The sequence below is a fragment of the Anaerocolumna sp. AGMB13025 genome, assembly GCF_029689925.1.
GTDB lineage: Bacteria > Bacillota > Clostridia > Lachnospirales > Lachnospiraceae > Anaerocolumna.
This window is the reverse complement of record NZ_CP121445.1, coordinates 535,001-650,343: the sequence shown is the minus strand read 5'-3', so window position 1 is coordinate 650,343 and position 115,343 is coordinate 535,001. Positions and strand designations below refer to the sequence as shown.

General features: G+C 39.3%; 89 protein-coding genes, 16 tRNA genes, 1 rRNA gene and 1 pseudogene (2 of these 107 running past the window's edge). 13 read left to right on the top strand and 94 right to left on the bottom strand.

The annotated features are described in order from the left end of the window. Together QA584_RS02765 and QA584_RS02760 are read left to right on the top strand one after the other, a co-directional pair. On the top strand, positions 1–24 hold the 3' end of the coding sequence (locus tag QA584_RS02765) for a prolyl-tRNA synthetase associated domain-containing protein (protein ID WP_278272979.1). 531 nt of this gene lie to the left of the window's left edge; the window shows 24 of its 555 coding nt (coding positions 532–555); its start codon lies beyond the left edge, outside the window; the stop codon is at positions 22–24. Positions 25–364: 340 nt separating this feature from the next. Then, on the top strand, positions 365–820 hold the full coding sequence (locus QA584_RS02760) for a YaiI/YqxD family protein (RefSeq protein WP_278272978.1): 456 nt from the start codon (positions 365–367) through the stop codon (positions 818–820). A 1-nt stretch (position 821) separates the two neighbouring features. Here the strand turns inward: QA584_RS02760 and QA584_RS02755 are convergent, their stop codons facing one another. From QA584_RS02755 to QA584_RS02745, 3 genes are all read right to left on the bottom strand, one after another. Continuing rightward, complete coding sequence (locus QA584_RS02755; RefSeq protein WP_278272977.1) at positions 822–1,448, bottom strand: ECF transporter S component; 627 nt, start codon at positions 1,446–1,448, stop codon at positions 822–824. A gap of 641 nt (positions 1,449–2,089) precedes the next feature. Then, entirely contained in the window at positions 2,090–3,937 is a 1,848-nt protein-coding gene (gene ade / locus QA584_RS02750) for an adenine deaminase (RefSeq protein WP_278272976.1), read from the bottom strand. Positions 3,938–4,392: 455 nt separating this feature from the next. After that, the gene (locus QA584_RS02745; RefSeq protein WP_278272975.1) at positions 4,393–6,831 is read right to left on the bottom strand and encodes a GH36-type glycosyl hydrolase domain-containing protein; all 2,439 of its coding nucleotides are present in this window, start codon (positions 6,829–6,831) and stop codon (positions 4,393–4,395) included. A gap of 784 nt (positions 6,832–7,615) precedes the next feature. Between QA584_RS02745 and QA584_RS02740 the strand changes: the two genes are divergently transcribed. Further along, the gene (locus tag QA584_RS02740) at positions 7,616–9,454 is read left to right on the top strand and encodes a hypothetical protein (RefSeq protein ID WP_278272974.1); all 1,839 of its coding nucleotides are present in this window, start codon (positions 7,616–7,618) and stop codon (positions 9,452–9,454) included. Positions 9,455–9,798: 344 nt separating this feature from the next. Next, positions 9,799–10,527 (top strand): hypothetical protein, encoded by a 729-nt coding sequence (locus QA584_RS02735; RefSeq protein WP_278272973.1) that lies wholly within the window; start codon positions 9,799–9,801, stop codon positions 10,525–10,527. A gap of 178 nt (positions 10,528–10,705) precedes the next feature. On the opposite strand, the gene asd is transcribed toward QA584_RS02735, so the two are convergent. From asd to QA584_RS28675, 26 genes and pseudogenes are all read right to left on the bottom strand, one after another. Next, complete coding sequence (gene asd / locus QA584_RS02730) at positions 10,706–11,788, bottom strand: aspartate-semialdehyde dehydrogenase (protein WP_278272972.1); 1,083 nt, start codon at positions 11,786–11,788, stop codon at positions 10,706–10,708. A 260-nt stretch (positions 11,789–12,048) separates the two neighbouring features. Next, positions 12,049–12,516 carry a hypothetical protein gene (locus QA584_RS02725; RefSeq protein WP_278272971.1) on the bottom strand — a complete coding sequence of 156 codons (468 nt, stop codon included), beginning with the start codon at positions 12,514–12,516 and terminating at the stop codon, positions 12,049–12,051. A 101-nt stretch (positions 12,517–12,617) separates the two neighbouring features. Next, positions 12,618–13,598, bottom strand: a complete 981-nt coding sequence (gene dusB, locus QA584_RS02720) for a tRNA dihydrouridine synthase DusB (protein ID WP_278272970.1) — start codon at positions 13,596–13,598, stop codon at positions 12,618–12,620. An 18-nt stretch (positions 13,599–13,616) separates the two neighbouring features. Next, positions 13,617–14,390 carry a type III pantothenate kinase gene (locus tag QA584_RS02715; RefSeq protein WP_278272969.1) on the bottom strand — a complete coding sequence of 258 codons (774 nt, stop codon included), beginning with the start codon at positions 14,388–14,390 and terminating at the stop codon, positions 13,617–13,619. Positions 14,391–14,544: 154 nt separating this feature from the next. Then, the gene (locus tag QA584_RS02710; RefSeq protein WP_278272968.1) at positions 14,545–14,883 is read right to left on the bottom strand and encodes a DUF6145 family protein; all 339 of its coding nucleotides are present in this window, start codon (positions 14,881–14,883) and stop codon (positions 14,545–14,547) included. A gap of 58 nt (positions 14,884–14,941) precedes the next feature. Then, positions 14,942–15,829 (bottom strand): LiaF transmembrane domain-containing protein, encoded by an 888-nt coding sequence (locus QA584_RS02705; protein ID WP_278272967.1) that lies wholly within the window; start codon positions 15,827–15,829, stop codon positions 14,942–14,944. A gap of 120 nt (positions 15,830–15,949) precedes the next feature. Continuing rightward, on the bottom strand, positions 15,950–16,780 hold the full coding sequence (locus QA584_RS02700) for a biotin--[acetyl-CoA-carboxylase] ligase (RefSeq protein ID WP_278272966.1): 831 nt from the start codon (positions 16,778–16,780) through the stop codon (positions 15,950–15,952). Positions 16,781–16,986: 206 nt separating this feature from the next. Beyond that, a complete protein-coding gene (gene argF, locus QA584_RS02695; RefSeq protein ID WP_278272965.1) occupies positions 16,987–17,922 on the bottom strand; it encodes an ornithine carbamoyltransferase in 936 nt (311 codons plus the stop codon). Between the two features lie 191 nt (positions 17,923–18,113). After that, positions 18,114–19,301 carry a patatin-like phospholipase family protein gene (locus QA584_RS02690; protein WP_278272964.1) on the bottom strand — a complete coding sequence of 396 codons (1,188 nt, stop codon included), beginning with the start codon at positions 19,299–19,301 and terminating at the stop codon, positions 18,114–18,116. Between the two features lie 98 nt (positions 19,302–19,399). Next, positions 19,400–21,277 (bottom strand): LTA synthase family protein, encoded by a 1,878-nt coding sequence (locus QA584_RS02685; RefSeq protein WP_278272963.1) that lies wholly within the window; start codon positions 21,275–21,277, stop codon positions 19,400–19,402. A 578-nt stretch (positions 21,278–21,855) separates the two neighbouring features. Continuing rightward, entirely contained in the window at positions 21,856–22,794 is a 939-nt protein-coding gene (locus QA584_RS02680) for an SPFH domain-containing protein (RefSeq protein WP_278272962.1), read from the bottom strand. A 2-nt stretch (positions 22,795–22,796) separates the two neighbouring features. After that, a complete protein-coding gene (locus QA584_RS02675) occupies positions 22,797–23,237 on the bottom strand; it encodes an NfeD family protein (RefSeq protein ID WP_278272961.1) in 441 nt (146 codons plus the stop codon). Positions 23,238–23,618: 381 nt separating this feature from the next. Beyond that, positions 23,619–24,410, bottom strand: coding sequence for a TrmH family RNA methyltransferase (locus QA584_RS02670; protein WP_278272960.1), 792 nt, complete (start codon positions 24,408–24,410; stop codon positions 23,619–23,621). A 259-nt stretch (positions 24,411–24,669) separates the two neighbouring features. Then, positions 24,670–25,539: a methionyl aminopeptidase gene (locus QA584_RS02665; protein ID WP_278272959.1), complete on the bottom strand. Its 870-nt coding sequence runs from the start codon at positions 25,537–25,539 to the stop codon at positions 24,670–24,672. 59 nt (positions 25,540–25,598) lie between these two features. Beyond that, the gene (locus QA584_RS02660; protein ID WP_278272958.1) at positions 25,599–25,922 is read right to left on the bottom strand and encodes a helix-turn-helix transcriptional regulator; all 324 of its coding nucleotides are present in this window, start codon (positions 25,920–25,922) and stop codon (positions 25,599–25,601) included. 235 nt (positions 25,923–26,157) lie between these two features. After that, complete coding sequence (locus QA584_RS02655; protein WP_278272957.1) at positions 26,158–27,573, bottom strand: MATE family efflux transporter; 1,416 nt, start codon at positions 27,571–27,573, stop codon at positions 26,158–26,160. Positions 27,574–27,696: 123 nt separating this feature from the next. Continuing rightward, positions 27,697–28,488 (bottom strand): ABC transporter permease subunit, encoded by a 792-nt coding sequence (locus QA584_RS02650; protein ID WP_278272956.1) that lies wholly within the window; start codon positions 28,486–28,488, stop codon positions 27,697–27,699. Between the two features lie 6 nt (positions 28,489–28,494). After that, positions 28,495–29,376 carry an ABC transporter ATP-binding protein gene (locus QA584_RS02645; RefSeq protein ID WP_278272955.1) on the bottom strand — a complete coding sequence of 294 codons (882 nt, stop codon included), beginning with the start codon at positions 29,374–29,376 and terminating at the stop codon, positions 28,495–28,497. Continuing rightward, entirely contained in the window at positions 29,373–29,834 is a 462-nt protein-coding gene (locus QA584_RS02640; protein WP_278272954.1) for a DUF3021 family protein, read from the bottom strand. The genes QA584_RS02645 and QA584_RS02640 overlap by 4 nt, the downstream gene beginning before the upstream one ends. Further along, positions 29,827–30,273 (bottom strand): LytTR family DNA-binding domain-containing protein, encoded by a 447-nt coding sequence (locus QA584_RS02635; protein ID WP_278272953.1) that lies wholly within the window; start codon positions 30,271–30,273, stop codon positions 29,827–29,829. Before QA584_RS02635 ends, QA584_RS02640 begins: the two co-directional genes overlap by 8 nt. Positions 30,274–30,741: 468 nt before the next feature. Continuing rightward, positions 30,742–31,815 carry a peptide chain release factor 1 gene (gene prfA / locus QA584_RS02630; protein ID WP_278272952.1) on the bottom strand — a complete coding sequence of 358 codons (1,074 nt, stop codon included), beginning with the start codon at positions 31,813–31,815 and terminating at the stop codon, positions 30,742–30,744. Between the two features lie 69 nt (positions 31,816–31,884). Next, complete coding sequence (prmC, locus tag QA584_RS02625; RefSeq protein ID WP_278272951.1) at positions 31,885–32,736, bottom strand: peptide chain release factor N(5)-glutamine methyltransferase; 852 nt, start codon at positions 32,734–32,736, stop codon at positions 31,885–31,887. A gap of 6 nt (positions 32,737–32,742) precedes the next feature. Next, positions 32,743–34,086: a DUF1385 domain-containing protein gene (locus QA584_RS02620; protein WP_278272950.1), complete on the bottom strand. Its 1,344-nt coding sequence runs from the start codon at positions 34,084–34,086 to the stop codon at positions 32,743–32,745. A 276-nt stretch (positions 34,087–34,362) separates the two neighbouring features. Then, positions 34,363–34,572 (bottom strand): 50S ribosomal protein L31, encoded by a 210-nt coding sequence (gene rpmE / locus QA584_RS02615; protein ID WP_278272949.1) that lies wholly within the window; start codon positions 34,570–34,572, stop codon positions 34,363–34,365. Between the two features lie 114 nt (positions 34,573–34,686). Beyond that, the gene (gene rho / locus QA584_RS02610) at positions 34,687–36,603 is read right to left on the bottom strand and encodes a transcription termination factor Rho (RefSeq protein WP_334306020.1); all 1,917 of its coding nucleotides are present in this window, start codon (positions 36,601–36,603) and stop codon (positions 34,687–34,689) included. Then, a pseudogene (locus tag QA584_RS28675) lies at positions 36,601–36,645 on the bottom strand (hypothetical protein); the annotation flags it as partial. The pseudogene QA584_RS28675 and the gene rho, both read right to left, overlap by 3 nt. Positions 36,646–36,967: 322 nt before the next feature. Here QA584_RS28675 and QA584_RS02605 point away from each other — a divergent pair. The 3 genes from QA584_RS02605 (at position 36,968) to QA584_RS02595 (ending at position 39,795) form a co-directional block, all read left to right on the top strand. Then, entirely contained in the window at positions 36,968–38,119 is a 1,152-nt protein-coding gene (locus QA584_RS02605; protein WP_278272947.1) for an NAD(P)-dependent malic enzyme, read from the top strand. Positions 38,120–38,134: 15 nt separating this feature from the next. Beyond that, a complete protein-coding gene (locus QA584_RS02600) occupies positions 38,135–39,130 on the top strand; it encodes a TIGR01212 family radical SAM protein (protein ID WP_278272946.1) in 996 nt (331 codons plus the stop codon). 137 nt (positions 39,131–39,267) lie between these two features. Continuing rightward, complete coding sequence (locus QA584_RS02595; protein WP_278272945.1) at positions 39,268–39,795, top strand: DUF4364 family protein; 528 nt, start codon at positions 39,268–39,270, stop codon at positions 39,793–39,795. A 394-nt stretch (positions 39,796–40,189) separates the two neighbouring features. Here the strand turns inward: QA584_RS02595 and yihA are convergent, their stop codons facing one another. The 7 genes from yihA to QA584_RS02560 all read right to left on the bottom strand — a co-directional run bounded on the left by yihA (position 40,190) and on the right by QA584_RS02560 (position 48,944). Continuing rightward, complete coding sequence (gene yihA, locus QA584_RS02590; protein ID WP_278272944.1) at positions 40,190–40,807, bottom strand: ribosome biogenesis GTP-binding protein YihA/YsxC; 618 nt, start codon at positions 40,805–40,807, stop codon at positions 40,190–40,192. A gap of 183 nt (positions 40,808–40,990) precedes the next feature. Further along, entirely contained in the window at positions 40,991–43,309 is a 2,319-nt protein-coding gene (gene lon, locus QA584_RS02585) for an endopeptidase La (protein WP_278272943.1), read from the bottom strand. 181 nt (positions 43,310–43,490) lie between these two features. Continuing rightward, positions 43,491–44,786, bottom strand: a complete 1,296-nt coding sequence (clpX, locus tag QA584_RS02580; protein ID WP_278272942.1) for an ATP-dependent Clp protease ATP-binding subunit ClpX — start codon at positions 44,784–44,786, stop codon at positions 43,491–43,493. A 35-nt stretch (positions 44,787–44,821) separates the two neighbouring features. After that, positions 44,822–45,403: an ATP-dependent Clp endopeptidase proteolytic subunit ClpP gene (clpP, locus tag QA584_RS02575; protein ID WP_278272941.1), complete on the bottom strand. Its 582-nt coding sequence runs from the start codon at positions 45,401–45,403 to the stop codon at positions 44,822–44,824. Between the two features lie 60 nt (positions 45,404–45,463). Next, on the bottom strand, positions 45,464–46,750 hold the full coding sequence (gene tig / locus QA584_RS02570; protein WP_278272940.1) for a trigger factor: 1,287 nt from the start codon (positions 46,748–46,750) through the stop codon (positions 45,464–45,466). Between the two features lie 200 nt (positions 46,751–46,950). Then, positions 46,951–48,300, bottom strand: coding sequence for a phosphoglucosamine mutase (glmM, locus tag QA584_RS02565; protein WP_278272939.1), 1,350 nt, complete (start codon positions 48,298–48,300; stop codon positions 46,951–46,953). Positions 48,301–48,725: 425 nt separating this feature from the next. Further along, a complete protein-coding gene (locus tag QA584_RS02560) occupies positions 48,726–48,944 on the bottom strand; it encodes an alpha/beta-type small acid-soluble spore protein (protein ID WP_278272938.1) in 219 nt (72 codons plus the stop codon). 302 nt (positions 48,945–49,246) lie between these two features. Here QA584_RS02560 and QA584_RS02555 point away from each other — a divergent pair, with 302 nt between their 5' ends. Beyond that, positions 49,247–50,557: an alanine/glycine:cation symporter family protein gene (locus QA584_RS02555; protein WP_278272937.1), complete on the top strand. Its 1,311-nt coding sequence runs from the start codon at positions 49,247–49,249 to the stop codon at positions 50,555–50,557. Here the strand turns inward: QA584_RS02555 and QA584_RS02550 are convergent. Continuing rightward, a complete protein-coding gene (locus tag QA584_RS02550; protein ID WP_278272936.1) occupies positions 50,541–51,083 on the bottom strand; it encodes a DJ-1 family glyoxalase III in 543 nt (180 codons plus the stop codon). The two genes, QA584_RS02555 and QA584_RS02550, sit on opposite strands and share 17 nt — an antisense overlap. A gap of 677 nt (positions 51,084–51,760) precedes the next feature. Here QA584_RS02550 and QA584_RS02545 point away from each other — a divergent pair. Together QA584_RS02545 and QA584_RS02540 are read left to right on the top strand one after the other, a co-directional pair. Next, positions 51,761–53,002, top strand: a complete 1,242-nt coding sequence (locus QA584_RS02545; protein WP_278272935.1) for a D-alanine--D-alanine ligase family protein — start codon at positions 51,761–51,763, stop codon at positions 53,000–53,002. A 270-nt stretch (positions 53,003–53,272) separates the two neighbouring features. Further along, positions 53,273–54,280 (top strand): GNAT family N-acetyltransferase, encoded by a 1,008-nt coding sequence (locus QA584_RS02540; RefSeq protein WP_278272934.1) that lies wholly within the window; start codon positions 53,273–53,275, stop codon positions 54,278–54,280. Positions 54,281–54,370: 90 nt separating this feature from the next. On the opposite strand, the gene QA584_RS02535 is transcribed toward QA584_RS02540, so the two are convergent. The 27 genes from QA584_RS02535 to QA584_RS02405 all read right to left on the bottom strand — a co-directional run bounded on the left by QA584_RS02535 (position 54,371) and on the right by QA584_RS02405 (position 87,544). Next, a complete protein-coding gene (locus QA584_RS02535) occupies positions 54,371–55,747 on the bottom strand; it encodes an 8-oxoguanine deaminase (RefSeq protein ID WP_278272933.1) in 1,377 nt (458 codons plus the stop codon). A 648-nt stretch (positions 55,748–56,395) separates the two neighbouring features. Next, the gene (locus QA584_RS02530) at positions 56,396–57,376 is read right to left on the bottom strand and encodes an ABC transporter permease (RefSeq protein WP_278272932.1); all 981 of its coding nucleotides are present in this window, start codon (positions 57,374–57,376) and stop codon (positions 56,396–56,398) included. Between the two features lies 1 nt (position 57,377). Beyond that, entirely contained in the window at positions 57,378–58,484 is a 1,107-nt protein-coding gene (locus QA584_RS02525; protein WP_278272931.1) for an ABC transporter permease, read from the bottom strand. Then, entirely contained in the window at positions 58,462–60,015 is a 1,554-nt protein-coding gene (locus QA584_RS02520) for an ABC transporter ATP-binding protein (RefSeq protein WP_278272930.1), read from the bottom strand. Before QA584_RS02520 ends, QA584_RS02525 begins: the two co-directional genes overlap by 23 nt. 273 nt (positions 60,016–60,288) lie before the next feature. Beyond that, entirely contained in the window at positions 60,289–61,584 is a 1,296-nt protein-coding gene (locus QA584_RS02515; RefSeq protein ID WP_278272929.1) for a BMP family ABC transporter substrate-binding protein, read from the bottom strand. Between the two features lie 510 nt (positions 61,585–62,094). Next, positions 62,095–64,653: a selenium-dependent xanthine dehydrogenase gene (gene xdh / locus QA584_RS02510; protein WP_278272928.1), complete on the bottom strand. Its 2,559-nt coding sequence runs from the start codon at positions 64,651–64,653 to the stop codon at positions 62,095–62,097. 31 nt (positions 64,654–64,684) lie between these two features. Beyond that, positions 64,685–66,283 (bottom strand): N-acyl-D-amino-acid deacylase family protein, encoded by a 1,599-nt coding sequence (locus QA584_RS02505; RefSeq protein ID WP_278272927.1) that lies wholly within the window; start codon positions 66,281–66,283, stop codon positions 64,685–64,687. A gap of 17 nt (positions 66,284–66,300) precedes the next feature. Next, entirely contained in the window at positions 66,301–67,464 is a 1,164-nt protein-coding gene (locus QA584_RS02500) for a YgeY family selenium metabolism-linked hydrolase (protein ID WP_278275103.1), read from the bottom strand. Between the two features lie 296 nt (positions 67,465–67,760). Further along, positions 67,761–68,969 (bottom strand): diaminopropionate ammonia-lyase, encoded by a 1,209-nt coding sequence (dpaL, locus tag QA584_RS02495; RefSeq protein ID WP_331487821.1) that lies wholly within the window; start codon positions 68,967–68,969, stop codon positions 67,761–67,763. A gap of 126 nt (positions 68,970–69,095) precedes the next feature. Next, entirely contained in the window at positions 69,096–70,781 is a 1,686-nt protein-coding gene (locus QA584_RS02490; RefSeq protein WP_278272926.1) for a selenate reductase, read from the bottom strand. Between the two features lie 148 nt (positions 70,782–70,929). After that, positions 70,930–72,255, bottom strand: coding sequence for a putative aminohydrolase SsnA (gene ssnA / locus QA584_RS02485; RefSeq protein WP_278272925.1), 1,326 nt, complete (start codon positions 72,253–72,255; stop codon positions 70,930–70,932). 79 nt (positions 72,256–72,334) lie between these two features. After that, on the bottom strand, positions 72,335–73,150 hold the full coding sequence (locus QA584_RS02480) for an FAD binding domain-containing protein (RefSeq protein ID WP_278272924.1): 816 nt from the start codon (positions 73,148–73,150) through the stop codon (positions 72,335–72,337). Then, positions 73,144–73,611, bottom strand: a complete 468-nt coding sequence (locus QA584_RS02475) for a (2Fe-2S)-binding protein (protein WP_278272923.1) — start codon at positions 73,609–73,611, stop codon at positions 73,144–73,146. Before QA584_RS02475 ends, QA584_RS02480 begins: the two co-directional genes overlap by 7 nt. A 98-nt stretch (positions 73,612–73,709) precedes the next feature. Next, positions 73,710–75,806 carry a xanthine dehydrogenase family protein molybdopterin-binding subunit gene (locus QA584_RS02470; protein ID WP_278272922.1) on the bottom strand — a complete coding sequence of 699 codons (2,097 nt, stop codon included), beginning with the start codon at positions 75,804–75,806 and terminating at the stop codon, positions 73,710–73,712. A gap of 31 nt (positions 75,807–75,837) precedes the next feature. After that, entirely contained in the window at positions 75,838–77,133 is a 1,296-nt protein-coding gene (locus QA584_RS02465; protein ID WP_278272921.1) for an amidohydrolase family protein, read from the bottom strand. Between the two features lie 23 nt (positions 77,134–77,156). Continuing rightward, the gene (locus QA584_RS02460) at positions 77,157–77,750 is read right to left on the bottom strand and encodes a nucleotidyltransferase family protein (RefSeq protein WP_278272920.1); all 594 of its coding nucleotides are present in this window, start codon (positions 77,748–77,750) and stop codon (positions 77,157–77,159) included. Between the two features lie 584 nt (positions 77,751–78,334). Next, a complete protein-coding gene (locus tag QA584_RS02455) occupies positions 78,335–78,856 on the bottom strand; it encodes a hypothetical protein (RefSeq protein WP_278272919.1) in 522 nt (173 codons plus the stop codon). Between the two features lie 21 nt (positions 78,857–78,877). Beyond that, a complete protein-coding gene (locus tag QA584_RS02450) occupies positions 78,878–80,140 on the bottom strand; it encodes an XdhC family protein (RefSeq protein ID WP_278272918.1) in 1,263 nt (420 codons plus the stop codon). Next, on the bottom strand, positions 80,124–80,633 hold the full coding sequence (locus tag QA584_RS02445; RefSeq protein WP_278272917.1) for a MogA/MoaB family molybdenum cofactor biosynthesis protein: 510 nt from the start codon (positions 80,631–80,633) through the stop codon (positions 80,124–80,126). The genes QA584_RS02450 and QA584_RS02445 overlap by 17 nt, the downstream gene beginning before the upstream one ends. After that, positions 80,623–81,051, bottom strand: coding sequence for an MOSC domain-containing protein (locus tag QA584_RS02440; protein WP_278272916.1), 429 nt, complete (start codon positions 81,049–81,051; stop codon positions 80,623–80,625). The genes QA584_RS02445 and QA584_RS02440 overlap by 11 nt, the downstream gene beginning before the upstream one ends. Positions 81,052–81,178: 127 nt before the next feature. After that, positions 81,179–82,150, bottom strand: a complete 972-nt coding sequence (gene moaA, locus QA584_RS02435; protein WP_278272915.1) for a GTP 3',8-cyclase MoaA — start codon at positions 82,148–82,150, stop codon at positions 81,179–81,181. Positions 82,151–82,204: 54 nt separating this feature from the next. Further along, positions 82,205–82,693 carry a cyclic pyranopterin monophosphate synthase MoaC gene (gene moaC, locus QA584_RS02430; protein WP_278272914.1) on the bottom strand — a complete coding sequence of 163 codons (489 nt, stop codon included), beginning with the start codon at positions 82,691–82,693 and terminating at the stop codon, positions 82,205–82,207. A gap of 183 nt (positions 82,694–82,876) precedes the next feature. After that, positions 82,877–83,896: a molybdopterin-binding protein gene (locus QA584_RS02425; RefSeq protein WP_278272913.1), complete on the bottom strand. Its 1,020-nt coding sequence runs from the start codon at positions 83,894–83,896 to the stop codon at positions 82,877–82,879. A gap of 193 nt (positions 83,897–84,089) precedes the next feature. Next, positions 84,090–84,680, bottom strand: a complete 591-nt coding sequence (locus QA584_RS02420; RefSeq protein ID WP_278272912.1) for a TetR/AcrR family transcriptional regulator — start codon at positions 84,678–84,680, stop codon at positions 84,090–84,092. Between the two features lie 88 nt (positions 84,681–84,768). Continuing rightward, positions 84,769–86,082 carry an amidohydrolase family protein gene (locus QA584_RS02415; protein WP_278272911.1) on the bottom strand — a complete coding sequence of 438 codons (1,314 nt, stop codon included), beginning with the start codon at positions 86,080–86,082 and terminating at the stop codon, positions 84,769–84,771. A gap of 380 nt (positions 86,083–86,462) precedes the next feature. Continuing rightward, positions 86,463–87,179 carry a M48 family metallopeptidase gene (locus tag QA584_RS02410; protein WP_278272910.1) on the bottom strand — a complete coding sequence of 239 codons (717 nt, stop codon included), beginning with the start codon at positions 87,177–87,179 and terminating at the stop codon, positions 86,463–86,465. Positions 87,180–87,193: 14 nt separating this feature from the next. Next, positions 87,194–87,544 carry a winged helix-turn-helix transcriptional regulator gene (locus tag QA584_RS02405; RefSeq protein WP_278272909.1) on the bottom strand — a complete coding sequence of 117 codons (351 nt, stop codon included), beginning with the start codon at positions 87,542–87,544 and terminating at the stop codon, positions 87,194–87,196. A 201-nt stretch (positions 87,545–87,745) separates the two neighbouring features. Here QA584_RS02405 and QA584_RS02400 point away from each other — a divergent pair, with 201 nt between their 5' ends. Beyond that, on the top strand, positions 87,746–88,141 hold the full coding sequence (locus tag QA584_RS02400) for a pyridoxamine 5'-phosphate oxidase family protein (protein WP_278272908.1): 396 nt from the start codon (positions 87,746–87,748) through the stop codon (positions 88,139–88,141). Positions 88,142–88,229: 88 nt separating this feature from the next. Here the strand turns inward: QA584_RS02400 and QA584_RS02395 are convergent, their stop codons facing one another. The 11 genes from QA584_RS02395 to QA584_RS02345 all read right to left on the bottom strand — a co-directional run bounded on the left by QA584_RS02395 (position 88,230) and on the right by QA584_RS02345 (position 92,777). Beyond that, positions 88,230–89,078 (bottom strand): DegV family protein, encoded by an 849-nt coding sequence (locus QA584_RS02395; protein WP_278272907.1) that lies wholly within the window; start codon positions 89,076–89,078, stop codon positions 88,230–88,232. A 246-nt stretch (positions 89,079–89,324) separates the two neighbouring features. Beyond that, a tRNA-Leu gene (locus tag QA584_RS02390) sits at positions 89,325–89,404 on the bottom strand. Positions 89,405–89,431: 27 nt separating this feature from the next. Continuing rightward, positions 89,432–89,504: transfer RNA gene (locus QA584_RS02385), tRNA-Lys, on the bottom strand. A gap of 40 nt (positions 89,505–89,544) precedes the next feature. Then, positions 89,545–89,616: transfer RNA gene (locus QA584_RS02380), tRNA-Gln, on the bottom strand. A 15-nt stretch (positions 89,617–89,631) separates the two neighbouring features. Further along, positions 89,632–89,705, bottom strand: a tRNA-His gene (locus QA584_RS02375). Positions 89,706–89,828: 123 nt separating this feature from the next. Then, positions 89,829–89,902: transfer RNA gene (locus QA584_RS02370), tRNA-Arg, on the bottom strand. Between the two features lie 28 nt (positions 89,903–89,930). Further along, positions 89,931–90,001 (bottom strand) — tRNA-Gly (locus tag QA584_RS02365). Positions 90,002–90,069: 68 nt separating this feature from the next. Beyond that, a tRNA-Pro gene (locus tag QA584_RS02360) sits at positions 90,070–90,144 on the bottom strand. A 178-nt stretch (positions 90,145–90,322) separates the two neighbouring features. Continuing rightward, complete coding sequence (locus QA584_RS02355; protein ID WP_278272906.1) at positions 90,323–90,802, bottom strand: metallophosphoesterase family protein; 480 nt, start codon at positions 90,800–90,802, stop codon at positions 90,323–90,325. A gap of 17 nt (positions 90,803–90,819) precedes the next feature. Then, positions 90,820–91,443 (bottom strand): XTP/dITP diphosphatase, encoded by a 624-nt coding sequence (locus QA584_RS02350; protein WP_278272905.1) that lies wholly within the window; start codon positions 91,441–91,443, stop codon positions 90,820–90,822. A 17-nt stretch (positions 91,444–91,460) separates the two neighbouring features. Then, positions 91,461–92,777 carry an N-acetylmuramoyl-L-alanine amidase family protein gene (locus QA584_RS02345; protein ID WP_278272904.1) on the bottom strand — a complete coding sequence of 439 codons (1,317 nt, stop codon included), beginning with the start codon at positions 92,775–92,777 and terminating at the stop codon, positions 91,461–91,463. Between the two features lie 277 nt (positions 92,778–93,054). Here QA584_RS02345 and QA584_RS02340 point away from each other — a divergent pair, with 277 nt between their 5' ends. Beyond that, entirely contained in the window at positions 93,055–93,972 is a 918-nt protein-coding gene (locus tag QA584_RS02340; RefSeq protein WP_278272903.1) for an alpha/beta fold hydrolase, read from the top strand. A 193-nt stretch (positions 93,973–94,165) separates the two neighbouring features. On the opposite strand, the gene QA584_RS02335 is transcribed toward QA584_RS02340, so the two are convergent. The 8 genes from QA584_RS02335 to QA584_RS02300 form a co-directional block, all read right to left on the bottom strand. After that, entirely contained in the window at positions 94,166–95,350 is a 1,185-nt protein-coding gene (locus QA584_RS02335) for a THUMP domain-containing class I SAM-dependent RNA methyltransferase (protein WP_278272902.1), read from the bottom strand. Positions 95,351–95,609: 259 nt separating this feature from the next. Continuing rightward, on the bottom strand, positions 95,610–95,912 hold the full coding sequence (locus tag QA584_RS02330) for a rhodanese-like domain-containing protein (protein WP_278272901.1): 303 nt from the start codon (positions 95,910–95,912) through the stop codon (positions 95,610–95,612). Between the two features lie 907 nt (positions 95,913–96,819). Further along, positions 96,820–97,335: an HAAS signaling domain-containing protein gene (locus QA584_RS02325; protein WP_278272900.1), complete on the bottom strand. Its 516-nt coding sequence runs from the start codon at positions 97,333–97,335 to the stop codon at positions 96,820–96,822. Between the two features lie 233 nt (positions 97,336–97,568). Then, positions 97,569–99,299 carry a sensor histidine kinase gene (locus tag QA584_RS02320; protein WP_278272899.1) on the bottom strand — a complete coding sequence of 577 codons (1,731 nt, stop codon included), beginning with the start codon at positions 99,297–99,299 and terminating at the stop codon, positions 97,569–97,571. Then, the gene (locus tag QA584_RS02315; protein ID WP_278272898.1) at positions 99,280–100,878 is read right to left on the bottom strand and encodes a response regulator transcription factor; all 1,599 of its coding nucleotides are present in this window, start codon (positions 100,876–100,878) and stop codon (positions 99,280–99,282) included. The genes QA584_RS02320 and QA584_RS02315 overlap by 20 nt, the downstream gene beginning before the upstream one ends. 291 nt (positions 100,879–101,169) lie before the next feature. Beyond that, on the bottom strand, positions 101,170–102,843 hold the full coding sequence (locus tag QA584_RS02310) for an extracellular solute-binding protein (protein WP_278272897.1): 1,674 nt from the start codon (positions 102,841–102,843) through the stop codon (positions 101,170–101,172). 297 nt (positions 102,844–103,140) lie between these two features. Beyond that, positions 103,141–104,058, bottom strand: a complete 918-nt coding sequence (locus QA584_RS02305; protein ID WP_278272896.1) for a carbohydrate ABC transporter permease — start codon at positions 104,056–104,058, stop codon at positions 103,141–103,143. A gap of 15 nt (positions 104,059–104,073) precedes the next feature. After that, on the bottom strand, positions 104,074–105,045 hold the full coding sequence (locus tag QA584_RS02300; RefSeq protein ID WP_278272895.1) for an ABC transporter permease: 972 nt from the start codon (positions 105,043–105,045) through the stop codon (positions 104,074–104,076). Positions 105,046–105,334: 289 nt separating this feature from the next. Here QA584_RS02300 and QA584_RS02295 point away from each other — a divergent pair, with 289 nt between their 5' ends. Continuing rightward, the gene (locus QA584_RS02295) at positions 105,335–107,344 is read left to right on the top strand and encodes a hypothetical protein (RefSeq protein ID WP_278272894.1); all 2,010 of its coding nucleotides are present in this window, start codon (positions 105,335–105,337) and stop codon (positions 107,342–107,344) included. Positions 107,345–107,952: 608 nt separating this feature from the next. Here the strand turns inward: QA584_RS02295 and QA584_RS02290 are convergent. The 11 genes from QA584_RS02290 to QA584_RS02240 form a co-directional block, all read right to left on the bottom strand. Then, positions 107,953–111,459, bottom strand: a complete 3,507-nt coding sequence (locus QA584_RS02290; RefSeq protein WP_278272893.1) for a CBM35 domain-containing protein — start codon at positions 111,457–111,459, stop codon at positions 107,953–107,955. An 803-nt stretch (positions 111,460–112,262) separates the two neighbouring features. Continuing rightward, a tRNA-Glu gene (locus QA584_RS02285) sits at positions 112,263–112,334 on the bottom strand. Between the two features lie 74 nt (positions 112,335–112,408). After that, positions 112,409–112,482 (bottom strand) — tRNA-Arg (locus QA584_RS02280). A gap of 37 nt (positions 112,483–112,519) precedes the next feature. Next, positions 112,520–112,605: transfer RNA gene (locus QA584_RS02275), tRNA-Leu, on the bottom strand. A gap of 38 nt (positions 112,606–112,643) precedes the next feature. Beyond that, a tRNA-Val gene (locus QA584_RS02270) sits at positions 112,644–112,716 on the bottom strand. 39 nt (positions 112,717–112,755) lie between these two features. Beyond that, positions 112,756–112,829 (bottom strand) — tRNA-Asp (locus tag QA584_RS02265). Between the two features lie 14 nt (positions 112,830–112,843). Further along, a tRNA-Ile gene (locus QA584_RS02260) sits at positions 112,844–112,917 on the bottom strand. A 3-nt stretch (positions 112,918–112,920) separates the two neighbouring features. Further along, a tRNA-Thr gene (locus tag QA584_RS02255) sits at positions 112,921–112,993 on the bottom strand. A gap of 34 nt (positions 112,994–113,027) precedes the next feature. Continuing rightward, a tRNA-Glu gene (locus tag QA584_RS02250) sits at positions 113,028–113,099 on the bottom strand. Between the two features lie 85 nt (positions 113,100–113,184). Next, a tRNA-Asn gene (locus QA584_RS02245) sits at positions 113,185–113,256 on the bottom strand. Positions 113,257–113,385: 129 nt separating this feature from the next. Further along, positions 113,386–115,343 (bottom strand): 23S ribosomal RNA (locus QA584_RS02240) (it continues 956 nt past the right edge of the window).

The following is a 115,343-nucleotide window of genomic DNA, read 5'->3' as shown; positions in this document are numbered from 1 at the left end:
CCGGTTATCGTTGATCTTATCTGATTACAGCTCTTTCCCTCCGTAACTTTTTAATAAAAATAGTCATAATAACCCCCTAAGTCTGGTATAATGAAGAAAGTATTAAATAACAATAACTTTAATTTATCTGATATAACAAATAATATTTGTAATTGCAGATGGGAGTTACGCTGAAAAATCCTTTTTCAGCATCCTGATTTTAACGTGCGCCTGGGCGCACAGATGGGAGTTACGCTGAAAAATCCTTTTTCAGCATCCTGATTTTAACGTGCGCCTGGGCGCACAGATGGGAGTTACGCTGAAAAAATCCTTTTTCAGCATCCTGATTTTAACGTGCGCCTGGGCGCACAGATGGGAGTTTACTATGAAGATTTTAGTAGATGCAGATGCTTGTCCGGTGAAACAAATTATTGAAAGAATCGCCAAGAAGTTTTTTATTCCGGTAATTATGGTTATTGACACCAGCCATATCCTGGAATCAGAATATAGTAAAATAATTCAGGTCAGCAAAGCCCCTGATGCTGTGGATATTGCTCTGATTAACCGGACGGATTCCGGAGATATCGTTGTAACCCAGGATTATGGTGTTGCTTCTATGGCCCTTGGGAAGCGGGCTTTTGCAATTAATCAGAACGGCAAATTCTATACGGAAGAGAATATTGATCTCCTTATGTTTGAACGTCATCTTTCCAAAAAGCAAAGAAGAGCTGGTGGGCGCACCAGCTCTATGAAAAAACGTTCCAAAGAAGATGATGAGCGGTTTGAGACCGCCTTCACTACTCTTTGTGAACAGTGGTATATGGCTAATTCCTCAAGATAAACTATCTTGTCTGTATCCCCGATCGTTTGGTGAATACATCCACAGCCTTTGCTATGGCCGTTCCAAGAACAAAGCAGACTGCTGCTTCGATAAGACCGTTAATACCAACAAAAGCGATAACAAATGTAAAAATATTGCCGGTACCAAGTGCATCGGCGATTCCCTGGATATAGTCTGTATTATAAAAGAACAGCATCAGGGTCGACATAAATAAAACTGTATTTAATAACGGGCCGGCTAAACTTGCTGCTGCAAAAGGTATCCCTTTTGTAACGCTCCATTTGCGGAAAGCGTGAAATGAAAGACCCGTAAGCCACCCCATAAGTATACGTGAAACGACGGTTACTATAAAAGTTCCGACCGGGTTGATATTCAGAAGTACTGCTCCAAAGGCACTCATTCCAAAGCACTGAATAAAACTGGTAAGACCGAATATTCCACCAAGAATTGCTCCTCCTGTTGGTCCAAATAGTATAGCGCCAACTGTGACCGGAACTACCAGCAGAGTGATTTCAAGCCCAGGGGTCTTAATATAACCTAGGGGTGTAAATGCCATCAGCAGTATAATTGCTGTAAAAAGTCCAAGCTGCACCAGCTTTAAAGTATGTTGATTTCTGTTCGTGTTCATATTTCATCCTCCTATTGATCCAATCTATAAAAGTATTGGTTAATTTGACAATTGAACAATCTCCCTTTGAATTTTGTTTTCCCAAAAAGTATTTGCATTCCTGTGATGTGGTATTCAGAGCAAAAATAAAAGCACCGGCATAAAAAGCAAGACATTCCCTTAGCTTTGTATGCGGCGCATATTATGGTGTTCTCAATAATTAAAGCAGTATAAAAAAGCTAGCTTTACAGCCCCTTCATACTGAATATAACCATTGTCCAGTTCCTGCCGCGAATACTTTAACCTGGGTCAAGACTCTATTTATGGAATATGGATCTTACCTTATAATAACTTGCTTTATGATATCTCTTTCTTACCGCCTCAACATACGTTAAGTGCAATAGAAAGCTATATGAACTTTTTTTGTTCGCGAAAGCCTAACTTGTTATAAGGATTCTCCTGATTTCATTCAATTGTAATTGTATATTATCCTATTTCCTATAATAATGCAAGAATAAATTAAAACATGTATTTACAGATAAATTAAAACATGTATTTACAGAATAAATTAAAACATGTATTTAAATATTAATATCTGTTTCTTTTATTGAATAATTAGAATTGCTTTATGTGAAAAATCTAAAAAGGGTTGACTTAACACCTTAGAACCATGTTTTCACGATTTTTTGTGTCTTAACATCTGCAAGACCTTTGGTCGTTAATCGAAGCTCTGGTATAACAGGCAGACTTAAGAATGCAAGCGTCATAAAGGGGTCAATCCCTTCTTTTATACCTAATCTTCTGGCAATATGTTTAAGGTTCGTTAAGCTTATATCCACTTGTTCCGCACTATCACCGCTCATAAGACCGGCAATGGGAAGTGCCAGTTCCCCTATTATTTTACCCTCCAAGGCTATTGCTAAACCTCCTTGGTTTCTGCTTACCTGATTTGCCGCCAGACACATATCTCCCTCATTGGTACCGGCTACAATCAGGTTATGGGAGTCATGGGCTACACTTGAGGCAATTGCACCGGATTTTAAACCATACCCCTTTAAATATCCAAGTCCTATATGACCAGTATTATGATGCCGCTCTATCACAGCCAACTTTACAATATCCTTGTAACTCTCTATACAGGGAAGAATCACTTCTTTCGTTAAAAGCTCTCCGGGTACCAGTTCGATAATCCTTACTGTATTTCCCGATTCATTACAATAAAAATCTTCAGCAGTTAACTCTTTTAAGTGGAAAGAATGAAATACACCTGACTGATTATTACTTCCTAACAGCTCATCTCTCTTACCGTTGTTCCACTCATATGTTTTACCGGGTTTAACAGATATTGGGCTCTGATCTGCCTTATCCGCTTTTGACTTATCAAATATCTCTTTTCCTGCAGCTAACTTTCCTCTTTTGTAAACTGCTTCTACGGTAATGCTTTCTAAATCCTTTAGGATAACGAAATCTGCAATATAGCCAGGTGCTACTGCCCCTCTGCCGGTAAGCCCAAAATAAGCAGCCGTATTAATGGTTGCCATCTGAATTGCCGTAATGGGATCTGCTCCGTTTTTTACTGCCTTTTTAATCAGGTAATCTATATGTCCCTGTTTTATCAGATCTCCCGGATGTTTATCATCCGTTACCAACATGCAGCGGCTGGAATATGGCTTTTTAAATAAAGGCATCAGCGCCATCATATTTTTGGCAGCAGTCCCTTCCCTGATCATAATCCACTGACCCCGCCTTAATTTCTCCAGGGCTTCCTCCTGGTCACTACATTCATGGTCAGAGCTAACACCGGCTGCGACATAAGCATTTAACCCGTAGGAACTTAAACCTGGAGCATGACCATCTATCACCTTTTTGAATTTTTGAGTGAGCATTATTTTATCGATAATATCCTCCCTGGCAGCCGCAGTACCGTAAAAATCCATTAACTCAGCAAGTCCTAAAACACGGTCATGTTCCATATAAGCCGCCAGATCCCTGGCCATTAATACTGCACCGGACTCATCCAGAGAAGTTGCTGGCACACAGGAAGGAAGCATTACAAAAACATCCACAGGCAGTCCCTCCGAAGCCTGCAGCATATAATCAAGTCCAGCCAGTCCGGCTACATTGACGATTTCATGGGGATCGGTTATTACCGCAGTAGTTCCGTGAGGGATAACTGCCGCTGCAAATTCAGCAGGGGATAACATGGAACTTTCAATATGAATATGCCCATCCATAAAACCCGGACATATAATGTGTCCCGTACAGTCAATCATTTTTGTATACCAGTCTACTTTAACAAGGTCCGCATAATGTCCGATACCAGCAATCATACCGTCATATACAGCAAGGTCCCTGTACTCAATTTCACCGGTAAAAACATTTAATATTCCCCCTCCATGTAAAATCAGATCCGGAGGGATTTTCCCCGCGGCTGCCAGTATTCTTTTCTGCTGTTTTTTGGTATCTCCAGCTAAAACAGTGTCTTTTGAAGCTTCTTCTCTATTATCCATGGCCTCCTCCTTAAAGTTTTACTTCAATTATATGCCTTTAACTGATTATTATTATTAATTTACAATGACCCAGTTAAAAAATCAAGAATTAATATTTATTTAAGAAATCTCCTGGCTTCGTCCAAGATAATAATCTGATTTAGTATATCAGTAACCATTTCCACCATAATTTATTTCAAAAACAACAAAAAACAACTACACAGCCCCAACAAAAAATACTTGACAAAATCAGCTGAAATTCTAATTAAGAGCAGGTTTCTAGGTTTCATAAGCGTTTCATTCTAAGTCTGTCAATTCCTTATGACTGTTACCACTTTCTTACCTCGTGAAATAATCATGAACGTATTCAGACTAAGAATGATATGCTTATGAAAAACGCATAATTGCTGCTTTCTTAATAACTAAGCTGATTTTATCAAGTATTTAAAACCCAACCTTGCTGAGTATTCTCTGTATTACCCTAATATTACTAAAACTTCATGTTCCCCGCCATCTCCTGCAACAGGAACAATATTACCGGCAACTTCTTTGCCGTCTACCATCATTTTTACAACACCTGTGGATACATGCTTCGGATTCTTAATGGAGATCTTTAAGATATCGCCGCGGAATTGTCTGGTAATCTCATAACCATCCCAGGCTGTGGGAATGGAAGGGTCCACCATCAGCCCGTCATAATCTGGTTTAATACCTAAGATATATTGGGTAATGGCTACAAAATTCCAGGAAGCAGTACCTGTTAACCAAGAGTTTTTCGCTTCTCCGAATCTCTTTGCATCCTTACCGGCTACCATCTGGGAATATACATAGGGTTCCATTCTGTGGATTTCACTATATTCCTCCGTATAAGCCGGAGCTATTCTAGTATAATAATCAAAGGCTTTATCTCCCCTGCCCACAACAGCTTCCGCACACATAATCCAGGCATTGTTATGGCAGAAAATACCTGCATTTTCTTTATAACCGGCCGGATAGGTGGAGATTTCACCATACTCTACATAATATTTTGTAAAAGCCGGATTATTAAGGACAAGACCGTACTTTGTACCAAGTCTTTCTTCAACCGCATCCAGGGCTTTTATTGCTTTGCCGTCTTTCGTACCGCAGCCGCCCATAACGCAGAAGCCCTGAGATTCGATAAATATCTTTCCTTCTTCGCATTCGTTGCTGCCGACCTTCCTGCCAAAGTCATCATACGCTCTTAAGAACCATTCGCCGTCAAAACCGTGTTCCATGATAACAGTTTTCATTTTATCAACTTCTAAACCGGCTCTTTTTGCTTCTGCTTTATTGCCGATCTTATCCATTAATACTTCATATTCCTTACCGATGTACACAAACATACCTGCTATCATAACGGATTCCGCCACCCTGCCGTCTTTGCTGGTGGTAGTCTGGAAAGGTTCTCCGGGCTCTGTGGAAAAGCAGTTTAAATTAAGACAGTCATTCCAGTCTGCTCTGCCAATAAGAGGCAGACCATGAGGACCAACATTATGAATTACATGGTCAAAGGATCTCTTTAAGTGATCAGAAAGGGGAGTTGCTTTACTGTCATCATTATCAAAAGGTGTCATCACCTCTAAGATACTGTAATCACCGGTTTCCTTAATGTAGGCAACCACGGCAAGAATAAGCCATAGCGGGTCATCATTAAAGTTACCTCCGATTTCATCATTCCCTCTTTTGGTAAGGGGTTGGTACTGGTGATATGCACCACCGTCCTCTAACTGGGTAGAGGCTAAATCAATAATTCTCTCTCTGGCACGGTCCGGTATCTGATGAAGGAAACCTAATAAATCCTGGTTGGAATCACGGAAACCCATACCTCTTCCAATACCGGATTCAAAATAAGAAGCACTTCTGGATAAGTTAAAGGTTACCATACATTGATATTGGTTCCATATGTTAACCATTCTGTTTAACTTATCGTCTGCGGACTTAATGGTATACTTTGATAACAGCCCATCCCAATAAGCCGCCAGGTCATCAAGGGCTTTATCAACTGCCTTACTGTCATTAAATTGGGCAATCATTGCTTCCGCTTTTTTCTTATTAATAACATTCTTTGATTCCCATTTTTCTTCGATGGGATTCTCCACATACCCTAAGATAAATACATATTCTTTTGCTTCACCGGGTTCTAAGGTAACTGCCAGGCTGTGGGACGCAACAGGTGACCATCCGTCAGCAACCGAGTTATTTGATTTTCCGGCCGCAACCGCCTGGGGTTTTTCAAATCCGTTATAAGTACCTAAAAAGCTTTCTCTGTCAGAATCATAACCGTCAATCGGAGCATTTACGGAAAAGAAAGCATAATGATCCCTGCGTTCTTTATATTCTGTTTTATGATAAATAACAGAGCCTTTAATCTCCACTTCTCCAGTATTAAAGTTTCTCTGGAAATTCGTCTGATCATCCTGGGCATTCCATAAACACCATTCTATAAAGGAAAATAACTTGACTTCTTTTTTCGCACTGCCTGTATTTTTTACAACCACTTTATGAACTTCTCCGTTAAAGTCTAGGGGTACAAAAAAAGTTACTTCGGTTTCTATCTCATTTCTTTTACCAGTAATCTTGGTATAGCCCATACCATGACGGCATTCATAGCTGTCTAATTCCGTTTTGGCGGGAGCATAGCCCGGGGACCAGATATCACCGTTGTCATACAAATAATAATAACGTCCGCCTCCCAAGTCCAGAGGTACGTTATTATAACGGTAGCGGGTAATTCTTCTTAATTTTGCATCCTTATAAAAACTATATCCTCCGGCGGTGTTGGATATTAATGAGAAAAACTCCTGAGAACCTAAGTAGTTAATCCATGGGTAAGGAGTCGTTGGCGTAGTAATTACATATTCTTTTTTGGCGTCGTCAAAAAAACCGTATTTCATATTTACACCCATTGTATATCGCAAGTCTGCTTGCGATACTGCCACATAATAAAATGCGAAACTAGTTTCACCAGTTGAAAGAATCGTATTGTGGCATCCTTTCTCTTTTAAAATTTTCTTTCAACCTTTGAAAGAATCCTATTGTGGCATCCTTTCTCTTTTAAATTTTCTTTCAACCTTTAAAAGGAGATACCAATTTTGTGGCATCTCACAAATTTGTGGAGATCCTTTTTCTTCACACGGCATCTCCTGTTCTACAAAAACTTTTAATAAATTTTTCATCTGTCATTTTTACTAAAATTTTCGTAAGAACTTAATTTAGAAAAATATTCAGATTTATGTAATTCAGAACCTCTGAATTCATACGGTACAAAACATATGTTTTGATATTTTAACTAAAATTTAGTATATAACACGGCATAATTATATAATAATTCCCTAATTATTTCAACTAGTATTATAAACAAAAATTTACACATATCCTCGCTGATTTTACAATAATTTTTTCGAAATGTTTCGACAATGCAAGATTTCTTCTTTTATTTACTAACGAAACACTTTCGTTCACCTGCATCCCTATTTCTTCCATGTTTCTGCAATTACTTCCATTCGCCCTATTATAAGGGTTTTCTAATGATATTCTAATTGACTTTATTATGTTCATCTGATACCATTTTTATGTGAATATTATAATACGATTATATTCTTCAATTAACGACACTGGAACTTACATATATTCACAGATTGAAGATGTTTAATCCAACTAAAAAGAAAGAGGTTCAAAATGGGAGATATGAACAACAATCCAAATGAAGGCAGTGAATTTGATAATAAACCATTCACGCCAGATAATCAGAAAGCTACAGATAACGATCCTAACGAATACTTCCGTCAAGGTTTTGAGAACCAAACGGAACAGGCAACTGACGAAGAAGCAACTGAGGAGAAGCCATCTTTTGATCAGTCACCCTATGGACAGACGTCCTATGAGCAGGCATCCCATAATCAATCTTATGAGCAGCCAACGAATGAACGTTCATCTTATGATCAGAGTTATGAAACTGCACCGGAACCAGTTTCCCCTAAAAAGCCAAAAACTAAATTAATTGCTGCCGTTTTGATCGCAGTGGTAATTATAGGCGGGGCAATATTTGCTCTTGCAACGGGCTCTTTAGCAAATACGATTGCATTAATGACGAAAAGCCCGGCTGATTACTATTCAAGCATTGAAAAACAAGGCATCAATAAAGGTATTGACGATTTAACAGACTCTTATGAAAAGTATATTGCTTTGTATCAGGAGCGTCAGAATACCGGCTATGCAATCGAAGCGAATGTTAAAACCACAATAAATCAACAATTTACCAGTTTACTGGGTTTAGCTGATTTTCAGTCTGTAGAAGCTAAGATCACTACCCTCACTAAGGGTAAAAACGAAAAAACAACGGTAGGTCTTTCCTATAATGACCAGGCACTAGTTACCATTAATGCTCTTTTGAATTCAGATACCAGTGAATTATATACTAATATACCTGAACTTAGCAGTGCTTACCTGTTATTTTCTTTAGATGATCTTATGTCTTATTCCGGTGAATCAATGTACGGATATGATTCCAGAGAATACGCAAAGAAGATAGAGGAACTTATTACGAATGATGCGGTATCCCCAAAAACATTGAATACCATATTAAAGAAATATTCTTCTATTATTATTGATAATATCAGTAATGTAAAGTTAGAAAAGAATGTAAGTTTAACAGCCTCCGACTTAAAAGGCAATTTCAATGAATTAACTGCTGAACTTACTGAAAAAGATTTAAATTCTATTGTATCAGCTATTCTAAAAGAAGCTAAAAATGATGAAGATGTTAAAAATCTGCTAGTTGCTTTAGAATTCTGCACCAAAGAAGAATATGCAGATTTAGTGGATAATGCAATGAAAGAAATAGACGACTCTACTGACATCTCCTCTGATGATGTGGTCTATATGAAGGTCTATGTAGATAAAAACGGAAAAATCATGGGACGTGAATTCACAAGCTCAGGCAATGATGCGACAGGAGCCGGTTATTATCTGATTGTTAACGGCAATAAAGTCGGGTTAACTGCCTGGATAAAAGAGAACGGTAATAGTATAATGGACTTCTCTGCAGACGGTTCAATTACTGCTGCTGGTTTCAGCGGAAAAGCAGTATTTAACATCTCTGACGTCGTTGCAGGTAACAATGATAACTCTACTGTCTCTCTTAATGTTGCTATAGAGAATGCAAAGTTTGACAAGGATAATGGTTATATTAACGGTAAATATACTTTTACCTCTGCTCTTTTAATGGGTGCTGAATTAGTAGCTGACTGTAAAGGCGATGCTAATCAGCAAAATATAAAATTCCAGATGTTATACGGCGGAATAGACGCAGCTGATATTGATATTACCAGTAAAAAAGGGGAATATAAAGATTTTGAGCTTCCTCCTAGCGACGGTGAAGTATATGATGGAAACAATGATATTTATTCCTACATGGGAACTGCTGATTTTGAAGGTCTCCTTACCCGTGTACAGGATGTAACCGGACTGGACTTAAGCAGTCTTATAGAATCCTATTTGTATAATACCGATTATTAAAATACCTGTTTCATAAAAGGTACTATATCATTGTATAATAATCCATTTTACGTTCGGATATTTACAACGCTACAGAGTTTTTAATAGTTTATACAAAAAAACAATTAATTGTTAGATGAAACAGCGCAAAGCATGCAGCCGTCTTTGTAATAGTACAAAAAACCGTGTAATAATACCGGAGACTCTGCTTTGCTTTACGCTGTTTCTTTTTTTATGAATATTTAAGAATTAATTTCTTTTTTTTGTCGATTGATTATGGTAAACTAGTTCTAGCATAATTAAAAACACTGTTTATTGTGTATTTCTATCTATTGCTGTATATCTTATGAAAAGAGGGATCCTTTGTGGTTGAGAAAGATCAATTAAAAGATTCTGTCCTTGATGATTCTGCTGAAATATATAAGCCACGGAAAGAACAGACAGAAAAGCAAAAGCTTAGTGAAATGACCTGGAAAGAAAAAATAACTTATTTTAATAATTACTACCGGGTAGCTACCATCGTCATCATAGCTGTAATAGCCGCAGTTATTTACCTGATTTATAATATAGTAACTCCTAAACCGGAACCTGTTTTATATGCAGCTGTTATTAATTCAGCTATAGATACCGAAACTGCACAGAACCTTCAGACAGACTTCGGTAATAAACTTGGAATTGATCCAAAAACTCAGGAGATTATGATCGATACGTCATTCTTTTTAGGATCTGACAGTAATGTGTCCGAATATTCCATGTCTGTCCAGCAGAAATTAAGCACGTATTTTTTTGCAGGTCAAATTGATGTATTGATTGCACCGGAATCATTTTTTGCTAATTACGCCCATCTTGGCAATTTAAGTAAATTAACCGATGAACTACCTACTGAGCTTTGCACGAAACTGGCTAATTCTTTTTATAATTCAGATACAGAGGATGATCCTGCTACCAGCCCCTACGGTATTTATCTGGATGGTGCAAAGATCTATGATAACAATGGAACTCTTATTGACAGACCCGTGTTAGGTATTGTGGTAAACTCTAAGTATAAGCAGAATGCAGTTGAATTTATAAAATATCTTTTTGATTTAAAGTAATACTTTTAGGACTTATCTTTTTTATTATTGGTTTAATGTTTAAGACTTTAATGAATATACTTTACAAATTATATGTTATATTGAATATGATTAAGTGTCCTGCACAGTCAATCAGCCCGGGTAGGTATCCATAATGCGATACTAACCGGGCTGATTGACTTACTGAATATTCAATTTATTACTTTGCTGCAATATACCCTTGCGCTTTCAGTAATTCTGCAATTAATACTGCACCACCGGCAGCCCCCCGCACTGTATTATGGGATAATCCTACGAATTTATAATCGTAAACGGTATCTTCACGTAACCTGCCAAAGGACACTCCCATACCATTCTCATAATCCCTGTCGAATTTAGCCTGGGGGCGGTTATCTTCTTCCAGATATTGAATAAACTGCTTTGGAGCACTTGGAAGATTGAGTTCCTGAGGCAGACCTTTAAATTCCTTCCAGGCCTTTAGTATCTCATCTTTGGTAGGTTTCTTTTCAAAACTTACAAATACTGCGGCAGTGTGTCCGTCTGAAACAGGTACACGGATACATTGTGTAGTAATAAGCGGTGCAGTAGCTTTTACGATCTGACCGTCCATCACTTTACCCCAGATTCTAAGGGGTTCCTGCTCGCTCTTTTCTTCTTCGCCACCAATATAAGGTATTACATTATCAATCATATCCGGCCAGTCTTTAAATGTTTTACCAGCGCCTGAAATAGCCTGATAGGTAGTTGCAACTACATCTTTAGGTCCGAACTCTCTTAAGGCATGGAGAGCTGGGGTATAGCTTTGTATCGAACAGTTGGGTTTAACCACAATAAATCCTCTTTTAGTTCCCAAACGCTTTCTTTGATCAGGAATTACTTCTAAATGTTCCGGATTTAATTCCGGTACCACCATAGGCACATCTGGAGTCCATCTATGAGCACTGTTATTGGATACAACAGGTGTTTCCGCTTTGGCATAAGCTTCTTCAATTGCTTTAATTTCATCTTTTGTCATATCAACAGCGCTGAATACGAAATCAACTTCGCTGCTTACTGCCTCTACTTCATTGACATTTTTTACAATTAATTTCTTAACAGCCTCCGGCATTGGTGTGGTCATCTTCCATCTGTCACCGACCGCTTCTTCATACGTCTTTCCTGCACTTCTTGGACTGGCAGCTATTACTACAACCTCGAACCAGGGATGATTTTCTAATAATGCAATAAAACGTTGTCCTACCATTCCGGTACCACCCAAGATACCAACTCTTAATTTGCTCATCTTAACTCCGATCTGTGCGCTCAATCGCACTATCAATCAGGATGTTGAAAAGGTTTTGCTTTCAACTTTACCCGATATTCTTACTATATTATACACGGCACCAATACACACTTTTCATCATTATGTATTTACACGGCGCACATATGTCTTTGTAGTAAATATATTACTATTTTTATTTATAAAAATCAACTATTTTCTACTAAATATTCATTTTTTGTGAATATTGATGAATACAGGTATTCCCTGCCCTGTTTCATTGGCTATTTTTCTTTTGTTAGAAACCTCATTTTCCCAGTCATTTTCTTTGGTACAGGACCAATCTGTTCATCATCAAAATCCATCTTCTCTCTCATGGCATGTGTCAGTTTGGAAGCACAATCCGGACATAATCTGCCTGAACGTATGTCAATGTTACACATCTCACATTTTATAAATATAGGGGAATTCTCCGGAATCTCAAGCCTTCCTTCCCGCAGATAATGATTAATCCGTTCCAGACTGATACCGGTTTTCTCTGAAACTTCCATAGCCGGAGCCGTACCGTGATCATAGATATAATTCTTAACTTTTGCAAAATCTTCTTCATCCGCTTTTTTGCACATAGGACAGTAATAATGGCCAAACCCAAGATAGGTAAACATCCTTTTGCACCGTACACACATCTTGGCTTCACCGATTTTACCACCTTCGCTAATCTTAGCAGCAATTATTTTATAGGAATCTTTCATAGGTTTGCCTCCTCTGATATAAAACACCATCAACGGTTACCCTATCTCTATTATATCTTTTTTCCGGGATTAGTCAATGAACGTGCCCATAAATAAGACTTTTACCTTATGTCTTTTATGGAATTCAAATAGTTCATTAGCAGTTCCTCCAAATCCTGGTAGCTTTCTATTTCATTGACATGCTGTCTTAATTTAGCTGCCAGGGGATAGCCGGTTGTATACCATGCCACATGTTTGCGCATTTCCCGTATACCAATATATTCACCCTTATAGGAGATTGCTAACCTGGCATGACGAAGCATCATTTCCACTGCTTCCTCCACTGGCGGAACAGCTATCCTTCTGCCGTTGTCTAAGTATTCCTTAACCTGCTTAAATAACCAGGGGTTTCCTCTTGCTCCTCTTGCCAACATAATACCGTCACAGCCAGTTTCCTCCAATAGACGTTTTGCATCTTCCGGTGTAAAGACATCGCCATTACCGATAACCGGTACTGATACCGCTTCTTTCACAGCCCTTATGATATTCCAGTCAGCCTTTCCACTGTAATACTGTTCCCTGGTCCTGCCGTGTACTGCTATGGCAGCCGCACCATTTGCTTCCGCTATTTTTGCAATTTCTACTGCATTTACAGTAGTATCGGTAAATCCTCTTCGGATTTTTACTGTAAGGGGCTTCTTTATAGCGTTAGAAACGGCATAAATAATTCTGCCGGTCAGTTCGGGGTCCTTCATTAATGCTGACCCTTCATTATTATTAACTACTTTTGGTACCGGGCAGCCCATATTAATATCCAATATATCAAAGTTTCGATCTTCAATGCGTTTGGCGGTTTCACTCATGATATAAGGATCTGCTCCAAATAGCTGAAGAGAAACCGGACGCTCCTCATTCGCAACTTCAAGAAGACTTTCCGTATTTTTATTGTTATACTGTATTCCCTTTGCACTCACCATTTCGGTGTAGATTAAGTCGGCACCCTGTTCTTTACACAAGATACGAAATGGCAGGTCTGTTACACCTGCCATGGGACCCAGTATTAAATTGCCGTTTATTTTAACATTACCAATGTTTAAACTCATTTACATACTCCCTTAAATCTATTTCCCTTTACATTTGCTATAAATGATTTTTAATCCTTTTAGCGTTAAATTCGGATCATATACCTGGATGACATCAGTAGCTTCCGCAATGATTTTACCCAACCCGCCGGTAGCAATGACTTTCATATTTTGAATTCCGGATTCCTCAATTATCTTCTTGACGATATATTCTGTTTGTCCGATATAGCCGTATACAAGCCCTGCCTGCATACTGGTAATCGTCTCTTTCGCTAAAATAGATGCCGGTTTCTTAATCTCAATGGCCGGCAGTTTTGCTGTTTCATTCCATAACGCGTCGGCCGATATACGGATTCCAGGGCTTGTAACACCGGCTAAAAAGGAGCCGTCTTCGGATACTAAATCATAAGTCGTAGCTGTTCCAAAATCAATGACAATTAAGGGTCCCCCATAGATATCGTAGGCCGCCACCGCATCCACAATACGGTCTGCCCCGATTTCTTTCGGATTCGCTGTAACAATTTTTATACCGGTCCTGGTGCCGGCTCCAACTTCAATTGGTGTAAGGTTTAAGTATTTTATAATACTATTTTTTAAAGAATGCATAATTCCCGGTACAACACTGGCGATAATAACCGCCTCAATATCTGCGACAGCAACCTTTCTATTAATTAACAGGTCGCATATGGTTATACCATATTCATCTGAAGTTCTCGGAGTTTTTGTCGTCATTCTGAAACTGGCAACCAACTCTTCCTCTTTAAAAATCCCCAGAGTTATATTGGTATTTCCAACATCTATTACTAATAACATAATTTACACCCATTGCATATCCCAGACCAGCCTGGGATACTGCCACAAATAAGGATATGTGAAAGATGCTTCGTGTGGCAACCTTTCTTATTATAATTTTCTTTCACACTTACAACCATGCCGACGCGGCATGGGTTTTGATACAAATTTTTGGCTAAGCCAGATCTTCCCCTAATAAAAAGACGCGGTAAAAAAGTTCCAGGGCTTCTAATAATTCAGCTTTATTTCGCTGAATTTCCTTTATTTTAAGTACACTTCCAATTTCATCAAATAATAGGTCCCCTTCATCACTTGTTACATTAAGCATCAGATTACCGTCTTCATCAAATTCCAGGGTTAAAATACCACCAATATCTTCGGTATATAATACACACATTATTTTAAGCTCTTCCTTTACACTTTCGGGCAGAGCATTAAAGTCTTCGTTTAAATAATATTTCTGTTCATATGAACTGCTCGCACATAATACTAATTTATCTGAATACACTTGCATTTCCTCCTATCAATAAGCTTAAAAATCTTTCGTGATTTTGAAAGCTCTTTTTGTCTAATTATCTTACTTCTATTCCCCCCAAAATACAAGTTCCCCTGATAAATATGGTATAGGTAGTATCCGAGGTATTATAAGGCGGTATTACTTTGCTTTCTACTCCGCCTAAGATAGGCGTACAGTTTAATACCACTTTTGCATTCGTGGGGACATAGACATCAATTCCGCCAAGAATACAGGTAGTTTCAATTACAACATCATCCTTAAGAATTGCATTCCTAAGGTCTAACTGAACATTGCCTAATATGGAAGTCACATCAGCGCCTTTGAATTCTTCATCTACAAATTGAATATTCCTCCCGCTTAAAATTCCGGTAAAGTGATTATACCCACCGTGGTTGGTTTCGCGGAAGTAACCGTCATCACTGCCGCCAGGGTTCTGATTAGAATTATAATTCTGATTTGTATTATATCCTTGATTGGCGCTATAATCCTGATTCGTATTATATCCCTGATTGGCACTATAATCCTGATTCGTATTATGTCCCTGATTGGCGTTATAATCCTGATACGTATCGGACTCCTGACTGGTATCATAGCTGTATTTTGAATTATAATTTTCTCGACGGTCGCTTTTGTCTCTCCGGAACAAAAAAGAACTGCCGATTGCGATAAAAATCAAAGCTATGATCAACCTTGGAAAGGTATACCAGTCAACGATCCCCTGAACCGAAGCCATCAATAGAATGCCTGTCCCAAGGCCAAATATGGAGGCTGACCTGTTTTCACGGTTAACCAGTCCTATGGCACTTGGTACTATAATAAATAAGGTCCACCATCCCGGAAAAAATATATTAAAATTAAAAACTCCTACTGCCCTTCCTGCTAACGCAACACCGAGAAGAACAAAGAAGACACCCCATACTGCTTTTGACATTGTATTTTTCATTGGCATCACTCCCTTATCGCTTTTCCCATTACTATCATATATGGAAAAGCTTAATATTTCAAGATAAAGATGAAACGGTCCAAAACACCAGGTAACTGAATGTTCAAACAACTTCTATCCTCAGACATAGCCAAACATACCACGGACAGATACTTCCCCGGATACAACCGTTTTGATTATGGAGGTTTTTATACCCTGGTGCTGTTCTTCGGTTTGTACTAATAATGCACCGGCCTCATTAATTCCAAGGGCGGTACCGGTGTATTCCTTGTCAGATCCTATTATATTTACCTGTTTATTCCTGTTTATCAAAACCTCATTATATTCTGTCAACATATTTTTTAAAGATTCTGTTTCTAAAAATAACTCATAATACTGCTCCAGAAAATTCATAACAGCAACAATTAGTTCCGTCCGATCTATTTCTTTACTACACTCCAGCTTAAGTGAAGTAGCGGTACTTTTTAGTTCCTCGGGGAAAACATCTCTGTTTGCATTAATACCCATTCCGATTACCACACATTCCAGTCTTTGATTCATGGTACTCATCTCCGTAAGGATGCCGCAGACCTTTTTTCCATTCACTACGATATCGTTGGGCCATTTTATATAACTGTCAAGACCTGTGACCTTTCGTATTCCTTGATTCACTGCCAGGGCAGCTACCAGTGTGAGCATAGAGGCGTGAACAGGGGGGATTTTGGGCTGTAATACAATTGTCATAAATATCCCGCTGCCCTTTGGAGAACTCCAGTCCCGTCCAAGACGTCCCCTGCCCTGGTTCTGTTCTTCTGCTAAAACCAGCACACCATGACTGCCTGCCTGCTTTCCAAGTTCCTTTGCAGCGGTGTTGGTTGAATCTATTTCTTCATGATAGATGACTTTTTTTCCAAAGTTTTTTGTTATCATTCTAGTTTCAATGAAGATTGGATCAAGCTTTTTATCGTCCATGTTAAATTCCTTTCCCTGTTACTAACTCAACTTCTATTATAGGCTTTCTTCCTTAGAAAGTAAACATCAGAGAAAGGCTGCCGCAGAGTCAAGTTTACTCTGTGGCAGCCATCCGCTTAGAAAGCCTAATGAAAGCTGATTATGCTATGTTTCATATACGATATCTTCGAATCTGAATTTTACTTATATCGGCAGCATATATATGACTAATTGCCTAAAGTAGCTACCATAACTGCTTTTATCGTATGCATACGGTTTTCGGCCTCGTCAAAAATCACCTCTGCATGTTTCTCAAATACATCTTCCGTTATCTCATATCCTTTAACGGCAGGCAGGCAATGTAAAAGTATTGTGCTTTCCTTCCCTGTCATAGAAAGCATCTCCTGATTGACCTGGTAAGGCTTTAAGATCGTAATCCGCTCACCCGCCAAAGCTTCTTCACCCATAGAACACCATACATCGGTATAAATAGCATCTGCGCCTTTTACTGCCTCTAACTCATCCGTAATTGTAATGGTACCCTGTGAAGCATCTGCATATACCTGACAAGCTGCAACCAAACCTTCCTCCGGCCACAATGCTTTCGGGGATAAGATGGTAAAATGAAGACCTAATTTAGCAGAACCAATCATTAAGCTATTTGCCATATTATTTCTTCCGTCTCCGGCATATACAAGCTTCAGACCCTTTAAATGTCCGAATTGCTCCTTTAACGTTAAAAAGTCGGCTAATATCTGAGTGGGATGGTCGATATCCGTTAAACCGTTCCAGACCGGAACCTTACTGTACTGTGCCAATTTCTCTACTGTCTCTTGTTTAAATCCCCGGAATTCAATACCGTCGAACATTCTTCCCAGTACTCTTGCGGTATCTTCAACACTTTCCTTATGTCCCAACTGAATGTCATCCTTGCCTAAGTATTCCGGATGTCCCCCTTCATCAATACAGCCTACGGTAAATGCACACCTGGTTCTCGTAGAAGGTTTTTCAAAAATCAATGCTATATTCTTGCCTTTTAAGCTGTTACCGGTTATTCCCTGTTTTTTTTTGGCTTTTAAATCTGCGGCCAGTTCGATTAAATATTCAATTTCTTCTGGTGTATAGTCTTTTAATGTTAGGAAACTGCGTCCTTTTAAATTCATGCGAATACCTCCCCGATGAAAAATACAAAATAATATATATGTGTTTATTTATACACTATACTTAATTTTTATACATTTGTCAAGAAGATATTTCTACTGATTTTCTGTAGTACTCTTGAATTTTAGAAATTGACTATACGGTTGTTCTCTTGAACTTTAGAAATTTCTATACGGTTTATCAAAGGATTGTCTTATAAAATCATCATTTTAATAATAAGCATATGAAAGACCGGAAACTGAAAACCCTTTCTGGTCATCAGCTGGTACTTGTCCTTAATTAAATCAATAAGCTCTTCTTCCGTATAAATCCGGTATTTCGGAATTCGTAAGCTTTTTGCGCAAAGTTCCAGCAGTGCAATATATAGCTCCTTATAAGTCCAGTCTTTTGTAAGTTTTAAGGCACTGGCAATATTAGGACAGACCGTTTCCAAAAACTTTCTGTTATAGACCAAGCTGTTGGAATAATCCTGTTTATAATATTCAAGGAGAGCCATTTTGGCGGCCTCATTGACTGATATCAGTTCGTTAATACATGCTTCCTCCGAAAGCTTGTTGTCAATGTAATATATTTTACCTTTTAAGGTCCGAAGACACCGCATTGCATCGTAATAACCAACTTCAATATTACGCTTTATTTTATCCGGATTAAACTCTAGAATTCCTCCTAGGTTTATACGGGGAGCAATTTCAATAATATTAACATCCTTTGGTATCTTAACCGGTTTTTCCAAACCGATTCCATAGATACGGATAACTATGATGTCCTTATAGCCACGGTTTATAAGCATATCCACCGGGACATTATTAAACATGCCTCCGTCCAGATATTTCATTCCATGAAGTTTTTCGTTACGGAATGCCGGCAGGGCCGCACTGGCTAACAGGTAATCTTTTAAGTTGGTGCTCTCTGCTTCCCAGGCAGTTATTTCAACTTCTTTTAACTTAGATACCAAAAAGGTACCAAAGACGAATTCTATCTGGGACTTACGGATTTTCTCCTCATCCACCCATTCTTCAATAAGTTTTTTCAACGGGTTTATATCAATCCCCCCCTCCGACAGAATTTTGCCGGTATCTTTTGTTAGTTCTTTCAGATTGATTGCCTTTAGATCCCGCTTCATTAGTTTGTCCATCTGTTCATCATTTACATTCATAACAGAAGAATAGGTGAGCCGTTTCCATAAACTTTCAGCTTCTTCATAATCATCCATACAAATCAAGGCACCGTTAAGCGCCCCAACAGACACCCCTGAAACCCCCTTGATTTTAAGCCCACATTCCAAAAAAGCCTTCCAGACCCCAATCTGGTAGGCTCCTTTGGCACCGCCGCCTTCTAAGACCACGCCGTATTCTTTACTTAAGTCAAATACTTTATCCATCCGCTGCTCCTATAAATTATAATAAAAGGGGGACTGCTGCAATTTTTTATTTCTGAACTTACGTCTGGAAATTATATTGCAGCAGTCCCTCTCGGTAACTAATCCTCCGTCGACTGATTTTCCTCACTTGGGGTCCCCCGTTGAATGTAATCAGCGATTAAATTTTGATCAAGTATTTCTTTCGAAGTCTGTTTCAGTGTAATTGCCCGGTTATAATCCGCCTCATATTTAGAGGCGTCAAGGGGCTGGCTGTTTGTGATATCCCAGGACCGGCTTCCATCAAAGACGCCTTCCCTGGATATTTCGAACATTACATTATTATGAACAAAGGAACCTTCAAACAGATATGCAGTAAATGCTACAAATCCATCTGTTGCATTCACTAAGTCCTGACCTAAGACATAGGGCTGCTTAATATCAATCCCCATAATGTTGGCTATGGTAGGCAGAAAATCTATCTGTCCTCCCGTAGTGGATATGGTTTTTGTCACTCCGCTGCCTGGAACATGTATCATCATAGGCACTCTTAACATTTCATCATAATCATAGGGTTTTCCAAGATAATTAGTCATTATCTCCGCATTATTATCCATACCTACATTCAAGCCATGATGGTCACCATATAAGGCAATTACTGTATTGTCATATAAACCGGACGCTTTTAAGTCAGTAATAAATTGACCAAATGCTTCATCCATATAATGGATGGTTTGCAGATAAGCGCCGAACTTTGTATCCACATCTTCCTCTTTTAATGTAAGGGTGGCATCTGCCGGATCAATCAAGAATGGATGATGGCTTGATAATGTTATGATGAAGCTGAAAAACGGCTGTTTTTGCGTTTTCAAAATTTCCACTGACTGTTTGAACATGGATTTGTCGGAAATACCAAGACCCATGATGTCACTTGCATCCAAATCTTCCATACTGTAGAAATCCTCAAATCCCTGTCCCGGATAAGCAGCTTCCCGGTTCCAGAATTCTCCCTTATATCCATGAATGGCGAAGGCTCGATAGCCTTTGTCCCTTAACAGCCAGGGCAGTCCATCATAGGTATTGTCTGTGTATAAGGTATAACACTCCCTGTCGATTACAGGGTATAAACTGTTCAGGGTTGAAAATTCGGCATCTGCCGTATTGCCCTTACCGATATTACTGTAATAGCGGTCAAAGTATATGGTGTCGTTTTTTAAGAATGCATTCAGGTTAGGTGTAATAATCTGATCGTTATATTGTGCATTAATAACAAAATTCTGTAAGGCCTCTACCTGAATCAAAATCAGATTTTTACCTGCACCAATTCCATTTAGCTGTCTGCCGGGATTTTGTACGGCTACATTTTCAACCTTATCAAGTACTTCCTCTGCCGGTACTTCCTCTGTTACTATATTTTCTGTCAGTGCATTATACACGTCATTGACATGGTTTGTAAAAAACTCAACGCTGTTAACTTTATCGATTGCCACGCTGTCCATGGGATTTACCACTAACAGCGCAAAGATTGCACATAATCCTGCAACAATGTATTTTATCTCTTTTTTAAAACTCCAACTGTTTTTACTCGGGTCCTCTTTTATATGTTTTTTAAAGTAATAATAAACGAAAGGGATATCCAGGTACAGCAAAAAGCTTGCCGGTATCAGTGTTGCTACAAAACTATCCGGAACCGCAGCAACATTAGCTGCCTGCCACAGCTGTTTTATGGATACCGTCTGATTATAGTAGTTATAATACATAGAGTCTGCAAACATTAATAAACTTAATAGGCTGTAGACTATTAAAAACAGACCTTTCTTCCTCTTTAGCTTGCTGCGGCTAAACAATACAAAGATAATTCCCATAGCCGTAACACTCAATATGATAAAGGTAATGTCCTTTAAGTCCACATCAATAAGGCTATAATAAATCATCAGTTTTACCGCAAAAAGCAAAAGAATCATATAAGGCGATTGTAAAATTTTCTTCAAATGGTGCATTTTATACACTCTCCTTTAATAACTATAGCTAAAAACTATTCTCCTCTTTTTGGTTCTTATATATAATAGCTCATAGTTATTTTATTATCAAGGCTAGAATTCTTAATTTTATCTTAAAATATCAAATTATTTAATAATTTCTTAATATTTGCCAGGCTCTGGGTCAATGAGGTTTATTATATAATCTCAGAATAGGTTTGGATTATTTTTTGCCCCTGTTAACATGCACAATTGTTTGTAACTACATTATACTTAGCATGTCCAGTAACTTAGCAATCATTCCATTTCAGTCTGTCTAATTCCTGGCATTCATAAAAACCCAAAGTCCTAAAGTAACCTAAATCGGATTGTCATACAATAAACTTCTTTTCCTCCGGTGCCCATTCCTGACGGAGTGTTTTATGACGTTTTTTGTAATTCAAAAAACTATAGCATAAAAACAGCATGAACTCTTGTTATTGATATGCGTCCTCCTAAGTGACAAGTTTTATTCTTTTACTTGTCAGCCTAGAACCCAGAAGGGAGCATAACCTTATCAGAATCCATGCTATTTTTAATGTTTCAAAAAGACTAAGGTATTATTCTGCAGTTATATTTTTATCATTACCGACTTCTGTGAGGGATTTCACTAATCCTGCGATTCCCTGGATTTCAGAAGGTATAATAATTTTGGTCGCTTTACCATCCGCAGCTTTAGCAAAAGCTTCCAGGCTCTTTAACTGGAGAACTGCATTGCCAGGGTTGGAATCATTTAAGAAACGGATACCATCTGCGTTGGCCTTTTGAACTGCAAGAATAGCTTCTGCCTGACCTTCTGCTTCACGGATCGTAGCTTCTTTCTTAGCTTCAGCGCGTAAGATAGCAGCTTCTTTTTCCGCTTCCGCACCTAAAATTACAGACTGCTTTTTACCTTCTGCCACAAGGATTGCTGATGTTTTTTCACCTTCTGCACGAAGGATGGCTTCTCTTCTTTCACGTTCTGCCTTCATCTGTTTCTCCATGGCATCCTGAATAGCGGCAGGCGGAATGATATTTTTTAATTCCACACGATTAACTTTAATTCCCCAGGGATCCGTTGCAACATCAAGGGATACTCTCATCTTGGTATTAATGATTTCTCTTGAAGTCAGAGTCTGATCCAGTTCAAGGTCACCAATTATATTTCTTAAGGTAGTTGCTGTTAAGTTTTCGATTGCCATGAGAGGGCGTTCCACACCATAAGTAAATAGTTTGGGATCGGTAATCTGAAAAAATACTACCGTATCTATCTTCATTGTTACATTATCTTTGGTTATAACTGGTTGAGGAGCAAAGTCTACAACCTGTTCCTTAAGTAATACTTTTCTGGCAACTTTATCTATAAACGGTATCTTTATATGAATACCTACATTCCAGGTTGCCTGATACCCGCCAAGACGTTCCATTACATAAGACTGTGCCTGGGGTACGATTTTAACGCAGGATGCCAATACCAACAATATAAGCACTACAAAAACTATTAATATTATCTGAGTCATAATTAATTTTCCTCCACTTCTGCTTCTACGATTAATTTTACGCCTGAAACTTCCCTGATAATTATACGTTTGCCTGGTTCTATGATCTCCTGGCTGTTTAAAGCTCTGGCCGTCCATTCCTGGCCATTTACGATTACCTGTCCGGAATTATTGAAATTATCGATTTTTTCAATTACCTTACCGGCTTTCCCAATCAGACTCTCGTAATTTGTTTTTATCCGCTGCAAATTAAAGAACCTTTGTGCAATCGGTCTTGTAAAAATTAAAAGTACAAATGAAACAACTAAGAAAACAGCTAGTTCCAAGATAAGGTTATCCGCAACTAACGATAACAGGAACGCTATTAATGCCCCGCCGGCAAACCATATGGTCGTCAGTCCCAAGGTTATAATTTCAATAACTAAAAATACGGCAAGTGCTATTAACCAATAACTTGAATTCATTCTGTGCCCCCCTTTCCGTTTCATTTACTGATACTTTAATTTTACTTCATAACTACTTATTTTACAAGGAAAGTTTGCTTTATTTCCTAAATTTAACCATATTATAATCGAATTCTAATGAGATTTCTGCCAGCTAATGAAATCTACTGATTTATATGCCGGATACACTTTTTAGATACAGGAAAAAGCTGTCCTCCTAAACCGTTTCTTTCATCGTGGGCAAATTCCAGTAGATATTATCGTCCAGGACAAACTGTACTCCAAGGTGATAAAAATATCAGCAGTAAATCATTACCTACTGGACTGATGTCTATTCGAAGTAATTTTTTACTGCTGATTTTATTGTTTACGAATTTCTCTGATTTTATATTAAGTTATAAACTAATTTATTTTTCTTCTCTGACGGTATACCTCATACATCAGGATTGCCGCTGCTATGGCTGCATTTAAGGATTCTACACTCCCTGACATGGGGATTTTGATATACTGGTCTGACATAGCGGCAATTTCATTGCTTAACCCGTTTGCTTCATTGCCGATTAATATTGCACATTTCTCCTGATAATTTACTTCGTCATAAGCCTGGGCAGCCTGTAAATGAGCGGCATAAACAGATATTTTATTTTTTTTAACCTCCGTTATGGCAGTCTCAAAATCCTCTGCATATACAAAAGGCATCCGGTAAATGGCTCCCATGGTTGATCTTATTACCTTGGGATTGTACATATCCACAGAAGTTTTACTCAAAATGATTCCGGTAACGCCGGCTCCTTCTGCCGTTCTTAAGATGGTCCCAAGATTGCCCGGATCCCTGATATCTTCCAATAGTACCAGATTGGCTTTCTGGTCAGTTATGATTTTATCAAGAGTATAGATCGGCATTTTTACAACTGCCATAATTCCCTGGGGCGTAAGGGTATCCGAGGCTTCCTTTAACACCCCATCCGTTACTATTTCGTAGGAAAATCCATTAAAATAGTCCGGGGCTTCCCTTAACTTTTCTTCATAGAAACTTTCCGATACATAAGCCTTTATCAGATAGCCGCTCTCTTTAGACTCTTCAAACATCTTAATACCTTCTATTACAAAGGCTTTCTGTTCTGTTCTGGTCTTTGGTTTTTTCTGCAATTGTACTATATTTTTTATCTGTGGATTCGATGAACTGCTGATCATGATACTCCCTTACCTGTTTCGGATTGTACTACCGATTCTTGAATTTACTTTTTATAACGTTTTTATAACGTATGCTAACTATATATTCTACATCATATACACATGCTTTTCAAGAACCAAATCAGAATCTCCTGACACCAAAACCAGGTGAGCGGCTTAAAACCGGATGGCACTTCTTGAAACAGGAGGAAACTTCTTTAAACTGGAGGAAACTTCTTTAAACTGGAGGAAACTTCTTTAACCAGTGGCGTTATGGGGACTAGTGTGCCAATATCTCATATCCGGTTTCCGTGACAAGTACCATGATTTCCCACTGGGCAGAATCCGAACCGTCTTCTGTATATATGGTCCAGCCGTTATCATCATCGACATATACCTCCGGACTTCCTTCATTAACCATTGGCTCAATGGTAAATATCATGCCGGGTACCATTAACATCTCCGTATGTTTTTTAGAGACATAGCTTACATAAGGTGCTTCATGGAATTCCAGTCCTACACCGTGACCTCCTACGGAATAGACCACAGAATACCCTTTTGCTTTTACATAATCATTAACTGCCTGCCCCATATCACCTAAGGTATTATAAGGCAGTACTGCTTTCAGACCTTCCTCTATGGCTTCCTTAGTGGTATTTACAAGCAGGCGGCGCTCCTTAGATACCTCCCCGATGCAAAACATTCTGGAGGAATCCCCAAAGTATCCCTGGTAAATAGTTGATACATCTATATTAACAATATCGCCGCTTTTTAAAACTCTGTCTGGCGAAGGGATGCCATGGCAGACTTGATCATTAACGGATACACATACACTTTTTGGATATCCTTCAAAGCCTAAGGGGGCAGGTATGCCTCCTAATTTTAAGGTCAGCTCATGTACATAACGGTTAATATCTTCTGTCGTAATTCCTTCTGTAATTTTATCACTGATACTGTCTAAAATTAAGGTGTTAATTCTTCCGCTTTCCCGTATACCTTCAATCTGTTTTTCATTTTTAATAAGTTTCCTGCTTGGTACTTCATAGCCGTTTCTTTTATATTCTGCTATTTTTTCATCCATAGCCAGATGGCAGTATTTATACTTTTTATTACTTCCGCACCAGCAGATTCCATTCCGGTTTATTCCCATAATAAAAGCTCCTTTCATAGTACAGAGCTTATCAACATGCTGTATCAACCTAAAAATTATTATTGGGCTACTTTACGGTATTCATTGGGTGAACTTCCGTAAACTTTTGAAAACGCTCTGGTGAATGCTTCATTGGAGGAAAAACCGTACTGGATTGCAATATCTAATATACGTCTGTCGGTATTTAGCAATTCACAAACCGCCCGTTCCAGTTTACGGTGCTTTACATACTCCTTAAAGGACATTCCTACCACTTCATGAAATTTTGAAGAACAATAATAAGAAGAATACCCTACATGCCTTGCCATTGCCTCTAGTGTAGGGGTTTGTTCTATATTCTCTTCCACCCAGTCAATCATATTTTCAATGGTTTTTACTGACACTGTTAATCACTCCTTATTAAAAGCTTACCATACATAATATTTCGCGGCTTGATATTTGTTGCACTTTTATAAGTATTATAGCACTTTTTTTATGAAAATACATTATTATCAAAGTAATTGTAATAATTCCGTTATCTAAGATCCGAGTGTCTAAAGGTCTCTCAACCTATATTTTATGATATCCGTGTATATTATCATTCAGCACGTTAAATTGACCTATTAATACTCGTATCATCTAATCAATTGCTTTTTTATACAGCCACACATCAGAGCGATAACGCCGGTAAAATATAAAGGTCCTAACCGCCCATTCTATTCCCATGCAAATCCATACACCCTGAACCCCAAATCCAAGCACCATGGCAAATACATAGCCCAGTCCCACTCTTACAATCCACATTGTAATAAGGGAAACCATTGAGGTAAATGCAGAATCTCCGGTAGACCGGAGTACACCAGGCAGTACATTGGAGGCAGACCAGAAAAATGGCATTGGAACTAATACAGTAAATAGCAGGGTATAGATTAAAGATAAGGTATCTTTGGGAGCCTGGTACATCCTTAAGATAAAAGGCATCAGGGGCAGGAAAATCAGTATTGACAAAAGCACCATAACAGTTCCCAGCCAAATCATTTTTGAGGCATAGTGTCTTGCAAGTTTTTTGTCTCCGGTTCCGGCACATTGTCCCACAATCGTAGTTGCCAGGGTCCCAGCAGCAGTACCGGCAGCAAATAATACGGAAAAGGCTGAGCCGGTAATGGCATTCGCTGCAACACTAATCGTACCAAGTTCCATAATAAAGGTTTGGACCAGGAGCCCGCCGCCGTTAAAGAAGATCTGCTCCATAGCAAAAGGAATTCCCAGTTTAAAGATAGACTTTAATAAACCTCTGTCTATAGTAAAGATATTCTTTACTTGTACCCTCACAATACTTTTAGGACGCATAAGTAACCACAGGGCTGCAAACCCGCCTATTGCCCGGGCAATATTTAAGGAAAGAGTTGTTCCGAATATATCAAGATGGAGCACATTTAAAAATAGCAGGCTTGCAACTAAATGTATTACGTTAATAATGACGGTAAGTCTTAAACAAGTCTTTGCTTCACCTAGTCCTCTGAATACCCCAAATGCCGCCATATACAAGGAAAGAAAAATCATGGATATTGCTACTCCCACCAGATAACTGGTGGCTTTGTAGATGACAGCCTCATCTGCTGCTCCAAACATCAAACGTATCAGATAGCCGGAACTGGGAATCAGAATCATACACGATATAACCGCCAGGGCTACTGTTGCAAGAATAACCTGTCCAGAAGCCTGACGGATTTTGTCCGTATCGCCTCTGCCCTTATATTGTGCCACAATTACAGTACCGCCTACAGAAATTGCGCTGAAAATTGCGTAAATCATCATATATAAGGGACCAACCAAACTGACCGCAGAAACGGATTCCTGGCTGGAGGAACTAATCATCGCCGTTGTTAACAGCCCTATTACATTCACAAAAAGCTGATCCAGAATCAACGGCAGCAGCATTTTAAGAATCTGTCCATAGGTAAACAGCCTGCTGCCTAACTGTTTTTCTAAAAACCGGTCAGCTTTAGAGCCTTGTTTTAAGAATGATCTATTATGTATTACATTATTATGCATCTTATGCTACTCCTTTGTAGTCAGTTATACTGCAAACATAATACACGTGAACACATCTGAAAACAAGAGATATCCTTAAAATTTAACATCAAATTTATCAAATAACTTAATTGGGTTTTTATGTCAAGCAGCCAGATCCCGTCTTCCATAAACCGTATAAACTGCTGCAATACACAAGGTTATCATAAGCCCTGCAATTAGAAGAAGACTGCCGTTTACCTCACCGGCATTTCCGATAATATCGGAGGAATTGGAGTAATAAAAAGGTGTTGCATATTTGAGTTTTTCCATTTTATCTGTAATCCGGCTGATTAGATCTAACATATACAAGATAAGTACCAGACCAAGTCCAGCACCGGACTGATTCCGTTTACTAAGTGCAGATATGGCAAAGCAGATGACTGCAACTTCCAAATGCATGATATATTGAACGAGCATATAGACTGCAATGGGTTTAATATCCACCTTTTCCCCTATACCGATAAAGGAAAACAGGAAAATCAAAAAATTAAGCAAATCAAAGAAAGTTAGCAAAATCACCCCGGCTCCAAGTTTACTTGTAATAATACTGTTTCTTCCAAGGGGAAGGGTGTGTAAAAACTCACTGGTATGCCAGACTTCTTCTTTGGAGAACATACCAATTCCAAGAAGTGCTGCATACATAGCTGCTCCCAGTGCATACATGGTCCCTATTTCCGTTGCAAAAAAGCCTTCTATGGTAGCCAGTGATAACTTATCCAGACCAAATGCCGCTGAAAAGCCTCCCATATTAGCATAACTATCAGACATTTCTTTCATCGAATCTTTCACAACTGGAAACAAAAAGATACAACCCCCGCATAAAGCCGCTATACTTAAAAACCATATCAGAAAGTTCTTTAAATTCATTTTCAATTCATGAACTAATACTGTCATTTTTCCTTACTCCTCTCCATAAAAATGCATAAAGATATCTTCCAGAGGTGACTCTTCTATTACTAAATCCTTTATACTTTTTCCCTGTAAAGCTTCTAATAAAGGATTCATCTCTCCGTGATAAGAAAATTCTATACTGTCCCCGGTTCTTTTAACCTGTTCCATGCCAGTAAGTGAAAGCTCTACTGCCCCTGTTACCTTAACCCGTTTGGAATTGGTATGGGCTAAATTCTCCATGGAATCCACACAGATAATTTTCCCTTCTTTTATAATTGCAGTTTTATTACAGTATTTTCTGACCTCCGATAAGACATGAGAGGATAAAAGACAGGTTGCGCCGGCTTTATTATATTCTATTATCAACTGGAAGAATTCAGACTGCATGAAAGGATCCAGTCCGGAGGTTGGTTCATCAAATATAAAAAGTTCCGGTTTATGCTGCATCGCACACACAATACTTACCTTTTTCCGATTACCCAGTGATAATTCTTCTATTTTCTTACCCTCATCCACCTGAAGGCGTTCACATAGTTTTAAAGCTTCCTCCCTGCAGTCCATTTTTCTGGCATCGGCCGCAAATTTTATTATTTCCGATACTTTCATGGAAGGGTAAAACATAGCTTCAGAGGGCATATACCCCACTTTGCTTAAGATTTTTTTCATCTCTTTTCCGGCATCTTGATTTAATATTCTGGCACTGCCTTTCTCAAACCGGATTAAACCTAATAAACAACGGATGGTTGTGGATTTTCCTGCACCATTTGGACCTAAGAAACCAAATATATCACCTTTTTTGACAGTGAAGGATACCTGGTCAATACCACGATTCCTCCCATAGGATTTACTAAGGTTTTCAATTCTAATAACATCTTCTATTTTGGAGTTCATAACACCTGCTCACCATTCCTTTTTTTATATTCATACAACAGGTTATTTAATTCTTTAGAATCTATTTTTCTTTTCGCTTTATTAATAAAACAAACGCAGATATAAGTAAAGATCATAAAAAGAGTAAAGTATACTGTTATATCAGTCCTCCTTTGAAACCATTTCAATATATAACTAAGACCGGTATAGATTCCTGTACAGACTATTATTCCAAGGAGTTCAATGCCCCCCAGACGATCCGCCTCATCAAAATTGTGAAATACAAACATTTGAATATAGCAGATTACATATGCGGCAAAAATCATTTCTGCCATGGTTAAGATCGAAACACTATAAGTTCCCTGAAGGATTAACACCATGCTATAAAAGAACAGAATGCTATAAAAATAAAGGCATGCTTTAAATTCTATACTAATTTCTTTCGTTAAATACTTTTCAAATTTTGTAAGTTTATTCATCGTTTTCACCCCGCAAAACCCTTCTTAATGCTTTCGCATATCTTCGGGAGATCATCACATGCTCACCATTCAAAAGCAAGGCATCAATCCGTCCGCCGGACTCACTCTTTAGTTCATCAATCATATGAATATTAATAACCATGGATTTGGAACACCGGAAGAATCCTCTGTATGCAAATTCCTGTTCTATTTTATTTAAAATAAATGAAATTTTATAAACCGCCTCAAGTGTGTATGCAAAGGTCCCCCTGTCCACGCTTTCCGCATACAGAATATCCCCAACGGGTATCAGATACTCTCGGTCATCTTTCCAGCCCCCTATCCGTCTCTCTTTCCCATTGACACATGTAATAATATCCTTAACCGTTTCATTCATTTCCAGATAGTTTATGATAACCTCTTCTTCGCCCTGATTTATCTGGTTCAGCGTTAACTTCATCAACTTCACCTCTCATATAGCAGTATATATTTATTTTATTATTCTGCAATAGCGTTATACACAAGCGGTATTTTTTCCTGTTTAAGATGCAGAAAGAACAACTATATTAAAATTATGTATCTAATATTCAATGGCAATTATATCATGTTTTATATTTTAATTCAGTTTCAATTTTGTGAAATCCCCTTTGCTTCATAATCAAATATTTTCGATACCACGAATAGCCTCTTCCCGGTCAGCTTAAAATACATTTCCAACAAAAAAAAGACCTATATCAGCCATTTAAACTGGTATAAGTCTTTCTTACTTTAATCCTCAGGTAACTAATTTTCAACTCATTCATTTACCTTTTTATATTTAGTCATTTTCATTCATCTTTGCCAGCTTTGCGGCTTGGTCGAAGCCGACCAGCAATCAGTTTTCATTCATCTTTGCCAGCTTTGCGGTCTGGTCGAAGCCGACCAGCAATCAGTTTTCATTCATCTTTGCAAGCTTTGCGGCCTGGTCGGCGGCTATGAGGCTGTCTATTACTTCGTCCATGTCACCGTCTAAGATATTGTCTAACTGGTGAAGGGTTAATTTAATTCTATGGTCGGTAACACGTCCCTGAGGGAAATTATAAGTACGGATTTTCTCAGAACGGTCTCCGGTTCCTACCTGGCTCTTTCTGGCTTCTGCTTCTGCGTTATGGGCTTTTTCAAGTTCCAGTTCATATAATTTGGAACGCAGTACCTTTAACGCTTTATCCCTGTTCTTTAACTGGGATTTTTCATCCTGACAGGAAATTACAATACCGGTTGGTATATGAGTCAGACGAACAGCTGAGTCGGTAGTATTAACGCACTGTCCACCGTTACCGGAGGAACGGAATACATCAAATTTGCAGTCGTTTAAGTCTAATTCTACATCCACTTCTTCTGCTTCCGGCATAATGGCAACGGTTGACGTAGAGGTGTGAATACGTCCACCGGATTCGGTTACTGGTATACGCTGAACACGGTGAACACCACTTTCGTATTTCATTTTGGAATATACACCTTTACCGTTAATCATAAAGACAACTTCCTTAAAACCGCCAAGTCCGTTTTCATTTAAGTTCATCATATCGATTTTCCAGCGCTGTCTTTCCGCATATTTAATATACATTCTATATAGCTCCGCTGCAAATAAAGCTGCTTCGTCACCACCGGCACCGCCTCTGATTTCCACAATAACGTTCTTCTCATCATTAGGGTCTTTTGGCAGTAATAAAATTTTAAGTTCTTCTTCAATTACTGTAAGCTTCTGCTTACATTCATTTAATTCTTCTTTGGCTAATTCCCGCATTTCTTCATCGTTCTCTTCTTCCAGCATGAGAAGACTGTCTTCAATTCGGGCTTTTGTTTCTTTATATTCCTTATATTTTTCAACGATATCCGTTAAATCATTCTGTTCCTTCATAAGTTTACGGAATCTGCTCTGATCATTTATAACACCAGGATCGTTTAATTCTTCAATTAATTCCTCAAAACGTATTAAAAGATCCTCTAATTTATCAAACATAGTTAATCCTCCATTCAATTCATTAAAACTATTTATCTTTTTTTCATGTCGTTAATTTATGATAAACAGCTAAGTGAATGGCTCCTCTTCCTTTTTGTACCGGCCGCTAATCACACGGTTAAGACCGGCAAGATCATTTATTATTTTTATATCCATAATTCCTGCCTCCCGCAATAATTCACTGACAGCTTCACCCTGATTGTAACCTATTTCAAAAAAAATATAACCACCCGGTTTTAGAAACCGGCTAATACCCTCTATTATGAAGCGATAAAAATTCAAACCATCCTCACTGCCATCCAAAGCCAGGACAGGCTCATGATCTTTCACTTCTTCCATAAGATCATATATATCCTTAGTGGGGATGTACGGCGGGTTCGATATTATTATATCATATTTGCCCGTCAGTTGTGAAAATAAATCACTTTCGATAAATAAAACCTCTGCTTTTAACTGTCTGGCGTTCTCCCTGGCAACTTCCAGGGCTTTTCCTGAAATATCCACTCCTGTACCGCTCTTAATATTACCCAATTTCGCCAGGCTTATTATTATACAGCCTGAACCGGTGCATAAATCCAAAACCGTTTTATCCTGCGATACCTTTAAAGCTTCTTCCACAAGGATTTCCGTGTCCTGTCTGGGAATTAATACATCTTCTGACACCTGGAACGTAAGTCCCATAAATTCCTGCTCTCTGGTAATGTACTGGAGGGGAATATGGTTCCCTCTTTTTTTTATAAGGGTTAGATATTCTTCATATTGGGTTTCTGTAATTTCCGCACCAGAATGCAGTAAATACTGGGTGCGGCTTAACTCAAAGTAATGAGAGAATAAATACCAGGCATCCAAATCGCCTTCTTTTATACCCTTTTCCTTTAGCAGTTGCTTTCCCGCTAACAAAGCATTCTCTAATGTTTTCATAACAAATCATTCCTTACCGGTCTCGTCCTCATCCTCTACCAGATAACGATCAAGAGCCCTTAGTATTTCGTCCTCTTCTTCCTCAAAGTTTGGATGAACCGGTAATTTTACTGCTTTTTCAGCAGTAAATGCAGTTTCCTCCGCTGCTTTTCTGGATTCCTTTTCCTGTAATTCTAAAGCTGACTTTTCATTATGGTTTTGATTTTTCTTTTGATTGTTCTGACGGTTACCGCTTGGTTTATTGTTTGTATTACCTGCAGATGTTTTTACTTGATTATTAGTTGTGTTGTTACTATTATTACTGTTATTACTGTTGTTACTACCATTACTGTTGCTATTTTTTGCTCCGCTGTTCTGATTCTGCTTTTTTGTATTGCCCTTTTTACTATTCTTAGAATTTTTACCCTTACTGCCATTTTGTTTTGAACGGTCAAGTTCTAAGAATTCCCTCCAGTCAAATACTGCTTCTACCGACTGGATTGCCACTTCGATCATAGTATCATCTGGTTCTTTTGTGGTAAGTCCCTGAAGCCACATACCTGGCTTGCTTAATATATTAACAACCTTCGAGTCACTCTTACCTGCAAAACGTATAAACTCATAGGATACCCCTGCGATCACCGGTATCAGCAGAATTCTTATCAGATATCTCAGCCATGCCTCATCCACACGGATAAATATAAAGAAAATAATGCTGACAAACATAACAATAAACATAAAACTGGTACCGCATCGTTTATGCTGCTTGGACTGCCATCTTACATTTTCAACGTTTAACTCAAAGCCCTGTTCCAGGCAGTTAATCGTTTTATGTTCCGCACCATGGTACATGAACATCCGTTTAATATCCTTCATCTGAGAGATTGCCACGATATAGGCTACGAATATAAGAATACGAATAACGCCTTCTATGACTGCCAGTAAGGTGTCTGATGGAATCTTTTTACCCAGCAGATTAGCCGTAAAAGCCGGCAGCACAATAAAAATCCCTACTGCCATTAAGATAGCAACGATAAAGGTAAGTCCCATAATAACGTTTTCCGCTTTATCCTTAAATACCTTTGAAAGGGCTTTATCTACTTTGCTTTGTTTTACGTCTTCCTCTTCTTCAAAAAAGCTTGCCGAAAACGTCAAGGTCCTGGTTCCAATTATCATGGATTCGGCAAATGCCACCACTCCGCGGAAAATAGGAAGTTTTAATATCTTATATTTTTCAGCTGCACTGACAAATGTATTTTTTTCTACAACAATCTCATTGTTCGGTTTTCTTACGGCAATGGCATACTGATCTTTATTTTTCATCATTACACCTTCAATTACAGCCTGTCCGCCTATTCCTGATGGTTTCATATACCGCACATCCCTTCTCAAATTTCGCAGCTCTGGGCTGCCAAACAGTATATTACTTATAAATGATTCCCTTATTTTTATCTTGTTCTTATTGTTTAGTTCTTATTGATTTACTCTTATTGATTTGTTCTTATTGATTTGTTCTTATTGATTTATTCTTATTGTTTTATTCTGAATTATTTGTAATATATAAGCACATCAGTTCGTGAATTTAAAAATAGGCTGAGATTACCAAACCTCAACCTGATTTTTAACATTTGATATGTTACCGTCATTCTATTGTTCTTTGCTAAGACCATATCTACGATTGAACTTATCAATAGCACCGCGTGCTGCAGCAGCTTTCTGCTGACCGGTGTAAAATGAATGGCACTTAGAACAAATTTCTACGTGGATATCATTCTTTGTTGAACCAGTAACGAATTCGTTACCACAGTTGCAAACAACTTTTGCCTGGTAATAATTAGGATGGATTCCCTCTTTCATGATTTCACCTCTTCACAAACTAACGTAATTTTTAAAAGGTTGACCTAAGTCAATCTATTATCATCTTTTAAACAGCTTTTTAATTATAGCATAGGTCATCTTCTAATGCAATACCTAAAAAACAATTTTAGTTTTTTTAATCGTTTCAATGAATTCTATATTGGATTTGGTTTTTATAAACATATCTATAATCCGTTCCACGGCATCGTCTGATTTCATGCTGTTAAATGCTTTTCGCATTAAGAAGGTAGCTTCTAATTCAGACTGGTTGAGTAACAAATCGTCCCTGCGGGTACTGGATTTTGTCAGGTCGATGGCCGGGAAGATACGTTTCTCTGATAAATTACGGTCAAGGACTAATTCCATATTACCAGTTCCTTTAAATTCTTCAAATACCACATCATCCATCCTGCTGCCGGTATCAACCAGAGCAGTTGCAAGTATGGTTAAGCTTCCGCCTTCCCTCATATTTCTTGCGGCACCAAAAAAGCGCTTTGGCATATATAGGGCTGCCGGGTCAAGACCACCGGATAAAGTTCTGCCGCTGGCTTGTACGGTTAAATTATAAGCTCTTGCAAGTCTTGTAATACTATCTAGTAATACAACTACATCTTTTTTATGTTCAACCAGACGTTTTGCACGTTCAATAACCATTTCTGAAACACGTTTATGATTATCCGGCAGTTCGTCAAAGGTGGAATAAATTACTTCCACATTCTTGCCTTCTATGGATTCTTTTATATCGGTTACTTCTTCGGGACGTTCATCAATTAAAAGTATAATTAAGCTGATTCCCGGATGATTTTTTGTAATTGCTCTTGCGATTTGCTTTAATAGAGTGGTTTTACCTGCCTTTGGCTGGGATACAATCATTCCTCTTTGTCCCTTACCAATCGGAGAAATTAAATCAACCATACGCATAGATACATTGGAGCCCGGAGTTTCCAGATGAATGCGTTCATTTGGGAATATCGGTGTTAAATCTTCAAATTTCTTACGTCTTTGTGCTTCTGAAGGATGAAAGCCATTCACGCTTTTTACAAATAAAAGAGCACTGAATTTTTCTCCCTGATTACGGATTCTGGTATTACCTACAACGATATCTCCTGTCTTTAGTCCAAATCTGCGGATCTGGGCAGGTGAAACATATACATCATTTTCTCCCGGCAGATAATTATCACAGCGAATGAAACCATAACCATCCGGCATTACTTCCAGAATACCTTCTTTCGTCTCTCCGCTGTCTAACTGTTCAGCTTCTGAAGGAGCCATTACGTTTCGTCTGTTATCCAATTCCTGCTGGCTTCCGGTTCCCCGTTTATAATCTGGTTCTGTCTGCCCCGTTAGATTCTTCCTTGCGTCAGTCTCAGGCTGAATCCCTGCATACCTCTTAATATCCCCTTCCTGAGAAGCTCCGCTGGTTCTTCGATCTGTATCCTGTTGAGACACTGTGTTTTTCCTTATATCCGTTTCCTGTTGATTCAAATTATTTTTCCTTATATCCGTTTCCTGCTGATTCAAATTATTTTTCCTTATATCCGTTTCCTGTTGACTCAAATTATTTTTCCTTATATCCGTTTCCTGCTGGTTCAGATTATTTTTCCTTATATCCGTATCCTGTTGATTTACCGTACTTTTCCTTGTATCTGTATCTTGTTGATTCACCGTACTTTTCCTTGTATCTGTATCTGGCTGGACTGCCATACTTTTTCTTGAATCGGTATCCGGTCGGGCTTTGGTTGTTTTTTTAATCTCAAAATCAGTATCAACAGAACGCTTCTGAGGTTGTGCTGTCTGTTTTACTGAGCTAGATTTTCTCTTTCCTATGGCTTCTGTTTTTATATCTTCTGTTTTTGTATCTTCTGTTTTTGTTTCTTCTGTTTTCGTTCCGGCTGTTCCTTCTGTCCGGTCAGCACTTAAAGCACTGTCTTTCTCAGATTGGAAATCCACCACAGTTTTCTCGTCTGCTTGATCATGCATCACCAATGCATCAATCAATTCTTGTTTCCGTAATGCGGTGATACCTTTAATACCTTTGTTTTTTGCCAACGTTCTAAGCTCTGCTAAGGACATTTCATTATACTGTGCTTCCATGTAATCTTGCTCCTTTACAAGTATAAAATTATTTTAGTTTCAAAAGGGAATGGATTTCGATTTGATCTAGACAGTTCTTATGATTTTTGCACCCAAAATATATTATTAGCCACTATTATACACCTAAAGTTCAGGAAAAAAAAGCTTTTTTTCAAAAATTTTATATATAGGTAGGGTTTCTATACCGGAAAACCCTTTAGATACCGGAAAATGGATAGCAGTTTTAGGCTTGATTTACCATTCTTTAAGTGATATGATAATTTTAGCTTATAAAAATACGATATTAAGGTGGAATTCTCATATGACAAATAGTGAAAAAGCTTTGATGCTGCATGAGGAATGGAATGGCAAAATTGAAACTACAGCAAAATGCACGGTAAAATCCAGAGAAGATTTGGCACTAGCATATACCCCCGGTGTAGCAGAGCCTTGTAAAGTAATTGCAACGGATAAAGAAGCTGCTTATAAATATACATTAAAAGCGAATACTGTTGCAGTAATCTCCGACGGAAGCGCCGTATTGGGTCTTGGTAATATCGGTCCGTATGCCGGAATGCCGGTAATGGAAGGTAAAGCTGTACTCTTTAAAGAATTTGGCGGCGTAAACGCATTTCCCATTTGTCTTGATACCCAAGATACGGAAGAAATCATTAAGACCATCGTTCACATTGCTCCTGCTTTCGGAGGCATCAATCTGGAGGACATCAGTGCTCCCCGCTGCTTTGAAATTGAAAACAGATTAAAAGAATTGTTAGATATCCCTGTGTTCCACGATGACCAGCATGGTACTGCCATCGTTGTTTTAGCAGGTGTTATCAATGCCCTTAAAGTTACTAAAAAATCCAAAGAATCCTGTAAAGTGGTTGTTAACGGAGCCGGTTCTGCCGGAATAGCAATCGCAAAGCTATTATATACCTACGGTTTTAAACATATTACCCTTTGTGACAAAGCAGGAATTCTTTCAAAAGCCTCTAAAGGACTTAACTGGATGCAAAAGCAGATGATGGAAATCACTAATTTATCCGGTAAAGAAGGTTTATTAGCCGATGCCTTAAAGGGTGCCGATATCTTCGTTGGGGTTTCGGCTCCAGGGATTGTAACCAAGGAGATGGTGGCTTCTATGAATTCAGATTCCATTCTATTTGCTATGGCAAATCCGGTACCGGAAATTATGCCGGACCTTGCAAAAGCTGCCGGTGCCAGAGTCGTTGGTACAGGTCGTTCCGATTTTCCCAATCAGGTGAATAATGTAGTTGCTTTTCCTGGCATCTTTAAAGGTGCTTTAGAAGGCAGGGCTAAACAGATTACGGAAGAGATGAAATTAGCCGCTGCCGTTGCTATTGCCGGATTGGTTGCCGAAGATGAATTAACCGAAGATAATATTATGCCTCAGCCCTTTGATCCACGAGTATGCGAAGCTGTCAGCAATGCTGTAAAGACTCATATTAAATAAGTACGGAGAATTTCCTTGAACAATGATTTAAACAACGCAAAACAAACCTTTTGGGGAGATAAACGGTATTATTCCCTGGATTATTATCTGAAACAGGAATTTGGAAGAAAATTATATAAATTGTCCTTAAATGCAGGAATGACCTGTCCAAACCGCGATGGCACCATAGATACCAGAGGATGTATTTTCTGCAGTGAGGGAGGTTCCGGAGAGTTCGCGGCTTCTTCTCTTTTATCCATCACTGACCAGATTGAAACCGCAAAAAAACTGGTATCTTCTAAGCTGGACCGGAATGTCTTACCGGAGAAGGAAGAAAAGCAGGGACAGGCTATGAGCCGGTATATTGCTTATTTTCAGGCGTATACCAACACTTACGGTAATGTTTCTACTCTTCGCAGTATATTTATGGAGGCTATAAGTCATCCGGATATTGCCGTCTTGTCCATTGCCACCAGACCGGATTGTTTAGAGGATGAAATCATAGACCTGTTGACAGAATTAAACCAGATAAAGCCCGTATGGATTGAGCTGGGACTTCAGACCTGCCATGAAGCGACTGCTGAATTTATACGCAGGGGTTATCCCCTTTCTGTTTTTGAAGATGCCGTAAACCGGCTGCGAAAAGCCAGTATATCTGTCATTGTCCATATAATCCTTGGATTACCGGGCGAAAGTGTATCGGATATGCTAAAAACCGTAGCCTATACAGCCTCAATCCCCATACAGGGTGTCAAGCTCCAGTTACTGCATATCTTAAAAAATACAGATCTGGCAGAATACCCCTATCAAGCCTTAACCCTGGAACAGTATGTGGATCTTATTATTAAGAGTCTTGAGCTTCTGCGGGAGACTGTGGTGGTTCACCGAATTACCGGAGACGGTCCAAAAAACCTGCTAATAGCACCTTTGTGGAGCGGTAATAAAAAGTTAGTTTTAAACCGGATCAATCAGGAGCTTAAACTTAAGAATACCTGGCAGGGTAGGTTAACAAAACAAGACTCGTTTTTTTAACCTCCTGATTTACTAGTGTGCCCTACACAAATGGGAGTTAGAATGTCTGACAGTAATGATCTATAGCCTACAGATAGTTTTTAAAATCTTTTAATTTACGCCTGATAAACAGATGATTATAGGAAAGGAGCTGTAATATGCAATCAGATGCCTTTACATTGTACAAATTAATTATTTTGTTTTTATTGGACAAGGTGGATTTTCCATTAACCAATGCGCAGTTATCCAACTTTATTTTAGAAAAGGACTATACCAACTATTTTAATATTCAGCAATCCATAGCCGAATTAATTGAAGCAGAATTCCTGACTGTTGAAACCATCGGTCACAGTTCCCACTACCGGATTACCGATTCTGGAAGGGAAACCCTCTCCTTTTTTGGTTACATGATATCCAATGCAATCCAATCAGACATTTTGGATTATTTAAAAAAGAACAAGTACTCCTTAAGAGATGAAGTATCCAGTCTATCCGAATATTATGAGGCGAAAAAAGGCGAGTTTATGGTACGTCTGCGGGTTGTGGAAAAAGAGGAGTCAATCATCGATCTTAATATTGCAGTTCCAACCAAAGAAGATGCAATAAAGATTTGCGATAATTGGCGTACCCAGAGTCAGCAGATTTATGCTTATGTGCTAAGTAATTTATTGAAGGAAGATTTGTAGACCTTTAAGAAAGTAAATGACGCATGGACCTAGAGTACCCTGCCTTCGTTTTGGGAATTATCTTTTTTCCTGGGGTACTGTTGCATTTTATTATAATAAGCCTTTAAAAGGGCGAGGCTGTTACAAAATTCAAAGAAAAAATTACTTGTGAGTGAATTAACCCCCAGGTTCGTTAATCTTAAACTTTTATAATAGCCCCACCCTTTTATCAGAATACTTGCCTGCTTTCAAAGCTGATATTGTAAAATATTATTTATCTGTTGTTCCCATAATTGATACTCTGTTGCTTCTCTTGTTCTCTATTGTTGTCCCTCTATCGAGACTCTATTGCTATTCCCTTGTATTTCTATCTTTTTCCGTTGTTTCTCTAGTGTTGTTCCCTGTTTCTCCAGCGTTACTCTGTTTGTTCTTCTATCGTTACTTCCTCTTTCGATAGTTTGCCTTCAATACAAGCCCATATATCCTCCCTGCCTTGTTTGGACAGAGACGAATAAGGAATAATTCTGGTAGAAGGCGATGCATTTAACCCTTTTCTGATGGTTTTTACCTGCTTATCAATCTGGCTTCTGTTGATTTTATCTAACTTCGTAGCAATAATTACCGGTTGGTAGCCCTGATAAACAATCCATTCATACATATTCCGGTCATTGGCAGAAGGGTCATGCCGTATATCAATCAATAGAAAGATGACTTTTAACTGATCTGAGGTCTTAAGATATTTTTCAATCATCTTACCCCATTTTTCCTTTAAATCTTCCGAAACCTTGGCATATCCGTAGCCGGGAAGATCCACGAAGTAAATTTCTTCATTAATATTATAAAAGTTAATCGTCTGTGTCTTACCCGGCTGGGCAGAGGTCCTTGCATAGGACTTGCGGTTCATCAGTCCGTTAATCAAAGAAGACTTGCCTACATTAGACTTGCCTGCAAAAGCAAACTCCGGCTTCTCATTCCTTGGCAAAGTACTGGTAATCCCACAAACTGTTTCTAAATTCACACTTTTTACATGCATTATTTTTTACTCCCATTTCCCTAACTTGTAGTTCCCTGATAATTTATACACAGAAAAGCGTAGAAGCAAGAATGATAATTTCGCTTATTAACGACACCGTATACAAATTATGAGAACTACAACTAGTATTCTTGCAACATATCCGTATTTATTTTCTGCAAGCACCTCAGGTTTTTATTCTAATTAACCGGCCAGAGCATTTGTCAATACTTCTTCCATTGTATTTACAAATTTCACACTGATTCCGTCTAAAATTTCTTCGGATAATTCTTCGATATCCTTTTTATTCTGCTTTGGAACTAATACCAGTTTAATCTTAGCAGCTTTTGCCGCAAGAATCTTCTCCTTTAAACCACCAATTGGCAGTACCCTGCCTCTAAGGGTGATTTCTCCGGTCATAGCGATATCCGCGCGGACGGCTTTCTTAATAATTGCCGATAACATAGCTGTTGCCATGGTTATTCCGGCAGAAGGACCATCCTTTGGAACTGCTCCTTCCGGTATATGAATATGGATGTCATGACTATCAAAATAATCATCTTCAATCTCATATACTTTACTGATAGAACGTATATAGCTAATTCCGGCCCTTGCAGATTCCTTCATTACATCACCTAGATGCCCGGTCAATTCAAACTTCCCTTTGCCCGGCATAACATTTACTTCAATCTGTAAAGTGTCTCCGCCTACGCTTGTCCAGGCCAGACCTCTTACTATACCGATTTCATCCTTCTCATTGGCAGTCTGAAACGTATACTTTTCATTGCCAAGATATTTGCTTAGGTTCCTATCATTTACATGGACTTTCTGGATTCCGTCCGAAATGACCTCTTTGGCGGCTTTTCTGCAGATTTCCCCGATTTTTCTTTCCAGGTTACGGACACCGGCTTCTTTCGTATATCCAGTAATTACACGGTTTAAGGCTTTATCGGAGATACTTAACTGCTTACGGTTTAACCCGTTCTTATTGATCTGCTTCGTAATTAGATGTTCCTTTGCTATATGCATCTTTTCATTTTCCGTATAACTGGTCACCTCGATTAATTCCATTCTATCCAGTAGAGGTCTTGGAATAGACTGAACGGAGTTTGCCGTAGCAATAAATAATACTTCAGATAAATCCACCGGCAGTTCGATATAATGATCCACGAATTTATTATTCTGTTCTGAATCCAGGACTTCTAAAAGTGCCGATGAGGTGTCACCCTTATAATCACTGCTGACCTTGTCGATTTCATCTAAGAGCATGAGGGGATTCTTAACACCTGCATTTTTGATTCCACTTACAATCCTGCCGGGCAAAGCTCCTATATAGGTTCTTCTATGCCCTCTGATTTCGGCTTCATCCCTTACACCGCCAAGGCTGATTCTGACATACTCTTTGTTCAGGGCTTTTGCTACGGAACGGGCTATGGATGTCTTTCCGGTTCCGGGCGGTCCCACCAGACATAATATGGGACTTTCTCCTTTTTTCGTCAGAATCCGTACGGCCAGGAATTCAAGAATCCTTTGTTTTACTTTCTCAAGTCCGTAATGATCTTCATTCAGAATTTTTTCCGCATGGTTGATATCGGTTTTATCTTCTCCTGCCTTGTCCCAGGGGAGCGCTAACAAGGTTTCAATATACCCCCTTGAAACTGAACTTTCTGAAGAATTCCCGGATAAATTCTTAAAACGTTCTATTTCCTTAATAATTTTTTCTTTTATTTCATCCTTTGCTATAAGGTTTTTTACTGTCTCCAGGTAATTATCCGCATCCGTCTGGGTATTCGACTCACCAAGTTCTTCACGAATGATTTTAAGCTGTTCCCTTAAAATATATTCTTTCTGGTTTTTATCTACCTTTTCTTTTACTTTATTCTGCAAGTCTTTCTTAATTCTTAAGATTTCAATCTCTTCTGTAAGAATGACTGTTATTTTCTGATACCGTTCAAGCAGGTCTACTGCTTCAATTAAACTTTGTTTATCTTCAACGGAAAGGGGTATATTAACAGCAATCTGGTCTATTAATTCTTCCAGTTCCACTAACTTCATAAGCTGTTTTATTATTTCCTTCCCTATTTTCGCATTCTCTATAAAATATACTTCTAATATGTCTCTTAAGCCTCTGAGCATAGCTTTTTTTTCAGAACTTGTTATCCGGTTTTCACTGCTGTCCTTTAGAAGACCGATTTCACCAAGGAGAAAGGGTTCTTCTTCTATCAGGCTTTCTAATTGAGCCCGTTCTGTTCCTGAAACTAAAACTCGTATCACATTACCAGGTAATTTAATAATCTGTTTTACTTCTGCTATTGTTCCTATTTGAAATAAATCCTCCTGACCCGGAGTTTCTGTCTCTGAATCCCGCTGGGTCAGAAGCAGTACTAACTGATCATTTTCCATTGCATTTTCAATTGCTTCAATGGACATTTTGCGATTTACATCAAAATGAATCAACATGCCGGGCAGAACTGCCATACCTCTTAATGCTACAACAGGAACCCTCCTACTATATTCACTCATCTTAACCTCCACCTACCTGTGTTTGAGTCATTGGCTAAACCCTGTTTTGGCTGCCATCTTAAGTTAAAGGGACTGCCTTAAAATGCCTTTATTATCGAATCCATGAACTTCACTACATTTAACCCATGAAGTTAGTTGGAACAATAAAGGTATTTTAAGACAGCCCCCTGTCTATAAATGTTTAAGCAATCTCGTTACTATTCTTTTTCGGTACCCGTTTCGATATCGGCTTTCTTGGCTGATTATCCTCTGAGCTAATTAAAGTAGGCAAGGTTCCACCTTCCGCAGCTTCTTTGGTAATAATACACTTCAAGACTTGTGTATCCGATGGGACTTTATACATAGAATCCATCATTACGGATTCCATAATAGCTCGCAACCCTCTTGCTCCTGTTTTTCTCTCAAGGGAACGCTTCGCTATCACACGGATTGCTTCCTCGTCGAATTCCAGTTCAACTCCATCTAATTCAAACAGCTTTTTATACTGCTTTACAATTGCATTCCTTGGTTCCGTGAGGATACGGACTAATGCTTCTTCATCCAGTAAATCTAAGGCAACCATAACAGGTACACGGCCTACAAATTCCGGAATCAAACCATACTTCACGAAATCCTGGGGCATTGCCTGCCTGAACAGTTTTCCGATATTCTCTTTAATACCCTGAGATATCTCTGCATTAAATCCGATGGATTTTTGTCCGGTTCTCGCTTCAACAATTTTCTCCAGTCCGTCAAAGGCTCCGCCGCAGATAAATAAAATATTGGTCGTATCTATCTGGATAAATTCCTGATGGGGGTGCTTTCTTCCGCCTTGCGGAGGAACAGAAGCAACCGTGCCTTCCAGGATTTTTAACAATGCCTGTTGTACACCTTCTCCGGATACATCACGAGTGATGGAAGTGTTCTCAGATTTTCTGGTGATTTTATCTATTTCATCAATATATATAATTCCGTGTTCCGCTCTCTCTACGTCAAAATCAGCAGCCTGAATTAACTTTAACAGGATATTTTCAACATCTTCTCCAACATAACCTGCTTCTGTTAAAGCTGTGGCATCTGCAATTGCAAAAGGCACATTTAGTAATTTAGCAAGCGTCTGAGCCAGGAAAGTTTTACCGGAACCAGTTGGTCCTATCATAAGGAGATTACTCTTTTGTAATTCCACATCCAAATCTCTTCCTGCCAATACACGTTTATAATGGTTATAAACGGATACCGACAGAACTTTTTTGGCATCTTCCTGTCCAATTACATATTGATCCAAAAAGTTCTTGATTTCCGTAGGTTTTAATAAATTGATGTCCGCATCCTGAACGGTTTCATCAAATTCTTCTTCTACGATTTCGGAACAGATTTCAATACATTCGTTGCATATATATACATTACCGGGACCCGCTATCAGTTTTCTGACCTGATCCTGGGTTTTATTACAAAAGGAACATCTTACCTGTTTTCTTTCATCAGTTCTGTTTGCCACCCAATTATCAACTCCCTTCTTTTAGTTATCCTTAATTACCTGCTGGTAATTACACTGTCAATAAGACCATAGGCTTTCGCTTCTTCTGCGGTCATGTAATAATCTCTTTCGGTATCGATTTCGATTACATCAAGAGGTTTGCCGGTGTTGGCAGCAAGTATCTCATTTAATTTCTTTTTGGTCTTTAATATATTCTCTGCCACAATCTTAATATCGGTTGCCTGACCCTTTGCACCGCCGGAAGGCTGATGGATCATAACTTCTGCATTGGGAAGAGCAAATCTCTTACCCTTTGCACCGCCGGATAAAAGGAAGGCACCCATGCTGGCAGCCATACCGATACAGGTAGTGGATACGTCACATTTGATGTAATTCATTGTATCATAGATAGCCATACCTGCTGTAACAGAACCACCGGGGCTGTTAATATACAGATTAATATCTTTATTTGGGTCTTCTGACTCTAAAAACAATAACTGAGCTACAATTATGCTTGCTGAAACATCAGAAACTTCTTCTCCCAGGAATATAATTCTATCTTTTAATAATCTGGAATAAATGTCGTAGGATCTTTCACCACGGCTTGTTTGCTCAATGACATAAGGTACTAAACTCATAGTAAATCCTCCTTTTCTTTATCAGGCTATAAAGATGCAGCACCGCTTAAAGTTTATTTATTAAACTTCAACAGCAGCTTCGACAATAAGGTCGACTGCTTTTTGTACAGCCATATCCATTACGATTTGTTCTTTTTCTTTTTCGCTGATTAATTCTTTCAACTTATCGACTTCCATCTTATAAGTTTCTGCCATCTGTGTGAGTTCTTTTTCTACGTCCTCATCAGCTACGGTAATATTTTCAGCTTTTACAACTGCTTCCAGTACTAATCTGCTCTGAATTCTCTTAACAGCCTGAGGTCTCATCTGGTCAAATAATTTTGCACTGTCTAACCCTGTAAACTGGAAGTACTGTTCTATGGTCAAGCCCTGAGATTGGATTCTCTGTGCAAAATCGTCTGCCATTTGTCTTACCTGAGTTTCAATCATGGCATCCGGGATTTCCATAGTAGCTTTTTCAATGATTTTATCTACTACTTTATCTTCTTTTGCAGTTTTGGCTTCTTTTTCTTTCTTTTCTAAGATTGTAGCTTTTACATCAGCTTTGTATTCTTCTAACGTATCAAATTCAGATACATCCTGTGCAAATTCATCATCTAATTCCGGTAATTCCTTTGCTTTGATTTCTTTCACTTTTACTTTAAATAATGCAGGCTTTCCAGCTAATTCAGCCGCATGGTATTCTTCCGGGAAAGTAACATTAACTTCTGTTTCTTCACCGATAGCTTTACCGATTAACTGATCTTCAAAGGTATCGATAAAGGAATGGGAACCAATGGTTAAGGAATAATCTTCTGCTTTTCCGCCTTCAAAAGGTACGCCGTCAACAAATCCTTCAAAATCAATTACAGTCATGTCTTTATCCGCAACCGGTCTGTCTTCCACATTGATAACTCTGGAGTTCTGGTCTCTTACTTTATCGATTTCAGCAGTGATTTCTTCTTCTGAAACTTCTACTAAAGTCTTTTCTACTTCAATTCCTTTATAGTCGCCTAAGGTTACTTCCGGTTTTACAGCAACTTCTGCTGTAAAAATAAAGGATTTGCCTTTTTCTATCTGAACAACATCGACTTCTGGTCTGGATACGATATCTAATCCACTTTCTTCAGCAGCTTTATCATAAGCATCCGGTATTACGATATTGGCAGCATCTTCATAGAATATGCTTGGTCCATATAATTTTTCAATGATTGCACGGGGAGCTTTTCCTTTTCTGAAACCCTGAACGTTGATTTTGCCTTTATTTTTTACATAAGCTTTCTGAATGGCGGCTTCAAACTCCTCAGCAGTCGCTTCTATGGTCAGCTTCACCATATTTTTCTCTAATTTTTCAACTTGTAAACTCATTACTGATTTCCTCCTTAAATATGTGAACGTATATTCCTGATACGATCCCAGTTAATTTTTTCGTCAATGTATTTTTCACTGGCTCCTATAGTAATAACGAAGAACATTAAAATCCGTATAAAACAGGGCAGATTCCCACTCTGACGTTTTGACATTAGTATATTATAACATAGCTGTTCTGTAAATACCATATTTTTTTATTATTCATTTCTGATATGACCTTGTTCTCTCAAGACTTCCACCACATGGTCCACATGTTGTTTGCAAAGTTCATTACTTTTTGCCTCTACCATAACTCGTATTACCGGTTCCGTACCACTTTCCCTGACTATGATTCTTCCTTCCTCACCAAGTTCTTTCGTAACCTGTTCTACAATTTCTTTTACTTTTTCATCTTCCCTGGCAGCTTTTTTATCTTTTACTTTTACATTGACCAAAAGCTGAGGATAAATATATACTTCTTTGATCAAATCGGAAAGTTTCATTTTCTTTTCTAAGATAACCTCCATAATTTTAAGGGAAGTTAGTATGCCGTCACCAGTAGTTGCATGCTTACTAAAGATAATATGCCCGGATTGTTCTCCGCCAATGGAATGACCATATTCCAGCATGTTTTCATAGACGTATTTATCACCTACGGCAGTTTTCGTATATCCGATTCCCTTTTCATCCAGAGCCTTGTATAAACCGAGGTTGGACATAATGGTAGTTACCACGGTGTTATTGTTTAATTCACCGCGTTCCTTCATATATAAACCGCAGATATATAATATTAAGTCTCCGTCTATAATATTGCCCTTATCATCCACCGCTAAACAGCGATCTGCGTCGCCGTCAAAGGCAAAACCTACATCCAGCTTATTCTCGATAACATAGTTTTGTAGGGTTTCCATATGGGTGGATCCGCAGCCATCGTTTATATTAGTACCATTTGGTTCATTGTGGATGGTAAAGGTTTTGGCTCCAAGGGCGTCAAATACACCTTTTGCTATGGTGGAGGCGGAACCGTTAGCACAGTCAAGCCCTACCCTCATACCGCTAAAGGATCTGGTGGCAAGAGATATTAAGTATCCGATATAACGGTTTCTTCCTATATAATAATCAGTCGTTCTTCCAATCTTCTCACGTTTTGCAAAAGGGATGTCTTCTCCCGTACCGTCTATGTACTTTTCAATCAGATCCTCTACTTCTGCTTCTAATTTATATCCGCTGCCGTTCAATATTTTTATTCCGTTATCGTAATATGGATTATGGCTTGCCGATATCATAATGCCACAGTCATAATTCTCGCTTCTTATTAAATAAGAAACACTGGGGGTACTGGTTACATGTAAAAGGAATACATCCGCACCACTTGCCGTAAGCCCGGAAACCAGGGCGTACTCAAACATGTAACTGGATCTTCTTGTATCCTTTCCAATTACTACATTTGCTTTATGGTCTTTTCCGTAATAGTACCCTAAAAACCTTCCTACTTTATAGGCATGCTCTACCGTTAAGTCTACATTGGCTTCTCCACGAAAACCATCTGTTCCAAAATATTTACCCATATTCTAACTCCTTTTATCTGAAATTCGATTCAAGTAATTGATAAGCAATATTGCTTCTATATACCATTCATTTCATACAATTCAAGAACAAAAGCCTGACATAAGGCAGCTTACGTATCGGAACTGTATTTTCCCTTCGTATGCAAAGCATATAACCGATTGTAACATAACCTGGTAATTATCGCAACAGATTCTGTTTCAAGGGTTTTTAAGTTAAAGTTGCTACTTTTCTATCATATGCTTGATTTAGGTCTTTGCTCCTTTTGATAATAAAAAACATCATCTGTAGTATATTCCTGAAGTTCTGTTTTAAACAGAGTTTCAATCCTATATACAGATGATGTGAATAGGGTTAACTTATAAAGCAATTATGCAGCATCTGTTGTATAATTTAAGTTAACGGTTTTGCAATAAATCTTTTTCGCTTAGAAAGAACCTCCGGACATGGATTCTTCTTGTCTTCTAATCATACGTTTTACCATTTCACCGCCAACAGATCCATTCTGTGCACTGGTTAAATCACCGTTGTATCCTTGTTTTAAAGGTACACCGATTTCAGATGCAACTTCCATTTTAAATCTGCTGAGTGCTTCTTTAGCCTGAGGTACTTCTGCTCTGTTAGAACCGCTGTTGTTACTTGCCATAATAATTCACCTCCACGATAAGATTGTTGTATCAACTAATTACTTGCTTAAAACAAGATACCAATTGATTAGATAAATGATTTGTTTTAAGAATCATTTATCATAGTAATATTGTTAACAGAAGAGGGAAATATTATAATGGTAAGTAATGGAACTATTTTTTATTTTTCTCTTATTAATATAGTTTTTGATTATGGTTTCTTAATTATTAAAAAAATTGAAAAAGACCATCTATTAAATCAGAATACTAATTGTCCCTTTTCCTTCATATACTGTATAAACTGTTAGGAACAAGGTACTTTATGAATGAAATACTGTCTGTAATCAAAGATATAAATAAACTCCTTTGGAATGGTCCCATGCTTCTTATTCTTTTAGCCACTCATCTTTTTCTTACCTTCCGTTTGAAATTCATTCAAAAAAAAATCGGCAAAGGTATTCGTCTATCCACCAAGTCAGACTCTGGTGAAGAGGGTGAAACCAGCAGTTTTGCTGCACTTACCACCACCCTTGCGGCTACACTTGGAATTGGAAACATTATCGGAGTATCTACTGCTGTTGCTATGGGAGGTCCTGGTGCAATCCTCTGGATCTGGCTGACCGGTGTTCTTGGCATGGCAACTACTTACGCCGAATGTTATCTGGGAATTCAGTACCGGCGTATCGGTAAAGACGGAACCTACTCCGGCGGTCCGATGTACGTGTTAGAAAACGGTCTTCATTCCAAACCTTTAGCTGTAATATACTGCTTTTTTACCCTGGCAGCTTCCTATGGTGTGGGCTGTTCCACCCAATCTAATTCCATTACGGATGTTACCTCTAATTTATGGGGATTTTCACCTTACCTTGTCGGTTTTATCACTGCCTTATTTACAGGTCTTGTTATTATCGGCGGAATAAAATCCATCGGTAATATTTGTACCAGGCTGGTTCCGGCCATGGGATTCTTTTATATACTGGCTTGTCTTGTAATTCTGGTGCTGAATTACCGCTATCTGCTTCCGGCCATACAATTAATTGTCCGTTCGGCCTTTCTTCCCAGTGCTATGGTAGGCGGTTTTATTGGCAGTACTATTAAAACTGCTGCCAGATATGGGATTGCCAGAGGACTCTTTACCAATGAAGCCGGTATAGGAACTGCCGCAATTGCTGCCGCCAGCGCCAAAACCGATAATCCTCATAATCAGGCTCTGGTATCTATGAGCGCTACCTTTTGGGATACCGTGGTTATGTGCGGCGTTACCGGTCTTGTTATTGTCTCCAATATTTTAAAAAATCCTCTTTCAGCAAAGGGTGCTTCTGCCTCGGAGCTTACAACAATTGCCTTTGAGCAGATACCTTTTGGCAGATACATATTAGGTCTGTCCATAATTGCCTTTGCTACCGCAACCTTAATCGGCTGGTCTTATTTCGGAGAAAAAGCGGTAGTCTACCTCTTCGGAAAAGAAGGAATAGGAACCTACCGCATTTGTTATATTGTTATGATATTTATCGGAGCCATACTGTCTCTGGAATTTGTATGGGAATTGTCCGACCTATTAAATGCTTTTATGATTATTCCAAATGTTCTCTCCATTTGGCTATTATACCGTGGTATTAGATGTACTGAATAGCAGCGGCAATTTTATCTGCTGTTTCCTTATCCTTTAATTTTTCGATAATCGCTAAGGAAAACAAAATAGAAACTCCCATACCTTTACCGGTAATAATATTGTCATCTGCTTCTACTTTATTACCGGTAACCTGTGCTCCCTTAAGGGAGTCCTCAAAACCTGGAAAACAAGTAGCTTTCTTTCCCTGTAAGATTCCAGCCATTCCCAGCACACTTGGAGCGGCGCAAATCGCTGCAATATTTCTTCTTTCTTCATTAAACTGTTTTAACAAGGTAACCAGCTCCTGGTGTTCGGCAAGGTGCCTGGTACCAGGCATACCTCCCGGAAGTATCAGCATGTCCCCCTTGCTGTAATCGGATTCCCCATAGTTCTCATCTGCTTCTATCTTTATATTATGGGAACTTATGACTTGTTTCGTACCGGTAATGGATACCATACAGATGTCTATTTGTGCCCTTCTTAATAAGTCAACGACGGTAAGTCCTTCGATTTCTTCAAATCCGTCTGCTAAAAAAATATATACCATATAATCACTCCTTTTTGATTTTATTATACCATTCCTTTTATGATTGACAAGCTTAACTTTTGGTATCTATGAGATATTGCATGAAGGAAGAAACAGCAAAGGGGTCCGGCAGTATCCTGGTATGCATGTAAATTTATTGTATCGGGAAGGTTCCTCATGGCACTTAAACTTGGTGAATTGCGCCAAGGAGGAAAAGAACAACTGTCTGAACGAAGTGGGTTTTGTTCTTTTCCTCCTGCTTTAAGCAGTTCACCAAGTTTTAGTGCCATGAGGGTTCTTTCCCTACAATAAATTTACATGCATACCAGGATACTGCCGGACCCCTTTGCTGTTTCTTCTTTTATGGGCTTACCACGCAAAGTACCTAAGCAACTTGTCATGGCACTATTTGCAATGTTTGAAGCATTATTATGATATTTTAGCAAAAAAATGTTTTGTATAATTATACAAAGAATTATTTCATAAGCATATAGAGGCAGGTATTAAGAAAGGCATCTATACATGTTCTAAAACTTAAACAGGAAGAATGAAACTTGTTTCACTTTTATTATTTGTCAGTTTCGCAGGAGAACTTGCAATATACACTTTGTATAAGATTTGAAAGAAAATATTATGATAGAAAGGATGCCACATTGTGGCTGTGTCACAAGTAATTTTGTGATGCAATTGGTGCAAATATGAAAATTGTCGTGCTTGCGGGGGGTTTAAGTCCGGAGCGGGAGGTTTCCCTTTCTTCCGGAAGCTTAATAGCCAATTCCTTAATGGAATCCGGTCATGAGGTTTTGCTTCTAGACGTTTATGAGGGCTTTCAGGATTATGTTAAAGATTTAAACCAGTTGTTCTCAAAGCCCTGGGAAGGTAAAAAATATAGTTATACCGTCTCGGAACAGGAACCGGATTTAAATGAAATTAAAAAGAGAAATAATAATCAGGCAGCCCTCATTGGAAAGAATGTATTAGAGTTGTGCCGACTGGCCGATGTAGTATTTATCGCCTTACATGGTTCCATGGGTGAAAACGGACAGATTCAGGCTACCTTTGATAATTTTGACATAAAATATACAGGAACCGGCTATATCGGCAGTTTACTAGCTATGGATAAAGATCTTACCAAGAAACTGCTGGTTCAGGCAGGCATTCCTACAGCAGACTGGATTTTATATGATATAACAGATAAGTGCTTTGAAAAAAGCAGCAAATATGATACTATAATAAATGGTAATAAAATTATTACCGATACTACTTCGAATGCTTGTAATCATATAATAGATAGTCTCGTTTATAGTCCAATGGATGACAACCAAGTAGCTGATAGCATTATAACTGAAAGCCAGATAACGGATAGTCAAATAGCCGTAACAGATTTAGCACTCCGTGATTATAGTAAGATTACTGGCAAAATAGGTTTTCCCTGTGTAATTAAACCTTTAAGCTGCGGTTCCAGTATTGGTGTTTCTATTGTAAATAATACGGAGGAGTTAGAAAAAGCCTTACATTATGCCGCTGCCTATGAAAAAACGGTTTTAGTGGAAAAGATGATAAGAGGAAGAGAATTTTCCGTAGGCATATTGGATAAAGAAGCACTGCCGGTCATAGAAATTATTCCTATTCAAGGTTTTTATGATTATAAAAATAAATATCAGGGTGGTCTGACGAAGGAAGTATGCCCTGCTGATTTATCTCCTGAACTGACCGCTAAATTACAGAATCTAGCTCTAGGAGTCCATAAGACTTTAAGACTCGGAGATTATTCCAGGATTGACTTTATCTTAGATGAATCAGGTGAATTCATCTGCCTGGAAGCCAATACCCTGCCCGGTATGACACCAACCAGTTTAATTCCTCAGGAAGCAAAGAGTAAAGGAATATCTTACAATGAACTTGTATGTACCATTGCCAGGCTGCCTTTTAAAAATTAGTTGAACCCGGAAGCTAAGTATATTACTTTAACTTTATTATATATTGTTCCTGTTAATAGACGGCTGCAACCTCTTTCTTGCAGCCGTTCTCATCTCATTTACATTATGTATTGAATTCTACCAGGGCAGTTTATAATTGATAGGTTTAAATTTGTGTTTCATATTTGAGTATGCAGCAGTCCTTATTGTTCCAAAAGATATTAAGAGTCTATACGTTTAACTCTCCTTTATGAAAGACAAGCAGACTGAAATTGATTGAGAGGATTACATATGAACAAAGTCAAGGAATTTATTATTAAGGATAAGAAATACGTTTTAATTACAGACTTTAAACATGAGGAGCATTACCGTGCCAGTTTTAACCGCCTCACGAATAAGACCTATGGATTTGATTTTGAAAAGTGGTATCAGGCAGGTTGGTGCAAAGATAATTATATTCCCTACTCTTTCCTTTATGAAAATGAGATTGTTGCTAACGTTTCTGTTAATCCTATGGAATTTATGGTTCAGGGCAAGGCTATTAAGCCTATACAGCTTGGAACCGTTATGACGGAAAATTCCCACCGCAATCAGGGATTAATCCGTCTATTAATGAATGCTATTTTAGAAAAATATGAAGAATCTCATGACTTTATTTATTTATTTGCCAATGACAATGTTCTTGACTTCTATCCAAAATTTGGATTTGAGAAAGTACAAGAATATGAATACAGCAAATCTTATAAATTTAATAAGGATTCCGATACCTGTCATAAGAATTCTTTAACATTCCGTAAGCTTCATATTGATCAGGAAATGGACAGAAATCTGTTCCTTAAGTTAATTCATGGCCGGTACCCAAATGCCCGGGTTTCCATGGTCAATAATAACGAACTGATTATGTTTTACTGTGATTCTTTTATGAAAGACGATATCTATTATATTGATGCCCTTGATACGGCTGTTATTGCCCAGTTTGATAATGACCAGGTAGTAATCACTGATGTATTTAGTGAAAAAGCAGTAGATTTAGAGGTTGTTATCAATACCATGATAAATACTGCTTCTGCTATTCATACTGCTTCCAAGGCAGCAATCACTGAAAGTGTTATATCCAATGACATAACACAAGACAGTGACAGACAAATACGTCTTGGTTTTACTCCCCTTAAGGAGGCTTCCTTTACCCGTGAATTAATTAAGGATGCGGATACCACCCTTTTCGTCCGGGGAAACAATATTCTTTCGACAAAAGCCCTTTTGAATTATTCCATGTTTCCCCTGTTATCACACGCTTAGAATAGATGAAGTTTTATCTTAATTCGAAGAACAACCAAACAGTTTTCTAGATTGACACGAATAATGATTGTAACTTTTTAGTCTTAGTTTTTAATATTGGTTCATTAGCTTATATACAGACTGCCTGCCCATATAGGCAGTCTTTTCCTCATCAACTGTCATAAGCCTGCCGTCTTTGGCTGCAATTTCGCCCCCAATCATAGTAAGAGCTGCATTTCCTTTGATTCCAATGGTTCCAAGCATGGATTTGGGATCAAAATCTGCACCTGTAAGTTCAGGATTGTTACTGTTTATCATGAACAAATCCGCCATTTTTCCAACAGAAAGCTGCCCAATATCCTTACGTCCAAGGACTCTTGCACTTCCTGCGGTTGCAAGCTTTAAGATATCATACCCTGATGGAGCAGCTTTACTTGAGTTCAGCCGATGAAGCAAATAAGCTACCCTGATTTCCTCTAACAGATTAGAACCGTCATTGCTGGCACTGCCGTCTACTGCAAGACCTACCGGAACATTTAGTTTTAGCATGTCAGGTATTCTTGCAATTCCTGAGGATAATTTCATATTAGAGATGGGACAATGGGCAATACCGGTACCGGTGTCTGCCAACAGTTTTAACTCCGCCGTATTAAAATGGATGCCATGGGCAAACCAGACATCTTTCCCAATCCAACCCAATTCACTCATATATTCCAAGGGTCTCATATTATACTTTTCAAGGGTATAGGTTTCTTCGTCAAGAGTTTCTGCCAAATGGGTATGGAGTCTTACCCCCAGACTCCTGGCAAGAACTGCACTTTCCTTTAACAGGTCTGCAGATACACTAAATGGAGAACAGGGTGCCAATGCCACCTGCTTTCTGGAACCAGCTTCTTTATTATGATATTGTCTGACCAGTCTTTCACTGTCATTTAGTATGGAATCAATGTCTTGTACTACAGAATCCGGTGGTAATCCTCCGTCCTTCTTGCTTAAATCCATACTGCCCCGGGAGGCATGAAACCGGATACCTAACTGTTCTGACGCTTCAAACTGTACATCAATTAACCTGCTTCCGGTTTTATGAGGAAATACATAATGATGGTCAAAACAGGTAGTACAACCATTCTTAATCAGTTCTCCCATTCCAAGCAAGGAGCTGTATCTTATGACCTCTTCATCAAGGTTCTTCCAGATTTCATAAAGTGTCTTTAACCAGTCAAAGAGTTCTAAATTCTGTACCTGGGGAAGATTTCTTGTAAAGTACTGGTATAGGTGGTGATGGGTATTGATTAGTCCCGGATAGACAATCATATCTTTTCCGTCTATGATTTCCTCCAGGCCATCTTCAGCTTTTGTTCCAGATACCTGGTTGCCAATTTCTTTTATCACTCCGTCCTCAATGTAGATAAAGCCCTCCGGTATTAGTCTGTCTTCCTCATCACAGGTTACGATATATTTTATGTTTTTAATTAAAACTTTTTTCATGGTTTCCTCCTATTGCATATCCCTGGCTGGTCTGGGATACTGCCACAAATAAGAATGTGTGAAAGATGCTCAGTGTGGCAACCTTTTTCATTATAAATTTCTTTCACACTTTTCTCCTCATTGATTTGCTATTGATACTTGATAAAATCAGCTTTTTAGGCTGTGATGAAAGTTTGATTGTGATATCTTTTCTAAGCCTAAATTTCTGAAGCTGAATTCACTAATGATTTTTTCATGTGATAAAGCAAGAGTAAAAAAGCATAAACTCCTCGCTTTGCTCGTCAAACAGTATGCTTTTTTACTCTGAGCCACATGAAAAAGTCATAAGTGAATTTTTCAGATTCAGAAATTTAAGCTTAGATAAGATATCACAATCAATGCTTTCAATTCAGGTTTTGTTAAGCTGATTTTATCAAGTAGGTTTAGGTTTTGGCAAAAGCGGCTTGTATTCCATTATTGTCTGAAATACAATGCCGCTTTTTTTGATATAAGAAATAATTCTTATTTACATATGAGTAATTTACCAAGGAATTAATTTATTAAGCCAATTGCCCCAGAAGTATGAAATAAAGAACTAAATTGGACATTTACAAATTACTGTTAACGAATCGCTGTTAACTAATTACTGTTTTCTGCTAGCTTCTTTAATTACCTGTCTTCTCTGAAATATGCTTCGCCAAGACTTGCAGGGGGTTGATTTTCCTGTTTATTGCGTTTGCTGGTTAGTATTAATACGATAATAGTTACCACATAAGGCAGCATCTTGCATAGTTCCTGGGTTGCTCTTGTTAGTCCCGGCAGATAGATATAGAGGATATAGAGTCCGCCAAAGAGGAAGGAGCCCCAGATTGCATTGACCGGTTTCCAAAGTGCTAAGATTACTAATGCGATTGCTAACCAGCCTCTGTCACCGAAACCATTGTTGGTCCAGGTACCGCCTAGGTATTCCATAACAAAGTATAAACCGCCAAGACCGGCTATTGCTGCACCGGATACGGTAGCAATGTATTTATATCTGGATACGTTGATGCCGGCTGCATCTGCGGTTGCCGGATCTTCACCGATTGCTCTTAAGTTTAGACCTTTTCTGGTTCTTTTTAGAAAATAGGTAAGTAATACAGCAAGTATGACAGATAGATAAGTTAAAAAGCCATAGGAAAACAGTACATCTCCGATTACTGGTATCTCTGAAAGCCCTGGTATTCTTGCTCGAAAGGCTGCTGCGGTGGTTTTTACGGAGATTTGGCCCACACCGCCGGCAAGCTTTGAGATAGAACCGCCGAAGAAGTTACCAAAGCCAACACCAAAGGTGGTTAATGCCAGACCCACAACATTCTGATTTGCCCGGAGGGTTATGGTCAATATGCTGTAGATCAAACCTCCAAAGGCTGAAGCTAAAAGTGTTACGAGGATTGAAATCACTAAGCCTGCAAACGCATTGGGGTGTTCTGTGGATTTCTCATAAAAGAAGGCTCCCATAAGTCCTGATATACCGCCCATATACATAATTCCGGGAATCCCAAGGTTTAAGTTTCCGGATTTTTCCGTTACGATTTCGCCGGAGGCACCATAGAGAATGCTGACGCCCTGTCCGATAGCATTTTGGATAAAGGTTAAAATCAACGACATATTACTGCACCTCCTTACTATTTTTACGGAACTCTAATTTATAGTTAATAAAGAATTCGCATCCGATTAAGAAGAATAATAAAATGCCGGTGATAATATCAGAAGCATTTTCATTTAAGCCGTACTGGGATGCAATCTGGATGGAACCCTGCTGCATAAATACCAGGAATATGGATACTGCTATCATGGCGAGGGGATTGAATTTAGACATCCAGGCAACAATGATTGCCGTAAAGCCTCTACCGCCGGCCGTACTGGTAGAAATGGTATGACTCGCACCGCTTACGATGATACTTCCGGCAAGACCGCAGATGGCACCGGAAATCATCATGGTTCTTATTATGACTCTTTTTACATTAATACCTGCATATCTTGCAGTATGCTGGCTTTCACCTACAACGGCAATTTCATAGCCATGCTTGCTGTGTTTCATATACAAATAAACTGCCAGAGTCATTACCAGTACAATAATAATGTTAAGTCCGTATTGCAGGCCGAACACTTTGCCAAACCAACCTTTACTGGATGCCGAATTAATAATTCCCACGGTATTAGAGCCAGCCGGGTTTTCCCATGTAACGATACAGAAGGTTACAATCTGCATGGCAACATAGTTAAGCATCAGAGTAAATAAGGTTTCGTTGGTATTATAATAGGCTTTAAAGACTGCCGGAAGAAGTCCCCATAGCATACCGGCAAGACTGCTTGCAATAAATATCACAAGGATTAACAACCAGTTTGGCATTGCATCCCCAAAATAAATCATCATAGCTGCTGCCGCGGTACCGCCCATTAAGATCTGACCTTCCGCACCGATATTCCAAAACTTCATTTTAAAAGCGGGGGTTAAACCTATTGCAATTAACAGTAAGGTCAAAGCTTCACGAATGGTTACCCATAAGCGCCGGTTTTTACCGACTGCTCCATTAATAATGCCGAGATAAACCTGAATCGGGTTCTTATGAGTAATTGCTACAATAACCAACGCACTTACGATCAGGGACAGTACAATTGCCAGAAAACGGATACTCCAGGCTTTCTTTTTCGAGATGGTATCCCGCTTTGTCATACGTACAAATACTTCATTATTTGCTGTTTCTTTGCTCATTTGTATGTGCCCCCTTTCCGGAACCGGTCATCATAAGACCAAGCTCCTCTTTTGTTGTATTACGCGCATCCACAATACCGGATACCTTACCGCTGTTTAATACAAGAATCCGGTCACACAGTTCCAGTAATACATCTAAATCCTCACCGACGCAGATAACTGCCACACCTTTTTTCTTCTGATCATTTAATAGGTTATAAATCGTATAGGAAGAATTAATGTCAAGTCCCCTTACCGGATAAGCTACCATAAGAACCGTTGGATTGGAGGCAATTTCACGCCCTACCAATACTTTTTGTACATTACCTCCGGAAAGTCTTCTGACAGGAGTATCTACTCCCGGCGTAACTACAGCTAATTTGTCTACAATATCCATTGCCAGATCCTTAGGTTTTTTACGGTCTACAAAGAAACGATTTCCTTCCGCATAGCTTCTAAGCATCATATTATCTGTTAAATCCATAGATCCTACCAGCCCCATTCCAAGTCTGTCTTCCGGAACAAAGGAAAGCTGAATTTTTAAATCTCTGATTTGAGCCGGTTTCATATCGGAAATCTTCTCGGTATTCCCCTCTGGTGCATAATATAAGATTTCACCGCTGTCAATTTGCTGGAGACCTGCTATGGCCTCTAACAGTTCTTTTTGTCCGCTGCCAGCAATTCCTGCCACACCCAGGATTTCACCGCTGTAAGCTAAGAAGGAAGCCTGTTTTAGTAAAGTAAGCCCTTCCTTGCTTTTACAGGTAATTCCACGTACTTCAATCCTTTTTTCCGGTTTCACAGGTTCGGTACGGTCAATATCTAACTTTACCTTTTCGCCTACCATCATCTCCGTTAAGGAGGATACACTGGCTTCCTTCGTATTGACAGTTCCAATGTATTTTCCTTTTCTGAGTACGGCTACACGGTCAGAGAGTTCTAATACCTCATTTAATTTATGGGTTATGATAATAATGGATTTACCGGCTTTCCTCATATTACGGAGTACATCAAAGAGTTTCTTTGTCTCCTGGGGAGTTAACACTGCTGTCGGTTCATCCAGTATCAAAATATCTGCACCTCGGTATAACACCTTTACAATTTCGACTGTCTGCTTCTGGGATACTGACATATTATATATTTTTTGTGCCGGATTTAAGTCAAATCCATACTTGGCTGTAAGCTTATTGATTTCCTCATTAACCTGGTTCATCTTTAAGCGTTCTCCGCCAGGAAGGCCTAATATAATATTTTCCGCAGCCGTTAAAATGTTAATCAGTTTAAAATGCTGATGAATCATTCCTATGCCCAGTGCAAAGGAATCTTTTGGGGAACGGATTGTTACCGCATTACCGTCAATTAATATCTGGCCTTCATCCGGAAAATATATTCCGGAAAGCATATTCATCAGTGTAGTTTTTCCGCTTCCATTCTCTCCCAGGATAGAAAGGATTTCTCCTTTCCTAAGCGATAAATTGACATTGTCATTCGCTATGACCTCACCAAAACGCTTGGTAACATTTTTCAACTCAATCGCGTTAATCTGTTCCACAAAAAGACCTCCTATACAGTAAATTTGCGGAACTGTGCATGTGCAGTTCCGCTTAATTGGTGATAGTTTCAACCCCTATATGTCCGATTGCAGGAATATATACTATTCCTGCAATCGGTGTTCTTATTACTGTCTCTATTGCTGTTTCTTTTACTTGGTTGGCTCAATTCATTTATTACTGTTAATTATACATTATGAGCTTATTACAATTAGCTGTTATATTTTTACACTGTCTATATAGCATAATTGCGCGCTTAACTTCTCTGGTTATTTTTAATTCTGCGTTAATTCTGTAATTCCATCAATTCTTAAGTCAAATGCTGGAGCAGAAATTACTTCAGATTCATGGAAATATCCATCGGATACATATGCGGAATATTTTTCAAAATCGGCATTTGATTTAATTAAGTCTTCAATTTTGGAACCGTTTACCGTAAATGTACTGGTATCAAATACTTTTAAGGTGCCGTCTTTTAAAGCTGCTTCTACTTCTGCTACTTTATCTGCTGTTCCTGCTGCAACTACTGCATCATTTAAAGGAGAGATGCCTACAGCGCCTTCCTTAAAGCCCTGGCACCAGTCAGTAGCGATTGGTGTTTTATCAAGGATGCTCTTTACTGCGTAAGTATAATAAGGACCCCAGTTAATCGTAGCTGATGTTAAAGCTGCATTCGGTGCTACGGAAGTCATGTCTACATTGTATCCAACAATAGGTACCTTAGCTTCTTCTGCTGCGGTAGGAGCACCGGTTGTATCAGCATGCTGGCTGAGTAATACACATCCGTCCTGAATCAGTTTCTTGGCAACTTCACTCTCGCCTGCCATATCAGCCCAGCTATTGGTGTATTGAACTTCCATGGTTACGGATGGGCATACGCTTTTAGCTCCAAGGTAGAAGGAGGTATAACCAGATACTACTTCTGCGTAAGGATAAGCACCTACATAACCCATTTTTGCTTTATCTGCGGTGATAGTTCCTTTTTCGATCATTTCATTTAATTTTAAGCCTGCAACCACACCGGATACATAACGGGATTCATAAACGGATGTAAAGTAGTTATGTACGTTTGGTAAACCGGAGGAAGCTGCCTTATATCCTGTTGCATGGCAGAACTGAACTTCTGGATATTCTTTTGCTGCCTGAAGCATATAATCTTCATGTCCAAAGCTGTTTGCAAAGATAATGTTACAGCCCTGATCTGCTAAATCTACTGCTGCATCGTAGCAGGATTCGTCTTCAGCAATGTTGGTTTTTTCAATTACCTGGTCTTCTGATAAACCAAGAGTTTTAATCATTTCATCAATACCAGCCATATGAGCGGCGGTATAACCTTCATTCTCATCACCTACATAGATGATACCAACTTTAATACCAGATACATCTGTAGCTTCCGTAGTAGGTGCCGGTGTTGCTTCATCTGTGGATGCTGTGCTGTCAGTGGTAGCTGCCTCTGTAGGGGTGGTGGTTGCAGCTGGTTCCGTAGTATCTTTCTTATCCGAAGAACTACAACCGGTTACCAGACCAGTTAACATAGCAAGTACCAAAAATAACGTAAAAACTTTTTTCATAATTAACTTCCTCCTGTAAGAATTGTTTATCTTGTTATGATACCTATATCACATTATGCCCGTAGGATTGATGTATGTCCGCATTTACACAGACATTTCCTGTCTATCTCCTAAAGCATATGTACGAAAATTGGGGAACGTTTTGAATTATAGTCTGAAAATAAATAAGGAGCTGTATGTACTATATGTGCATACAACTCCCTTCTTTGGGCCTATAATTCCATCCGGTTTGATAAAATAATAAATCAATTGTTGAATGAAAAAGGTGTTGTAAGTATCTTATACGATATAATATACATACAACGCCTGCGCAAGCGTTTTAACTTTAATGATTACTTAGTATATCATAAAATAGTTTTTTGTCAATCTATTTGATGAACTAATCAAGCAAATTTTATAATATAAATTTTAATGCTATTAATAAGTAAATTTAATTTTACAACAAGTATTTCGTGTGTTTTTAATAATGTTGCAAAATAACGCATAAATATAGAACGATTTTTATAAAGGCTACTCCTGCTTGCTGTATGGGGTATTCTTAAGGGGCAGGCTGGTCCTGAATATGCCGTCCCGCTTATAATAAGCTGCCTGGGCCGCAGGAGATGTTGGTATTAACGGAATTTCACCGACTCCCTTGGCACCATAAGCTAATTCCGCTTTATTCTTTTCTATCAGTATTGTTTTAATTTCAGGCACCTCGGGGGCACGAAACAGCCCAAGGGTACCGTATTTCGCAGTTGGTCTTCCGCTTTTAATTCTGGGATTCTCGGTAAGTCCAAAGCCAAGTCCCATTACTACCCCGCCTTCAATCTGACCTTCCACGTTACTTGGATTAATGGCACGGCCTACGTCGTGAGCGGCAATCACTGTCCCAACCTTTCCCTCATCATTTAAGATAACCACCTGGGTGGCATAGCCATATGCCAAATGACTGACCGGATTGGGTTTATCCGCTCCCATTGGGTCTGTAATTCCTACAAACTCCTCATAGAATTCTTCCCCCTCCAGCTCTTTTAGGCTATGTGTTTCAAGAGCTTTCTTTAGCAGGAGGGAAACCCTTCTTACGGTTTCACCGGTTATAACTGTCTGTCTGGACGCTGTACTGGTACCGGAATTAGGCGTATACTTTGTATCCGGTCTTGCAACAATTACCTCTTCTGCCCTAAGTCCTGTGGTTTCACAGCAGATTGCACGCATGGTAGCAGCAATTCCCTGACCCATACAGGCGGCACTGGTACGAAGAGACACTTTTCCGTCTACGATTTTAAGGCGCACTCTGCCCGTATCGGGAATACCTACCCCTACACCGGCATTTTTTATGGCACAGGCAATTCCTGCCCGGTCATAATTCCTATAATATTCCTCCTTAACCGCTTCCAAGGTTTCTAAAAGACCAGTACCTTCATCGGCAAGCTGTCCATTGGGCAGGGTCTGACCCGGGCGAATTGCATTTAGATAACGTATTTCATAGGGGTCAAGACCTGCTTTTTCTGCCAGTAAATTTAGATTACACTCCGTAGCGAACATAGTCTGAGTCACCCCAAACCCTCTAAAGGCCCCGGAGGGTACGTTATTGGTATAAACCGCAAGACCGATAATATCAATATTCTGGTAATTATAAGGTCCAGCCGCATGGGTACAGGCCCGCTGGAGCACTGGTCCTCCAAGAGATGCATAAGCTCCCGTATCGGCAGTAAGGCGCAGTCGCATGGCGGTCAGCCTGCCCGTTTCATCACAGCCGGTAGTCAGCTCCATCTCCATTGGGTGGCGCTTTGGATGAACCAGGAGGCTTTCTTCTCTGGTCAGGGTTACCTTCACCGGCATTTTACATAGATAAGCCAGTAAGGCTGCATGGTGCTGAACACTCATATCTTCCTTCCCGCCAAAGCCGCCGCCTACATAAGCACTGATAATCCGCAGTTTTTCCTGTGGTATACCAAGTAGCATGCCGATTTCCCGGTATTCATCATAAATACTCTGTCCTCCGGTATATACCGTAAGACCATCCCCCTCCGGTACAGCAAGAGCACTTTCCGGTTCCAGAAAAGCATGTTCCTGGGCAGGGGTATTATATACTTTGGTAACGACATGAGCGGAATTCTTAAGGGCTTCTTCTACATTGCCTCTATGAATCAATTCCTTACGGTATATATTACCGCTGTCGTGAATAAGCGGCGCATCCTCTTTCATAGCCTCAAAGGGACTGAGCATAGGGGTAAGTTCTTCATATTCCACTTCGATTAAGTCCTTAATTTCATTTAGCGCCTTTTTCGTTCTGGCTGCAATCAGACAGATGGAATCTCCGGGATACCTGGTTTCCTCTCCCGTGGCTATGATAGCCGGCCAATCATGGGTCAGATGCCCGATGTAGCGCTCACCAGGAATATCTTCTGCCAATACGATTTTTATAACCTCCGGATGCTTATAAGCCTGTTCCAGATGGACTGCCTTTACCAAAGCCCTGGGATACTTAGACCGAAGGGCAGAGCCGTAAACCATACGAGGTACTTTAAGATCATCTGAAAACTTGGCGGTTCCTAGTACCTTCCCTTCTGCATCCGGTCTGTGGCTCCGCTCCCCGACCTGTCCGGAAAATTCCCTAACCGGCACTTCTTTTCCTTCCCTGAGATATTCGGCGGCCAAAAGAATAGCCTGTTCTATTTTAACATAACCGGTACAGCGGCAGATATTGCCCTTTATAGCCTGTTTCACCTCTGACTTAAGAGGCTTTGGATTTTTATCAAGTAACCCTTTGGCACTTATTATCATGCCCGGTATACAAAAGCCGCACTGCACTGCTCCGGCTTCTGCAAAGGCAAAGGAGTAGACCTCCTGCTCCCGTTTGGACAGCCCTTCCACGGTAAGTATTTCCCTGCCGTCTGCTTTGGCGGTAGTAAAAAGGCAGGCTCTGACTGCCTTTTGGTCCATTAAGACCATACAAGCGCCGCAGGCGCCTTCCATACAGCCGTTTTTTACCGAAGTAATGTCAAGGACATCCCTCATATATTCCAGGAGGTTAACCTCTTCTTCTGTCGTTATCGTCTGGTGATTGATTGTAAATTGGTACATGAGCTTCCTCCTTTTTGACAACATGTGACTTTCAAGAACTTATTCTTCTAATTACCTGTCCAGCTCTTACTCCGGTAGGCTTGCCTTTACTAACAACAACTTCTCCATTGATAATTACATACGCAATACCGGTTGGATATTGCATCGGTTCTGTATAAGTTCCCTGATCTAATACGGTATCCGGGTTAAACATAGTAATGTCGGCATAATATCCGGGTTTTATCAACCCTCTGTTTTTTATATTCATGGCTTTTGCGGCTTTATGGGTAAGCTTGTATATGGCTTCTTCCAGACTAAGTGCATTTTCTTCCCTTACATATTTTCCGAGGATTCTAGGGAAAGAACCGTATACTCTTGGATGAGGCTTACCGGATAAAAGCCCGTCGGTGCAGGCATTCATTTCCGCTCTCTTCAGGATTTTTATGACCGCTTCCTCAGAGCCGTAAAAGTCCACCATGCCAACCCCATTCTCTTCCTCTGCCAATAGATCAAAAGCAGCGTCTAAAGGGTCTTTGCCTTGTAATTCTCCGATTTCCTTTAAATTTTTACCAATTAGCCCTTTATTCTTATCCGTTGCCACACTGGTAATAAAAATCCCCTCCACACCGGCAAAACGGATAAAATTATCCCAGCCCGGTATTCCGTTTTGTATATCTTCTTTCATTTTAATACGAAGCGTTTCATCCCCCAGCCGTTTCATCAGCTCATTGGTACCTCCGTCATGGACCCAGGGCGGAAGTATGACTGAAAGCATGGTACTGCCCGCCACATAAGGGTACTGGTCAAAGGATACCTGGATGCCTTCTTCCCTTGCCTGGTCTAATAATTTTAACATATCCTCTAATTTATCCCAGTTGTCTTTTCCGCATACTTTAAAATGGGAAAAATGTATTTTGACACCGGACCTTCTGCCAACCTCTAAAATCTCTTCCATAGATTCCTGAACCCCATCAGCTTCACTTCTTTGATGTACCACAAAGACTCCCTCGTATTCTGCCACTACTTTACATAATTCAATAATTTCAGAGGTTGCTGAGTAGGCACAGGGTGTATAAATCAAACCGGAAGACAGCCCAAGGCAGCCTGCCTCCATCTCTCTTCTGGTAATGCGGCACATGATTTCCAGCTCTTTATTATCTGGCTGCCGGTTATCAAGACCCATAGCTTCCATTCTAATGTTGCCGTGAGGTACCAGATAGGCTTCATTAAGACCGGGTTTCACAGCTTCTATCATTTTGAGATAGTTTTTTGTAGTTTCATAATCCCAGTTAATCAAGTCACTTTCCCCATCCAGACCAGCAAGGTTTTTACGCCAGGTATCAATATATTGCTTAGGCAGAGGCGCCATGGATATGCCATCCTGACCCAGTACCTCCGTTGTAATGCCCTGCATGACCTTTGGTAAAATTTCTGGTTCTGTCAGTACTTTTAAATCGCTATGGCTGTGGGTATCAATAAAACCAGGTGCTGTGACCAGTCCTTTGCCGTCAATGATTACCGTACCTGTGTATGTTTTATCTGGAATGCTTCCCACTTCTTTTATGATTCCGTCTTCCATAAGTACATCCCCGTAAAAGGATTGGTCAGAACTTCCGTCAACGATTGTGGTGCCTTTTATCAATAGTTTCATACCGGCTCCCTTCTGCCTTACACCAGCAGTGCTTTCATAATTGCATAATAAGCTCCCGTTACTTTCGTTAACTGGTCGATTTCAATATATTCATTCATGGTGTGGGCCAGATTTTCTCTTGACGGTCCCATACCCATTGTTTTTATGCCTGCTTCACCGGCATAATGACTTCCATTGGTGCAAAAATTGTACTGGGTTATTTCTGTTTCATAGCCCAGGGTTTTTAGTTCTTTTAAGGCTTCTGCAATAAAGGGTTCTTCTCTGTCAAAGAGCCACCCTGGAAAGAACCTCTCCCCTTCTATGGTCTCACCGGTATAGCAGTTTTCTTTTCCCACTGCATAGGATACCTTCACCTTTAATTCCGGGTCTTCTGCTTTTAACTGTTCTAACAGCTCTTCAATGGGTTGTAACACACTTTCCTTCGTTTCTCCTACCAAAAGCCTTCTGTCATAAGTTGCCGCACAGTATTCCGGTACCACAGACGCTCCCGGATAAGGACTTGACTTGATGTCCGTCAGTTCCAGTATGCCTTTTCCAAGGACCGAATGACTGGTGGGCTCTAACGTTCTGACAGCCTCAATGACTTTTGACATCTTATAAACCGCATTGATTCCCTTTTCCGGATTGGCAGAATGGGCAGGTATGCCAAAGGTTTCTAGCTTTATTTCCGCCCGTCCCCTCTGGCCGATTTTAAGATTAAGGTCTGAGGCTTCTCCGATAATAACATAATCCGGTTTTACCAAGGCACTGATATTTCTTGCTGCTATTCCTTCAAAACACTCCTCATGTACCACCCCGGCCACATAGATTTCCCCGGCAAATTCTCTGTCGGTATCCTGGGCATAATTCGCTGCCGCGCAAGCCATAGCTGCTACTGCACCCTTCATATCCGACGTTCCTCTGCCGTATATTTTGCCCTCATGAATCTCTGCCTGAAAAGGAGGATACTCCCAGTCTGCTTCCTTTCCCACCACAACGGTATCCAGGTGACCGTCAAACAGGATTTTTTTTCCCGGGCGATTACCCTTTATCCTTCCAATCAGGTTGCCGTATTTATCTACGGTTACCTCATCAAAGCCTTTCTCCTTAAAGAATGCAGACAATTCTTCTGCTGCCAGGTTCTCTTCTCCGGAATAACTCTTGGCCCGGACCAGTTTCTGGCATAATGCAATCACTTCCATTTCCCTGTTCTTATCTAACACGGTTTTTCCTCCTTTTTCTGAATCCTGTGGAAAATTAATATTTATTCATGCAAATATATAATATATAACCAAAAGATAAGCCCTGATAAAAATTACATACAATATAAATGAGATAAATGAGTTATAAATAAAGAACGTTAAGCACTGCAAACTCTGTAACTTGAACCTTGCGCTAACCCTTAAGTTCTAATTTGAATATTAATATGTTTGTAAGTTCGTTTTTAATTTTAAACTCCAGGCTTTTACTTTGGTTTTTGACTATTTTCAAGTGCTAATTAGTCCATATCCGTTCTTTTATAAAACCCATCCCAGACAATTCTTCTATAATTGTCCCTATCGGTATCCCCTTCACTATTAAAAAAGAGAAGAACCGAATTTTCATCAATACCCAAAGCCTTTTTTAACCAGTCAAGCTCGGGATTTCTTAAAACCTCGCTGACTAATCCAAAACCTGCTGCTCCGCTCTCCCCGGCCACAATTTTTTCATCTCCAGCTAAAGGATTGCCAAGTATCCGCATTCCCTGGGCTGCGGTATAATCCGGACAAGAGACGAAATTATCGGAGTAATCCTTTAATACCTCCCAGGCTACCGTAGCCGGTTCCCCACAGGCAAGCCCTGCCATAATAGTGTTCATATTGCCGGTTACGGGATGTATTTTTCCATCCTCTGCTTTTGCAGTCTGAAAGATACAAGCGGCGGCATTTGGTTCCACAATGGTGGTAACCGGTCTGTCGTCCCCATAAACACTTGCGAAAAATCCCTGAACTGCACCGGCAAAGGATCCAACTCCTGCCTGAAGAAAAATATGGGTAGGTTTTACGCCCTGTAGTTGTAAATAAGCTTCATACGCCAGGGTTGTATATCCTTGCATAATCCAGGTCGGTATTGCCTCATAGCCCTCCCAGGCAGTATCCTGAACTAGTACCCAGCCATTTTCTTCTGCATAACGGTTAGCTAAACGTACTGCCTCGTCATAATTCAAATCTGTAATAGATGCTTTTGCTCCTTCTGACTGGATATTGTAAAGTCGTTCCTCTGCACTGCCTGCCGGCATTAAAATCACGGATTTCTGTTTTAGCTGGTTCGCTGTCCAGGCAACACCTCTTCCGTGATTTCCATCGGTTGCGGATATGAAGGTAATATCCCCCAGTTTTTCCTTTACTTCTTTAGAAATCATAGTATGATAGGGAAGTTCCTCGATATCCCTTCCTAACTTCTCTGCTATGTAATTGCCGATAGCAAAACTGCCCCCTAATACCTTAAAGGCATTTAAACCAAACCGGTAGGATTCATCTTTAACGTATATATTTTTTACGTTTAATTCTTTTGACAGACTGCTTAAAGAAACAAGGGGTGTTTCTTTATACATATCAAAACTGCTGTGAAATTTTTGTGCCTTCTTCGCCGCATTTAGACCTAAATGGTCCAGATTCTTCTTCGTTCCTTTTTTCCGCTTATACTGTACGAGTTCAAACTGGCTCACTGATTTTCCTCCTGTTAGATATGAAATGATTCTATATGCTCTAGTACATGATTTTCAAATTGACAGAACGATTTATTCCTTCAAATTGACAGAACGAATTATTTCTTCAAACTCCCAGATGAAAGTTTATCCTGCGTAATCCGTCCGGTTATTTGCATAATGATGTTCTAATATTTCAGTTACTTCCTCTGATATGGTACGCAGCTCCGTTAAACTGCCTGTATGGACCTGACCGGCTATCCGGATTGTGAACCTCTCCTGTTTCCTGTAAAACCCATCATTATCACTTTCTTGCATATCCTCCCGGTTATAAAACTCGGTGAATTTCTCTTTATAAGGTACATGCCCCAAGATACAGAAGAAGGAACAGGTTCCGCATTCATTACATAACCGGTCCTGATGCAGGACATAACTTTTTTGCTTCCATTCGTAGGACTGATTTGCTCGGTTTGGACAAACCTCCACACAATTTCTGCATTTTGAGCAAAAGGGAGAATAGGAAGTGACTGATAATTTTTTCTTTTCCTTCTTCCGATCCGTCTTAAAATACCTTGTATCCTGTACCGCTTTTTCTGCCAATTTCTTTACCAGCTCTGTCTCAATACTCTGTTTTTGTTTCACAGGCTTATCTGCCAATGCTTTGTTCAGCCTGGTTAAATTCCGGTAACCACCCGGCTTTAGCAAAAGGGTTGATACGGTAATGGGACAGATTCCGGTTTCATAGATTGCCCCGATATTCCCGGTATCAGCTCCGCCGGAGTAAGATATAGATAGGTTACCCTTAAAAGCCTCGCTTAATTTTGCAGCAACTCCTATGGTCAGCGGATAGAGAGCCGGACCGGACATATACATGGTTTCCCCCTGCAATTCCTGCTCTTTGATCCGTACCGGAAAGGTATTGGTAAGTTTAACCCCGAATTCCACCTTAACTCTTTTACTCACAGTCTGGAGACGCGCAAGCAGTTCCGTTACTGCTTCAAAAGAAATATCTGCTTCAAAGCTTTCTCTATCAAATGTGACATACTCATATCCCATCTTGTCAAGAATAGTCCTTACCTGTAAAACACCAAGAAGGGTTGGATTACATTTTAAATAGGTATTTAGCTTTTTAACCTCCATCAAATAGGTGGTTATACTTTCAATTTCCTTAGCCGGGCAGCCGTGCATGGTGGAAAGAGTAATGGTATTGCTGATATAAGGCCAAAGACCTGTTACGTATTCTCTGGTTAGAGAGGTAAACCAGTCAAGATGCTCTATGGTAAACCGCACATAGTCCTGATAAGCCCTCACCTTAGAGGCATCCTTCATACTTTCTATAAAATAATCTATCTTTTCTGATTTTATGCCTTCTAGGTTGTAACCCACACTCATATTAAATACAAATCCCTCGGGGTCTCCAAGTTTAAACTCTTTGATCAGCAGTTTTAAAAGATACCAGGCTTTGATATATTCCTCTAAGGCCTGAATAACGGTTAACTCCGTGGACCACTCCGTATTATATGCTTCATCACTTACATAAATACAGGGTTTCTTAAGTCCTAAACTCTCTCCCTCTACTATCTGAACTGTCTTTAATTCAAAATACCTGGCTCCGGCAGCATAAGCGGCAATTATATTCTGGGCTAACTGGGTATGGGGTCCGGCGGCCGGTCCAATTGGTGATTCGATTTCCTTACCGCTTAAGTGGACCTTTGGGATCTGGCTGTCTATTTTTTCAACTGGTACGAAAAAGAAGGAACCTTTCTGCCTATATTCCCATAAAGCCTGTTTTAACAGTTCCTCAAAAGGTACTGGTCTCATTTTGTCACTCATACATTATCTTCCCTTTCTTATTACCTTAAAACTTCAAATTGCAAGCCATGTAATTATAAAATATCCCCTTGTTATATAGCTGATATATTGTAATTTTGCAAATATCCATACCATAAGAAGGTCTCATTACATTCCGTACTGTTTAAAATTACAATTCCTGCCACAGCTTAATAGCTCCTTCCCTGCATTGACTCATAAGTTCTGCTTCATCAATGTGTTGCAGCTCCCGGTCCTTCATAAGCAGGTTACCATTTATGATGGTTGTAATTGTGTTTCTTCCATTCATTCCAAAGAGTAGATGGCTGTTGATATTTTCTTTCTTCATAGGGGTTAAGGGATCATATTCTAAGACAATAACATCTCCATAAGCACCTTTTTTTAAAATTCCTATCGGATCCTCAAAGAATCTCCCTGCTATTTCTGCATTATTCTTAAAAATCATATCCGGTATTTCTGCCCAGGCGGCCGAGGGATTACCGCTGTTATGTTTATGAAGAAGATTGGCCACTTTCATGGACTCCAGCATATCATTGGTATAGCCATCGGTGCCAAGACCTAACATAATGCCTCTTTCATACATCGGCAACACCGCTGTGGTGCCTACCCCATTACCCATATTGGATTCCGGGTTATGAACGACACAAGTATCGGTTTCTTTTAATAACTCTATATCAGTTTCATCGATGTGGACACAATGGGCAGCAATGGTTTTCCTGCCTAGAATTCCTTTTTGATACAGACGTTTGACAATAGACATGTGATAGGTTTCCTGACAATGCTGTGCATCCTGAATGCCTTCTGCCACATGAATATGAAATCCGTTTTCCCCTTGATTTTGTTCCACACAGTACCCAAGGGTTTCATCACTTAAGGTTAAGGAGGCATGCATGCCAATCATAGCTTTTAACATACCGGTGGTGTCCGTTTTGCAGGCTTTTATAAATTCAAAGTTCTCACGTATGGATTGTAATTTCTTCTCCTGTCCGTCCCGGTCAGAGATTTCATAGCACAGACAGGAACGCACTCCGTATTTCTTTGCCGCTTCACCTATTACAGACAGGCTTCCTTCAATGGCTCCAAAGCTGGCGTGATGATCAAAAACCGTAGTTACACCATTCTTAATACATTCTGTATAAACTGCTTTTGCACTTAAATCCACCTGTTTTAATGTTAGTTTCCTGTCCAGCCTCCACCAGGTGCCATTAAGAATCTGTAGAAAATCCGTCGGATGATTACCTGGTATGGACAAGCCTCTGGCAAAGGCACTGTAAATATGATTATGGGTATTAATAAGCCCCGGCATAATCAATCCGCCATGGGCATCGATAAACGTGGCATCTTTATATTTGGTTTTCAGTATCTTAAGAGGACCCACCTCACAAATAAATTCCCCGCGGATGCAGACTGCACCATTTGGGATTATGGTATTATTCTGGTCTCTGGTTATAATCGTGCCGTTTCCCACTAAAAGCATGGCTTTCCTCCTTAAACACCTTCTTTGTAATATTGATTCATTTTCTGGTATTTCAATACAATATTGGAGTTGCATTATCTTATAAATTACCAATAAAATCCCCTAAAAGATTTAAGCACACCTTCTTACGATAAGCGGCTGTGGAGCGCTGGTCATCAATGGGTTTTATATAAGCCGAGTAATCTGACAGGATTTCTTCAAGTCTTTGTTTTAATTCCTCCGCAGAGAGTCCAGCATACTTAGTCTCCAACGCTTTCACTCTGACTGCGGTGATACCTACAGAACCAAAGGCAATCCGCAGATCCGTCACCCGGTTACCACTCTTGTTGGCAAACCCGGCAAAGGAAAGCTTTGACAGGGCTTGGGATTTTCTGGCTCCGACTTTTTTATAATATGTTATGTCAAATTCCCTATCCGGTAGAATGATTTCCTTTAACAACTCAGTATTTAGAAGCGCCAGCTTACGAATACCCGTTATGAACTCCATAATTGGCATGGTTCTCTCACCTGCAATGGAGATCAGCACTACTTCTGCCTCCAGGGCATATAGAACCGGCAAGGTATCTCCGGCTGGTGAGGCATTGCAGATATTGCCTCCTATGGTACCTATATTTCGTATGGCTGGGGCTGCAATACCCCTTATGGCCTCTTTTAATATGAAAGGAATCCTTTTGTCTCCAAGGAGTTCTACATAAGTACAGCCGGAACCGATATGCAGATAACCGTCACCTTTATAAACCTGTTTTAATTCCTTTACCTGATTTAAAAAAATCAATTTATCACAAGAATCATGGCGAACCATAAAATCTGTTCCACCGGCATAAAATTTTGCTTCTATATTATTATATTTTATAATAACAGCCTCTTTTAAGTCTTTTGGGGTTAAGCCTACCATAAACCTTCCCCCTCACTGGCAGCCATCTTTATTGCTGCGACAATCATATTATAACCGGTGCACCGGCACAGATTGCCGGATATGGCTTCTCTGATTTCCTCAAGGGTTGGGTTTTGGTTACGGGTAAGAAGGGCTTCTGCTGCCATTATCATTCCAGGGGTACAAAATCCGCATTGAACGGCACCCGCCTTTGCAAATGTATTTTCAAGAACCTCATACCTCTTAGTCCTTTGGTATCCTTCTATCGTCATAACCTTTGCTCCGGATAAGCTTCCTATGGCTACCAGACAGGAATTAATAAGTTTACCATCTATTAAAACAGCACAAGCTCCGCATTCGCCTTCACCACAGCCTTCTTTAGGTCCTAAAAGTCCGAAATCCTTTCGTAAAACATCCAGCAGGCGGGATGAAGGGTCGGCAGCTGACTGTACCATTTTATCATTTAGTTCAAAATCTATCATAATTTACAGTCCTTTCTGTTATGAGAATATGGCGGTTGGGAATCATTATTCGTGTTTGCTATTACCGATAAGAAACGCCTCGCAGTTAGTGTGGCTGATTAGATTAGTTCCAATAATTTTTCAGGAGTAACCGGAATACTATAAATTTTAGCTCCGACTGCCTGCTCGATGGCTTCTGAATAAGCAGGTGCGGTTCCCAAAATAGTAAGTTCGCCGGCTCCCTTCGCTCCAAACGGTCCTTCGTCATATGGGTTATCCATAGCAGCAGTTTCAAAGGGAAGGGTATCCTTTGCCGTTGGAATAATATAATCTGTAAGACTTGCCTGTTTGACAGCCCCCTGGTAATTCTCCATCTTTTCCATCGAACCGTAGCCTAGTCCCTGAAGCATACCGCCTTCCATCTGCCCTCTCATAATTGTCTCATCGATTACCGTACCTACATCATATACTCCCCAGACACCCAGTAACTCCGTGGTCGCAAGGAGGGTATCTACCTCCACTTCCACCACATTAATTCCCCAGGAATAAGTAGGATACGCATCTCCGGAAAAGGTTTCTGGATCCCAGGGTATCATATAGGGTTGTTTATAATGTTCTTCCACAACTTGATATTCTCCCAAATTCCAGTTCTCTTTCAGCCGCCTGGCTGCACGCTCTAAGAGTTTACCGACAATCATAAGGGATCTTGAAGCCACCGTGGGTCCCGAATTTGGTACCCGGTCCGTATCTGGGTTTGAATAGGTGATTTGTTCTAAGGGTATCTCTAAAACCTCTGCTACTACTTTACTTAAAGTAGTCTTAAGTCCCTGCCCGATATCCGTATTGCTGGCCAGTATTTCTATGGTATCGTCTTTGTTCTTTACTAATTTCACAACGGATTTTATATGATCCCGTTCCGCAGAACCGGTAAAACCACAGCCATGAAGGAATAAAGCCATGCCAATTCCCTTTCTAAATCTGGTATTCTGATTCCGGTAACGTTCCTTCTTTTCGCTGTAGCCTGACATGGCTTCTATTTTATCAAGCATCTGGGGCAAAATAACCGGATAATGGAATTTACCGTTGGTAGCAGTTATGTCTCCTTGTTTCACCAGATAAGCCTTCTTAAGTTCCAGCGGCGTTACTCCGATTTCTTTCCCAATATGTGCCATAAGGGTTTCTACTGCATAAAAACTCTGGGGGGCACCAAATCCACGGAATGCTCCATTTGGTACTGTGTTGGTTAACATGACTTTTCCCTGTACCTTAAGATTTGGAATCAGATACACTCCGGTTGCAGAGATTAAAGACCGCTGCAATACTACACTGGATAAACCGGCATAAGCTCCGCCGTCTATTTTAATATCAATCTCCATTCCGGTAATGCGGTTTTCACCGTCAAGAGACACTCTGTAATTTAATTTCGCCGGATGTCTTTTTGGAGTAACTGCCATATCTTCCCTTCTGCTTAATATCAGTCGAATGGGTTTTTTTATCTTTACCGCGGCTACTGCTGCCTGAGCGGCAAGTAAGGAGGGATAATCCTCTTTGCCGCCAAAACCGCCTCCGGTCGTTGCCTGGATGATCTGAACCTGATCCTTTTTTACTCCCAGGGTCTGGACGACTGCATCCTTTACATAATAAGGACACTGCATAGAACCATATATGGTAACTTTATTATTTTTAAAGCACCCGATAACTCCCTGGGGTTCAATATAGGCCTGTTCCTGATAACCGGTATAAAAAGTTTCTTCAATTACCCTTGCTGCCGTTGAAAATGCTTTCTCTACATCTCCCTTTTTATATTCGTATTCAGCGGCACTTTCCTTTCCTTCCTCCAAGGTTAAAACAGGTGTTTCTTCTTTATATATGACTTCAATGGAATTGATTATGTCCTTAACCCGTTCTTCCTCCGGTCCTGCTGCCAAAAGAATAGCCTCGCCAATAAAGTTCACTCTATCTTCCGCAAAAATGGGCTGTTCACTGGTAACCACCTTTAGTAAGTTCGTTCCTTTTATATCTCTATAATCAACAATATAATATCCCTCTAAAAGTTTTGGAAGCTTTATCTCTTTGATTTCTCCGCAGGCTTTCGTTGAACGAAGGATCTTGGCATAAAGCATTCCGTCAAAGTTTAAATCTGCTATATATCTGGCTTTTCCGCTCATCTTTTCCCTGTGGTCAGCTTTGGTTACTGACTGGCTGATTTTATGCATATCCTTACCTCCTAAACATTCGGTTTATCCACTATAGTCCTAATTTCCGACTGATATATCCACCGTGGCCTCCTAAAAATATACCCTGATCCACAATTTGATTTCCTCTTAAGAATACTCCCTGTATTTTTCCCTTTACACTTCTTTTATGATAAATGGAATCCTCATCCTGTATTTCTACCGTAATACTGTCATCAAATATCACAACATCCCCATCCGCGCCTGGAATCAGCGTACCTTTTCTCGGGTACATTCCATAAGCTTTTGCCGGTCCTTCGGTGAATTTAGGAATGATTGCCGGTCCGAATTCCGAAAACATAGTAACAAAGGAATAACGGATGCCCCCAACTCCCATGGGAATCTGACTGGTCCTGAAAGCCTTTTTAAGGGCAGTATCAAAAGGACAGTGATCGGTTCCGATAACCGTAATCTCCTCCATATATTTATTAATAAGTTTCCGCTCCTTTTCCTCCCTTAAGGGAGGAGTCATGGTATAGAGATATCCTTCTTCTTTTTCATACCAATCGCTGTTAAATAAAAAATAATGAGGACAGCTTTCTAAAATTATGGTTTTATTGGTAAGCTCTCTTTGGTAATTCTCCGAAAGCAGCTTTACAGAACTGCCGGCACTGACATGGACAATATACAATAAGCCGTCCCGTTCTCTGGCAAGTTCGGCAAGTTTTAGGATTTCCGTTCTCTCACTGATTACAGGTCTTGATTTTTCATGGTCTTTTACCAGGATATTGCTATCACTCTTTACCAGGAGGTCATTCTCTGCATGGACCACAATCCGGCACTTTAATTCCTTGGACACTTTTAGTAATGAATCAATATAATCATCATAGGTTCTCCGGTCCGTATTAGAATAAGTGGTAAATAACTTAACCGAGGGGATTCCTTCCCTTAAGCCTGCCTGTATAATATCTTCTGCACTATCTGCCGGATTTGCTATGGTTGTATGGAATCCATAATCGGTTACACTTCCACTTGCCAGCTCCCTGCGGTTACGCAAAGCTTCTTCAAACTGACCGACATATTTTATAGGATCCAGAAAATCAATATAGGTGGTAACGCCTCCCAATGCCCCCTGAATGGAACCGGAATGAAAATCATCTTTGGAGGTGTTAGCCCCTACAGTCAAATGAAAGTGAACATGTGGATCGATAAACCCCGGCAGAACCATATTGCCCTTTGCATCGTATTCTTTTTTACAAGGTAAAAATTCTTTGGTTATGGTGTTAATTATTCCGTCTTTTATATAAATATTTTCTTCATATAGTTCCCCATCTATATAAACTCTGCCGTTAACAATTCCTAAATCCACTAAGTATCACTCCAATCTATTTATTACTTTTCATTACCATTAGACTTTACACTTTTAAACCGTATTACCTTTTCATAATCCAACTGAGTATCTACATCTAATAATATGCTCTCATCCTCTGTCTCTATTTGCGTTATCTGCTTTTTATTCAAATACAATTTTAGATTGGAATCCTCCGGTTCTGCTAAAATTTCTTTTATACAGCTAAAGGGCAGCAATATAGGATGTCCTCCCCTCCCCTGGTATACCGGTTTTACAATTTCGCCTTCATTCTCTAAGAGCTTTCTCAAGATATCCGTAGTAATAAGAGGATAATCTCCTGGAGTCAAAAAGAAACGGGAAGCGGTAACTTCTGTTATTCCCCTTTTTACTGAGGTAAACATGCCTTTCTCAAACTCCTTATTCGTTACCACCAAAACTTTGTCTTTATAGCTTTCTACCAGAGGATAAAGCCTCTCCACCTGATAACCTCCCACTACAATAATGCGGTTACATACAGGGAAAAATGCGTCAATTACATGTTGTAATATCGGTTTTCCTTCCAGGCTAAGTTCCATTTTAAACGCATTGGCTCTGGAGGAGTAACCTCCTGCCAGAATTACGGCATCCGTGTTCATATTTATACCCTTTGTATATCCCAAGCTCCCCTGGAATACTGCCACAAATATCCTTTTGGACTAGATTCTTTCAATCTTTGAAAGAATTATATCGTGGCAACCTTTCATTTCTTATAATACTTTTTACCATTAATTTCTTTTTACCTTCCCGTCACTCCTCTTTACTGGGTATCCCAAACAATAGAGGAAGAGGATGCTCTTTTTCACGTTGACCATTGAGTCCTAGATTGATTAGTCAATCAAAATTATACCAGAACTGCTCCCCAACTCGTTAGATTCCAACGCTTACCGGCTGCCAATTCGGTAATAAAATCCTTACCTCCTCTTGCGATAAGGGCACTCAGACCCTCCGCCAAAACATTGCAAGTAGTGATTACTCCCAGACAGGATATTTCATTAAAAGGGAACTTAAAGAATTTTCTATACAATAAAAAAAGGCGGAATACATTACTTTCGTAACATATCTCGCCTATGAGTTAAAATTTATTGTATGTAGTTTACCACCGGTATATTGAAAAGTCAAATGTTTTTTATTTGCAGTTCTCACCTATTTGTTAAGTTCCTTTTTTCTGAGAATCTATTCGTTACTTAGCGTCTGTTTTTATTACAAATGTGTATTCATATTCTTCTCCATCCCTATCATATACAAAGGAGACTCCTCTTACCACATTTCCATCTAAATAATCATTACGATCAGAACTTAAACCAGTCGCTATGTGAGGAGTTAATTCATATTGCAGTGTATCTTCCTTTAATTCTAACTGTGTCTCCCTAGTTAAATTTTCAGAATATTTTCGTGTTCCATCCTTATTTAATAAACAGTCCTTAACTACTATTTGATCAGGATACTTTTTTCCAAATTGTATTATAATGATTTCTCCAATTTTTATATATGGTATTTCTTCATTTTCAATTAAGTTTTTAGTTAATTGTTCCTCTGTATCCTCCCTATCAACTTCATTATCCTCCAATTTTTCAACAGTGTATGGTATTTCTTTACCTTTAACAGAGATTGTTAGTTCAGGTGCTTTTTGTTTTGACGAACAACCAACAACTGAAAAAACATTGAGACATAGTATAAATAAAATAATTACCATATTTTTCAAAATAGTACTCCTCACAGTTTCTTATATGCAATCCTCAATCAGAACTTCCATAATCCCCCCACACACCATACCTTCCGATTCCGCTGTCTCTCCGGTCATATCTATGGTCTGTAACAGAAAGGATTTACTGCCGATTATTCCAACGGCATTGTGTATCACTTGTGCTTCACTGCAGCCACCGCCGATACTTCCTGCAATCTGACCCGTTTCATAAACAATCATTTTAGCTCCTACTCCTCTTGGGGTGGAGCCTTTCGTATCAATAACGGTAACAATACTTTTGGGAATATCTTCCTCACTGGCTAACAGCTCAAGCACCTTAAGGTCTAAATCAGACCGGTTCACAGTAAAGGTTTCATTCCGGTCCAGGCGTTTTCTGCTGATAAGCTGAGCCAGAATGGAGATGCTGATTTCTTCTGGCGTTACGGCACCGATGGAAAGCCCGATAGGGGTACAGATGCGGTTTATCCGCTCTTTGTCAAAACCTTCTTCCTTTAACATATCCAAAACTACCCCAACCCGCCTCCTTGAGCCTATCATACCAAGATAGATTGTCTCCGGCTGTCTTAAAATATATCTTAAACACTCCGTATCATGCCTGTGCCCCCTTGTAATAACCACAAGGTAATCATAGGCCGTCAGTTTTAACTGCTCCAGGGCTTTTCCAAAACTCTCACAGATCACATTCTCTGCGTAGGGGAATCTGGCTTTATTGGCAAAGGAGGGTCTGTCATCCACTACGGTTACGGAATAACCGGTTTTCGCGCTAAACTCAGCAAGCGGCAGGGCAATGTGACCACCTCCAAGGATAATAAGCCTCTCTCTTGGATAAAAAGGTTCCATAAAGATGGTTTTTTCACCCTCTTTCATAACTTTGGGCTTTCCAGATTTTAGAACTTCTTTTGCAGAGTTTATGAAATCCATATCTGTTAATGTCGTATCTATTAACTCTATATCCTTTTTTCTGTTATCTGTTATTACATTATTATCTATTCTGTTATTATCTACTCTGTTATTATCTACTCTGTTATTATCTACTCCATTATCCGTTATTCTGTTGATATATGTTATTCCATTACCTGGTGATTCATGATTTGTGAGACTGCTCTTAGTATTCCGGTCAGTAAACATATCCGCTGTATTTAATACGTTCCGGTCAAAGTCACTATTTAAAGTTCCGGCTGTTTTCCCGAGGGTGGTTATGACCAGCTTATTCTCATTGTTATCCAAGGCTTTCAACAGCTTCCCATAGAAATTCATAAGTTCCCTATTCCTTTCTGGCACATTCACCAGTCATCCCTTTTAATATCATCAACCCATGCTCTAGCTCACTCATAATATAAGTAAGGCTTTCTTTTACAGCTTTGGGGCTTCCGGGAAGGTTGACAATCAGAGCCTGTTTACGGATCCCTGCTGTTCCGCGGCTTAACATGGCACGTTTGGTGATAGTCATGCTGTAAGCCCTGATGGCTTCCGGAATTCCAGGCACCAGGCGTTCCGATACCGCCAGCGTAGCTTCCGGAGTAACATCCCTTACAGAAAAGCCGGTGCCTCCAGTAGTAAGAATTAAATCACAGATATCCTCGTCTGCAAGGCGTTTCATCTCCTGCTCCAGTTCCTCCACTTCATCCGGTAATATACTATAACTTGCCACCATATATCCCCACTCCGTAATGATATCCCTTATAGCCGTCCCGCTTAAATCTTCTCTTTCCCCTGCAGCTCCTTTATCACTTGCAGTAAGGATACCGACCCGGAATTTATGCTCAAATGACATATAAATCATCTCCTACTTTTATAGTCCCGCCTTTTAAGACTCTTGCAAATACCCCTTCTCTAGGCATAATGCAGTCCCCCACCTGTTTATATATCTCGCAATGGGAGTGGCATTCCTTTCCAATCTGAGTCAATTCAAGTTCAGCTTCCCCGCAGGAGAATTTAGTCCCTACCGGTAGGCTTTTAAAATCAATTCCCTCCACTAACAGGTTTTCGCCAAATGCTCCCTCTAAAACAGCAGCACCCCTTTTACGGAATTCTTCTACTTTATCAAAGGATAAGAGGCTGACCTGGCGATGCCAGTTCCCGGCATGGGCATCCTGGTCCAGCCCAAAGTTTGGGATTAATTTTGCCTCGTTGACATTAACTTTTTTAGTGCCCCTCTTTTCACTGATACATACTGCCATTACTTTACCCATTTTTATACCCATCGCATATCGCAAGTTCACTTACGATACTGCCACATAATAAAATGTGAAATAAGTTTCACAGGTTGAAAGAATCGTAATGTGGTATCCTTTCCATTCTAATATTTTCTTCCAACCTTTAACCTCCAATCTGAACCATGTTGCGCCATTCCACATCCTGCCCTTTTTCTTCATGAAAGCAGTGATGGGCAGGTTTCTGATAAATAACTTCTTTAAGGAGTTCTGCCAGCTTATCTTTTGATATATGGTTTTCAAGATATGGCTTTAGGGAAATCCCCTCCATGTGATGGAGGCAAAGTTTTATATCCCCTGCCGCCGTTAAGCGTATCCGGTTACATGTCCCGCAGAATTCATGGCTCATAGCAGTGATAAAGCCAATACTACCAGAAAGACCTGGAAAATCATAATAAACTGCCGGACCGTTACCAAATTTCTTAGGATTTAACCGACTGGCTCCATATTTGTCTTCCAGTATTTTTTTCACTGTCTGGTACGGTATTAATTGAAATTCTTTTCCAAGACCAATCGGCATCAGCTCTATAAAGCGAACCAGAATATTTCCACCAGAAAACTCTGCTATTTTAGTAAGTTCCTCTTCACCAATCTTATTGATCGGAACGCAATTTAACTTTGTTTTAATCCCCAAAGAAGAAATTTCCCGGATACCCGCCAAAACCTCATCTAATTTATCAAACCTGGTCAGCACCTTAAACCGCTTGGGGTCTATGGTATCAAGACTTATATTGATACCGTCAAGACCTGCCTGTTTTAAATCCTTTGCCATATTTTTTAGTAAAATACCATTCGTAGTCATAGTTACTACTTCAATTCCCTTAATACCTTTTATTTTTCCTATAAGGTTTGGAATATCTTTTCTGACTAAGGGTTCCCCACCGGTAATTTTAATTTTCTTAATGCCAAGCAAAGCGGCCGCTTCTGCTGTCGTTACTATTTCTTCAAAACTTAGAATATCCGAAGGGTTTAAACATTCTATACCTTCCTCTGGCATACAGTATAAACAACGTAAATTACAGCGGTCAGTTACCGAAATTCTCATATAATCTATGTTCCTGCCATATTGATCTATCATCTGCTGCTCCAATCTAATGGGTCAAATTGTTAACATAACTACAGAACTGCTGTCTTACTTTTCCTTGGGATTACGATAATTTCCGCTTTTCCCTCCAGTCTTTTTAGCAAGATAAACCTCTGTGATTTCCATATTCTTATCAACAGCTTTACACATATCATAAATAGTGAGTAAGGCAACCGTTGCTCCGGTTAATGCCTCCATCTCAACTCCTGTTTTGCCATATAGTTTTGCCACCGCGGTAACTGTAATCTTACTTTGTGCTTCCTCTATTGTAAAGTCGATGGAACTGCCGGTTAACATAAGCGGGTGGCACATGGGTATTAAATCTCCGGTTCGTTTTATGGCCATGATTCCTGCCACTCTTGCAACTCCAAGAACATCTCCCTTTGTAACTTCCCCACTTTTAATTAGGTCAAGTACCTCTTTATTTACTATTATGCTCCCTTTTGCAACGGCTGTTCTCTCCGTCACTTCTTTCTCAGTAACATCTACCATAACCGCATTGCCGCGGCTGTCAAAATGGCTGAATTGATTATCCATGGTATCACCTGATTTCTATCGTATTATTAATTTGATTGATTGTCCAATCTAATGACCTGGTACGAAAAGGCATTACACCAAATATAGCAGATACATCTACCCTTTACTTTTCAAATTTTTACTTTCTTAATTCTTTACCTTCTTAATTCTTTTCCTTCTTAATTCCTTACAAATTAATAATTACTACTTTCCAAAACCACAGTTTGGAAATGTACATACTTCGCAGTTTAAGCAAAGCCCGCCATGACCAAGATTGGCAAGATCCTCATTGGTTATCCGGTCATTTGCCATAATACGTGGTAGTACAAGGTCAAATATTGTCCGCCTGGAATACATGACACAGCCGGGAAGACCAATAACAGGAATAGTACCTTTATAATAAGAAAGAAGGAACATTGCTCCAGGCAGTACCGGTGCGCCGTAAGAGATAAGCTCGGCACCGGTATTCTTTATAGCGGTTGGAGTAGTATCATCCGGGTCCACGCTCATACCACCGGTACATATGATAAAATCTGCTCCCTCCTCTATAAATGTTAGGATTGCACCGGTAATTTTATCCGTATCATCATTAACGATGCTCTGACCTAAAACTTCAACAGAATATTCACTTAACTTATCCCTTATTACAGGACCAAAGGCATCCTTTATCCTGCCGTAAAACACTTCATTACCAGTGGTAACAATACCTGCCTTTTTGTTTACAAAGGGCAGTATCTGAAGTATTGGTTCCTTCCCCGCGATTTCTTTTGCTAAATTTAATTTTTTTTCTTCTATTACCAGAGGTATGACTCTGGTGCCGGCTAACTTATCCCCTTTCTTAACCGGAAAATCCCCATGCCTTGTGGCAATCATGATTTCCCCCAGAGAATTAATCTGCCTCAGCCGCTTTTTATCTGCTTTAAACAGACCATCTATAGAAGCCAATATGTCTATCTTTCCTTCTTTTATTTCCGAAGGAGTCATATGTTCATTCTTACAGATTTCATATAGTATTTCGGCCGCTTCATTTTCATGAAGGATTCCTTCTGTTTTCTCCCAGATATAAAGATGGTCCTTGCCTATGGATAATAAAACCGGTATATCTTCTTCTGTAACAATATGACCTTTACGAAATACTGTTTCCTTGGCCACATCTTTTACAATCCTGGTTATGTCATGACATATTACATGTCCCACTGCTTCCGTCGTATTAATCAGTTTCAAAAATTCACTTCCTTTTTTATATGAAACGTTTATAATAAAAAAGATGTAAATAGACAGACTCCTACCTGTATTTTACACCTATGTAAATTCGATTATATTATTCCGTTGTCTTATGTGTATATTTATCTAAATACCTTTTCTTGTGTTTTACCTTTTGGCATATGCTTTTACATTTTTCATATGTTTTTAACGCTTATTCTTTTATGGCTTTTATTATTATGCTTTTACATAATTTAAAATATTCCTCCACATTAAACCGGCCTTTATTAATTAGAAACTGTATGGATGCACCTTCTAAGAGAGATACAATAAGGTAAGGAAGATATTCCCTCTTTTGTTTTGACAGATCCGGTTCATACTTATCTAGCATTTCACCAATTTCTTTCCTCCATCCCTCAAAGGAAGCGGCAAAGGCTGTCTGAATCTCAGTATTAATATGTCCCTGAACCCAGAAATCAATCTCAGCAAAATCATATTCCTCTTCTTTTAGAATAAATTCCAGCTTTTGTCTGATAAATACATCGAGCTGCCCTTCCAGAGTATTTTTCGCATCTACTTTTAAACGATCCCTGATTTCTAAACACCGCCTTAATACTTTCTTTTGCAAAGCAAGCATCAAATCATTTTTTGTCTTATAATAATAATGTAAATTCGACTGTACCATTCCGGCTCTGTCCGCAATTAAATGCATTCTGGTTCCGCATATGGTATTTTCAATAACAACCTCCAGTGCTGCATCCAGTATCTTCTCCTCTGGCTTTTCATCCCCGTTTTTAATTCTCATGTATCCCATCCTTTCTGGATTACCCTATAGTATAACTTGGCTCCCACTTTGTGTCAATCGCTTTGTTCAATTAATCAATCTAATCCTTTTACATCAACTGCCTCAAATCCTTAACCGTATCCCTTATCTCAATCCGGCTTCCAGAAACGTATTTATCACAGATATGTCTATCATCCGATAAATAAATCACTCGTTCCAGTCTCTGTTTTAAGTTAAGAGGCTGCGGGTGAGCTAAACTGCTGTCATCTATAATAACCGCATCAAATTCATACCCTTCTAAAAAACTCCCTACCTTGCCAAAGAATGCTCCGCCGCCTTTCGTTCCCATATAAAAAGCTTCTTCTATGGTCAGGGGCTTTAAATCAGAATCCACTAAACGCCACCGAAGCTTGGATACCTGTATCGCAGCTGCCATAGCTTTAAATATGGAGTTAGAACTCCCTGCTGCCACATCTGAGCCCAGTCCCACCGGCACTTTCTCCTCAAGGAATTTTCTTACCGGTGCAATGCCTGAGGATAAATTCGTGTTAGATTCCGGACAATGAGCAACAAATACCTGATTTTTCTTCATCAGCTCAATCTCTTCTTCCGTTATGTATACACAATGTGCCATAACAGTTGGTACTTTCCCTCCAAATAGTCCAAAACGGTCATAGGCATCACTATAGCTTTTTGCCTCTTTACAAAGTTCCCTGACCCATTTCACTTCTGCAATATTTTCAGACAGGTGGGACTGTACGGGACACATATATTCCTCCGAAAGAGCTGCCAGTTCCTTAAGCAATGCCTCTGAACAGGTGGGCAGAAACCTTGGGGTAATAATTGGTGCCACATTCTTATACTTTTTAAGGGCGTCTTTTAACCATCTTCTGGTACTCTTAGCAGACCAGGCACTGGACTCACAAAGATAATCGGGACTGTTCCGGTCCATGTTTACTTTTCCTACCAGACACTTAAGTCCGGTTGCCTCAAGAAGCTCCATTAACAAGACCGTGGCTTCCTCATGAATTGTTCCAAATATACAGGCTCTTGTAGTCGCACTGTTCTTTAAGTCATTTACAAATATAGTATAAGCCTTTTTTGCATACTCCAAATCGGAATACCTGGCTTCTTCTGGAAAGGTATTCTCATTCAGCCAGTCAATCAGCTCCAAATCCATGGAAAGACCCCGGAAAGCATACTGGGGTCCGTGGATATGAAGGTCTGTAAGTCCTGGTATTATCAGCCTGTCACCGTAATCCGTTACTCTTATATTAAGATAGCCCTCCGGCAGGTTATTATAAACCCCCATTACTTTTCCGTTTTCACATATTAGATACCCCTTTGGTACATAACGTATCTGATCTATGGAATCCGGATAAATAATATTTCCCTTTAGTGCAAAACAACCGGTCTCTCTCATAAAAATCACCTTCTAAACTTAAATGAATTTATTGCTGTTACATTACTCTAATAATTAATAATCAAGGTATCTGATTTTGAATAAACAAAAAAAATACCAAAAATAACCGTCTTTTCTCCATCGAAAGATACTCTAGACCACTATTTATGGTATTTCTTAATTTATTAGAACCTTCATGTAACTATCAATTTAATTCCGCTAAAACTATTCGTTTATTCAAAATAGCCGTTTACCCTACTCATTTGATAATATTAGCTTATAAAATAGTTTATGTCAATACTTAATATTTTGTGTCGACTAATAAATATTTACTATGTTTATTATGTTCATTTTCACACCAATGCTTATTACACAGTAATGATTTAAATTATCAGGCATCACTAATAGTAGATTCCCTGCCGCTCCAATAATTTCTTCCGCTCCTTATAATCGGGCATAATACTGCCAAGCATGGCATAAAACCTGGTGCTGTGATTCGGATGGATAAAATGTGTCAGTTCGTGGGCCGCTACATATTCAATACAGACAAGAGGTGCATGGATTAGTGCCGTATTTAAGGTGATCCGGCTGTCGTATACGGCACAGGAACCCCAGCGGGCTTTCATTTTCCTTATCTTTATGTCGGGCATGGGGATTTTGTAGGAAAGGAACTTTGGATGGACGGCATTTACCACCTGATAAAATACACCTTTTATAAATTCCTTATACCACTTATCCCATAATGACCCAATCTTCTTCTGATCTTTGGGGTACTTTGTATGAATCCTGATATCTGTGTCTGTTAATTCAATGTAGTTTTCGGTTGATGCAGTGATATGGAGCTGATACTGCATTCCAAGAAGCTTTATGATACTTCCCTCCCCAGGCTCAAACTCATGATTACTATCAGGTTCTCTGTTTTCAAACCGTTCCAGGCTCTTTTCAATCCAGTCTGCTTTTCGTAAAATAAAATCCTCGATATATTTTTTGCTGACCCGGTTACTGGCAGAAATAATAATCCTTCCGTCTGCTTTTACATGTAAGTTAATATTTTTTACCTTTTTCCGGATAAGTTCATAAGTTATGGCTCTGCCTCCGATTTGAATCGTCTCCGTCATGTGTATGTTATCCTTTACTTTTGGGTGGTTTCTCTGCTTTTTAGATACGTAATATATTTCGTTCCGAAACTGTTGAACTGCTTCAGTACCGGAATGAATTCCCTTCCAATCTCTGTAAGGGAATACTCCACTTTCGGAGGGACTTCCGGATAAACATACCTGTTAATCATGCCATATTCCTCCAGAGTACGCAGCTGCTTTGTCAGTGCAGCCTGGGTAATACCCGGTATTTTACGCTGCAGTTCGCCAAAGCGATGGGTTTTTTCGGTTAAATGAAAAATAATCAAAATAGCCCATTTGCCTGTAAAGATTTTCTGCGCCGTAGTATACGGGCAGACTCCGAATAAGTCAACTTCCTGCTCCATGTAAATTTCCTTTCTGTTTCGTTTATTCGCTATAATTTAATTATCATTCAGATATTTAAACCTTAGCAATGTAATCCTGACAACTGCTTAGTATATATTTTATACTAACACAATAAAATAATCGTACTTGTTAGAACTTTTATATCTGCTATAATTGTTCTGTAAAGCATTATAACATAGATTAATGAAAGGAACAATATCATGAATAAAGCAGCTCAATTTTTAGCAGACAGCCAGACTTTTTACTTAGCTACCGTAGAAGATGACCAGCCCCGCGTACGCCCCTTTGGTGCAGTTATGGAATGGGAAGGAAAAGTTTATATCAGTACAAACAATAAGAAGGAGGTATATGCTCAGATTCTTAAGAATCCCAAGGTAGAGATTACTTCTATGGACAAGTCCTACAATTGGATCCGTATTGCCGGCAAGTTAGTACCCGATGACAGAAGAGAAGCCAAGGAAGCTATGTTAAAGGCTCAGCCTGGTTTAGAGAAAATGTACAGCATCGACGACGGTATATTAGCAGTTCTTTATTTTACCGAAGCTACTGCAACCATCTATAATATAAGCGGCGGCAAAGAAGAAGTTCAGTTATAATAATTTTCAAAAGATATTAATCCGCCTGATCAAGCTAATACTAGTTTCAGGCGGATATCTAAGTAATATGATCTTTTCGTTTCAAAATTTATTGCTCTACATAACAAACACCTATGGTTCCCGGCCCGGAATAAACTCCTACTATGGCACTGATCTGTCCAATCAGGTATACATGTTTAATACTGGGAAGCTTTATTAACTGCTCGTAAACTTTTTCTGCATCTTCTTTTGAATTACCATGAACGATATAGGCATCACATTGTTTCTGTTCAGCGGTTTCCTTCCCTAACTCCGTCAGTCTATTTAAGGATTTATTTCTTCCCCTGACCTTAGCATAGGTGTAACATTGTCCATGGTCTTCATCAAAACCGACAATTGGTTTGATATCCAGAAAATCACCGATGGTTGCAGAGATTTTTCCTATCCTGCCCCCCTTTTTTGCATACTCTAGCGTACCAAAGACAAAGAAGAAGTGCATCCGCTTTTTCATCTCAGGAATTTGATTGGCTATTTCCTGAAAGCTTTTCCCTGCGTTAATAAGTTCACCGCATTGTTTCAATATAATACCTTCGCACACAGAAGTTGATTTGGTATCATACACATAGGTTTTTATCTCCGGGAATTGTTCACTGACCAGTTTAAATGCATTATACGTACCGGATAAACCACTTGAGATAACCACCGCTATGACATGCGTATAGTTCTCTTCTGCTAATTTCTTATAAATCCTCTCGATATCCTCCATAGCCGGCAAGGAAGACTTTGGTATTTCGATGTTCATATTTTCGTAAATCTCTTCCGGTGTAATATCTACCTTGTCCGTATATTCCCTGTCACTATATATAATCTTGAAAGGCAAAATACGTATATTATATTGATTCACAGTTTCTAAATCGATGTCACAAGCCGAATCTGTAATTAGTGCAATTTTATCCATAAGGTTAATCTCCTTCAAATAATATGTAACTACTGATAAAGAGTATCCTATCCAATGCCGCTTGACTTATAGTAAGTACCGGTAGACCATATCCCTCTGCGTTTATTATTCTTTACCGTTTTATACCGGTTATTCAAACCATATAACTTCAATAAATATTACTGAGCTTAAGACAAGTCCCTTGTCTCCTCAAATCGTTAAAAAGACCCCGTAAGCACAAAACTTACGAGGTCTTTCTCTCTCTACTGCGGATGACAGGAATTGAACCTGCACGGTCTCCCACTAGATCCTAAGTCTAGCGCGTCTGCCAGTTCCGCCACATCCGCATAATAACTAATAAAAAAAAATAAAAATGAGACATCCGGGATTCGAACCCGGGACACCTTGATTAAAAGTCAAGTGCTCTACCGACTGAGCTAATATCCCATCTAATTTATATATTCTGATTAATCTAATTAATCAGAAACTGGGCTAGCTGGATTCGAACCAGCGACTGCAGGAGTCAAAGTCCTGTGCCTTACCGCTTGGCGACAGCCCAAAGGTTTCAAACCAGGGTGGATAAAGGGATTCGAACCCTTGGCCTCCAGAGCCACAATCTGGCGCGCTAACCAACTGCGCTATACCCACCGTATTCAATTACGTTATCTTTATCTTGTCCGATATCATACTATAATATGTTAGTTAATTTTACAAACAAAAGTAATATGATTGTATATCATTCTTATGATTAAACCGTTCAAGATAAAAAAACGTGCCAGAAGGGATTCGAACCCCCGACACATGGCTTAGAAGGCCATTGCTCTATCCAACTGAGCTACTAGCACACTTTAAGATATGCTGTTACACACATCAAGCGGGTGATGGGAATCGAACCCACGTATCTAGCTTGGAAGGCTAGTGTTCTACCATTGAACTACACCCGCATATTTCATAAAACGCTTGTTGCTTCATAATTCTTATCCAAGAAATCACTTCTTATAAGATGATTCAATCGGGGTGACAGGATTCGAACCTGCGACCTCTTGATCCCAAATCAAACGCGCTAGCCAAGCTGCGCTACACCCCGCTTTATAAGAATTTTTTCTTGTCGTCCGTGACGCAAGAACTATTATATAATAGGGATTCTATATTGTCAACAACTTTTTTAATTTTTTTTAGCATTTTACTACTAAATTGAAAAGAAAGGTGTTTACAGGGTGCTATCCGGCTTTATTGCTTTTATAGTCCTATTGTTAACCCTTTATTTATAAATAATTCAAAGTAAAATGTGCCTGCCCGTTCTGATCGATCTCCATAATAATGTAAGAAGGTTTTCCGCCCTCCTGCCGGGGCTGGGTTATACTTCCCGGGTTAACAGCCCAGACGGCACCACTCATATCAATAAGAGGTCTATGGGTATGTCCGAATATCGCAATATCGGCACCATACTGCAATGCAATCTCTTTTAATCGTTCTGTACCGAAATTCACACCATACCGGTGCCCATGAGTAAGAAATATTGTGTAATTACCCAATGTCAATAACTTGTCCTTTTCAAGTCCGGTAAAGTAATCATTATTCCCCGGAACCATCTCTGCCCTGCAGCCCACAATCTTTCTGATATACTCTTCACTGCCTTCAAAATCACCTAGGTGAAGGAATACATCAATCGGTTTTACTTTTTCCAATACCTTCTCAAGATTCGTATTCCTTCCGTGAGAGTCACTTACTATTAATATTTTCATATAAACTCCAGCCTAATTTATAAATGTGAAATTTTTTCTCCGGATTTTTCATATGCCCGTATCACATCTTTCATTGCTTCCAGGGCTTTTCCTCTGTGACTGATCTTATTTTTTATATCTGTGGACAGCTCGGCTGAGGTGCATCCGTACTCCGGCACCCAAAAGATCGGGTCATATCCAAAACCGCCATCCCCCGCTATTTCATTACCAATAAACCCTTCAATTGTTGCTCTTTTCGTAACAATTTCCCCATCTGGAAATGCGCAGGCTATGACGCATACAAACCTTGCACTTCTCTCTTCTAAGGGCAGACCCTTTAGCTGGTCAAGTATATAATTATTTTTTATATCATAAGAAGTAGTTTCACCAAGAAACCGTGCAGAATAAATTCCAGGTGCTTTATCCATGGCATCAACTTCAAGCCCGGAATCATCTGCCAGTACCATTTCACCGGTAAGTTCCATGATTGTTCTGGCTTTTATAATGGCATTTTCTTCAAATGTACTGCCGTCTTCTACAATATCAATACAAATCCCCGCATCTTTCATCGATATAATATCATAATCCAGATCCTTTAAAATCAAACGGATTTCTTTTAATTTACCTTCATTGGTCGTAGCAAATATTATCCTGTTCCTCATACGTTTCCTCTTACCCTTTATTTTTTCATTTTATCAAAAGACCTTAAAATCACTCTGTTCACAGCTTCTGCAATGGCCCTTTGATTTTCATCCTTTAACAGGAAATTCAAATCCTCCTGGTTGGACATAAATGCTACCTCTATTAGAACCACCGGAACTTTTGACTTACCTACAATAACCATTTCACTGCCTGGCACCAGTCCCCGGTTGACTCTGTGGGTCACCTTTTTGATTTCTTCGAAGGCTATCTCTGCCAGTTGTTCCGACAAAAATCCAGCTCCCTGCTGATTCTCGTTATATAAGACCTCAGAACCATAAGGCTCTGCTGATTCGCTGGAATTGCAATGAAGACTTATGAATAAATCCGCCTCTACGTCATTAGCAAAATTAACTCTGGGATTTAAAAAAATAGTATTATCCCCAGTCCTTGTATAATATACCTTATAATCTTCCTGGTCCAGTATTTCCTTAAGTTTTAATATCATACTAAGATTCATATCCTTCTCATAATACTGCTCTCCTTTTGAGAAGGTCCCGCAATCCTTGCCGCCATGACCAGCATCAATGACAACTATTTTGTCATAAACATCCTTAGGGCGCCTTAAATCCACATAGATATTTGCTTCATCCTGATAAAGCACCGGTGCATATATAAAATCCAGCGCTATGTTAATGGTTACAGTATATTGGTGGTCAATCTCTTCCTGTCTGTATTCAATACTGTAATCTTTTACTGGATCAGATAAAGGTGTCTGAGAAACAGTACCATAATCCGTTATTTTACCGTTTGCAGATATTACTTTTGGTATTAACAACCTTTCATTCTCTGAGTCCTTGTTAAGACTTGTTTGGATGGGAGCTGTCTCACTGCCTTGCTTGGATTTAGAGGCATCCATTCTTTGGGAGACTTTGCTCCCTGGTGTGCCGGTAAATTCCGTGTCCTGATTTATTCTCACAAGAGAAGTTCCGTCAAAGGTTTCTTTTTTAACCCCCGGAATAGTCAGGCGTATGCTTCTGTCCATGTAAAGGTCTTCTATATCAACCGTATATTGAGCTTTGTCCGGTTTCTTAATAACCAGGTATTTATCTCCCAGTTTATCTAGTATGTTACCATCATATAACGCCTTCTTATCCGAATCTCCCGCCTTACCGGAATCAGTAGGCAGCAAGTTCCCCTTATCTGATTCCGGATTCGAGGAATCGCCGTTTAAACGATTGCTGTCTGCATAGGTTAAAGTTTGGTCATAGTGTGATATTACAACAGATATCAAAACTACCACTAACATTAATGCAACACTGTTGACAGCCATATGTCTAAGAAGTTTTTCATCCATTTACTTTCCCCCTGATATGAGAATTATACTATGCATTATAAAATTCTACAATATAGTTTTTGATATTACAAAAATTTTATCCATGGTTTCCTCTTCTTATATTATCAGGTATTAGGAATGATGATTTTTATGGCATTTAATGGAATAAATTTGCATATTTTACATGTTTTTGGTATAATAGAAGCAAAGTAGTATTGTTCTTCCATATACCGCATATATCATATTATATCATATATCAATCAACGATTGATCAATGGGGCAGGAAAGGGGTTCTAGTATGGATTCAAATGCAGAACTGATTGTACAAAAAGATGGATATAAGTCCATTTTGTATCATTTTTTCAGTGCAGCGGAACCAAAAGCAAGTATTGTAATTTTACATGGAATGGCCGAACACCATAAACGCTATTATCCCTTTGTCAAATTTTTAAACGCCAATGATATTGACGTTTACCTATATGACCACCGGGGACATGGTACGGATAAACTTATGAAAGAATTAGGATACTTTAGTGAATCGAAAGGTTATAAAAAAGTTGTTGAAGACGCTCTTTTAATCCTACAGCATGTCAATCAGAATAAGCGGAGCAATAAACTGATCCTGATGGGACACAGCATGGGTTCCCTAATTGCCCGTAATGTTATACAGCAGTACGATGGTATGGATGGTGTTATCTTGTGTGGAACCACTCATCCTTCCAGGCTTAAAACCAGACCTGGAAAGGCACTTGCTGCAATGATCCAATTTCTCTATGGACCTACCCACCGGTCACCCTTCCTTAATACGATGATGTTTGGCGGGAAATCCTATTCAAGCCTGATTACCCGTACTTCCTTTGACTGGCTTTCAAGAAACAACCCGTCTGTCGGCGCCTATATACATGATCCTTACTGCGGCTATATCTGTACGATAAGCTTTTATCATGACCTGTTAATGTTAGTATCGAATGCTTCAAACACTTCGCTGATGAAAAAGACACGAAATTCCCTGCCCATCCTGGTTATTTCCGGCGGTTGTGATCCTGTGGGGGGTAATGGCAAAGAAGTAAAACATATGCTTTCTTTATATAATAAGTGGGGTTATAACCGTGTTACCGGTAAGCTGTATCCAGAATGCAGACATGAATTGCTTCAGGAACTTAATGCAGATGAAATTATGAAGGATATTCAGACCTGGATTATGAAACAACTCTAGATTTACTAAAGAACGCCCTACTCGTATTTGTGAATAATCTAAAGTATAAAGGCAAACATTTGTAATAAACACCTTCTTGACTTTGTATAAATAAAATACATCTATAGAAGAATGCTTTAATAAAATGATTACTTATCAAACATTTTATTAAAGCATTCTTTTTAGATGTATGAGGTGTTTATTTCTTACTTATCTATGATATTGTATTATTATTCTGAGGAAAATTATCCTTGGTATCTCTTTTCGGTGGTCTTGGACCCATAAATTGATAGAAATACGTCTTAAGCATACCATTATAAATTTTACGGTTTTTATCTGCTTTTCTTCCGATATATTTCTGAGCATCCTCATAACTGGTGATAATAAAATAAGACCAGGCATCCAGTGCATTAAATGTTCTGCCTATCTCTTTATATAATCCCGGCAGAGCTTCTTTTTCCTCTAGTCGCTCACCATACGGGGGATTTGTTATTATAAAGCCATATTTTTTGTTATGGCTTAAATCGCTTACCGACCTCTGCTGAAAATGAATATATTGATCCACTTCTGCCAAAGCCGCATTTTGTCTGGCTGCTTTTACTATTTCGCCGTCCAGGTCATAGCCCTGGATCGTCATATCCACAGCAGTTCTCCTCACATCATTTGCTTCTTCAATAGCAGAGTACCAGGCTTTTTTAGGAATTAACCCACTCCAGTTTTCGGACAGGAAGGAACGGTTCATACCAGGTGCTATATTAGCTCCTATCATAGCAGCTTCAATTGGTATTGTACCGCTGCCGCAGAAAGGGTCTATGAGAATCCTGTCTTTATTCCAGGGTGTCAGCAGTATTAAGGCTGCAGCCAGGGTCTCCGTAATTGGAGCTTTACTTGCAAGCTTACGATATCCGCGTTTATGAAGAGATTCACCGGAAGTATCTATTCCAATGGTTATTTCATCTTTCATAAAGGTAACCCGGATAGGGAATTCATTGCCGTCTTCCGGAAACCATTCAATTTTATATACTTTTTTAAGTCGTTCTACGATAGCCTTTTTCATAATGGACTGGATATCGGAGGGACTGAATAATTTACTTTTTATGGAGGTGGCTTTCGCTACCCAGAACTTACCGTTGGCAGGAATATAATTTTCCCAGGGAATTGCCTTAGTCTTTTCAAATAATTCCTCAAAAGATTCTGCCCTAAACTTATCCACCTTTAATAAAATACGCTCCGTGGTTCTTAAAAATATATTAGCCCTGCTTACCGCCGATTCGTCACCGGTAAATATAACTCTTCCGTCTTCCACCTGTTTTATTTCATATCCTAAATCATCTATCTCTTTCTTTAAAACACTTTCCAAGCCGAAATGGCATGGCGCCAAATACTCATACTGGCTCATCCTTTTGTGCTCCCATCTGCGTAATCTACGCGTACCGATTTGTTAACTGAATCTCACTTTTATATGCCGTTTAAACCTCGGTCTCACTGCTGCCTGAGGTTAATTCACTGACAATAGATTATAACATAAGGGTTGACTCTTTGCAAATGTCAACCCCTTACTATTTTCTATCATAAAAAACCAATGCTAGTTTTTATATGATATATGTTTTAATTAGAGTAACCAAAGCACTCAAAACTACCTTCGTATCCTACCATAATTATTTAGCCAACTGTCCTCTATAGGCATGAATTCCACCATAAATATTTTTTACCTGATATCCGTCATTACTGAGTTCCCGTGCCAATAATAAGCTTAAATTGCCTCTATCACAATATAATATTAATAAACGGTCTGAAGGTAAGTCACTCTTAATCGTTTCAAAATCCAAATATGGAATATTTACAGCAGTTGGTATATGCCCCATTTGATATTCTTCTGGTTCTCTTAAATCAATAATCAATACATAATATTGGCCAATATAATACTCTATATCCTTTGCACGTATTGTTTCAAAAGCCATAAAATCACCTTCAATTCATTATTATCATATTCTTTATGAAATATAAATGTGCATATGGCTTAATGGAATGCTCTCCATCATAAAAAAGTCTCCATCAAAGCTGATGAAGACTTTTTTACTACAAATGTCCGTACATTAAACTATCTTTCGTTTGAATCACGATAATTATTGGTACTGGTATTTCTTGAATTAGAATTTCTTGAAGTTCCAGTCGTATAATTTTGTGAGCCAGTTGAGTTTTTACTTCCTGTAGAGTTAGAAGTGTTTGCGTTTCTTGATGTGTTGCTTGTGCTTGAATTTCTTGATGTCGTGTCTTTAGAGTTATTTTCCATTATAATTAACCTCCTGAAAATCTATAATTTAGATTACATAGGATATTATGAGCATCTTTATATTAAAATATACACCCAACATTAATTAAAACTTCTAAATAATAGGAAAAAAACATTATCAATTATTTCTATATTTCAGTAATAAAACTCCAAAATACCGCTTACATGTTTGCTATAAAAATTCATAAAAATTTTTTATAAAATTTCATCTTTTTTATTGCATTATATCTCTTAATGTATTATAATGTAATTGTGTTAAAGAGATTCATTCGTGATTCTCCTAACACACTATATAACCCCTTATTAATTATTTATACTCCCCTCATCGAAACGCCCGCCTGGCTCCCCCTCGCGGGCGTTTCACTTTGTATCAATACATAAAACCAACTTATATTTAACACAGACATAATTATTTTATGTATTTTATATGAAAGTACATAAAAACACCCATAAGATTTCGATACACTTCAACAATCTTAGGGTGCTTTCTTCATTGTAATCTACTTCTATTGATAAATTAAGAATTATAAGCTCCTATAGGCAAGTAACTGTAAACATAGGAAAAGACCTGATAATTACCGTCTGTAGTTATTAATTATCAGCCTATAACCTAGATATATAACCAGGATGGGTAAGCCAACGGTAAAAAACAACCGTAACAAGATGCCGCCGATAATAAAGAATAAAACAATCACCAGGATAGCAACCATGGTAAAGATTAACTTTTGATACCAGGTTAACGAAGTACCTGGATTAATCCTAAATTTTCTGTTAAAGTCACCGGCTCCATCCTCATAATTGTTTTGGTATTCCTTATATGAAGTGCTGCCACCGTTCTGGGTATCCTGATATGTGCCTTCCTGTTTAGCACTGCCATATAATGGACCATGACTGATCTGATAAGTTTCTATAATGGTTTTTGCTATTAATCTTGGATCCCCTAGTTGAAATATAACCTCTTCTTCCTGGTTCGTACTGCTTTTACTCTTTATATAATCTTCATAAAAAAGAATATTGCTTGTTACTTCCGTATCAGGTATTTCTCCCTTTAAGGCAACTCTTAAGCCGTCTATAAATTCATTCTTTGTCATGTATGCCTCCTATCTGACACAAATTATTATTAGTTGGCAAAAAATCATATTACAAAAATACTATTTTGTAAATTAATAACGAACTAGCATTTTTTTTATTCTAACACAAATAATAAAGTGCGTAAATAGTTGGAGCATTTGTTAATAAACTTATTATGTTTATAAACTTATTTTAATATACCCGCTGCAGGTCAACTTTAAAAAAATAATAAGTATGGGTTTGATCTTATCGCTCAATTGTTGCCGTATCCCGATTGACAATATGGCATACGAATCATTACTGTGGTCCCGGCACCTTCTGTACTCACCATTTTCACTCCATATTCATCTCCATAGGTTATTTTAATCCGCTGATGTACATTCCGTATTCCAAATCCCGTCCTTCCTTCCATATCATGAAAGATTGACTCTTGTTTTTCCAAATCCATACCGACGCCATCATCTTTTACCATTAGGATCAGGTTGTCCCCTTCCCGTTTTGAAGAAATATGGATATTTAAAATCTGTTCCGGTTTCATGGCATGATTAATGGCATTTTCTACAAAGGGCTGAAAAATAACTTTGGGTATAATTCCCTCCAGGGTATCGGGTTCAATGTCCATACTGATATGGATGAAATCCTTAAACCGATTTTCCATAATATAGATATAACAGCGTGTGATTTGAATTTCCAATTCTAATGTTATTAGATTTTTGCCTCTATTGAGTGAAATACGGTATAAGTCCGATAAAGAACTTATCATCTCTAAAAGCTGCCTGTCATGATATTTTCTGGCTAAAGATGAAATTGAGGATAAGGTGTTATATAAAAAATGAGGTTTAATCTGTGAATGCAGTAATTCTAACTCAATACTCTGGGTTTTGATTTCCTTTTCATATACTTCTTTCATCAAATATTGCACCCGCTCCATCAAACGCTTAAAAGATAGAATAACTATCCCGATTTCATCCTGGTCCATCTCCTCTTTTACAAAATCCATATCGTCATAGCTTTGATGGACTTCACGGATCATCTGATTCAGTTCCATAATTCTAGAGGACATTTTTCTAATGATTAATATAGTAATAAAAAGAGCTCCTAAAATAATTAATACCCCGGCGTATAACATCTCATAGATGGTCCTGTTAATTGTAAGAAACATAGTTTTTGTATCGGTGGATACGATAATCTTCCACTGATTATTCAGGATACAGGTGGAATTAACTTTTCCCTGCTGGTTATTAAGTTGGGACAATTCATCCTTTTCAGACCAGACATTTTTTCCGTTTTTATAATGCATAAGGATGTTATCACTGCCATCCAAAACATACATCTCTTTATTCCGCTCATTTTTAAAACTGCCGGCAAACATGTCTTTTGATATCTCTACCGCCATAATATAATAGGAACTATTATATTTTAAATACCGAAACAGACAGATATTCCTGGGATCGGATACACTGTTATACTTAAAATAATTTTTTGAAAATACATCCCGCATCATATAAAAAGAACAGCTTCCGCCTTTTTTCACAATATCCTGATATACGCTGCTTTCCTTGATTTCCTGGTATAGCCGGACATTCTTTTTATCCGGCAGCAATGTAGGATTCGCAGTAAAAAAAGTGATGAGTGTAATATTTCTATCCGTCATCATAATCTCGGAGCTGTACTGTGTCAGATAGTTATAAAACTCCCAATATTCCAGCGGCTTTTTATACTCCATTGTCAATCTCCGGTTTAAATCGCTATTGGTATAGAGCATATCGGTTATGCTGGATATGTTCCGGATTTTAGTATTAAGTTCTGTCTGTAACTGGTTCGTAGTAACCTCGATTTCCTGCAGGACCTGTTTTCTTAGTTGATTCCGGATTTTTACAATATAAAATGATGAAATACATCCAAACATAATCACTACTGTAACCGACATAACCAGAATCAGTCTGGTATGAAAATGGAGTTTATTAAATCTGATTCGTTTCATATTCACTGTTTTCCTGCTCCTTCAGGCAGACAATTTTTTTGCGGTAACTAAGGGGAGAGACGCCGAAATTACGGGAAAAGCGCATGCAAAAATAAGATACACTATCATATCCTACCCGTTCCGATATTTCTTTGATTTTTAAAGAACCATTTTCCAATAAAACTCTTGCCCGCTCCATCCTTGTCTCTGTCAGGTATTCATGAATAGTTTTTCCAGTCTGTCTTTTAAAAATAGACCGAATGGTATTAGAGGCAAAGTAGAATTGTTCCACCAGATTTTCTGCGGAAATCGGTTTATCATAATTTTTATTAATATAAAGTATCACACGGTTTACCATCTGTACATCATTGTCTGTGCCGGACTCCAGATTTTGTTTGTAATGGAACGCATTCCGTAAAAGGGTACTGATATACTTTTCAATCTGTTCGATATTATCATACTCCTCCAGCGCTTTTAATATATCCCGCTTTTCCCTTACTACTGCTTCTATTTCCTTGGAAGCAGCAAAAAACAACTCATATATTTTATTGCAGATTTCATAACACTCTGCCTTTATGGTATCTTTAGAAGGCTTTTCTACCGCCAGGGCATTAAAATACCTTTCCAGGATTTGCTGGCATTTGTTCTGCTCCATGGATATAATTCCGGACATTAACTGCTTTTTTACTACAACTGCAGCGTCTCTTACCAGATTCCTTCTACTTAATGTGTAAAAACTATTTTCGTATACTTTCATTATATCCTGATATGCTTTTTGAAACTGATCTGCTGTTACTTTACTGCATATATCCTGATAATGTAAATCAATATGTATGGAATTTTCGAGAGTATCATTTAATTCGGTATAATCTGCACTTTGCAGATTCTTAAAATCATATCCCGCATCTGTCAATATAAGATAATGTCCTTTGGAAAGATATAAAACCACATATTTTTCAACTCTGCAGGATAAAAAATATTGTATTCGTTCCTTTATATCTTCTACCAGCCAATTTACCTCAGCTGCCGATCTTGCGTTGTAGATTGCATTAAACCGGCTTATACAGGCAAGCATCATAGTAAAGTCACCCTGGAACAGATTACCACTTTGATTGCCAGAAAAAATCAGTTCGGACAATGCTTTTTCCAGTCGGTTCTGCTTGCCGATCACAGCATTCTGGAGCAGGCTGATACGGTTTAATGCCGTTTGTACTGCTGCCTGCAGTTCCTCCTCCCGGAATGGTTTTGAGATATAGGATACTATGTTTAACTGAATAGCTGATTTCATATATTCCACATCATCGAAACCCGTAAGGAATATAATCTGTATGTTACTGTCCAGTTTATGAAGCTCCTGAGCCATTTCAATTCCGTTCATCACAGGCATGCGGATATCTGTGATGACTATATCCACCGGTTCTCTCTTTATCCGCCGTAACGCATGAATGCCGTTTCTCTCCGTAAACGCCACGGTTACCTCCATTGCTTCCCAATCAATATTATTCTCCAAATCATCAAGCAATATTTTTTCGTCTTCTACAATTGCCAGTTTTACCATACTGATTATCCCCACTCTCACATTAATAATCTTGGATATCATAAATTAATCTTCCCCAATGCGTTGCAGATATAGAAACAGCTACAAGGGGCTGCTGCAAAATTGTAAAGTGATAAAACTTGAGGTTCATGGTTCTTTTTCTATCCCAAGATATCTACCTATGAATTCTACAACAGTCCCTGTTATCTGTACGCTAATCTCCTAGAGAGTTAACCCGCCTAGGGACAACCCGCCACGCAGGCAAAGCCTCCGAAGAGGCTTACCTAATATTCTACGGTGTTTACCGTAAGGTTAAATTAATAATATCATATCCCTACACACTCCACAACGTTACTAACGGACATCCCCCCAGATTTCCAGCCGTTTTTTGTATTTTTCATTACTAATCTTCTCAATTTTAGACAGCCCTGCATTCTCCGCATCTTTTACCATCTGGTCATAAATCTTGCCGGCTTCTTCTTTACTCTCAGCCAGTATAATTTTGGGCACCGTAGATTTCATCAGATCATCAATCTTGGTTTTTACCAATGCTTCGGTGGTGCCGGCGTCCGGACCCAGGTCATCATAAAGTGTTGTATCGTAAGCAGTCTTTCCAAGATATTGGTTGGCAAAGGCTGTAACCGGATCAACTTCACCGGTGATTTGATTATAGCCGTTATAAATATCATAGGGCTGACCATCCTTGGCAATACCGGATTTAAACAGGATTTCATACTTACGGATACCTTCCTTATCCAGTACGGAAGTCATATCCTTTTTCATATCTGCTAGTACTTCGTCTTTAATTACACGTTTACCATCTTGCTTATCCCAGATTACACCTTCCCGACCCCATTGGGTTAAGTATTGTCCTTCCTCGCTCATTAAGAAGTTCATAAACTTCATGGTCTCTTCCGGATGCTTATTGGAACTGGAAATATAGGTATATGACCAACCCAGTACGCTGGAAGGTCCGTAGGTGGTTTCCTCTGGTTTTACTCCGTCTGCGGCAACCAAAAATGGATACATCATATTATCCGGAGTTTTGTTGCCGTCTTTATCTGTACCTAAAACCGTGTTTGGAATATTCCAATAAGCCGCCGGTGAACTTAAAACATACCCATTGCTGATTTTCTCATCATATAAGGCCTTTTTGGTAACCGGCCAGTCTTTATCCAGTAAACCATCTAAATATAGTTCATTTATAAACAAATACATTTCCCTCAGACGTGGATTACGCATGTTATCATAGAGTACCCCATCCTTATTATAAAAGGAATTAATTCCATACATTCCTTTAAAGGTATAGGTATAATCACCTTCATTCTCTGAATTAAAGGCCATGGCAATCGAATTATTACCGTCTACGGTAGGGTATTTTGCTTTCCAGTCCTTTAATAAGCTGACGAATTCATCCTTTGTAAAATAACCTTTGTTAACATATGTATCATAATAACCTAATTCCTTTACATAATTCATACGGATGTTGAAGCCAAATACAGCCGAAGGTGCAATCTTGTCCTGGAACCAGGATGGTATTCCATAGATTTTTCCATCATCTTTATTTTTAATTTTAGCCATGGTATTACCCAACTGGGAAGCCACATCCGGCCCATATTGAGCAATCAGATCATCCAGGGGAATTACTTTTTTATTGGTAATATACTGATCGTTGGCAGCCGCACCTCGGTCAATGGTAATAAGATCCGGAACCGAATCTGATACCATCATCAAATTAAGTTTCTCCGCGGGATCCCCTGCAACGGATACAAACTCCAGTTTAACACCTGTTCTTTTGGTAATTTCCTCTGCCACTGCCGTATCCCAGGGCAGTTCTGTTTTAAAAAAAGCAGTTAATACCAGCGGCTCCCCTTCTGCCTTACTGCTGTTTTCCTGGTCTGCATCCTTTGTTGTAACCGGTGCCAAGGCTGATTTATCCCCCTCTGTATTCTTTTGGGTGCAGCCGGCTAATAACATTCCTGACAGTACCATAACCAGAAGAATCGAAACACCTTTCTTCTTTTTCATACCTTATCCTCCATTCATTCTTTTTTCTATTAGTCAAAACGGATATATTTATTCCGTTACGCTATCAATCTTTATCTACATACCTGCTGCCCGGACAGATTTAGAGAATCTGAAATGAAAGAGCTGTACCTAAAGCGAAATCCTCCACAGCTGTTTTTTAACCCTTGGACCAAACCCTGCTCCTAATATAAAATCCCATGGTATTTTCTGAATTCTAAACTAAGAGCTGTCTCTCTAATGAAGTTCTCCCCTGAGTTTTGAGCCTTAGACCACAAAGCCTTTCACAAATGGGCAGGGTCAGCCTTTTACCGCTCCTATCATCATACCCTTAACAAAATATTTTTGCAGAAAGGGATATACAATTAGTATGGGTATCGTGGCAACCATGGCCGTGGCCATTCTTATGGAATCGCTGGACGCTGTAGTCATTTTGGCTACCTCCTGCAAGATTTGGGTAGAGCTTTTACTAGTTCCCAGATCATAATTATTTAAGATCTGTACCAGAACAAATTGCAGGGTCTTTAAGGAGTTCTTATAGGTATATAAATTGGTGTCAAACCAGGAACTCCACTGTCCCACTGCTGTAAACAGAGTTATGGTGGCTAATACCGGTTTAATCAGCGGAAGGATTATACGGACAAAAACAATACTCTCCCCTGCTCCGTCCAAATATGCAGACTCTTCTAACTCTGCCGGAAGGGATTCAATATAGATACGGATCAAAATCATGTTATATACACCTATGGCACCCGGTATAATATAAACCATAAAGGTGTCAATTAAATGAAACGATTTTAAAATCATATAATACGGCACCAGTCCGCCTCCGAAATACATGGTAAATATAAAGAAGATACTAATGATCCTGCCGCCGAATAAGTCCTTTTTACTCATGGCATATGCTAATAAAGTTGTAAAGGTCAAAGAGAACAGGGTTCCAATGACGGTTCTGGACGCCGATATAAAAGCTGCATGGAGAATTTCACTGTTTCGAAATACCATCTTATAACTATCCAGCGTAAAGATCCGGGGCCAGAAATATAAACCGCCTTTTAGGGTATCCTGCGCATCATTGACAGAAATAACGAATATATTCCAGAACGGATATAAACATACAATAAAAACAAGAATCAATAGTATGTAAACAATAAGGTCAAATATAACGGTAGAAGCAGAGCCTCTTAGTCCCAAAAATTTTTTAATTGATTTTATCATTTCCATCCGCCTTTCTTAAACCAAAGTCCTTCCTCTTATTTTGCTCACAAAATTATTGGCTGTTAACACCAATGCAAAATTGACCACAGATTTAAACAAGCCAACCGCAGTACTATAGGAGTACATACCGCTGCCGAAACCATACCGGTAGGAATAAGTATCAATAACATCTGAATATTCCATAATTGTGCTGTTACTTAGTAATAACTGCTGTTCAAAACCGGCATTTAACAGACCGCCCACCGCCAGTACAAACATAACGGATACTGTTGGCATAATACTGGGATATGTTATGTATCGGATTCTCTGGAACCTGCCGGCACCGTCAATAGCAGCTGCATCATAGATTTCGGGATCGATGGATGCAATCGCCGCAAGATAGATAATAGCGTTATAACCCATACCTTTCCAAGCATTTGCTATACCTAACAAAACCCAGAATAGTTTCCCCTTCTGGAAAAACAAAATAGGCTCTTTTATGATACCTAACCCTTCAAGGAGCTGATTAATTACACCATCACTGGACATAATCGTTAAGAATATGTTGGCACAGATAACCCAGGATATGAAAAAGGGAAGATAAGAAGCGGTCTGCACTGCACGCTTTAGCCCCGCAGCCCTGCACTCATTAAACAAAAGAGCTAAAAGGATAGGTGCCGGAAAGCTGATTAATAGTGTGATAAAGCTGGTTGCCAGAGTATTTCGCATAATACGCAGGAAATCTCCAGTTTCAAAAAAATATTGAAACCATGATAATCCCACAAACTCCTGATTGAATAAGGAGGTAAAAAAATGGGGCTGCGGTACATAATTTACAAATGCCATATAAAGCCCGTATAACGGTGCGTAGCAAAAAATAACTGCCCAAAGAATAGCTGGCAGCATTATAATATATATAAACTTATGATGTTTCCAGCTTTTTTGCAGTCGATTCCATTTATTGTCCATTGGCATAGTAACTGCTGCCATTGATACTTTGTTTCGCATACTGTTTCCTCCATTGTTAATTTGTATTAACCTTTCTGCTTTGCAATATCGATTTTGTATTAACCTTTCTGCTTTGCAATATCGATTATAACATCATATTTCACGATAAAATATAATAATTTCCGTGTATTATATAGCATTTCAACAATCATTAAATCCTTACAATGTTTTTTCATGTCGTTAACCCACATTTTTATTTCATTTTTACATGTTTCTTATAGTAATATTGACATCCAAAAATGAAAGGAATATTTTATACTCACTATGAATAAAAGAAGAGGTGAACTACATGAACCAAGTTGGTAACTGTACCATTAGTCAGACGGAAGAATATCTATACCTTGACTCTGGTAAAATTCAATTTACCTATGATATTAAGAAATGCATTTACCGCATGTGTTTTGATGCTCTGGATTCTACAACCGGTGATGCAGGTTTTTCAGTCCGATATCGAGGTAAGATTTATACCCATAAAGACTTTTCCAATTCCACAGCCACGATTTATCTGGAAGAAAGAAAGGATGGTTTTGGAGGGGGGATATTCGCAGCGGTGGAACGGTCCTGGGGTGAACTTAAGGTACGGCAGACCTTTCGAATGATTCCGGATAAAGCTTTTATGCTGGTACAATGTGAGTTGGTATCCCAGGATTACATCCAAAGCGATTATATGGCTCCCATGGTTTTAAGCGGTCAGGTTTTCCCTTTAAAGGCTGCAAAACGCCCCAGACTGCTTTATGTCCCCTATGACAATGATAAGTGGATTCGCTATAAAGCCCAGGAGCTCCAGGAATGCGGTCATAGTTATGAATTAAGTGCAGTATATGATGATGAATCCCGCAACGGCTATGTAATTGGTTCCATCTCCCATGACCTTTGGAAAACCGGAATTAGTACTCATGGAGGTTTCGGTACACTTAGTAATTTTACGGTTTTTGGTGGTGTGGCAACTCCAGACACCAGAGATGAGGCAATGCCTCATGGACCGGTGAGAGGTAAGATTGTCCGTTCACCCCTTATCTTTACTGGGTATTACGAGGATTTCCGTCAAGGGCTTATGGAATATGGTGATGCCAACGCGGTTTTCTGCCCGAAACTTACCTGGAATCTGGGCGTACCCTTTGGCTGGAACAGTTGGGCCTGCGTCACCACTGGGATTAATTATGAGGTATTTCGAAAAGCCAGTGAAACTTTGGACGGACTAAAAGACCGGGGTTTTATCAATGATAATACAGTCTATATTAATTTTGATTCCTTTTGGACTAACCTAAGCAAAGAAGAGATGAAAGCTGCCATTTCACTTGCCCATAGCCGTGGTCAGAAAGCCGGAATTTATTATACTCCCTTTGTCTGCTGGTCTGATAATTTCGACCGATATGTAGAAAATACCGATGAAAAGTTTACATACCGCGATATCGTAGCCAGGGATTCCTCCGGTAATATATTGCCTCCCATTGCAGGTGGATATCCCATCGATCCCACCCATCCAGGTAATTTAATGCGTGTAAAAGCCATGATGCATTACTGCGTGGAAATGGGTTTTGATTATTTAAAAGTAGATTTTATGTCCCATGGTGCTTGTGAATCCGTACATTACGTAAGAGATATAACTACCGGTATTCAGGCCTATTGCTATGGTCTTGAACATATGTGCAGTTTTTTAAAACCTGAAGATATTGGAAGACCATTCTTTATTGATTTTTCCATTGCACCGATTTTCCCTTATCAGTTTGCCCATGCCCGCCGTATATCCTGCGATGTATTTGGCCAGATCGAAGATACGGAATATATGCTTAACTCTCTGACTTACGGTTTTTGGCAGAATAACCGTATTTACGCCTACAATGACCCTGACCATACTTGTCTTTATAAAAGTGTGGACCGTCCTGTTTCCGATTATTATGAAGCACAGTCAAGGTTAAATGCTTCCGTTATTGCCGGTACCGTACTGCTCTTAAGCGATGATTACCGTAACCCGGAGGCTGCTTTACGCACAGAAAAATTATTAAATCCAAAGCTTTTAGAGATTGCTAAAACCGGAACCACCTTTATACCGGTAGAAACTGCCACTGCAGACCGGGCCAGCCGTATGTTTGTTCGGGATGACGGAAACCGATTTTATCTGGCAGTATTTAATTATACCAGGGAGGAACAGTCTATACCCATCTCTGCTTCCCGGTTAGGTAATTTACCAAAGAATCCGGTTTTTAATTCCCTGGATGGTTCCCATAGCTACAGCGGCAATGAATTCACGGTAAAGCTGGAACCCGCCCAGTCCCTTATACTGGTCTGCCATAAGTAATAGATCTTTCTTGAAAAAGCTGAGCCTGTCTCAAACTTCACAGTTAATAAACATAAAAACACTTGATAAAATCAGCCCTAAAGCTAAATTGAAAGCATGATTATGCTATGTTTCATAAGCGCTTTATTCTGAGTCTGATCATTCACTTATGACTTTTTCAGGTGGTTTAGGCTCAAAATGCACACTGTTTGACGAGCATAGCGAGGAGTTTGTGCTTTTTGGGTCTTGCTTTACCACCTGAAAAAATCATTAGTGAATTCCAGGCTCAGAATCCTAAGCTTATGAAACATAGCATAATCAATGCTTTCTTAATCACCTATCTTGCTGATTTTATCAAGTATACCAAGACAAAAATAACTGCGAAGTTTGAATTCTTAATTATTACTTTACTCAATTCGGTTTATTACTTAATTCAATTTATTACTTAATTCGGTTTATTGCTTAATTCGGTTTATTACTCAATTCAATTCATTGCTTAATTCGGTTTATTACTCAATTCAATTCATTGCTTAATTCGGTTTATTGCTTAATTCGGTTTATTGCTTAATTCGGTTTTCAATTTACTCTTTCTTTTTATCACCCGTTGATTTCTGTCATCTCCATCAATTTTACCTTTCACTCAAGATAAACAATTCAGAGTCCTTTCCCTTCAATATCAAGTTAAAACTATTCCCATTTACCTCATTTGTTATCCCGCTCCATGCCCCTTTTATCTGATAATTTTTGCCTGGTTTCATATAATCGGACAGACTAAGTGTAAATGTAGTTTCTATCGAGCTGTAATTTAATACCGCCAGGTAGGTATTTCCTTCATCCTCCATAACAAATATATTGGCTGCTTTATTAGTCGGATTAACACTGAGTGGTCTGAATATTTTGCCAATCTTGGCTGTTCTGATTAAATCCTCATTCGTTAAAAGTGTTTTAAAACGGCTATCAGCCTCAATCCTATTTCCTACCGGATTAATAAAATTATCTCCCGCAAGAAAGCTGGTTCCTAAGAGAACACCGGAAATCACCCGGCTTCTTGCTTCTTCTATTCCTGCTTTTCCGTCTTTCCCCCAAACTACAATATTATCAGGGTCAGGATAACGGTACAGCTGCTTCTGCCAGAAACCGTAGGTTAAACTGTTTAGTGTATATTCGGTATTAGCAATGCTATAATAAGCATCACAGGCAATTCTTTTACCGTCTGCATACTGGTAGGGGAAGGTAGGAGCAATGGACATATTAATGAACATGGTTCCATCAATTCTGTCTTTTATATACTGCATTGCCTGGTTATAGGCCTGCATTCCGGTCTGTACCGAATGGTCATAGTGCTTGCCTTCTAATGCTCCGTGAGTCAAAAAGTCCAGTTTAATATAGGAAAAGCCCGCTTCTTTAAATCGGTCGATAAAATAATCCATTCTAAGTTTACTTCCCGGGTGAGTAACATCAATAGGAAAAGCACCTGCCAAATCATTGCCGTACATTTCACCATTTTCTTTTCGAAGCACAATATCTGCAATCGTATATTCATTATTAGTATTTTCTACATAACTAGTCTCTAAATTCTCAGGGCTGTGCCATGCAACGAAAGGAGTCCAATAGATACCTGCTTTCTGCCCATTCGCTTTGCAGTGCTCTACAAACTCTTTTAACTCACTGTCCGTCATATTATCCCAGTAAGAATCCAGGTTTATATATACTACATCTTCTGGTGACTGAGTCCAGGCGCTTTGTAAATTCTCCTTAACATAATCTGAGATACCTTTGGCTGTATCAAGGTTAATATCTGTTTGTACCGCTCCCCAGCTATTCCAGCCAAAAGGGACTTTATCTGTATAGGCTTCTTTCATTGGAATAATCCTGGTGTTGGCTATGCCGTAATCATCAAGACCAGTCTGCCACTTATTATAGGCTCCCACAAAAATAAGCGGCGATTCAACTCGACTGCCGGAGACCGTTCCGTGAGGGGATTTATCCCTTGTTAATCTGGTATTTGCCCCTCCAAAAACCTCTAGTTTATTTATCTGGTTTCCTGATCCTTTAAAGCGGATTCCTGTTTTCCAGGTATCATGAGTGATTGAACCAATAACAAGTCCAGCACCGCTTACCTTATCAAAAAGCGCCGTTACTTCATGGCTTTCTCCTGATGAATTAATTCCTTTGGTATCATAGGTAATCCATCCATCATTATCAAAAGGTACCTCTAAAAAATAATCCGAACCGTCAATACGGTTTTCCACACTTCCCATACCGGAAGTTGTAAGGGGGGAGATAAAATTGGTTGCTATTCCACTATTATTGGTTTCAAGTACCGATACTTTTGTCAATAGATATTCCTGATCCTGAAACAGTTCAAATTCCTGTACCATACTTGGAAGTGTACTTTCCGTACTCGTAACTGTAACTCGGATACCAGATCCAAAATTATTGCTTATTTCTTCCGACTCTATGTCTCTTAAGGAATAGTTATTGGTATTATAATCAACCTCATTCACTTTAACCTGAGCATAAGCGTCCTGAATAATACATCTATCCTGATTATTTACAGAATATACACCATTAACCGTATCATAAATCAGCTCTAAATTCCTGCCGTTAAAATACTCGCAAGGATATAGTTCAATCTTATCCAAATTTGGTGCACTCCCTCTGCTGTTAGCAAAGGATATTGTATTCGTCCCTGCCTGAAGTTCTACTACTATTACTTGGCTGTTTGGTTCATCCCAATTACCCGAACTGGTAAAGGATACATATCTGGGGTTCTGATTAATACTAATCTCAAATGTCCTGTCTACTGCCGTACAATAATCAATAACCAGAGCATAATTTCCACCCTCAGGTACTGTAATGTTCTCAAAGGTTGCCGAACCGGTTCCTCCAAGATTATTTACTTTACCGGAACCGGAACATAACTGCGAATTATTATCTGCATATGCACCTCCTGATAAAACTGCCTCTTCGGCCTCCAACTTAATTCGCTTTAAATTCAGGCTGTTTTCTTCCTTTTTACTTTTAGTCAGTACTATTTTATCAAGATTAGGTGCATACCAGGAACTGCAATTAAAGATAAGTTCATTGCTGCCTTTTTGTAAGGTAACGTCTATCGTGTGGGTACCCACAGTATACCATTGCCCGCTGGCCGGACAATTTACCTTTTGGTATTCACCATTTACATACATATCAAAGTAACGCTGGTCGTTATCCGCGAGAAAATAAAGCGTTAGCTCGTAAGTTCCAGACTCAGAAACTTCTATATCTGAAAACTTCGCAGTTCCGTTTTCCCGGTCCGGTTGTGCATCCGTACCAACGCTGATTATAGTAATCTTCTTCCCGCTAGTATCGGTCACCTCATAGGCAGCGGCACCCGAGGTAAGCTCTGCCTCTTCTGCCTCGATATTTATTTTATTACTCCATATTTGAATTTTATAAAGATTAGGGGCATACCAGCCTTTACAACTAAAAGCAAGTTCATTGCTGCCAGCCTGTAACTGTACTGGAATCCGATAGGTTCCCAGCGTATACCAGGGGCCGCTGGCCGGACAATGGACCACTTGATTTATACCATTAATACTTAAATCAAAGTATCGGTCGTCATTATCTGCCATATAATAAATGTCCATCCAGTAAAGTCCGGCTTCATCTACATTAATATCAGTAAACACGGCTGTTCCATTTTCCCGATCCGGTACATTATCCGTACCAACACCAACCACTGTGATTCTTTTACCTGATGATTTATCATCCACTGCAAATGCTGCCGCTCCGTATTGTAAGACAGCATTTTCTGCGTATAAGGTACAAATACTATCATAAGTATAAGAATCCTTGGCAGCCGTCTCTGCCTTATCTGCTTCTTTCGGTGTCGTATTTTCTGGTATATTGTTTAAGTTATTGGCTGGTGTATTGCTTTGTGTATTGCTTGGTGTATTGCTTGGTATGTCACTTGGTGTATCGTTTGGTGTGGCACTTAGTTTATTGTATGGTGTGGCACTTAGTTTATTGTATGGTATGGCACTTGAAGCAGTACTTGCATAAACTAAATATCCTGAACTACAAAATACCAATACTGCTGTAAAAACATAGACATACCATTTCCTTCTTTGAAACAAACTTTTATTACCCATTGTAATTACCTCTCCATTTTATATAGTTTTAACTTATTGTACTAAAACAATGTTACCCCATTTTTGTCCTGCCTCAATCAGTACTACTGTTTCCCCCTCTCTGTTTCTATTCATAACGATACAAATTCTCCAGCGAACTCCAGCCAAGTACTTTACTAAGTTAGTAAATAACTTAGCATGTAATTAGCTAAACCTGTAATTAACTAAATATAATTTACTAAGTCTATAATTAGCTAACTAGATAATTTAGCTAACCAGATAATTAACTAACCAGATAATTAACTAACTAGATTTATTTAGCCACCCAGATATAATTAGTAACTAGATATAATTAGCTAACCAGATACAATTAACTAACCAGATTTAATTAACTAACTAGATATAATTAACTAGCTAGATATAATTAACTAATTAGCTATAATTAACTAACCATGTTAATAAATATTAAGCCTGAAATTTGCATCCTATAGTTTATATCATAACGTGCTACCATATTTTTTCCATATCTTAATCTGAATTATATATCCCTATTTGACATATTAATATCTAAGTACTCTTACAAATATGTTGTTATTTTGCAATTATATAATTTATGGCTACCTTACTTACTATGCATATATAAGCCTGCACTTAGTATTAGCACTTAATTAGCTGAAAGCTTTACCCCAGTACTATGTACAAAAAGAATTTTACCTTTAACTTTTTCAAACATAAAAAAAAGACCTAAACATCAATGATATTCAAGTCTTAGCTTATATTATTATCTAATCCATTCATTACCAATCAAGGTAAATAACTTAAGATGACTCCAAGGGGATTTGAACCCCTGTTACCGCCGTGAAAGGGCGGTGTCTTAACCGCTTGACCATGGAGCCTAATAAGAATCTTGATATTCCATCAAAAAAGGCTTAAATACAAGTGTATTTAAGTCTTAATCTTTTTCATACAATGTGCGTTAGAGGATTCGAACCCCCGACCTTCTGGTCCGTAGCCAGACGCTCTATCCAGCTGAGCTAAACGCACGTACAACTGATTTATATTGACTTACTTGTTTTTATAATGCCGGCGACCGGAATCGAACCGGTACGGGAGATTAGTCCCGCAGGATTTTAAGTCCTGTGCGTCTGCCAGTTCCGCCACGCCGGCATTTGAACAATTCGTTCAATATTGAATCAAAGATTCAATGGGACCTATAGGGCTCGAACCTATGACCCTCTGCTTGTAAGGCAGATGCTCTCCCAGCTGAGCTAAGATCCCAAGGGATAATTAAGTTGTGCTTCTTTATAAATAAAGAAACGACCCAGAAGGGACTCGAACCCTCGACCTCCGCCGTGACAGGGCGGCGCTCTAACCAACTGAGCCACTAGGCCATATACATTTTTAATGGACCTTCAGGGACTTGAACCCCGGACCGACCGGTTATGAGCCGGTTGCTCTAACCAACTGAGCTAAAGGTCCAAAAGCCGACGATCGGACTCGAACCGATAACCTGCTGATTACAAGTCAGCTGCTCTGCCAATTGAGCCACGTCGGCAAGTTATAATCGGACGAATCTGAATAATAAAAAATGACTCCAAGGGGATTTGAACCCCTGTTACCGCCGTGAAAGGGCGGTGTCTTAACCGCTTGACCATGGAGCCATAACATCAATTATAACATATTACTTGTACTTTGTCAATCACTTATTTATCTTATTAATACTCTTTATGTTTCTTAGAGTATCAGCTCCCCGAGTTGGGCTCGAACCAACAACCCCACGGTTAACAGCCGTGTGCTCTACCATTGAGCTATCGAGGAATAACTACATCTGATAATATCTTCAACAAGTTTAGAATTTTCCGATTCAATTCAAATCTTCCAACTCCAGAGAAATTTGGTATTCATGAACAAATACCCTATAGGATATTCTAAAGAACAACCTATTCTTTGGTCAAGCCCTCGACCTATTAGTATTAGTCAGCTGCATGTGTTACCACACTTCCACCTCTAACCTATCCACCTTGTCGTCTTCAAGGGGTCTTACTGCTTTCGCATGGGATATCTTATCTTGAGGGGGGCTTCACGCTTAGATGCCTTCAGCGTTTATCCCTTCCCGACTTGGCTACTCGGCCATGCCATTGGTATGACAACCGATCCACCAGAGGTCAGTCCAACCCGGTCCTCTCGTACTAAGGTCAGCTCCTCTCAAATATCCTACGCCCGCGCCGGATAGGGACCGAACTGTCTCACGACGTTCTGAACCCAGCTCGCGTACCGCTTTAATGGGCGAACAGCCCAACCCTTGGGACCTACTACAGCCCCAGGATGCGATGAGCCGACATCGAGGTGCCAAACCACTCCGTCGATGTGAACTCTTGGGAGTGATAAGCCTGTTATCCCCAGGGTAGCTTTTATCCGTTGAGCGATGGCAATCCCACTTTATACCACCGGATCACTAAGTCCTACTTTCGTACCTGCTCCACCCGTCGGTGTCGCAGTCAAGCCTTCTTCTGCCTTTGCACTCTGCGAATGGTTTCCAACCATTCTGAGAAGACCTTTGAGCGCCTCCGATACCCTTTCGGAGGCGACCGCCCCAGTCAAACTCCCCACCTGACATTGTCCACTGCCCGGATCACGGGCACATGTTAGAAATCCAATACTGCAAGGGTGGTATCCCAACAGCGGCTCCACTACGACCGGGGTCATAGTTTCATAGCCTCCCACCTATCCTGTGCATGCAATACCGAATCCCAGTATCAAGCTAGAGTAAAGCTCCATGGGGTCTTTCCGTCCTGGCGCAGGTAACCAGCATCTTCACTGGTATTTCAATTTCACCGGGTGCATTGTCGAGACAGTGCCCAAATCATTACGCCTTTCGTGCGGGTCGGAACTTACCCGACAAGGAATTTCGCTACCTTAGGACCGTTATAGTTACGGCCGCCGTTTACTGGGGCTTAAGTTCAACGCTTCGGATTGCTCCTAACATCTCCCCTTAACCTTCCAGCACCGGGCAGGCGTCAGCCCATATACTTCACCTTTCGGTTTTGCATAGACCTGTGTTTTTGCTAAACAGTTGCTTGGGCCAATTCTCTGCGGCCTGTATTGCTACAGGCACCCCTTCTCCCGAAGTTACGGGGTTATTTTGCCGAGTTCCTTAACAATGCTTCTCCCGTCGGCCTTAGGATTCTCTCCTCATCCACCTGTGTCGGTTTACGGTACGGGCTTATATAAAACAATAGCGGCTTTTCTTGGCAGTTCGCTCACCAGCTTCCCTACTTATAGTTTCGGTCCGCGTCACGTCTTCGTATTGTATGACGGATTTGCCTGCCACACTACTATCCCGCTTGCACCGGTCTTTCCATTCCCGGCTCTGGCTTTCTCTCTGCGTCCCCACAGTTCTGTTTATATAAGGTACAGGAATTTCAACCTGTTGTCCATCGACTACGTCTTTCGACCTCGCCTTAGGTCCCGACTTACCCAGAGCAGATCAGCTTTACTCTGGAAACCTTGGATATTCGGCCTAGAAGATTCTCACTTCTATCTCGCTACTCATTCCGGCATTCTCTCTTCTTAACACTCCACGGCTCCTTACGGTACCGCTTCGTCGCAGTTAAGAATGCTCCTCTACCAATTGCATAAATGCAATTCCACAGCTTCGGTGTCGTGTTTTAGCCCCGGACATTTTCGGCGCAGGACCTCTCGACTAGTGAGCTATTACGCACTCTTTTAATGTATGGCTGCTTCTAAGCCAACATCCTAGTTGTTTTCGAAATCCCACATCCTTTTCCACTTAACACGCACTTTGGGACCTTAGCTGGTGGTCTGGGCTTTTTCCCTTTTGACTACCCAACTTATCTCGTGCAGTCTGACTCCTGGTCATCATCTGTATGGCATTCGGAGTTTGA

Excerpts from the sequence above, each read along its gene's own strand:
- QA584_RS02760 (WP_278272978.1), top strand. The coding sequence starts at position 365 with ATGAAGATTTTAGTAGATGCAGATGCTTGTCCGGTGAAACAAATTATT.
- QA584_RS02755 (WP_278272977.1), bottom strand. The coding sequence starts at position 1,448 with ATGAACACGAACAGAAATCAACATACTTTAAAGCTGGTGCAGCTTGGA.
- ade (WP_278272976.1), bottom strand. The coding sequence starts at position 3,937 with ATGGATAATAGAGAAGAAGCTTCAAAAGACACTGTTTTAGCTGGAGAT.
- QA584_RS02745 (WP_278272975.1), bottom strand. The coding sequence starts at position 6,831 with ATGAAATACGGTTTTTTTGACGACGCCAAAAAAGAATATGTAATTACT.
- QA584_RS02740 (WP_278272974.1), top strand. The coding sequence starts at position 7,616 with ATGGGAGATATGAACAACAATCCAAATGAAGGCAGTGAATTTGATAAT.
- asd (WP_278272972.1), bottom strand. The coding sequence starts at position 11,788 with ATGAGCAAATTAAGAGTTGGTATCTTGGGTGGTACCGGAATGGTAGGA.
- QA584_RS02725 (WP_278272971.1), bottom strand. The coding sequence starts at position 12,516 with ATGAAAGATTCCTATAAAATAATTGCTGCTAAGATTAGCGAAGGTGGT.
- dusB (WP_278272970.1), bottom strand. The coding sequence starts at position 13,598 with ATGAGTTTAAACATTGGTAATGTTAAAATAAACGGCAATTTAATACTG.
- QA584_RS02715 (WP_278272969.1), bottom strand. The coding sequence starts at position 14,390 with ATGTTATTAGTAATAGATGTTGGAAATACCAATATAACTCTGGGGATT.
- QA584_RS02710 (WP_278272968.1), bottom strand. The coding sequence starts at position 14,883 with ATGCAAGTGTATTCAGATAAATTAGTATTATGTGCGAGCAGTTCATAT.
- QA584_RS02705 (WP_278272967.1), bottom strand. The coding sequence starts at position 15,829 with ATGAAAAATACAATGTCAAAAGCAGTATGGGGTGTCTTCTTTGTTCTT.
- QA584_RS02700 (WP_278272966.1), bottom strand. The coding sequence starts at position 16,780 with ATGGACGATAAAAAGCTTGATCCAATCTTCATTGAAACTAGAATGATA.
- argF (WP_278272965.1), bottom strand. The coding sequence starts at position 17,922 with ATGAATTTAAAAGGACGCAGTTTCCTAACATTAAAAGACTATACACCA.
- QA584_RS02690 (WP_278272964.1), bottom strand. The coding sequence starts at position 19,301 with ATGGATAAAGTATTTGACTTAAGTAAAGAATACGGCGTGGTCTTAGAA.
- QA584_RS02685 (WP_278272963.1), bottom strand. The coding sequence starts at position 21,277 with ATGCACCATTTGAAGAAAATTTTACAATCGCCTTATATGATTCTTTTG.
- QA584_RS02680 (WP_278272962.1), bottom strand. The coding sequence starts at position 22,794 with ATGACTCAGATAATATTAATAGTTTTTGTAGTGCTTATATTGTTGGTA.
- QA584_RS02675 (WP_278272961.1), bottom strand. The coding sequence starts at position 23,237 with ATGAATTCAAGTTATTGGTTAATAGCACTTGCCGTATTTTTAGTTATT.
- QA584_RS02670 (WP_278272960.1), bottom strand. The coding sequence starts at position 24,410 with ATGATCAGCAGTTCATCGAATCCACAGATAAAAAATATAGTACAATTG.
- QA584_RS02665 (WP_278272959.1), bottom strand. The coding sequence starts at position 25,539 with ATGGGAATAAACCGGAATGGAATCTGCTGGTGCGGAAGTAATAAAAAG.
- QA584_RS02655 (WP_278272957.1), bottom strand. The coding sequence starts at position 27,573 with ATGCATAATAATGTAATACATAATAGATCATTCTTAAAACAAGGCTCT.
- QA584_RS02650 (WP_278272956.1), bottom strand. The coding sequence starts at position 28,488 with ATGACAGTATTAGTTCATGAATTGAAAATGAATTTAAAGAACTTTCTG.
- QA584_RS02645 (WP_278272955.1), bottom strand. The coding sequence starts at position 29,376 with ATGAACTCCAAAATAGAAGATGTTATTAGAATTGAAAACCTTAGTAAA.
- QA584_RS02640 (WP_278272954.1), bottom strand. The coding sequence starts at position 29,834 with ATGAATAAACTTACAAAATTTGAAAAGTATTTAACGAAAGAAATTAGT.
- QA584_RS02635 (WP_278272953.1), bottom strand. The coding sequence starts at position 30,273 with ATGAAGTTAACGCTGAACCAGATAAATCAGGGCGAAGAAGAGGTTATC.
- prfA (WP_278272952.1), bottom strand. The coding sequence starts at position 31,815 with ATGTTTGATAAATTAGAGGATCTTTTAATACGTTTTGAGGAATTAATT.
- prmC (WP_278272951.1), bottom strand. The coding sequence starts at position 32,736 with ATGAAAACATTAGAGAATGCTTTGTTAGCGGGAAAGCAACTGCTAAAG.
- QA584_RS02620 (WP_278272950.1), bottom strand. The coding sequence starts at position 34,086 with ATGAAACCATCAGGAATAGGCGGACAGGCTGTAATTGAAGGTGTAATG.
- rpmE (WP_278272949.1), bottom strand. The coding sequence starts at position 34,572 with ATGAAAGAGGGAATCCATCCTAATTATTACCAGGCAAAAGTTGTTTGC.
- QA584_RS02605 (WP_278272947.1), top strand. The coding sequence starts at position 36,968 with ATGACAAATAGTGAAAAAGCTTTGATGCTGCATGAGGAATGGAATGGC.
- QA584_RS02595 (WP_278272945.1), top strand. The coding sequence starts at position 39,268 with ATGCAATCAGATGCCTTTACATTGTACAAATTAATTATTTTGTTTTTA.
- yihA (WP_278272944.1), bottom strand. The coding sequence starts at position 40,807 with ATGCATGTAAAAAGTGTGAATTTAGAAACAGTTTGTGGGATTACCAGT.
- lon (WP_278272943.1), bottom strand. The coding sequence starts at position 43,309 with ATGAGTGAATATAGTAGGAGGGTTCCTGTTGTAGCATTAAGAGGTATG.
- clpP (WP_278272941.1), bottom strand. The coding sequence starts at position 45,403 with ATGAGTTTAGTACCTTATGTCATTGAGCAAACAAGCCGTGGTGAAAGA.
- tig (WP_278272940.1), bottom strand. The coding sequence starts at position 46,750 with ATGAGTTTACAAGTTGAAAAATTAGAGAAAAATATGGTGAAGCTGACC.
- glmM (WP_278272939.1), bottom strand. The coding sequence starts at position 48,300 with ATGGGTAAATATTTTGGAACAGATGGTTTTCGTGGAGAAGCCAATGTA.
- QA584_RS02560 (WP_278272938.1), bottom strand. The coding sequence starts at position 48,944 with ATGGCAAGTAACAACAGCGGTTCTAACAGAGCAGAAGTACCTCAGGCT.
- QA584_RS02555 (WP_278272937.1), top strand. The coding sequence starts at position 49,247 with ATGAATGAAATACTGTCTGTAATCAAAGATATAAATAAACTCCTTTGG.
- QA584_RS02550 (WP_278272936.1), bottom strand. The coding sequence starts at position 51,083 with ATGGTATATATTTTTTTAGCAGACGGATTTGAAGAAATCGAAGGACTT.
- QA584_RS02545 (WP_278272935.1), top strand. The coding sequence starts at position 51,761 with ATGAAAATTGTCGTGCTTGCGGGGGGTTTAAGTCCGGAGCGGGAGGTT.
- QA584_RS02540 (WP_278272934.1), top strand. The coding sequence starts at position 53,273 with ATGAACAAAGTCAAGGAATTTATTATTAAGGATAAGAAATACGTTTTA.
- QA584_RS02535 (WP_278272933.1), bottom strand. The coding sequence starts at position 55,747 with ATGAAAAAAGTTTTAATTAAAAACATAAAATATATCGTAACCTGTGAT.
- QA584_RS02530 (WP_278272932.1), bottom strand. The coding sequence starts at position 57,376 with ATGTCGTTGATTTTAACCTTTATCCAAAATGCTATCGGACAGGGCGTC.
- QA584_RS02525 (WP_278272931.1), bottom strand. The coding sequence starts at position 58,484 with ATGAGCAAAGAAACAGCAAATAATGAAGTATTTGTACGTATGACAAAG.
- QA584_RS02515 (WP_278272929.1), bottom strand. The coding sequence starts at position 61,584 with ATGAAAAAAGTTTTTACGTTATTTTTGGTACTTGCTATGTTAACTGGT.
- xdh (WP_278272928.1), bottom strand. The coding sequence starts at position 64,653 with ATGTACCAATTTACAATCAATCACCAGACGATAACGACAGAAGAAGAG.
- QA584_RS02505 (WP_278272927.1), bottom strand. The coding sequence starts at position 66,283 with ATGAAACTATTGATAAAAGGCACCACAATCGTTGACGGAAGTTCTGAC.
- QA584_RS02500 (WP_278275103.1), bottom strand. The coding sequence starts at position 67,464 with ATGGAAGTGATTGCATTATGCCAGAAACTGGTCCGGGCCAAGAGTTAT.
- QA584_RS02490 (WP_278272926.1), bottom strand. The coding sequence starts at position 70,781 with ATGAGTGACAAAATGAGACCAGTACCTTTTGAGGAACTGTTAAAACAG.
- ssnA (WP_278272925.1), bottom strand. The coding sequence starts at position 72,255 with ATGCTTTTAGTGGGAAACGGCACGATTATAACCAGAGACCAGAATAAT.
- QA584_RS02480 (WP_278272924.1), bottom strand. The coding sequence starts at position 73,150 with ATGGTAGGCTTAACCCCAAAAGACTTAAAAGAGGCTGTTATTATAAAA.
- QA584_RS02475 (WP_278272923.1), bottom strand. The coding sequence starts at position 73,611 with ATGATAGATTTTGAACTAAATGATAAAATGGTACAGTCAGCTGCCGAC.
- QA584_RS02470 (WP_278272922.1), bottom strand. The coding sequence starts at position 75,806 with ATGCATAAAATCAGCCAGTCAGTAACCAAAGCTGACCACAGGGAAAAG.
- QA584_RS02460 (WP_278272920.1), bottom strand. The coding sequence starts at position 77,750 with ATGAACACGGATGCCGTAATTCTGGCAGGAGGTTACTCCTCCAGAGCC.
- QA584_RS02445 (WP_278272917.1), bottom strand. The coding sequence starts at position 80,633 with ATGTCATTTGAGCATAAATTCCGGGTCGGTATCCTTACTGCAAGTGAT.
- QA584_RS02440 (WP_278272916.1), bottom strand. The coding sequence starts at position 81,051 with ATGGGTAAAGTAATGGCAGTATGTATCAGTGAAAAGAGGGGCACTAAA.
- moaA (WP_278272915.1), bottom strand. The coding sequence starts at position 82,150 with ATGATAGATCAATATGGCAGGAACATAGATTATATGAGAATTTCGGTA.
- moaC (WP_278272914.1), bottom strand. The coding sequence starts at position 82,693 with ATGGATAATCAATTCAGCCATTTTGACAGCCGCGGCAATGCGGTTATG.
- QA584_RS02420 (WP_278272912.1), bottom strand. The coding sequence starts at position 84,680 with ATGAGAATTAAAAACGGGGATGAAAAGCCAGAGGAGAAGATACTGGAT.
- QA584_RS02415 (WP_278272911.1), bottom strand. The coding sequence starts at position 86,082 with ATGAGAGAGACCGGTTGTTTTGCACTAAAGGGAAATATTATTTATCCG.
- QA584_RS02410 (WP_278272910.1), bottom strand. The coding sequence starts at position 87,179 with ATGACGGAGACGATTCAAATCGGAGGCAGAGCCATAACTTATGAACTT.
- QA584_RS02405 (WP_278272909.1), bottom strand. The coding sequence starts at position 87,544 with ATGGAGCAGGAAGTTGACTTATTCGGAGTCTGCCCGTATACTACGGCG.
- QA584_RS02400 (WP_278272908.1), top strand. The coding sequence starts at position 87,746 with ATGAATAAAGCAGCTCAATTTTTAGCAGACAGCCAGACTTTTTACTTA.
- QA584_RS02395 (WP_278272907.1), bottom strand. The coding sequence starts at position 89,078 with ATGGATAAAATTGCACTAATTACAGATTCGGCTTGTGACATCGATTTA.
- QA584_RS02355 (WP_278272906.1), bottom strand. The coding sequence starts at position 90,802 with ATGAAAATATTAATAGTAAGTGACTCTCACGGAAGGAATACGAATCTT.
- QA584_RS02350 (WP_278272905.1), bottom strand. The coding sequence starts at position 91,443 with ATGAGGAACAGGATAATATTTGCTACGACCAATGAAGGTAAATTAAAA.
- QA584_RS02345 (WP_278272904.1), bottom strand. The coding sequence starts at position 92,777 with ATGGATGAAAAACTTCTTAGACATATGGCTGTCAACAGTGTTGCATTA.
- QA584_RS02340 (WP_278272903.1), top strand. The coding sequence starts at position 93,055 with ATGGATTCAAATGCAGAACTGATTGTACAAAAAGATGGATATAAGTCC.
- QA584_RS02335 (WP_278272902.1), bottom strand. The coding sequence starts at position 95,350 with ATGAGCCAGTATGAGTATTTGGCGCCATGCCATTTCGGCTTGGAAAGT.
- QA584_RS02330 (WP_278272901.1), bottom strand. The coding sequence starts at position 95,912 with ATGGCTTTTGAAACAATACGTGCAAAGGATATAGAGTATTATATTGGC.
- QA584_RS02325 (WP_278272900.1), bottom strand. The coding sequence starts at position 97,335 with ATGACAAAGAATGAATTTATAGACGGCTTAAGAGTTGCCTTAAAGGGA.
- QA584_RS02320 (WP_278272899.1), bottom strand. The coding sequence starts at position 99,299 with ATGAAACGAATCAGATTTAATAAACTCCATTTTCATACCAGACTGATT.
- QA584_RS02315 (WP_278272898.1), bottom strand. The coding sequence starts at position 100,878 with ATGATATCCAAGATTATTAATGTGAGAGTGGGGATAATCAGTATGGTA.
- QA584_RS02310 (WP_278272897.1), bottom strand. The coding sequence starts at position 102,843 with ATGAAAAAGAAGAAAGGTGTTTCGATTCTTCTGGTTATGGTACTGTCA.
- QA584_RS02305 (WP_278272896.1), bottom strand. The coding sequence starts at position 104,058 with ATGATAAAATCAATTAAAAAATTTTTGGGACTAAGAGGCTCTGCTTCT.
- QA584_RS02300 (WP_278272895.1), bottom strand. The coding sequence starts at position 105,045 with ATGCGAAACAAAGTATCAATGGCAGCAGTTACTATGCCAATGGACAAT.
- QA584_RS02295 (WP_278272894.1), top strand. The coding sequence starts at position 105,335 with ATGAACCAAGTTGGTAACTGTACCATTAGTCAGACGGAAGAATATCTA.
- QA584_RS02290 (WP_278272893.1), bottom strand. The coding sequence starts at position 111,459 with ATGGGTAATAAAAGTTTGTTTCAAAGAAGGAAATGGTATGTCTATGTT.